The sequence below is a fragment of the Rhodococcus sp. BP-349 genome, assembly GCF_019835845.1.
GTDB lineage: Bacteria > Actinomycetota > Actinomycetes > Mycobacteriales > Mycobacteriaceae > Rhodococcoides.
Map to the genome: position 1 here is coordinate 57672 of NZ_JABUDR010000001.1, position 112612 is coordinate 170283.

General features: G+C 68.4%; 113 protein-coding genes, 5 tRNA genes and 1 other RNA gene (2 of these 119 only partly in view). 69 read left to right on the forward strand and 50 right to left on the reverse strand.

Annotation, left to right across the window (positions count from 1 at the left end; translation table 11 throughout):
• Both HQ325_RS00205 and HQ325_RS00210 read right to left on the reverse strand, forming a co-directional pair.
• A protein-coding gene (locus HQ325_RS00205) for an ABC transporter permease (protein ID WP_222626229.1) crosses the window boundary here: on the reverse strand, nt 1–355 show its start. Its footprint begins 521 nt before the window's first position; 355 of the gene's 876 nt are visible here — the first part of the coding sequence; the start codon lies at nt 353–355; its stop codon lies off the left edge, out of view.
• A 27-nt stretch (nt 356–382) separates the two neighbouring features.
• Nucleotides 383–994 carry a bacterial proteasome activator family protein gene (locus HQ325_RS00210; RefSeq protein WP_051613544.1) on the reverse strand — a complete coding sequence of 204 codons (612 nt, stop codon included), beginning with the start codon at nt 992–994 and terminating at the stop codon, nt 383–385.
• Nucleotides 995–1088: 94 nt separating this feature from the next.
• Here HQ325_RS00210 and HQ325_RS00215 point away from each other — a divergent pair, with 94 nt between their 5' ends.
• Nucleotides 1089–2291 (forward strand): cysteine desulfurase-like protein, encoded by a 1203-nt coding sequence (locus HQ325_RS00215; RefSeq protein WP_222626230.1) that lies wholly within the window; start codon nt 1089–1091, stop codon nt 2289–2291.
• A 10-nt stretch (nt 2292–2301) separates the two neighbouring features.
• Here HQ325_RS00215 and HQ325_RS00220 read toward each other — a convergent pair whose 3' ends face one another.
• Together HQ325_RS00220 and mgrA are read right to left on the reverse strand one after the other, a co-directional pair.
• Entirely contained in the window at nt 2302–3291 is a 990-nt protein-coding gene (locus tag HQ325_RS00220) for an NAD(P)H-quinone oxidoreductase (protein ID WP_222626231.1), read from the reverse strand.
• Nucleotides 3292–3311: 20 nt separating this feature from the next.
• Complete coding sequence (gene mgrA / locus HQ325_RS00225; RefSeq protein ID WP_222626232.1) at nt 3312–4358, reverse strand: L-glyceraldehyde 3-phosphate reductase; 1047 nt, start codon at nt 4356–4358, stop codon at nt 3312–3314.
• Nucleotides 4359–4437: 79 nt separating this feature from the next.
• Between mgrA and HQ325_RS00230 the strand changes: the two genes are divergently transcribed.
• From HQ325_RS00230 to HQ325_RS00240, 3 genes are all read left to right on the forward strand, one after another.
• Entirely contained in the window at nt 4438–5613 is a 1176-nt protein-coding gene (locus tag HQ325_RS00230) for an alpha-hydroxy-acid oxidizing protein (RefSeq protein WP_308014195.1), read from the forward strand.
• 50 nt (nt 5614–5663) lie between these two features.
• Nucleotides 5664–6170 carry a MarR family winged helix-turn-helix transcriptional regulator gene (locus HQ325_RS00235; protein ID WP_222626233.1) on the forward strand — a complete coding sequence of 169 codons (507 nt, stop codon included), beginning with the start codon at nt 5664–5666 and terminating at the stop codon, nt 6168–6170.
• 10 nt (nt 6171–6180) lie between these two features.
• Nucleotides 6181–6270 (forward strand) — tRNA-Ser (locus HQ325_RS00240).
• A 67-nt stretch (nt 6271–6337) separates the two neighbouring features.
• Here the strand turns inward: HQ325_RS00240 and HQ325_RS00245 are convergent.
• Nucleotides 6338–7594, reverse strand: a complete 1257-nt coding sequence (locus tag HQ325_RS00245; protein ID WP_261779499.1) for a CdaR family transcriptional regulator — start codon at nt 7592–7594, stop codon at nt 6338–6340.
• A gap of 547 nt (nt 7595–8141) precedes the next feature.
• Here HQ325_RS00245 and HQ325_RS00250 point away from each other — a divergent pair.
• Nucleotides 8142–9158 (forward strand): alpha/beta hydrolase family protein, encoded by a 1017-nt coding sequence (locus HQ325_RS00250; RefSeq protein WP_222626234.1) that lies wholly within the window; start codon nt 8142–8144, stop codon nt 9156–9158.
• Between the two features lie 252 nt (nt 9159–9410).
• Here HQ325_RS00250 and hisC read toward each other — a convergent pair whose 3' ends face one another.
• Nucleotides 9411–10475: a histidinol-phosphate transaminase gene (hisC, locus tag HQ325_RS00255; RefSeq protein WP_222626235.1), complete on the reverse strand. Its 1065-nt coding sequence runs from the start codon at nt 10473–10475 to the stop codon at nt 9411–9413.
• 92 nt (nt 10476–10567) lie between these two features.
• Between hisC and HQ325_RS00260 the strand changes: the two genes are divergently transcribed.
• The 5 genes from HQ325_RS00260 to HQ325_RS00280 all read left to right on the forward strand — a co-directional run bounded on the left by HQ325_RS00260 (nt 10568) and on the right by HQ325_RS00280 (nt 12867).
• Nucleotides 10568–11281 (forward strand): dienelactone hydrolase family protein, encoded by a 714-nt coding sequence (locus HQ325_RS00260; protein ID WP_222626236.1) that lies wholly within the window; start codon nt 10568–10570, stop codon nt 11279–11281.
• A 94-nt stretch (nt 11282–11375) separates the two neighbouring features.
• A tRNA-Ser gene (locus HQ325_RS00265) sits at nt 11376–11465 on the forward strand.
• A 43-nt stretch (nt 11466–11508) separates the two neighbouring features.
• Nucleotides 11509–11584 (forward strand) — tRNA-Arg (locus tag HQ325_RS00270).
• Nucleotides 11585–11705: 121 nt separating this feature from the next.
• Nucleotides 11706–12494 carry a crotonase/enoyl-CoA hydratase family protein gene (locus tag HQ325_RS00275; protein ID WP_308014196.1) on the forward strand — a complete coding sequence of 263 codons (789 nt, stop codon included), beginning with the start codon at nt 11706–11708 and terminating at the stop codon, nt 12492–12494.
• 61 nt (nt 12495–12555) lie between these two features.
• Entirely contained in the window at nt 12556–12867 is a 312-nt protein-coding gene (locus HQ325_RS00280) for a DUF2834 domain-containing protein (RefSeq protein ID WP_051613569.1), read from the forward strand.
• Nucleotides 12868–12870: 3 nt separating this feature from the next.
• On the opposite strand, the gene HQ325_RS00285 is transcribed toward HQ325_RS00280, so the two are convergent.
• Both HQ325_RS00285 and HQ325_RS00290 read right to left on the reverse strand, forming a co-directional pair.
• Complete coding sequence (locus HQ325_RS00285) at nt 12871–13506, reverse strand: dihydrofolate reductase family protein (protein ID WP_056443168.1); 636 nt, start codon at nt 13504–13506, stop codon at nt 12871–12873.
• Nucleotides 13507–13582: 76 nt separating this feature from the next.
• Nucleotides 13583–14374, reverse strand: a complete 792-nt coding sequence (locus HQ325_RS00290) for an SDR family NAD(P)-dependent oxidoreductase (protein ID WP_056443169.1) — start codon at nt 14372–14374, stop codon at nt 13583–13585.
• Between the two features lie 134 nt (nt 14375–14508).
• Here HQ325_RS00290 and HQ325_RS00295 point away from each other — a divergent pair, with 134 nt between their 5' ends.
• Nucleotides 14509–15762 carry a CdaR family transcriptional regulator gene (locus HQ325_RS00295; protein ID WP_222626237.1) on the forward strand — a complete coding sequence of 418 codons (1254 nt, stop codon included), beginning with the start codon at nt 14509–14511 and terminating at the stop codon, nt 15760–15762.
• Between the two features lie 70 nt (nt 15763–15832).
• Entirely contained in the window at nt 15833–16711 is an 879-nt protein-coding gene (locus HQ325_RS00300; protein ID WP_222626238.1) for an alpha/beta fold hydrolase, read from the forward strand.
• Here the strand turns inward: HQ325_RS00300 and HQ325_RS00305 are convergent.
• Nucleotides 16687–17541 (reverse strand): LLM class flavin-dependent oxidoreductase, encoded by an 855-nt coding sequence (locus HQ325_RS00305; protein WP_222626239.1) that lies wholly within the window; start codon nt 17539–17541, stop codon nt 16687–16689. The two genes, HQ325_RS00300 and HQ325_RS00305, sit on opposite strands and share 25 nt — an antisense overlap.
• Complete coding sequence (locus HQ325_RS00310) at nt 17538–18530, reverse strand: YafY family protein (RefSeq protein ID WP_222626240.1); 993 nt, start codon at nt 18528–18530, stop codon at nt 17538–17540. Before HQ325_RS00310 ends, HQ325_RS00305 begins: the two co-directional genes overlap by 4 nt.
• Nucleotides 18531–18640: 110 nt before the next feature.
• On the opposite strand from HQ325_RS00310, the gene HQ325_RS00315 reads away from it, so the two are divergent.
• Nucleotides 18641–19051 carry a VOC family protein gene (locus HQ325_RS00315; protein ID WP_222626241.1) on the forward strand — a complete coding sequence of 137 codons (411 nt, stop codon included), beginning with the start codon at nt 18641–18643 and terminating at the stop codon, nt 19049–19051.
• Here the strand turns inward: HQ325_RS00315 and HQ325_RS00320 are convergent.
• On the reverse strand, nt 19029–19922 hold the full coding sequence (locus HQ325_RS00320; protein WP_374107173.1) for an amidohydrolase family protein: 894 nt from the start codon (nt 19920–19922) through the stop codon (nt 19029–19031). The two genes, HQ325_RS00315 and HQ325_RS00320, sit on opposite strands and share 23 nt — an antisense overlap.
• Nucleotides 19923–20007: 85 nt before the next feature.
• Here HQ325_RS00320 and HQ325_RS00325 point away from each other — a divergent pair, with 85 nt between their 5' ends.
• On the forward strand, nt 20008–20859 hold the full coding sequence (locus HQ325_RS00325; protein WP_222626243.1) for an SDR family oxidoreductase: 852 nt from the start codon (nt 20008–20010) through the stop codon (nt 20857–20859).
• Here the strand turns inward: HQ325_RS00325 and HQ325_RS00330 are convergent.
• Nucleotides 20856–21467 (reverse strand): TetR/AcrR family transcriptional regulator, encoded by a 612-nt coding sequence (locus HQ325_RS00330; RefSeq protein ID WP_222626244.1) that lies wholly within the window; start codon nt 21465–21467, stop codon nt 20856–20858. The two genes, HQ325_RS00325 and HQ325_RS00330, sit on opposite strands and share 4 nt — an antisense overlap.
• Before the next feature lie 44 nt (nt 21468–21511).
• Here HQ325_RS00330 and HQ325_RS00335 point away from each other — a divergent pair, with 44 nt between their 5' ends.
• Genes HQ325_RS00335 through HQ325_RS00345 form a run of 3 tightly spaced genes read left to right on the forward strand, consistent with a single transcriptional unit; the run spans nt 21512 to nt 24419 of the window.
• Nucleotides 21512–23065 (forward strand): acetyl-CoA acetyltransferase, encoded by a 1554-nt coding sequence (locus HQ325_RS00335; RefSeq protein WP_222626245.1) that lies wholly within the window; start codon nt 21512–21514, stop codon nt 23063–23065.
• On the forward strand, nt 23062–23859 hold the full coding sequence (locus HQ325_RS00340; RefSeq protein ID WP_222626246.1) for an enoyl-CoA hydratase-related protein: 798 nt from the start codon (nt 23062–23064) through the stop codon (nt 23857–23859). The genes HQ325_RS00335 and HQ325_RS00340 overlap by 4 nt, the downstream gene beginning before the upstream one ends.
• On the forward strand, nt 23844–24419 hold the full coding sequence (locus tag HQ325_RS00345) for a DUF6518 family protein (protein WP_222626247.1): 576 nt from the start codon (nt 23844–23846) through the stop codon (nt 24417–24419). Before HQ325_RS00340 ends, HQ325_RS00345 begins: the two co-directional genes overlap by 16 nt.
• Before the next feature lie 6 nt (nt 24420–24425).
• Here the strand turns inward: HQ325_RS00345 and HQ325_RS00350 are convergent, their stop codons facing one another.
• The 4 genes from HQ325_RS00350 to HQ325_RS00365 form a co-directional block, all read right to left on the reverse strand.
• A complete protein-coding gene (locus HQ325_RS00350) occupies nt 24426–25307 on the reverse strand; it encodes an NAD(P)-binding domain-containing protein (protein ID WP_308014337.1) in 882 nt (293 codons plus the stop codon).
• Entirely contained in the window at nt 25189–25947 is a 759-nt protein-coding gene (gene modA / locus HQ325_RS00355; protein WP_222626248.1) for a molybdate ABC transporter substrate-binding protein, read from the reverse strand. Before modA ends, HQ325_RS00350 begins: the two co-directional genes overlap by 119 nt.
• Nucleotides 25948–26013: 66 nt before the next feature.
• A complete protein-coding gene (locus tag HQ325_RS00360) occupies nt 26014–26553 on the reverse strand; it encodes a thioesterase family protein (protein ID WP_051613550.1) in 540 nt (179 codons plus the stop codon).
• A 37-nt stretch (nt 26554–26590) separates the two neighbouring features.
• A complete protein-coding gene (locus tag HQ325_RS00365; RefSeq protein ID WP_081821386.1) occupies nt 26591–27067 on the reverse strand; it encodes a MarR family winged helix-turn-helix transcriptional regulator in 477 nt (158 codons plus the stop codon).
• Between the two features lie 41 nt (nt 27068–27108).
• Between HQ325_RS00365 and HQ325_RS00370 the strand changes: the two genes are divergently transcribed.
• Nucleotides 27109–28356 (forward strand): multidrug effflux MFS transporter, encoded by a 1248-nt coding sequence (locus HQ325_RS00370; protein ID WP_222626249.1) that lies wholly within the window; start codon nt 27109–27111, stop codon nt 28354–28356.
• On the opposite strand, the gene HQ325_RS00375 is transcribed toward HQ325_RS00370, so the two are convergent.
• Both HQ325_RS00375 and HQ325_RS22715 read right to left on the reverse strand, forming a co-directional pair.
• Entirely contained in the window at nt 28340–29716 is a 1377-nt protein-coding gene (locus HQ325_RS00375; RefSeq protein ID WP_027506591.1) for an ATP-binding protein, read from the reverse strand. The genes HQ325_RS00370 and HQ325_RS00375 overlap by 17 nt on opposite strands.
• Nucleotides 29713–30417 (reverse strand): response regulator transcription factor, encoded by a 705-nt coding sequence (locus HQ325_RS22715; RefSeq protein ID WP_308014197.1) that lies wholly within the window; start codon nt 30415–30417, stop codon nt 29713–29715. Before HQ325_RS22715 ends, HQ325_RS00375 begins: the two co-directional genes overlap by 4 nt.
• A 158-nt stretch (nt 30418–30575) precedes the next feature.
• Between HQ325_RS22715 and HQ325_RS00385 the strand changes: the two genes are divergently transcribed.
• The 8 genes from HQ325_RS00385 to HQ325_RS00420 all read left to right on the forward strand — a co-directional run bounded on the left by HQ325_RS00385 (nt 30576) and on the right by HQ325_RS00420 (nt 34539).
• Nucleotides 30576–31160, forward strand: coding sequence for a hypothetical protein (locus HQ325_RS00385; protein WP_222626250.1), 585 nt, complete (start codon nt 30576–30578; stop codon nt 31158–31160).
• Nucleotides 31161–31484: 324 nt separating this feature from the next.
• Entirely contained in the window at nt 31485–31955 is a 471-nt protein-coding gene (locus tag HQ325_RS00390; RefSeq protein WP_222626251.1) for a MarR family winged helix-turn-helix transcriptional regulator, read from the forward strand.
• Complete coding sequence (locus HQ325_RS00395) at nt 31952–32329, forward strand: DUF5313 family protein (protein WP_204869587.1); 378 nt, start codon at nt 31952–31954, stop codon at nt 32327–32329. Before HQ325_RS00390 ends, HQ325_RS00395 begins: the two co-directional genes overlap by 4 nt.
• A gap of 45 nt (nt 32330–32374) precedes the next feature.
• Nucleotides 32375–32728, forward strand: a complete 354-nt coding sequence (locus HQ325_RS00400) for a DUF202 domain-containing protein (RefSeq protein WP_308014198.1) — start codon at nt 32375–32377, stop codon at nt 32726–32728.
• Nucleotides 32725–33024 carry a DUF202 domain-containing protein gene (locus HQ325_RS00405; RefSeq protein WP_222626253.1) on the forward strand — a complete coding sequence of 100 codons (300 nt, stop codon included), beginning with the start codon at nt 32725–32727 and terminating at the stop codon, nt 33022–33024. Before HQ325_RS00400 ends, HQ325_RS00405 begins: the two co-directional genes overlap by 4 nt.
• Before the next feature lie 67 nt (nt 33025–33091).
• Nucleotides 33092–33781 carry a ZIP family metal transporter gene (locus tag HQ325_RS00410; protein ID WP_222628704.1) on the forward strand — a complete coding sequence of 230 codons (690 nt, stop codon included), beginning with the start codon at nt 33092–33094 and terminating at the stop codon, nt 33779–33781.
• 108 nt (nt 33782–33889) lie between these two features.
• Complete coding sequence (locus HQ325_RS00415) at nt 33890–34060, forward strand: CsbD family protein (RefSeq protein WP_027506598.1); 171 nt, start codon at nt 33890–33892, stop codon at nt 34058–34060.
• Nucleotides 34061–34275: 215 nt separating this feature from the next.
• The gene (locus HQ325_RS00420) at nt 34276–34539 is read left to right on the forward strand and encodes a lipopolysaccharide assembly protein LapA domain-containing protein (protein ID WP_222626254.1); all 264 of its coding nucleotides are present in this window, start codon (nt 34276–34278) and stop codon (nt 34537–34539) included.
• Nucleotides 34540–34543: 4 nt separating this feature from the next.
• Here HQ325_RS00420 and HQ325_RS00425 read toward each other — a convergent pair whose 3' ends face one another.
• From HQ325_RS00425 to HQ325_RS00435, 3 genes are all read right to left on the reverse strand, one after another.
• The gene (locus HQ325_RS00425; protein WP_222626255.1) at nt 34544–36739 is read right to left on the reverse strand and encodes an EAL domain-containing protein; all 2196 of its coding nucleotides are present in this window, start codon (nt 36737–36739) and stop codon (nt 34544–34546) included.
• 121 nt (nt 36740–36860) lie between these two features.
• Nucleotides 36861–38276 carry an acyl-CoA desaturase gene (locus HQ325_RS00430; protein WP_222626256.1) on the reverse strand — a complete coding sequence of 472 codons (1416 nt, stop codon included), beginning with the start codon at nt 38274–38276 and terminating at the stop codon, nt 36861–36863.
• A 38-nt stretch (nt 38277–38314) separates the two neighbouring features.
• Complete coding sequence (locus tag HQ325_RS00435; protein ID WP_222626257.1) at nt 38315–39412, reverse strand: ferredoxin reductase; 1098 nt, start codon at nt 39410–39412, stop codon at nt 38315–38317.
• A 178-nt stretch (nt 39413–39590) separates the two neighbouring features.
• Here HQ325_RS00435 and corA point away from each other — a divergent pair, with 178 nt between their 5' ends.
• Entirely contained in the window at nt 39591–40607 is a 1017-nt protein-coding gene (corA, locus tag HQ325_RS00440; protein ID WP_222626258.1) for a magnesium/cobalt transporter CorA, read from the forward strand.
• An 11-nt stretch (nt 40608–40618) separates the two neighbouring features.
• Here corA and HQ325_RS00445 read toward each other — a convergent pair whose 3' ends face one another.
• Nucleotides 40619–41761, reverse strand: coding sequence for an FAD-binding oxidoreductase (locus HQ325_RS00445; RefSeq protein WP_222626259.1), 1143 nt, complete (start codon nt 41759–41761; stop codon nt 40619–40621).
• 94 nt (nt 41762–41855) lie between these two features.
• On the opposite strand from HQ325_RS00445, the gene HQ325_RS00450 reads away from it, so the two are divergent.
• The gene (locus HQ325_RS00450; RefSeq protein ID WP_222626260.1) at nt 41856–42365 is read left to right on the forward strand and encodes a hypothetical protein; all 510 of its coding nucleotides are present in this window, start codon (nt 41856–41858) and stop codon (nt 42363–42365) included.
• A 2-nt stretch (nt 42366–42367) separates the two neighbouring features.
• On the opposite strand, the gene HQ325_RS00455 is transcribed toward HQ325_RS00450, so the two are convergent.
• From HQ325_RS00455 to HQ325_RS00465, 3 genes are read right to left on the reverse strand one after another with little or no spacing between them, the layout of a single operon-like run.
• Nucleotides 42368–42796, reverse strand: coding sequence for a very short patch repair endonuclease (locus HQ325_RS00455; RefSeq protein ID WP_222626261.1), 429 nt, complete (start codon nt 42794–42796; stop codon nt 42368–42370).
• Entirely contained in the window at nt 42793–43602 is an 810-nt protein-coding gene (locus HQ325_RS00460; protein ID WP_222626262.1) for a hypothetical protein, read from the reverse strand. Before HQ325_RS00460 ends, HQ325_RS00455 begins: the two co-directional genes overlap by 4 nt.
• Nucleotides 43602–44762, reverse strand: a complete 1161-nt coding sequence (locus HQ325_RS00465; protein WP_222628706.1) for a DNA (cytosine-5-)-methyltransferase — start codon at nt 44760–44762, stop codon at nt 43602–43604. The genes HQ325_RS00460 and HQ325_RS00465 overlap by 1 nt, the downstream gene beginning before the upstream one ends.
• 313 nt (nt 44763–45075) lie before the next feature.
• Between HQ325_RS00465 and HQ325_RS00470 the strand changes: the two genes are divergently transcribed.
• A complete protein-coding gene (locus HQ325_RS00470; RefSeq protein WP_269320107.1) occupies nt 45076–45684 on the forward strand; it encodes a putative glycolipid-binding domain-containing protein in 609 nt (202 codons plus the stop codon).
• Between the two features lie 12 nt (nt 45685–45696).
• On the opposite strand, the gene HQ325_RS00475 is transcribed toward HQ325_RS00470, so the two are convergent.
• A complete protein-coding gene (locus HQ325_RS00475) occupies nt 45697–46656 on the reverse strand; it encodes a prephenate dehydrogenase (RefSeq protein ID WP_285189680.1) in 960 nt (319 codons plus the stop codon).
• A gap of 121 nt (nt 46657–46777) precedes the next feature.
• Here HQ325_RS00475 and HQ325_RS00480 point away from each other — a divergent pair, with 121 nt between their 5' ends.
• The 6 genes from HQ325_RS00480 to HQ325_RS00505 all read left to right on the forward strand — a co-directional run bounded on the left by HQ325_RS00480 (nt 46778) and on the right by HQ325_RS00505 (nt 50120).
• Nucleotides 46778–47335 (forward strand): tRNA adenosine deaminase-associated protein, encoded by a 558-nt coding sequence (locus HQ325_RS00480; protein ID WP_204869600.1) that lies wholly within the window; start codon nt 46778–46780, stop codon nt 47333–47335.
• A gap of 32 nt (nt 47336–47367) precedes the next feature.
• The gene (locus HQ325_RS00485) at nt 47368–47805 is read left to right on the forward strand and encodes a nucleoside deaminase (protein ID WP_222628709.1); all 438 of its coding nucleotides are present in this window, start codon (nt 47368–47370) and stop codon (nt 47803–47805) included.
• A 117-nt stretch (nt 47806–47922) separates the two neighbouring features.
• Nucleotides 47923–48120: a CsbD family protein gene (locus HQ325_RS00490; RefSeq protein ID WP_027506610.1), complete on the forward strand. Its 198-nt coding sequence runs from the start codon at nt 47923–47925 to the stop codon at nt 48118–48120.
• 69 nt (nt 48121–48189) lie between these two features.
• A tRNA-Ser gene (locus HQ325_RS00495) sits at nt 48190–48280 on the forward strand.
• 67 nt (nt 48281–48347) lie between these two features.
• Nucleotides 48348–49364 (forward strand): aldo/keto reductase, encoded by a 1017-nt coding sequence (locus HQ325_RS00500; protein ID WP_261777605.1) that lies wholly within the window; start codon nt 48348–48350, stop codon nt 49362–49364.
• A 72-nt stretch (nt 49365–49436) separates the two neighbouring features.
• Nucleotides 49437–50120, forward strand: a complete 684-nt coding sequence (locus HQ325_RS00505) for a YceI family protein (protein ID WP_222626264.1) — start codon at nt 49437–49439, stop codon at nt 50118–50120.
• A gap of 79 nt (nt 50121–50199) precedes the next feature.
• Here HQ325_RS00505 and HQ325_RS00510 read toward each other — a convergent pair whose 3' ends face one another.
• A complete protein-coding gene (locus HQ325_RS00510) occupies nt 50200–51081 on the reverse strand; it encodes a sterol desaturase family protein (RefSeq protein WP_222626265.1) in 882 nt (293 codons plus the stop codon).
• Nucleotides 51082–51114: 33 nt separating this feature from the next.
• The gene (locus tag HQ325_RS00515; RefSeq protein ID WP_374107174.1) at nt 51115–52176 is read right to left on the reverse strand and encodes a fatty acid desaturase; all 1062 of its coding nucleotides are present in this window, start codon (nt 52174–52176) and stop codon (nt 51115–51117) included.
• Nucleotides 52177–52481: 305 nt separating this feature from the next.
• Here HQ325_RS00515 and HQ325_RS00520 point away from each other — a divergent pair, with 305 nt between their 5' ends.
• From HQ325_RS00520 to tgt, 7 genes are all read left to right on the forward strand, one after another.
• Nucleotides 52482–52619: a hypothetical protein gene (locus HQ325_RS00520; protein ID WP_222626266.1), complete on the forward strand. Its 138-nt coding sequence runs from the start codon at nt 52482–52484 to the stop codon at nt 52617–52619.
• A 19-nt stretch (nt 52620–52638) separates the two neighbouring features.
• Entirely contained in the window at nt 52639–53220 is a 582-nt protein-coding gene (locus HQ325_RS00525; RefSeq protein WP_222626267.1) for an antibiotic biosynthesis monooxygenase, read from the forward strand.
• A 93-nt stretch (nt 53221–53313) separates the two neighbouring features.
• Complete coding sequence (locus tag HQ325_RS00530) at nt 53314–53952, forward strand: TetR/AcrR family transcriptional regulator (protein WP_222626268.1); 639 nt, start codon at nt 53314–53316, stop codon at nt 53950–53952.
• Between the two features lie 54 nt (nt 53953–54006).
• Nucleotides 54007–56337 carry an MMPL family transporter gene (locus HQ325_RS00535; RefSeq protein WP_222626269.1) on the forward strand — a complete coding sequence of 777 codons (2331 nt, stop codon included), beginning with the start codon at nt 54007–54009 and terminating at the stop codon, nt 56335–56337.
• A 66-nt stretch (nt 56338–56403) separates the two neighbouring features.
• Complete coding sequence (locus tag HQ325_RS00540; RefSeq protein ID WP_222626270.1) at nt 56404–58137, forward strand: ABC transporter ATP-binding protein; 1734 nt, start codon at nt 56404–56406, stop codon at nt 58135–58137.
• Nucleotides 58138–58184: 47 nt separating this feature from the next.
• The gene (locus tag HQ325_RS00545; protein WP_222628716.1) at nt 58185–60068 is read left to right on the forward strand and encodes an ABC transporter ATP-binding protein; all 1884 of its coding nucleotides are present in this window, start codon (nt 58185–58187) and stop codon (nt 60066–60068) included.
• Nucleotides 60065–61282 carry a tRNA guanosine(34) transglycosylase Tgt gene (gene tgt, locus HQ325_RS00550; protein ID WP_222626271.1) on the forward strand — a complete coding sequence of 406 codons (1218 nt, stop codon included), beginning with the start codon at nt 60065–60067 and terminating at the stop codon, nt 61280–61282. The genes HQ325_RS00545 and tgt overlap by 4 nt, the downstream gene beginning before the upstream one ends.
• Nucleotides 61283–61370: 88 nt before the next feature.
• Here tgt and HQ325_RS00555 read toward each other — a convergent pair whose 3' ends face one another.
• The 4 genes from HQ325_RS00555 to HQ325_RS22250 all read right to left on the reverse strand — a co-directional run bounded on the left by HQ325_RS00555 (nt 61371) and on the right by HQ325_RS22250 (nt 64872).
• Nucleotides 61371–62114, reverse strand: a complete 744-nt coding sequence (locus HQ325_RS00555; RefSeq protein ID WP_027506618.1) for a queuosine precursor transporter — start codon at nt 62112–62114, stop codon at nt 61371–61373.
• A gap of 78 nt (nt 62115–62192) precedes the next feature.
• Nucleotides 62193–62927 (reverse strand): RDD family protein, encoded by a 735-nt coding sequence (locus HQ325_RS22720; protein ID WP_222626272.1) that lies wholly within the window; start codon nt 62925–62927, stop codon nt 62193–62195.
• Between the two features lie 104 nt (nt 62928–63031).
• Complete coding sequence (gene gluQRS / locus HQ325_RS22245) at nt 63032–63922, reverse strand: tRNA glutamyl-Q(34) synthetase GluQRS (RefSeq protein ID WP_308014200.1); 891 nt, start codon at nt 63920–63922, stop codon at nt 63032–63034.
• Nucleotides 63919–64872: a LysR family transcriptional regulator gene (locus tag HQ325_RS22250; protein WP_261777607.1), complete on the reverse strand. Its 954-nt coding sequence runs from the start codon at nt 64870–64872 to the stop codon at nt 63919–63921. The genes gluQRS and HQ325_RS22250 overlap by 4 nt, the downstream gene beginning before the upstream one ends.
• 128 nt (nt 64873–65000) lie before the next feature.
• On the opposite strand from HQ325_RS22250, the gene HQ325_RS00570 reads away from it, so the two are divergent.
• Entirely contained in the window at nt 65001–66386 is a 1386-nt protein-coding gene (locus HQ325_RS00570; protein ID WP_222626273.1) for an MFS transporter, read from the forward strand.
• Nucleotides 66387–66446: 60 nt separating this feature from the next.
• On the opposite strand, the gene HQ325_RS00575 is transcribed toward HQ325_RS00570, so the two are convergent.
• Together HQ325_RS00575 and HQ325_RS00580 are read right to left on the reverse strand one after the other, a co-directional pair.
• Entirely contained in the window at nt 66447–67349 is a 903-nt protein-coding gene (locus HQ325_RS00575; RefSeq protein WP_261777608.1) for an alpha/beta fold hydrolase, read from the reverse strand.
• A 140-nt stretch (nt 67350–67489) separates the two neighbouring features.
• Entirely contained in the window at nt 67490–68029 is a 540-nt protein-coding gene (locus HQ325_RS00580) for a hypothetical protein (RefSeq protein ID WP_222626274.1), read from the reverse strand.
• Between the two features lie 33 nt (nt 68030–68062).
• Here HQ325_RS00580 and HQ325_RS00585 point away from each other — a divergent pair, with 33 nt between their 5' ends.
• Both HQ325_RS00585 and HQ325_RS22255 read left to right on the forward strand, forming a co-directional pair.
• Nucleotides 68063–68971, forward strand: a complete 909-nt coding sequence (locus HQ325_RS00585; RefSeq protein WP_261777609.1) for a DUF2797 domain-containing protein — start codon at nt 68063–68065, stop codon at nt 68969–68971.
• 50 nt (nt 68972–69021) lie between these two features.
• Nucleotides 69022–69156: a hypothetical protein gene (locus tag HQ325_RS22255; RefSeq protein ID WP_261777610.1), complete on the forward strand. Its 135-nt coding sequence runs from the start codon at nt 69022–69024 to the stop codon at nt 69154–69156.
• Nucleotides 69157–69209: 53 nt separating this feature from the next.
• On the opposite strand, the gene HQ325_RS00590 is transcribed toward HQ325_RS22255, so the two are convergent.
• A tRNA-Ser gene (locus HQ325_RS00590) sits at nt 69210–69297 on the reverse strand.
• Between the two features lie 82 nt (nt 69298–69379).
• Here HQ325_RS00590 and ffs point away from each other — a divergent pair.
• From ffs to HQ325_RS00625, 7 genes are all read left to right on the forward strand, one after another.
• Nucleotides 69380–69474: signal recognition particle sRNA small type (gene ffs, locus HQ325_RS00595), an RNA gene on the forward strand.
• Between the two features lie 41 nt (nt 69475–69515).
• On the forward strand, nt 69516–70802 hold the full coding sequence (locus HQ325_RS00600) for an aminotransferase class I/II-fold pyridoxal phosphate-dependent enzyme (RefSeq protein ID WP_222626275.1): 1287 nt from the start codon (nt 69516–69518) through the stop codon (nt 70800–70802).
• A gap of 133 nt (nt 70803–70935) precedes the next feature.
• Entirely contained in the window at nt 70936–71841 is a 906-nt protein-coding gene (locus HQ325_RS00605; protein ID WP_222626276.1) for a type IV toxin-antitoxin system AbiEi family antitoxin domain-containing protein, read from the forward strand.
• Nucleotides 71842–71853: 12 nt separating this feature from the next.
• A complete protein-coding gene (locus HQ325_RS00610) occupies nt 71854–72438 on the forward strand; it encodes an HhH-GPD-type base excision DNA repair protein (protein ID WP_027506627.1) in 585 nt (194 codons plus the stop codon).
• A 46-nt stretch (nt 72439–72484) separates the two neighbouring features.
• On the forward strand, nt 72485–74716 hold the full coding sequence (locus HQ325_RS00615; protein WP_222626277.1) for a DNA polymerase III subunit gamma and tau: 2232 nt from the start codon (nt 72485–72487) through the stop codon (nt 74714–74716).
• Between the two features lie 176 nt (nt 74717–74892).
• Complete coding sequence (locus HQ325_RS00620) at nt 74893–76104, forward strand: acetyl-CoA C-acetyltransferase (protein ID WP_222626278.1); 1212 nt, start codon at nt 74893–74895, stop codon at nt 76102–76104.
• Nucleotides 76105–76112: 8 nt separating this feature from the next.
• Nucleotides 76113–78263, forward strand: coding sequence for a 3-hydroxyacyl-CoA dehydrogenase NAD-binding domain-containing protein (locus HQ325_RS00625; RefSeq protein WP_027506629.1), 2151 nt, complete (start codon nt 76113–76115; stop codon nt 78261–78263).
• 50 nt (nt 78264–78313) lie between these two features.
• On the opposite strand, the gene HQ325_RS00630 is transcribed toward HQ325_RS00625, so the two are convergent.
• Nucleotides 78314–79453 (reverse strand): lipase family protein, encoded by a 1140-nt coding sequence (locus HQ325_RS00630; RefSeq protein WP_222626279.1) that lies wholly within the window; start codon nt 79451–79453, stop codon nt 78314–78316.
• A 90-nt stretch (nt 79454–79543) separates the two neighbouring features.
• Here HQ325_RS00630 and HQ325_RS00635 point away from each other — a divergent pair, with 90 nt between their 5' ends.
• Nucleotides 79544–79732: a hypothetical protein gene (locus HQ325_RS00635; protein ID WP_222629214.1), complete on the forward strand. Its 189-nt coding sequence runs from the start codon at nt 79544–79546 to the stop codon at nt 79730–79732.
• On the opposite strand, the gene fadD5 is transcribed toward HQ325_RS00635, so the two are convergent.
• From fadD5 to HQ325_RS00650, 3 genes are all read right to left on the reverse strand, one after another.
• Nucleotides 79729–81264 (reverse strand): fatty-acid--CoA ligase FadD5, encoded by a 1536-nt coding sequence (gene fadD5, locus HQ325_RS00640; protein WP_222626280.1) that lies wholly within the window; start codon nt 81262–81264, stop codon nt 79729–79731. The two genes, HQ325_RS00635 and fadD5, sit on opposite strands and share 4 nt — an antisense overlap.
• A gap of 87 nt (nt 81265–81351) precedes the next feature.
• Nucleotides 81352–82671 (reverse strand): class I SAM-dependent methyltransferase, encoded by a 1320-nt coding sequence (locus HQ325_RS00645; protein WP_222626281.1) that lies wholly within the window; start codon nt 82669–82671, stop codon nt 81352–81354.
• The gene (locus HQ325_RS00650; RefSeq protein ID WP_222628724.1) at nt 82668–84080 is read right to left on the reverse strand and encodes an FAD-binding oxidoreductase; all 1413 of its coding nucleotides are present in this window, start codon (nt 84078–84080) and stop codon (nt 82668–82670) included. The genes HQ325_RS00645 and HQ325_RS00650 overlap by 4 nt, the downstream gene beginning before the upstream one ends.
• 229 nt (nt 84081–84309) lie before the next feature.
• On the opposite strand from HQ325_RS00650, the gene HQ325_RS00655 reads away from it, so the two are divergent.
• The 3 genes from HQ325_RS00655 to recR all read left to right on the forward strand — a co-directional run bounded on the left by HQ325_RS00655 (nt 84310) and on the right by recR (nt 85804).
• Nucleotides 84310–84744, forward strand: a complete 435-nt coding sequence (locus HQ325_RS00655) for an SRPBCC family protein (protein WP_222626282.1) — start codon at nt 84310–84312, stop codon at nt 84742–84744.
• 93 nt (nt 84745–84837) lie between these two features.
• Nucleotides 84838–85176: a YbaB/EbfC family nucleoid-associated protein gene (locus HQ325_RS00660; protein WP_204869622.1), complete on the forward strand. Its 339-nt coding sequence runs from the start codon at nt 84838–84840 to the stop codon at nt 85174–85176.
• Between the two features lie 16 nt (nt 85177–85192).
• Entirely contained in the window at nt 85193–85804 is a 612-nt protein-coding gene (recR, locus tag HQ325_RS00665) for a recombination mediator RecR (RefSeq protein WP_027506637.1), read from the forward strand.
• On the opposite strand, the gene HQ325_RS00670 is transcribed toward recR, so the two are convergent.
• Nucleotides 85801–86469: a response regulator gene (locus tag HQ325_RS00670; protein ID WP_222626283.1), complete on the reverse strand. Its 669-nt coding sequence runs from the start codon at nt 86467–86469 to the stop codon at nt 85801–85803. The genes recR and HQ325_RS00670 overlap by 4 nt on opposite strands.
• Complete coding sequence (locus HQ325_RS00675) at nt 86466–88169, reverse strand: sensor histidine kinase (RefSeq protein ID WP_222626284.1); 1704 nt, start codon at nt 88167–88169, stop codon at nt 86466–86468. The genes HQ325_RS00670 and HQ325_RS00675 overlap by 4 nt, the downstream gene beginning before the upstream one ends.
• 136 nt (nt 88170–88305) lie before the next feature.
• Here HQ325_RS00675 and HQ325_RS00680 point away from each other — a divergent pair, with 136 nt between their 5' ends.
• The 4 genes from HQ325_RS00680 (at nt 88306) to HQ325_RS00695 (ending at nt 92341) form a co-directional block, all read left to right on the forward strand.
• A complete protein-coding gene (locus HQ325_RS00680) occupies nt 88306–89292 on the forward strand; it encodes a tripartite tricarboxylate transporter substrate binding protein (protein WP_222628729.1) in 987 nt (328 codons plus the stop codon).
• 121 nt (nt 89293–89413) lie between these two features.
• Nucleotides 89414–90811 carry a CitMHS family transporter gene (locus HQ325_RS00685; RefSeq protein ID WP_222626285.1) on the forward strand — a complete coding sequence of 466 codons (1398 nt, stop codon included), beginning with the start codon at nt 89414–89416 and terminating at the stop codon, nt 90809–90811.
• Between the two features lie 31 nt (nt 90812–90842).
• Nucleotides 90843–91244 (forward strand): universal stress protein, encoded by a 402-nt coding sequence (locus tag HQ325_RS00690; RefSeq protein WP_222626286.1) that lies wholly within the window; start codon nt 90843–90845, stop codon nt 91242–91244.
• 20 nt (nt 91245–91264) lie between these two features.
• Nucleotides 91265–92341: an AbrB family transcriptional regulator gene (locus HQ325_RS00695; protein WP_308014201.1), complete on the forward strand. Its 1077-nt coding sequence runs from the start codon at nt 91265–91267 to the stop codon at nt 92339–92341.
• Here the strand turns inward: HQ325_RS00695 and HQ325_RS00700 are convergent.
• Genes HQ325_RS00700 through HQ325_RS00715 form a run of 4 tightly spaced genes read right to left on the reverse strand, consistent with a single transcriptional unit; the run spans nt 92338 to nt 96274 of the window.
• Nucleotides 92338–93039: a type 1 glutamine amidotransferase gene (locus HQ325_RS00700; RefSeq protein ID WP_222626288.1), complete on the reverse strand. Its 702-nt coding sequence runs from the start codon at nt 93037–93039 to the stop codon at nt 92338–92340. The genes HQ325_RS00695 and HQ325_RS00700 overlap by 4 nt on opposite strands.
• The gene (locus HQ325_RS00705) at nt 93032–94318 is read right to left on the reverse strand and encodes a MurT ligase domain-containing protein (protein ID WP_222626289.1); all 1287 of its coding nucleotides are present in this window, start codon (nt 94316–94318) and stop codon (nt 93032–93034) included. Before HQ325_RS00705 ends, HQ325_RS00700 begins: the two co-directional genes overlap by 8 nt.
• A gap of 49 nt (nt 94319–94367) precedes the next feature.
• Nucleotides 94368–95279, reverse strand: a complete 912-nt coding sequence (locus tag HQ325_RS00710; RefSeq protein ID WP_222626290.1) for an iron-siderophore ABC transporter substrate-binding protein — start codon at nt 95277–95279, stop codon at nt 94368–94370.
• Nucleotides 95280–95317: 38 nt separating this feature from the next.
• Nucleotides 95318–96274, reverse strand: coding sequence for an EamA family transporter (locus HQ325_RS00715; RefSeq protein WP_222626291.1), 957 nt, complete (start codon nt 96272–96274; stop codon nt 95318–95320).
• Nucleotides 96275–96346: 72 nt separating this feature from the next.
• Here HQ325_RS00715 and HQ325_RS00720 point away from each other — a divergent pair, with 72 nt between their 5' ends.
• Nucleotides 96347–97240, forward strand: coding sequence for a LysR family transcriptional regulator (locus HQ325_RS00720; RefSeq protein WP_222626292.1), 894 nt, complete (start codon nt 96347–96349; stop codon nt 97238–97240).
• 48 nt (nt 97241–97288) lie between these two features.
• Here HQ325_RS00720 and leuA read toward each other — a convergent pair whose 3' ends face one another.
• Together leuA and HQ325_RS22725 are read right to left on the reverse strand one after the other, a co-directional pair.
• Complete coding sequence (gene leuA, locus HQ325_RS00725) at nt 97289–99109, reverse strand: 2-isopropylmalate synthase (RefSeq protein WP_222626293.1); 1821 nt, start codon at nt 99107–99109, stop codon at nt 97289–97291.
• 168 nt (nt 99110–99277) lie between these two features.
• Nucleotides 99278–100954, reverse strand: coding sequence for an FUSC family protein (locus tag HQ325_RS22725; RefSeq protein WP_222626294.1), 1677 nt, complete (start codon nt 100952–100954; stop codon nt 99278–99280).
• 128 nt (nt 100955–101082) lie between these two features.
• On the opposite strand from HQ325_RS22725, the gene HQ325_RS00735 reads away from it, so the two are divergent.
• Nucleotides 101083–102348, forward strand: a complete 1266-nt coding sequence (locus HQ325_RS00735; RefSeq protein WP_027506651.1) for an aspartate kinase — start codon at nt 101083–101085, stop codon at nt 102346–102348.
• 7 nt (nt 102349–102355) lie between these two features.
• Nucleotides 102356–103399 (forward strand): aspartate-semialdehyde dehydrogenase, encoded by a 1044-nt coding sequence (locus tag HQ325_RS00740; protein ID WP_222626295.1) that lies wholly within the window; start codon nt 102356–102358, stop codon nt 103397–103399.
• Between the two features lie 113 nt (nt 103400–103512).
• On the opposite strand, the gene HQ325_RS00745 is transcribed toward HQ325_RS00740, so the two are convergent.
• Together HQ325_RS00745 and HQ325_RS00750 are read right to left on the reverse strand one after the other, a co-directional pair.
• Nucleotides 103513–104202 (reverse strand): hypothetical protein, encoded by a 690-nt coding sequence (locus HQ325_RS00745; protein ID WP_222626296.1) that lies wholly within the window; start codon nt 104200–104202, stop codon nt 103513–103515.
• A 289-nt stretch (nt 104203–104491) separates the two neighbouring features.
• Entirely contained in the window at nt 104492–104689 is a 198-nt protein-coding gene (locus tag HQ325_RS00750) for a PspC domain-containing protein (protein ID WP_222626297.1), read from the reverse strand.
• Between the two features lie 162 nt (nt 104690–104851).
• On the opposite strand from HQ325_RS00750, the gene HQ325_RS00755 reads away from it, so the two are divergent.
• The 4 genes from HQ325_RS00755 to HQ325_RS00770 all read left to right on the forward strand — a co-directional run bounded on the left by HQ325_RS00755 (nt 104852) and on the right by HQ325_RS00770 (nt 109850).
• Nucleotides 104852–105934: a glycosyltransferase gene (locus tag HQ325_RS00755; protein ID WP_222626298.1), complete on the forward strand. Its 1083-nt coding sequence runs from the start codon at nt 104852–104854 to the stop codon at nt 105932–105934.
• A gap of 69 nt (nt 105935–106003) precedes the next feature.
• The gene (locus tag HQ325_RS00760) at nt 106004–106615 is read left to right on the forward strand and encodes a TetR/AcrR family transcriptional regulator (RefSeq protein WP_222626299.1); all 612 of its coding nucleotides are present in this window, start codon (nt 106004–106006) and stop codon (nt 106613–106615) included.
• Nucleotides 106612–108147, forward strand: a complete 1536-nt coding sequence (locus HQ325_RS00765; RefSeq protein ID WP_308014202.1) for an NAD(P)/FAD-dependent oxidoreductase — start codon at nt 106612–106614, stop codon at nt 108145–108147. The genes HQ325_RS00760 and HQ325_RS00765 overlap by 4 nt, the downstream gene beginning before the upstream one ends.
• On the forward strand, nt 108144–109850 hold the full coding sequence (locus tag HQ325_RS00770; RefSeq protein ID WP_222626300.1) for a GMC oxidoreductase: 1707 nt from the start codon (nt 108144–108146) through the stop codon (nt 109848–109850). The genes HQ325_RS00765 and HQ325_RS00770 overlap by 4 nt, the downstream gene beginning before the upstream one ends.
• A 72-nt stretch (nt 109851–109922) precedes the next feature.
• On the opposite strand, the gene HQ325_RS00775 is transcribed toward HQ325_RS00770, so the two are convergent.
• Nucleotides 109923–111071, reverse strand: a complete 1149-nt coding sequence (locus tag HQ325_RS00775) for a hypothetical protein (protein WP_222626301.1) — start codon at nt 111069–111071, stop codon at nt 109923–109925.
• 200 nt (nt 111072–111271) lie between these two features.
• On the opposite strand from HQ325_RS00775, the gene HQ325_RS00780 reads away from it, so the two are divergent.
• The gene (locus HQ325_RS00780) at nt 111272–112357 is read left to right on the forward strand and encodes an SMP-30/gluconolactonase/LRE family protein (RefSeq protein ID WP_222626302.1); all 1086 of its coding nucleotides are present in this window, start codon (nt 111272–111274) and stop codon (nt 112355–112357) included.
• A gap of 161 nt (nt 112358–112518) precedes the next feature.
• Nucleotides 112519–112612, forward strand: partial view of a catalase gene (locus HQ325_RS00785; RefSeq protein WP_222626303.1) — the 5' portion only. The gene runs 1430 nt beyond the window's last position; 94 of the gene's 1524 nt are visible here — the first part of the coding sequence; it begins with the start codon at nt 112519–112521; its stop codon lies off the right edge, out of view.

Consider the following 112612-nt stretch of genomic DNA (forward strand, 5'->3'; position numbering starts at 1 on the left):
TGGCCACGAACACGTCGGCACCCTCGAGGATCGACGCACTGATGAGGTTCCAGATGATGAGGCCGACGGTGACGTGGGGCAGGAACGACTTCAGATCGATGTCGAGCAGAACCGAGTACAGCAGGCCCATGGCGACGGCCTGCACACCTGTGGCGATGGTGATCCAGAACGGGCCGATGACGGAGCGCCGGTACCGCTGCTTGATGTCCTGCCACCCGAGGCTGAGCCACAGCTCACGCTGGCCGTACCCCTGCCTGAGGTCGCGAACGGCCCGGCGGAACGTCTGCGAATCGGACGCGGGTGCGCCGCCGGAGTTCGAGTCCCCGGTGTTCGAGTCGATCGCTGGTGCTGCCACGACCGACGACCCTACAGAGGAGAACCGTCAGAGGTACTGGCCGGTGCCCTGCCCGTGCTGGCCCTGACCGCCGCCGCCGATGGACACACCGGGGGGCAGCGCGCCCTGACGCATCTGCTCGAGCTGGGCGCGAGCCGCCATCTGCTGCGCGAACAGCGCCGTCTGGATGCCGTGGAACAGTCCCTCGAGCCAGCCCACCAGCTGGGCCTGGGCGATGCGGAGCTCGGCGTCGGACGGCACCGCGTCCTCGCCGAAGGGCAACGCGAGACGTTGGAGTTCGTCGCGCAGCTCCGGAGCGAGGCCCTGTTCGAGCTCACGGATGGAGGAGGTGTGGATCTCCTTGAGACGGGTGCGGCTGGCGTCGTCCAGCGGTGCCGCGCGAACTTCCTCGAGGAGCTGCTTGATCATGGTGCCGATGCGCATGACCTTGGCGGGTTGCTCGACCATGTCCGCCAGCGATTCCTGGTCGTCGCCGTCCGAGGAATCGCCGGCCCCAGTGACGTTCGCGCGGGCGGCGGCGGCCGCCGCCTCGCGGGGACTGAGCGCGATCGGCTGCCCGTCCGGCCCGATGACGACGACGTGGTCTGCGCTGTCGTCCGCGCGGCCGCCGTCCGAGTTCTGCTCGTGTGAAGACGTCATGTCCCCATCTTGACCCGGGTCGCTCACCAGGGTGGGGTCCGGGGCGTGCCCGTGCGTGCCCGCCCTGTCGCCGTCGGCGCCTAGAGTGTGCGGCATGACCTACGACGTCGCCCGCGTACGGGGGCTGTTTCCCTCGCTCGGCGACGGCTGGATCCACCTCGATCCGCAGCTGGGCATGCAGATCCCCGACCGGGTGGCCACGGCCGTGTCCACCACCTTCCGCGGGACCGCATCGACGCACATCGGTCGGCACCCCTACGCGCAGCGCAGCGCGAGGGTCGCCGACGACGCTCGGCAGGCCGTCGCAGATCTGGTCGGTGGATCCCCCGAGGGTGTGGTCCTCGGTCCGGACCACGGCATCCTCCTGACCGCTCTCGCGGAGGCCCTCAGCACGCGCCTCGGCCTCGGGACGGGCATCGTCCTGTCCCGGCTGGACGACGAGGCGAACGTGGCGCCCTGGTTGCGTATCGCCAATCGGTACGGCGCCCAGGTGCAGTGGGCCGAGGTGGACATCGAGACGTGCGAGCTCCCCAGTTGGCAGTTCGGTGAGCTCATCGCCGCGAACACCCGCCTCGTCGCGCTGACTGCGGCGTCGACGGTGGTGGGGTCGGCTCCCGACGTCCGTGTCGCCGCCGACCTCGTGCACGACGCCGGCGGACTGCTGGTCGTCGACGCTGTCGGTGCGGCTCCCTACGCGGTACTCGACATCGAGGAACTCCGGGCGGACGTCGTGGCCGTCAACGCCGCGGCCTGGGGCGGGCCTCGCGTCGGAGCGCTGGTGTTCCGGGATCCCGAGCTTCTCGATCGGTTGCCGTCGCAGTCACTCGACACCGACGCGAAGGGCCCTGCGCGGCTCGAGGTCGCCGGTCTGCACTACTCGCTGCTCGCGGGCATGACCGCGTCCATCGACTGTCTCGCGGCCCTCGACGAGAACGCGAGCGGAACACGTCGACAGCGCCTCGAGATGTCCATCGGCTCGCTGCAGGACTACCAGGACCGGCTCTTCGAGTACCTGCAGGAACGCGTGGCGGCGCTGCCGCACGTCATGGCCATCGGTCAGGCGTCCAGTCGCGTCCCCTGCCTGAGCATCAGCGTGGACGGCGTCGACTCCGACAAGGTGGCGGCGCGACTGGCGGACAACAGGATCGACGTGGTCGGTGGTCTGCACGGCGGCAGCCGCCTGCTCGAGTCGCTGGGCGTCGCGGACGCCGGCGGCGCGATCACGGTGGGTCTCGCCCCGTACACGACGCGTCACGAGATCGATCAGCTGATCACGGTTCTCGAGACGCTGACCTGATCTGTCCCCGTCAGCGGACGCGCAGGATCACCTTGCCCACGGTGGAGTGGTCGTCGAGCATGCGATGAGCGTGTGGTGCGTCCGTGACCGGCACCTCCGCGTGGACGACGGGCACGACCGCGCCGTCGGCGATCATCGGCCACACGTGCTCGCGCACCTGGCGCACGATGTCGGCCTTGCCGCCCGGGCCGGTGAGGGGGCGCGCCCGCAACCCGGCGCAGTGCACACTGCCGCGCCTGGCCATCAGCGCGCCGAAATCGAACTCCGCGACTCGGCCGCCCTGCATGCCGATGGTGACGAGGCGCCCGTCCATGGCGAGCGCGGAGATGTTGCGAGCCAGATACTTCGCACCCATGTTGTCGAGCACGACGTCGGCGCCGTGGCCGTCCGTCGCGGAACGGATCTCCTCGACGAAATCCGTGGACGTGTAGTCGATCAGGATGTCCGCACCGAAGGATCGGCAGATCTCGAGCTTCTCCGCCGAGCCTGCGGTCACCGCGACGCGCGCGCCGAGGGCTTTGGCAACCTGAATGGCGTGCGTGCCGATGCCGCTGCCACCCCCGTGGATCAACAGCGTGTCCCCGGCGGACAGGCCGGCGTACATGACCACGTTGGACCACACCGTGCACGCGACCTCGGGCAGCGATGCGGCGACGTGCAGGTCGAGCCCGTCGGGAACGGGCAGCACCTGTCCGGCCGGCACGACGACCTGCTCGGCGTAGCCGCCGCCGGCGAGCAGCGCGCAGACCCGGTCGCCGACCTTCCATGCGGTCACGTCCTCGCCGACGTCGGCGATCACACCGGAGCACTCGAGCCCCAGCACGTCCGAGGCGCCGGCGGGCGGCGGGTAGTTGCCCTGCCGTTGCTGCAGATCGGCGCGGTTGACGGCGGATGCGGACACCGCGATCAGGACCTCGCCCGGGCCGGGCACCGGATCGGGTACCTCGGTCCAGACCATGACCTCGGGGTCGCCGTACTCGGTCGACGTGATGGCATGCACGTCTCGATCGTATGCCGCCCTCAGATGCGGGAGGGTTCCTCCCACAGATTGATCCCGGCCTCGGTGGCGTGTTCGTCGATGCGGCTCAGCTCGTCGTCGTCGAAGCGGAGTCGCGCGAGTGCCCCCACGTTGTCGTCGAGCTGCTCGACGGACGAGGCGCCGATCAGCACCGTCGTGACCCGCGGGTCGCGCAACGCCCAGGCCAACGACATCTGGGCGAGCGACTGCCCCCGCGCCGCGGCGATGTCGTTCAACGCGTTCAGATGCCCGCGCATGTCCTCGGTCAGCCACTCGGGATCGAGCGACTTGCCCTGTGCCGCTCGCGACTCGTCGGGGATGCCGCCGAGGTACTTGTCGGTCAGCATGCCCTGTGCGAGAGGGGAGAACGCGATGACGCCGACCCCGAGCTCGTCGACGGCCGGCAACAGATCGGACTCGATCCAGCGATTGAGCATCGAGTAACTCGGCTGGTGGATCAGCAGCGGCACTCCGGCATCGGAGAGCAGAGCCGCCATCTGGCGGGTGCGCGCCGCCGAGTACGAGCTGATGCCCACGTAGCGCGCCTTGCCCTGCTCGACGGCACTGACCAGCGCGCCCGCGGTCTCCTCGACGGGCGTGTCCTTGTCGGGGCGGTGGCTGTAGAAGATGTCGACACTGTCGATCCCCATGCGCTCGAGCGAGCGGTCCAGTGAGCTGAGCAGGTACTTGCGCGACCCGCCGAAGCCGTACGGGCCCGGCCACATGTCCCACCCGGCCTTGGTCGAGACGACCAGCTCGTCGCGGTACGGCCCGAAGTCCTCCCGCAGGATGCGGCCGAAGTTGATCTCCGCGCTGCCGTAGGGCGGCCCGTAGTTGTTGGCGAGGTCGAAGTGGGTGATGCCGAGGTCGAATGCGCGGCGCAACACGGCCCTCTGGGTGGCGAGCGGCACGTCGTCGCCGAAGTTGTGCCACAGCCCGAGCGAGATGGCGGGCAGCTTCAGTCCGCTCTCACCGGTACGGCGGTAGGGCATCGCGTTCGGGCGGTCTGTGTCGTAGCGGTCGGGCGAGGCGACATAGGGATCCGGCATGATGCCATCCTGCCGGAGATCCGACGGTCGGCTGCGCGAAATCGTGCTGCCGGGCGCGCGCGTTCGCTAGCGTTCGTGTGTGAGCACTTTCGGCAATTTTCAGAACGAGATCTACCTGACCGGGCTCGGCGGAGCGACCCCCGACCTGCCGATGACGGCGGATGGTCTGGAAGCGCGGGCGCGCGAGACTCTGTCCGCCGCCGCCTTCGCGTACATCGCCGGGAGTGCGTCCACGGAGCGCACGGCCCGCGGGAACGTCGACGCGTTCGCCTCCCGCAGGATCGTCCCGCGGATGTGGCGCGGTGCCAGCGCGCCGGACGCCCGCGATCTGTCGGTGACCGTGTTGGGGACGACCCTCTCCGCACCGGTGCTCACCGCGCCCATCGGTGTCCTCGGCATGGTGCACCCTGCGGCGGAACCCGCCGTCGGGTCGGCCGCTGCCGAGCTCGGGATCGGCTCGGTGCTGTCCACCGCGTCGTCCACCCCACTCGAGGACGTCGCAGCGGAATCCGGCGAGAACTGGTGGTACCAGCTCTACTGGCCGTCGGACGACGGCGTCGCGGAGTCGCTGGTGCGTCGTGCCACCGCGGCGGGTGCGAAGGTCATCGTCGTCACGGCGGACACACCCGGGATCGGCTGGCGTCCACGCGATCTCACGCTCGGACACCTCCCCTTCCTCCGCGCGGAGGGCATCGCGAACTACCTGTCCGATCCGGTCTTCCGCTCACGCCTGGCCTCGCCGCCGGAGGAGAGCGCCGAGGCGCTGCAGATCGCGGTGCTCACCTGGGTCGGAATGTTCGGGAACCACACGCTGCGCCCGTCCGACGTCGCGCGGGTGCGTGAATGGACCCATCTTCCCGTCGTGGTCAAAGGCATCCTGCACCCCGACGACGCCCGCGCCGTCGTCGACGCGGGTGCCGACGGTGTCGTCGTCTCCAATCACGGTGGGCGACAGGTGGACAACTCGATCGCCGCGCTGGACGCGCTCGAACCCGTCGCCGCGGCCGTCGGGGATCACGCGACCGTGCTGCTCGATTCCGGCATCCGCTCCGGCGCCGACGTGGTGGTCGCGCTGGCCCTCGGCGCCGACGCGGTGTTCTACGGGCGGCCGTGGGTGTACGGCCTGGGACTCGCGGGGCGTGAGGGTGTCGTGCATGCCCTTCGGTGCCTGCTCGGCGATCTCGACATCACCATGGGACTGGCCGGGCTGTCGTCGGTCACCGCGGTGGACAGGTCGATTCTGTACCGGTCCTGAAGATGCGCAGGTCGGCACGCGCGGGGGTCACCGCGGTCTAGCCTTCCGTCATGGTCGTTCACAGTGCGCGTCCCGAGGAGTCACAGACCGCGGCCCCGCCGGTGGCCTGGTTGACCGAGGCGGAGGCCCGCGCGTGGCGAGCGTTCATCGATGCCGACTACCGCCTCATGGACACCCTGAACCGCGACCTGCACACGCGGGAGGGGCTGACGCTGGCCGAGTACCGCATCCTGGTGCGCCTGAGCGAGGCTCCCGACGGTTCGCTGCGGATGAGTCTGCTCGCCGACGGCGTGCTCTCGTCGAGGAGCCGGCTCACGCATCAGATCCGCCGAATGCAGGAGCAGGGCTTGGTCGTTCGAGACACCTGCGACGAGGACGGGCGTGGTGTCCTGGCCGTCATCACGGACGACGGTCGTGCCCGCCTGGCCGCGGCGGCACCCTCGCACGTCGCCGCGGTGCGGCGATGCCTGATCGATCTGCTCACGGCCGACGAACTCGCGATGATGGCCGAGGTGTTCGAGAAGGTCGATCGACGACTGCTCGCGGGAGACCACTAGTATCGATCGCGGAAGCGTGGCAGAGCGGCCCAATGCACTCGCCTTGAAAGCGAGAGACGTGTGAAAGCGTCCGGGGGTTCAAATCCCTCCGCTTCCGCCAGCGCGATGTGAGCGACGACGAACGCCCCCTCTGTCCGGAGGGGGCGTTCGTGTCTGTCGGCGCCGCGCTACTTCAGCTTCGCTGCAGCCAGTCCGCGGGCCACGATGGCGGCCTGCAGGTAGCGCAGTCCCGAGGGCACGCTCGGGTCGATACCGGTGAGCTGACCGATGCGCTTGAGGCGGTAGTCGACGGTGTTGGCGTGCACGAACAGGTGCCGCGCGGTGCGCTGGCGGTTGAGCTCGTGGCCGATGTACGACGTCAGCGTGTCGAGCAGCTCGGGGGCGTCGTCGAGGGGCTTCAGGGCGCGGAGCAGCTGTTCGCGACCGCGGCCCGGACGGGTGAGCTGATATTCGAGCACCAGGTCCTCGGTGCGGTACATCCCCGCCGGTCGGCCGAGTTGCCGTGTGAGCGAGAGCAGTTCGTAGACGTGCTCGGCGGCGCCCGGAATGTCCTCGCGCTCGGCGGACGTCATGGTGGCGGTGATCGGGATCTCGCCGGCCCGGGACAGGCGCTCGATGAGGGTGTCCACCCACTCGCGCTCGCGCGGTGCGGGCAGGAGCACGGTGCCGCCGTCGGTGCTGAGCAGTGCCAGCGGCGACTTGCCGCACATGGTTGCCAACTCCGCCTGGATACGGCGGAGCTTGCGCCGTGCGGACACGGTGCGGTCGACGACCGGATTCGCCTCGTCGGGGTGCTGCGGGAAGTGCAGCGCCAGGACGAGGTACTCGTCGGCGAGGTCGATGCCGCACTGCTGCGCGGTGGACAGCGCGTTCTGACCGCCGCTGAGCAACGTGGTCACGAGTGTGTGCGTGGCGGTGTGGTGCTCGGACGCGACGGAGCGGTACTCCTCCACGTACGCCATGGACACCTCGGTGGTGACGGCCTCGAGGAGGCTCACCAGGACGAGGGAGTTGTCGGTGACGTTCTCGATGTTCTGGGCCTTGGCATCACGGTTGACGAGAGTGAGTCCGAAGCGGAACCCGTCGTGGTAGGCGCGCAGGATCGACCGCAGCGGCACCCCTTCGCGTGCCCAGCGAGCGGCCGCGTCGTGAACGTTCGCGAGGTCCTTGTCCGACGGCGTCTTGCCCGACTCGAGCATGCGGACGGCGAGACCCAGGCACTTGACCGTGACCTCGGTGACGTCGCCGTGCAGGAGCTCGCCGGGGAGCGTCCCGCACGGGGTGTTCGCCTGGAAGTGATCGACCAGATGACGCGCCACCCCTCGCAGATCGCTCATCGCCAGAGAATTGGAACGTGTGCCGGCGATCAGGCCCGCTTCCATGTGTCCGGGAAGCGGCTTCGGAGCTGTCTTCGGTGTGGTCATCGATCCCCCCATGACTGTGTAGTTCATGTCAGTCGTGCATGTTCTCGGGGTACCGTAACAATCATTAACGGGTTCCGAGATTGTTTCGAGATACCTATTCGAGAGCCACGGTATGCGCTGAGGCCAACGGCGGTGTGTGTTCCGGTTGTCAGTCCAACCGCCGTGACCTGCGACGACATGCCTCCGTGACGGCCGTTGAGGCAAAAGAAGTCGCATTTTCACCTACTTCTGTCTTGCTTTCACACAACTGTCCAGGTGCCACTTAGTGAAATGTCACACGGCGGTCACCTGCCTGGAAGTCCGGTTCACCGGACGATCACCGTCACGCGGTACGCTTCCGGCATGGTTCACGGTCTTGCTGTCCTCGTCGTCGGTTCTTGTGACCGCAGACAGGGCGACGAGCAGTCCTTTGGACTTGAATGCGCCATTTCTACCGGCTAGTAAGTTGGTGGATGTACCTCGGGCTCGCGGCACGCTCCGCGCGCCTCTGTCCGGTCGGCAGTCACCAGTGGCTCCGGCCGAGCCATACCGGACGAAAGGTCTGTCGATGCGACGTCCCGCTCTGCTCGCCGCGGGGTGCCTCGCTGCGCTGACGCTTCTCGGCTCCGCGCCGGTGGCGGGTGCACAGCCGGCCGCCCCGACGCCGGCCGTGGACGCATCGTCACCTACTCGGGTGGTCTCGGTGACCATGGCGACCGATCGCCGGGCCGTCATGTCGGTGTTCTCCTCCTCGATGAACCGCGAGATCCAGGTCCAGGTGCTGCTGCCCGCCGATCGATCGGTACCGCGTCCGTCGCTGTACATGCTCGACGGGGTCAGCGCCGGCGAGGAGTCCGGCTACACCGAGAGCACCTGGACCCAGAAGACGGACGCGGTGTCCTTCTTCTCGGACAAGGCCGCCAACATCGTCCTTCCCGTCGGCGGCCGCGGTGCCTACTACGCCGACTGGGCTCAGCCCGATCCGGTGCTCGGCGTCAACAAGTGGGAGACGTTCCTGACCTCGGAGCTGCCCCCGCTGATCGACGCCCGCTTCGACGGCAACGGCGTCAATGCGCTGATGGGGCTGTCGATGGGTGCGCAGGGCGCGATGAACCTGCTGACCAAGCATCCCGATCTCTACACGGGCATCGCCGGATTCAGCGGCTGCTACGACAACCGCTCCAACGAGACCAAGAACGCCGTACGAGCCACCGTCGGGTCCACCGGGGGCGACGCGACCAACATGTGGGGCGCGAACACGGATCCGCTGTGGGCGGAGAACGATCCCAGCACCCGCGTCGAGACACTGCGCGGCAAGCAGGTCTACCTGTCGACGGGTAACGGGTTCCCCGGACCGTACGAGGCGGGCGGCGGTTTCGGTGAGGCGATCATCGACGCGCTCACCGTCGGCGGTCCCCTCGAGGCGGCCGCGAACATCTGCACCACCGGCTTCGCCGACACGCTCCGCGCGGCGGGCGTCCCGGCGACCATCGTGTTCAAGCCGTACGGCACGCACTCCTGGCGCTACTGGCAGGACGAGATGCACAACTCCTGGCCCGTCGTCGCCAGGGCGCTCGGCCTGTAGCTGTCAGGGGCGTACGCAGTCTCCGGCGACCGCACACCCTTTCCTGCCGGCTGCTGAGGGTGTTCACTCACCGCCAGGGGTGTGCACACACTCCCTGGTGCGCCGCCGCGAACGTCTCGCGGCGCGGGCCCGAGCCGGGCGCGTCGACCCACCCGGCCGCCGGGGGTGTGCACACCCTCTGTGTCAACCAGACACCCCTTCCTGCCGGCTGCTGAGGGTGTTCACTCACCGCCAGGGGTGTGCACACACTCCTCAGTGCGCCGCCGCGAACGTCTCGGTGGCCGACGCGGCGAACGCGAGGAACGCGTCGTTCTCGTGCGGGTCGCCCACCGTCACGCGCACTCCGTCGTCTCCGTAGGCGCGGACGATGACACCGGCCTCGGTGGACGCTGCGGAGAAGTCGCCCGACTCCGCGCCCAGCGGGATCCAGACGAAGTTCGCCGACGACTCGGGTACGTGGAATCCCATGCCGCGCAACGAGTCCCGTAACCGCGACCGCTCGGCCGTCACGGTGGCCGTGCGTGCCAGCAGTTCGTCCGAGGCCGCGAGCGACGCGACGGCGCCACTCTGCGCGACACTGCTCACGCTGAACGCGGTGTGCACCTTCTTCATCGACGTGATGATCGACGGTGCTCCGACGGCGTACCCCACCCGCAGTCCGGCGAGGCCGTAGGCCTTCGAGAACGTCCGCAGCACCACGACGTTGGGCCGGGTTCGTCCGATCTCCACGCCGTCGATCGCGCGGTCGGTGTACTCGAAGTAGGCCTCGTCCAGCACCACGACGATGTGGTCGGGGATCGCGTCGAGGAACCGTTCGAGGTCGGCGGGGTCCACCACGGTGCCCGTCGGGTTGTTCGGGTTGCACACGAACATGAGACGGGTCCTGTCCGTCACTGCTGCGGCCATCGCGTCGAGGTCGTGCACGTCGTCGTGAGTGAGCGGCACACGCACGGCGGTGGCGCCGGCGACGAGCGTGACGATGGGGTAGGCCTCGAACGAGCGCCACCCGAAGACGACCTCGTCCCCGGCGTTGCAGGTGACCTGGACCAGCTCCTGGCACAGCGCGACCGATCCGCAGCCGACGGCGACGGTGGTGGCCGGGACGTCGAGGAAGTCCGCGAGCGCCTCGACCAGGACTGTCGACTGGTTGTCGGGATAGCGGTTCACTCCGGCCGCCGCGTCGGCGATGGCCTCGCGAACGCTGGGCAGCGGGCCGGCCGTGGTCTCGTTGCTGGCGAGTTTGATCGCGCCCGGGAACGAGCGACCGGGCAGGTAACCGGGGATGGCATCGAGGTCGGGGCGCGTGCGTGGGGTCACGATCACCGATTATGCGCGGCGGTCGGACACAGTGTGGTCGCGGCTCTCGCTCGACCCTCGCTTTCGCCATTGTGTGCCATTACCGTGGAGCCATGTCGGGTCTCATCGAGGACACTGCGCCCATCCGCCCCCGCGACGAGGGTGCGGACACCGCCACGCTCGACCGCGTGCCGCTCACCGCGTTCGAGCCGGACAGCAGGGCTCGCGGCGGCATCGTCGTGTTGCACGAGGCGCGTGAGCTCCCGCAGGCACTGCTCGAGTTCATGCGCTCCCTGGCCGCCGACGGCTGGCTGGTCGCAGCGCCGCACCTGTTCCACCGGGCAGCAGGGGACGACGAGGTATTCGGCACGCCGTTGTTCGAGGACTTCGACGCCACCGTCGACTGGATGCAGAGCCGGGGCGTTCCGACCGACTGCATCGGCGTCATCGGATTCGACGACGCCGGAACCGCAGCCGCCCTGGTGGCCACCGATCGAGCCATCGGTGCGGCGGTGAGTGTCGCGGCTCCCGGCATCGTCGAGGCGCTGACCACGGATGCGCTCGCTCTCGTCGACGCGGCGGCATCCCTCAAGGCGCCCTGGCTCGGTCTCTACGGACGCGACGACGTCCGCACTCCCGTGGAGCACGTGGAGCAGTTGCAGGAGGCCGTGTCGAAGGCGTCCGTCGCCACGCTCGTCGTCAGTTACGCCGGCGTCGAGCATCGTGCGGACGAGGAATCCGCCGTGTCGGAGGAGTCGGCCGGCGAGGAGGCGATCGTCGACGCCCAGCGTCGCATCTTCGACTGGTTCGACAGTCATCTCCGATAAGACCGCCCCACCAGCCGTTTTGCGTCTACTCCGGGGCGTGTGTAATCTTCCTTCTCGGCGGTTCGCAAGGACCGGTGCCCTCGAAAGAGGTCCAGGAGGCGTGCCAGAGCGGCCGAATGGGAGTCACTGCTAATGACTTGACCCTTCACCGGGTCCGGAGGTTCAAATCCTCTCGCCTCCGCCACTTTCGACTTCGGTCGGAGGACAACTGAACAGCACCACAGCATGCGCCCGTAGCTCAACGGATAGAGCACCTGACTACGGATCAGGAGGTTAGGGGTTCGAATCCCTTCGGGCGCACCACAGAGAGCCGGTACCAGGATCATCCTGGTGCCGGCTTTCTGCATGTACGGGTCCGGCACCTCTGTGTACTATGTGATGAAACATAGAACCGGGTTCCGGCCCGCCACAGGGGGAGTGTGTCGTGACCGAGTTCCAGACCATCACTGTCGAATCGCGTGGGCACGTCCTGCACATCGGGCTGAACAGGCCGTCGAAGCGGAACTCCTTCACCACCGACATGATCCGCGAGCTGTCCACGGCGTACGGAATGCTGGAGGCGGACGACGACCTCCGTGCCGGACTCCTCTTCGCTCACGGTGAGCACTTCACCGCCGGTCTCGATCTCGTGGACGTCGCCCAGCATCTGACGGGCGATCGTCTGCCGTTCGCTGAGGGTGGGCGGGATCCGTGGCGCCTCGACGGAACGTGGACCACTCCGGTGGTGGCGGCGGTGCACGGATGGTGCATGACGCTCGGCATCGAACTGCTGCTGGCGTCCGACATCCGGGTCGCCGCAGCCGGAACGCGTTTCTCTCAGATGGAAGTTCAGCGCGGTATCTACCCGTTCGGCGGGGCGACCCTGCGGTTTCCTCGCGAGACCGGCTGGGGGAACGCCATGCGGTGGATGCTCACCGGAGACGAGTTCGATGCCGAGGAGGCTCGTCGCATCGGGCTCGTGCAGGAGGTCTGTGCGAATCCCGCCGCGGCGATCGAGCGCGCGATCGAGCTCGCACACCGCATCGCGGAGTCCGCTGCGCCGCTCGGTGTGCGGGCCACGCTGGAGTCCGCTCATCGCAGCCTGATCGAGGGGGACGCCGCCGCGGCGGCGCAGCTGCTCCCCGGCATCCGGGCACTGTTCTCGACGGCCGACGCGGCCGAGGGGATGCTGTCGTTCGTCGAGAGACGGCAGGCCACCTTCACCGGCAGGTGATACTCATCAGATTCACACCACGAACGGAGCATCGGTGACGACGTCGGACGAACGAAGACTCATGGCCCTCGCGGCAGTGGCGGGTGTCGCGCAGAACGCGATCGCCCTGCCCTACGTCCGGAAGCACGGGACACGATCCGCCGCCGACTTCTTCGTCGGGAAGATCTGGTCCACCGTGCCCGGACGGTTCGCGATGGTGGATCTCATCCTCGTGGTGATCGCCTTCCACGTCTGGGCGTTGCCCGAGGCGCGGCGACTCGGCATCGTCCGGTGGTGGCTGGTCACGGTGCTCCTCACGTTCGGTGTGGGTATCGGCTCGGCGATCCCGTTCTTCCTCGCCGTGCGCGCGCGGACGGTCCGACTCGCGGGCTGAGAATCACCGGCGGCCCCGCTCCGGGGCGCTCATGTCCCCGGTGCCGGGTGTGCCGTCCGCCAGCGCGTACTGCAGGAACACGGTGCCGCCCGGGCTCGCCTGCGGTGGGGCAACGAGGGCGAGGCTCGTCGGCAGGGCGCCGGTGTCGAACACCGTCTTACCGACACCCAGCACGATGGGGTGCAGCCACAGGTCGAGGCGGTCGAACAACCGCTCCCGCACCAGTGTCTGCACCAGATCGAGACTCCCCACGACCTTGATGTCCTGATGCCGCTCTCGGATCTCGCGCACAGCGGTCGGTAGATCCGGGCCCAGTACCGAGGATCCGGCCCAGTCGAGCGTGCGCGGATCGCGCGAGGCGACGTACTTGGGAATCCCGTTGAAGAGACTCGCGATGCCGTCGTCCGGTCCGCCCTGCTGATGCGGCCAGTACGACGCGAAGATGTCGTACGTCCGTCGCCCGAGCAGGAGCGCATCGGTGCCGCGGTAGGCCGCATCGATCTGCGCGCCGGTGACGTCGTCGATCAGCGGCGCCTGCCAGCCGCCGAACGGGAACCCGTCCGGGTCCTCGTCGGGTCCGCCGGGAGCTTGCCCGACGAGGTCGAGCGTCGCGAACATCTCGATGGTGATCGTTCCCATGGCGTCACTCCTCGGTTGCGTGTGACGAGATGGACCACCGAGCGGTGCGGAAGTCATCGCGGAGGGCTGTCGAGGTTCACACGCTCCTCGCCGCCAGGCCACCGTCGACGGGGAGGCAGACCCCGTTGATGTAGGCCGCGTCGTCCGAGGCGAGAAAGACAGCCGCATTGGCCACGTCCTGTGGCGTGCCCATCCGTCCGGTCGGACTCGCGGCATGGCGGGCGGCCAGTGCGGTCTCGCGAGACGCGTCGTCCACCAGGGTGTGCGAGACCAGGGGTGTGTCGATCAGCCCCGGCAGGATCGCGTTGACCCGGACACCGAACGCGGCGTACTCCAGCGCCAATGCCACGGTCAGCTGATTCACTCCGGCCTTCCCGGCAGCGTAGGCGGGATAGGAGTACCCGGTGTACCGGATGCTCGCCAGCGAGGAGACGTTCACAATCGCGCCGCCCCCCTCCGAGAGCATCCACGGAATCGTGTACTTGCAGGTGAGGAACACCCCCGTGAGATTCAGCGACAGCGCGGCGTTCCATCGGTCGATGCTCAGGTCGGTGACCTGCCCGGTGGTCACCGACCCGACGTTGTTGTGCAGGATCGTGGGCGGCCCGACGGCGTGTGCGGCGGCGTCGACAGCGTCGCGAACGCCGTCCTCGTCCGTGATGTCCGCCGCGATCGCCATCGCTCGTCCTCCGTCGCTCACGATCTCCTTCGTCGTCAGCTCGGCCTCGGCGCGGTCCCGGTCGATCGCCACCACCGTCGCCCCGGCCCTGGCATAGGCGAGTGCGGCGGCGCGGCCGTTGCTCATGGCTGTACCGCTGGACCCAGCGCCGAACACGAGCACCACACGGCCGGACAGTGACGGTGGCATGGCGGCTCCGGATTCCGAGAACGAACGTGACCTCTCGATGGTCGTCGAGTGGTAGGCCCTCGAACCAGCGCGCCGCGTCGAGCGTCGGCGTGAAACTTCCACCATCTGTAGGAAGAACTGCGAGGCTGACATCCATGACGGGCACCCCGAGCGTCGATGCTCGCCTCCTGAAGCTGATCGACGCTCTCGCCGAACATCTCGGCCGGTCGGTCGTGGTCGACGACCCGGCAGTCCGCTTGATCTGTGCGAGTAGGCATTTCGGTGACGAGGATGCCGTGCGCGTCCGCGCGGTGTTGCAACGCGACGCCGGTGCCGACGTCGGCCGCTACGTTCTGTCGCGTGGCGCGGGGCGGTGGCATGGGGCGCACGTCCTCGAGGCGAGCCCGGACCTGGGCCTGACCGCGCGGCTGTGTGTGCCGCTGCACGGACCGGGGTGGTTGCTCGGTTTCCTCATGGTCATCGATGCCGACGGTTCCCTCACTCCGGGGGAGATCCGGCACATCGAGAAGGTGAGCCGGGACGTCGAATCCGTGATGCATGCGGGCTCCATCGCATCCGGCGAGGACTCCGTCGAGCGGACGGCAGCGTTGCGCGATCTCCTCGGCAGACACGAGGCCGCTCGGCGCGCCGCCGAGGCGTGGTTCGTGAGAAACGGGGGCGCGGGGGCGGCGTGCGTCACCGTGGTGTCGTTCACCGTCACCGCGCTGGGCACACCGGATGCCTCGGTCGCGACGGCGCTGCAGGTGGCCGTCGACATGGCGGCACGGACACGTGGCACCACGGCGCAGCACCTGGTGGACGACGACCGCGCGCTCCTTCTGCTCACGTCGGAGGTGGTTCCGACTCGTGCGGGAATCCTCGAGCACGTCCGCCGGGTGGCGGAGGGCCTCGATCGGGTGCTGGGGGCCGGCTCCTATCGCTGCGCCGTCGGTGTCGGCACCTCGACCGAGGGGCGCACCGGCGCGTGGCGTGCTCGCCACCGCGCGGACATCGCGTCACGAGCCCCGTCCGGCGACATCGTCTTCTGGGACGACCTCGGAGTGGACGCGGTGCTGCTCGAGCTCCCCGCCGAGGTGATGGTCCCGGAATCCGTCCCGTTACCGCTGCGCCGCCTCATGGACATGGACCCGTCGGGACGGTTGACGTCGACGCTGCGGTCGTTCCTCGACCACGGTGGCTCCGTCGCGAGGACGGCTGCCGAACTCCACATGCATCGGACGTCGCTCTACTACCGGTTGGACCGTATACGGGAGATCACGTCGCTCGATCTCGACTCGGGACGGGATCGGCTGCAGCTTCATCTGGGACTACACCTGCATGACCTGACCTCGCAGTTCCGACAGAACGAGGATCCCGCGACCGCGCATCCCGACGGGCGTAGGTGGTGATACAGGTCACTCCGGCGCGACACTCGCACCGTCGGTGTCTTCGCCGGCACGGACCCGAGGAGCCGGAACGATGATGGTCACCACCAGCGACGGGTGTGCGCTCGACGTCAGAGACAGCGGTCCCGGATCGACCGGTGACACCCTCGTGCTGGTCCACGGATGGTCGCAGTCGCGGGCGATGTTCGACCGCGTCATTCCCTTGCTCACTCCCACTCATCGGGTGGTGTCTTTCGACCTCCGTGGTCACGGACTGTCGGGCAAGCCGGCGACGGGCGCGCGCGTCGCGCGGCTGGCAGCCGATCTGCACGAGGTTCTCGACGCCCGCGCGGTGGATCGAGCGTGCCTGGTCGGACACTCGTTAGGGGCCTCGGTCGCGTGGAGCTACCTGGACACTCACGGATCGTCCCGCGTCGACTCCCTCGTCGTCGTGGACCAGCCGAGCGCCTGCGCCGTCCTGCCGTGGATGACGGCCGAGGACGGCAGGGATGCGGGTGCGATCCTGGACGTCGCCGGTGCCGACGCTTTCGTGGCATCGCTGACCTCTCCCGAGAGCGACGCCATCCGCCACGCGTTCCTGGTGTCGATGCTCTCCCCCGACATCGGAGCCGACGATATGGAGTGGCTCTACCGGGAGAACCTTCGGATGCCGGCCGCGTGGGGTGCGCGGCTCCTGTTCGATCACATCATGCAGGACTGGCGAGACGTGTTGCCGGGCATCGACGTTCCCACCCTCGTGATCGGCGGCGAGGTCAGCCACGTGTCGACCGCGTCTCAGGCCTGGACTGCCGACCGCATCCCCGGCGCCGAACTTCGCGTCTTCACCAGAGCTGAAGGGGGCAGCCACTTCCCGTTCTTCGAGAATGCGTCGTCCTTCGCTCCCGTGCTCCTCGACTTCCTCGCCGCACATCGCGTTCCGTCGGGTGCTCAGTGCACCCCCGCGGCCGTCTGACCGAGCACCTCGATCAACCCCTCGAGATCGGGCTCGTCGTCGGTGGGGTGGGCGACGACCGTCGTGATGCCGAGGTGCCCCAGGCGGGCGACCTCGTCCGCCACCTCCGCCGCGCCGCCGGTGACCGCGAGCCCGCTCGCATCGGACTTGCCCCAGCGCGCGACCTCGTCGCGAATGCGGTCGTCCGCGCCGGCGCCCACCGCCACCAGTCGAGGGGCGATGATGCGATGGTCGGCGGAGCGCCGCGCTGCGACCACCTCGGCACACGAGGCTGCCAGTTCGTCGTCCGACATCGCGGCCGCGAACAAGGTGCCGTCCGAGTGGGATGCCGCGTAGCGCAGCGTCTTCGGACCGGTACCGCCGAGAAAGAACGGTTCGTCGGGCGCCGGCCACTGCAGCTGCACGGCATCGAGGGAGACGTACCGGCCGTCGACGGTGACCTCCTCCCCGCGCAGCAGCGCCTGCAGAGCGGTCGAGTACTCGTCCAGCAATGTCATCGGAGACGCGACGCGGGCGCCAACCTGCCTCATCCAGTGCTGTACGCCGTGTCCGGCACCGGCGAGGAACCGGCCGGGGAACAGTCGATGCAGCGACGCGACCTCCATGGCGCACAGGGCGACGTTGCGCAGCGGCACGGGCATGAGTCCCAGGCCGACCTGGATGCGCTCGGTGCTCGCCAGCACTGTGGCCGCGGTCGTCAGCCCACCGTGGCTGAAACAGTCCTCCCACAGCCAGAACTCGTGGAGTCCCGCCTCTTCCGCGGCGCGTGCGGCCGTGATCAGCCGGGCAGGGTCGTGGGCGGGGGTGAACACGATGCCGAGTCTCGTCACGAGTCAGTCGTAGCAGATCGAGCGCCCGCCGGGGGCGCGTCGCGTCGTTCTGGGCGGAGACGTGCCGCGACCGTGGCCATCGCCGTCACGAGATCGGGCGGGGAGACGTCCTCGAGGTCTGCGTCGAACCGTGCGAGGGACGCGGCCACGGCGACCCACGACCACGAGCCGACCGTCACGCGGCACCGCTCTGCGTCGACGTGTTCCAAGGACTCGTCCGACTCGGTGAGGAACGGCCGCAGCGCCTCGGCCGGCAGGCGGACGACCGCCTCGCCGACGCAGGGCCAGGTACCCGTCTCCGATCCGCGGAGTCGCGCCTGGAGCAGGCGACCGGCGGATCCGCCCGGGACGGGCCGCGGTGTGAAGCGTCGGCCGGTCGGTGGGCGCAGCACCATGCGATCGAGTCGGAAGATGCGCCAGTCGTCGCGCGCCAGATCCCATGCCACCAGGTACCACCGCGCCCGCGCGGTCACGACGCCGTAGGGCTCGACGTGTCGCGACGAGGACTCGGAGGACGGGGATGTGTATGCGAACCGCAGTGCCTCGGTGCCGACCGCACCGGCGACCGCCAGCAGTGTTCGGCTGTCGACCATAGGCGCGGACTCGGGCGGAGGCGTCGTCGCCACGCGGTCGAGTCTGTGGCGCAACCTGCTCGGGAGCACCTGACGCACGGTGGCGAGAGCTCGGGCGGCAGGCTCGGCCACGTCCACGCCGAGTGACGTGGCACCGCCGAGGGCGACGGCGAGTGCCACCGCCTGGTCGTCGTCGAAGAGCAGAGGCGGAAGGTCGGCGCCCGCGTCCAGGCGATAGCCCCCGTCGGGCCCCTTCGCGGACGACACCGCGTACCCCAGCTCGCGGAGCCGGTCGACGTCCCTCCGGACGGTGCGCGGACTCACCTCGAGTCGCCGAGCCAGTTCCTCGCCCGGCCAGTCCCGTCGGTGCTGCAGCAACGACAGCAGCGTGAGCATGCGGGACGAGGGTGCGGGCATGCCGCCGATACTGCCCGAAGTAGCGGACAGAAACTGGCCGCTTCGACCGACACAGTGGGTCCGCAGGCGGTGATCACCGCCCGCGAGAGACCACCCATGAGGAGAACCCCATGACCGTGACCAGCACCCTGCATCTGAACTTCGACGGCGACGCGCGCGCCGCGCTCGAGTACTACCACTCGGTGTTCGGCGGCGATCTCGTCGTGGTCCCGTACGGCGACACGAGCCCAGATCAGGCCGACCAGGTGGTGTGGGGCCAGGTCTCCTCGCCGGACGGCTTCCACGTGATGGCCTACGACGTGCAGCACGACCTCGTGCGGGACGCGGGCCGCAACGCCTTCTACTTCTCGTTGCGCAGCACCGACACCGACGCGATCACCGGCTACTGGACGGCGCTCGCCGCGGGGTCGACCGTCGAGGTGGAACTCGGTCCGTCGGTGTTCTCCCCGCTGTACGGCAAACTCACCGACCGCTTCGGTGTCGTCTGGATCATCGACGTCATGGTGCCGTACGGCGGCTGAACCGTGCCCAGTTGTCGTGCAGCACAGCGCGGGACCAGTCGTCACCGAGTCCGAGGCCGACCACGCTCTCGACCGCGTGCGCGTACGAGTAGGGGATGTTGGGGAAGTCGCTGCCGAACACGATCTTGTCCTGCAGGTCGCGCAGGCGCGGCAACGCCGATCGCGGGTAGGGCGCGAGCTGTTCGGTGAAATCGGTGAACACCATCGTGGTGTCGAGCCCGACGTTGTCGAACGTCTCGGCCAGGGTGAGGAAGTCCTCGTACTCGGGCATGCCCATGTGCGCGATCAGCAGGGTGAGTGTCGGAAAGCGGCGCAGTAGTGCGCGGATCGGGTCCGGTCCGGTGTGGCGACCGGGTTCGGGTCCCGATCCGCAGTGGATGACGATGGGTACGGCGGCGTCGTCGAGAACCGCCCACACGTCGTCCAGGTACGGATCGTGGACGTCGATGTTCCCCACCTGCACATGGCATTTCATCACTCCGACCCCGTCCTCGACGGCGGCACGGACGTACCGAGCAGCGTCCGGTTCGGGGTGAAAGGTGGCGGTGCGTACACAGTCGGGTGTCCGGTCCGCGAACTCCGCGGCCCACCCGTTCAACCACTCCGCCATGCCGGGCTTGTGCGGGTACAGCAGGGACGTGAACGTCCCTACCCGGTACCTGCGCAGCAGGTCGGTGCGTTCGTCCTCGTCCACGCGGTACTCGATCGGCCACGCGGTACCGAGGCGGTCGTCCACGGAGTCGAAGTAGTTCCACACCTTGGCCAGAACGCTGTGCGGCATGAAATGCGTGTGCACGTCCACCAGTGACTCGAGGCGGAGGTCGTCGAGCACTCGGTGGACCCGGCGGATGTCGTCGTCACGGTTCTGCACGGGATCGATCCTCGCATCGCCGGCGCGCCCGCGACGGCACTCCGGACCCTTGACTTTGCGGACACTGCGTGTCTGTAATAAGACGATGACGGGATCACTGCAGGGACGAGTCATCGCCATCACCGGTGGCGCACGGGGAATCGGCCTCGCGACGGCGCGCGCGCTGGTCGCCGCCGGCGCCAGGGTGGCGATCGGAGACGTGGACGCGGACGCCCTCGCCGCCGGGGCCGAGTCCGCGCGGGTGCACCTGCACGGAGCACTGGACGTCACGGACCCGGCGTCCTTCGACGCCTTCCTCGACCGCGTCGAGCGTGAGCTGGGCCCGGTCGACGTCCTGGTCAACAACGCCGGAATCATGCCGGTCGGGGCGCTGACGGACGAGCCGGACGCGGTGGCACGCCGGATCATGGACGTGAACGTGCACGGAGTCATCATCGGCACCAAGTCGGCGCTGCACCGCATGGTGCCGAGACGGCGCGGACACGTCGTCTCCATCGCCTCGATGGCGGGCGAGACGGTGGCGCCAGGCCTGGCCACCTACTGCGCCAGCAAGTCTGCGGTCATCGCGTTCACCGAGGCGGCGAGGGTGGAGTACCGATCCTCCGGCGTCGAGTTCTCCCTGGTCCTGCCGTGGTTCGTCAACACCGAACTCACAGCGGGAACGAGAGACGTGCCCTTCATGAAGAAAGCCGAACCCGAGGACATCGCACAGGCGGTGGTCCGGCTCGTCGAGAAGCCGCGACCCAAGGTGCGCATCCCGGCCTCCGCCGGCGCGATCGTCGTCAGCCAGCGCTTCATGCCGCGCCGACTCGGTGAGTTCGTCAGTCGCCGTTTCGGATCCGAGCAGATCTTCCTCGGCGACGTGGACGCGGAACGGCGTCGCGCGTACGAGGACAGGGCGCGCGGGCAGTCGTCCGCTCCCGAGTCGACGCGCTAGCGGCGCACGCTCGCCAGCACCGCGTCGACCAGTCCGTCGATGTACGTGTCGTCCGCGGTGGCGGCGGACGGCGCCTCGGTCGCATCGTGTGCGAACAACACTCGGCTCAGAACGGCGCCCGTGAGCATCTCGAGCAGCAGTGTGGTCCGCACGTGTTCCGGTAACTCGCCGCGGGACACGGCGCGGCGGACGATGTCTCGGGTCGCGACGAATCTGCTCGTGCTGATGGTGGCGGTCAGCGCCTCGAGGAGATCGGGATACACGCGGGCGTCGAGGGCCACGCGTACGGCGATGAGCCCCGAGGAGTCTCGATAGCCCCGCAGGAGTTGACGAGCCAGCTCCGTGAGATCGCCTGTCAGGGTGCCGGTGTCGATGGGGTCGACGAGGGGGAGCACGGTCTCCAGGGCCCCGGTGAGGAGTGCCTCCTTGGTGGGCCACCGACGGTAGATCGCCGCGCGGCCCACGCCACCGCTCTTGGCGACGGCATCGATGGTGAATCCCGCCCACCCGGTGCGCCAGTACACGTCCACGACGGCGTCGTACACCCGCGATTCCATGGCGGGGTCGCGTGGCCGCCCCCGTCGCGCCGTGCCGTCGGTCGACTCCATGCCATCAGATTACAGACAACTGGTGTCTGTAATAAGGTGATCCCATGTCACAGGAAGCAGACCGCATTCCGGTCGTCGTGGGTGTGGGCGATGTCGTGTCCGGCAGCGCCGGCGCTGCGGCCGACCCCGTGGAGCCGATGGAGCTCGTGCTGCGCGCGGTCCGTGCTGCGCTCGACGACAGCGGAACGTCGGCGCTCGGCGCCGCGGTGGACGCGATCCACGCCGTGCGCACGACGAGCTGGAACTACGACGATCTCCCGGCTCTGATCGCAGCACGGCTGGGGGCATCCGCGCCGACGCGGTCCACCAGCACCATCGGCGGTCACCACCCCGCGCGCCTGATGGACCGAGTGGGGCACGACATCGCCGCCGGTCGCAGCTCCGTGGCACTCGTCGTCGGCGGCGAGACGCAGGCATCCGTGCGAGCACTGACGAAAGCCGGAACGGATCCCGTCGAGCTCGGCTGGGCCGTCGCACCGGGCGGCCCGCCGACCTTCGCACCGGACGACCTCGGCAGCGCCGAGATGCAGCGAGCGGGCATCCTCGCCCCCGTCCAGATCTATCCGCTGTTCGACCGCGCTCGGGCCGACCGTCTCGGTCTGCGACCCAGCGAGTCACTGACGGCGTCGGCAGAGCTGTACTCGCGGTTCTCCGCTGTCGCGGCGCGACATCCGGTCGCGTGGAGTCCGGTCGAGCGGTCGCCCGACGACATCGCCGGCGTGGACGCGTCGAACCGCGCGGTGTCCGACTGCTATCCCCTCGCCATGAACGCCATGCCGTTCGTCGACCAGGCCGCCGCGGTGCTGGTGTGTTCGCTGGCGGCAGCGCGCGCGGCCGGGGTGGACGAGGACCGCATCGTGTACCTGTGGGGCGGCGCCGGTGCGTCCGATGCCCCGGAGATCATGGCGCGCAGCACCTTCGATCATTCACCGGCGCTCCGCGCGGCGGTGCGCACCACCCTCGCCGCGGCGGGTGTCGCGGGTGCCGATCTCACCTTCGTCGATGCCTACAGCTGCTTTCCCGTCGTCCCTCTCCTGTTGATGGACGAGCTGGGACTGTCGTCGGATGCCACTCCCACGGTCCTGGGCGGCCACTCGTTCTTCGGTGGGCCGCTCAGCAGCTACTCGTTGCACGCGGTCGCGGAATCGACCCGGCTGCTGCGACAGTCCCGCGGCGGACGCGCTCCGGCGATCGCGATGGTGCATGCGAACGGCGGCTACCTCACCCACCAGCACACCATCCTGTTGTCGACCGATCCGCACGAGGCCGGATACGTCGGGAACCCCGATGCGGTGAGCGTGTCGGCGACAGCGGTACCCGTGACGCACGGCCACAGCGGTCGCGCGATCGTCGAGACGGCGACTGTCATGTTCGGGCGCGGCGGGGAACCGGAACAGGCGCTCGTCATCGCCCGCACACCCGAGGGTGACCGCATCGCCGGTCGTACCGGGGCGGACGCCGCGGCGGCGCTTCATCGAGTGGTCACCGACCGCGACGTCTCACCGGTCGGCCTCACGATCGACGTGGTGGACGAGGGCGGGAACCTGGACATCACCCTCGACTCGATCATGGCGAACGGCAGGGGAGTGCGGGCATGAGCGATCAGGACGTGGTTCTCACGGAACGGCGCGGACACGTGCTGCTGGTGACGTTGAACCGCCCCGCCGCGGCCAACAGCGTGAACGCAGAGGTGCACACCCTGCTGGGCGAGGCGTGGGAACTGGCGGACGGCGACGAGTCGATCCGTGCCGTCGTGCTCACGGCGGCGGGCTCCGGCACCTTCTGCGGCGGAGCCGATCTGAAGGCACTCGGCACGCGGGGTCCCGACGGCGTGACCCCTCCGGAGACGGCACACTGGGGCTTCGCCGGCGTCACCAAGCACCCGATCTCCACGCCTGTCGTCGTCGCGGTCACCGGGAACGCACTCGGCGGTGGGACCGAGATCGCGCTGTCCGGTGATGTCGTGATCGCCTCCACCACTGCACGATTCGGGCTTCCCGAGGTACATCGCGGGCTGATCGCGGGAGCGGGCGGACTCTTCCGGCTGGTCGACGCGATCCCGCGAGCGATCGCGATGGAACTGATCCTCACCGGTGAGCCCATGAGTGCAGACGACGCGGCGCGGTGGGGACTCGTCAATCGTGTGGTGGAACCGGACGCCGTTCTCGACACGGCGCTTAGGCTGGCGGAGACCATCGCGGCGGGAGCGCCTCTCGCGATTCGCGCCAGCAAGGTCATCGCCCGGGGCATCGTCGACGGGCGCATCCCGTCCGAAGCGGCCGCATGGGAGGAGACCGACCGCGCGCTCGCGCAGTTGTCCACGTCCTCCGACACGGTCGAGGGGATCATGGCGTTCATGGAGAAGCGCGAACCCCGGTGGACCGGGAGCTGATCGGCGCACGACGTCTCGTCGCGGCGGCCGCGCTCGGGTCCGCTGCGGGTGTGGCCCTCGTGGTTCTGTTCACCATCGTGCCGCCGCCGTGGGATGCGCTCGTGAACACGAGTGCGCTGTGGGGCTTGGTGCCGTTCGCGGTGGCGGCCCGGTCCCCGCACGGACGCGGTGTGGCAGTCGGAGTCGCGTCGATGCTCGCGCTCGTCCTGGTGTGGATCCTGCTGTCGCCGAACGTGATCACCGTGCGGGAAGTGCTGGTCTTCGTCCTCGTCGGACTCGGTGCGGGGGCGGTGTGCGGCGCAGCCGGTGCTGCTGTCGGGCGTGACCGCCGTGTGAGCGGGACGGTGGTCATGGCGGGGATCGTGCTCGGTGAGGCCGTGTACGGGACTGTCGTGGTCGGCGGTCCGCACTGGTTCGTGGAAGCCGCGCTGGCGGGCATCCTCGTGACGGCGTGTTGCCGCACCGCGGCGACACGAGTCCGTGCGGGACTCGGTGCCGCCGCGGTGGCGGGTGCGCTGTTCGGCGCCTACTGGGCCTACGACGCGGTGCTCACCACCTGAGGGGTGTCAGGCCTTCCACTCCGCGGTGCGTTCCGGGGTCGCCTGCGCCAGCGCATCGACCGTCGCGTCGACTCCGAAGTCCTTGCCGTACACGGGTGTACCCGGCTGCTGGCGCCAGGAGTCGGCCAACGATCCGGCGTCGACGACGTCGAAGCCGATCTCGTCGATGACGGCGGACACGATCTTCTTGGCGTCGGCATCGTCGCCGGCGATCGGCAGCGCGATGCGGCCCTCGGTGCCGGCCGGGACGCCCTTGTTCAGGAGGTGCTTCCACCAGATTCCGTTGAATGCCTTCACGACCGGCTCGCCCAGTAGTTCCGAGACCCACACGCTCTCCGGTGTGCCGTCCTCGATCGCGTCGATCTTGCCGTCCCGCTGCTGCGGGTAGTAGTTGTTCGTCTCGATCACGGGAGCACCGGGCTTGCGGGCCGAGAGGATGCCGGACGCGAGGTCCGGCGTGTTCTTCTGCGGGATGCTGACGATGACGAGATCCGCGTCGGTCGCGGCGTCCTTCGCCCAGACCGCGGTGGCGCCGGTCTCGGACGCCAGGTCCGCGAGGGTCTCCGGATCCCGAGAGTTGGCGACGGCAACCTCGTGGCCCACGGCGCGCAGCCGTCGGGTCAGGGTTCCGCCGATGTCGCCTGCTCCGATGATGCCGATCTTCACGTGCTTCTCCTTCGGTCGTGCAACGAACGTCTCGTTCGGCCAACCCCGTCCGCGCGGGAATGATTCCCCCGTGGCGGCGGATCCTCGGCGCAGCGGCGGTCTCTCAGGGCGCGCCGAACCCGGCGTCGGCCAGCACCTTCCGTCCGTCGGGACCGGAGACGAAGTCGACGAAGGCGCTCGCGATGTCCGGTGCGCCGGAGTCGGCCAGTGCGGCGATGGGATAGGAGTTCACCGCGCCCGACGCCTCCGGGAACGGCACGGTGACGACGGCGTCACCGGCGCCGGCCGCGTCGGTGACGTAGACCAGGCCGGCATCGGCCTGACCGGACGTGACCTTGCCCAGAACGTCCGTCACGGACGATTCCTCGCTGGCAGGGGTGAGGCTCACCCCGGCGGCCGTCTCGATCTTCTCGGTGGCGGCACCGCACGGAACCTGCGGCGCGCACACGACGACCGTGGCCCCGGACGTCGCCAGGTCCGAGAACGAGCCGATCCCGGCGGGGTTGCCCGGCGGAGTGACGATCGTCAGAGTGTTGGTCGCGAACGTGACCGGGTCACCGTCGATCAACTCGGCGTCCCGTGCCTTGTCCATGGTGATCGTGTCCGCCGAGGCCAGAACGTCCCCGGGCGCACCCTGCGACAACTGGGACACCAGATCGGACGACCCCGCGAACGTGAACGTCACGGTGGTACCCGGGCGGGTCTGCTCGAACTGCTCACCCAGCTCGGTGAACGACGCCTTCAGCGACGCGGCAGCGAACACGGTGATGCCGTCTTCGGCCGGTCCGGGCGAGGAGCACCCCGTGAGCGACAGTGCCACCACCGCCGCGCACCCCAGCACTGCGATCCTCGTCGTGACCATGTCGGCTCCTTTCGCCGCAGATGCGGTTAGAACGAGACCATATAGGAGCATGCGCGCCCGGAGGGGTCAGACGTCCTCGAATGCGGCGACCACGAGATGCTGAGTGCGTCGGCCGAGCGGAATCTCTGCGTCCGGGCGGCGAAGTGGGGCTGCATCGCCGTCGAACAGGGCGACGATGTCGTCGGTCGGTACCGAGGATCCGCTGTCGTCGAGGAACCTGAGGGCGACGATCGCGGTCGCGTGGACACGTCCGTCGACGTCGAAGATCTGTTCGAGATAGGCGTTCTTCGCGTCGACACCGAGGAAGCGGGTGGACACCGAGAACTTCGTCCACAGGGTGAGGGAGCGGACGTACGTGATGGTCTGTGACGCGACGACGGGATGCCACCCGCGTCCACGCAGGGCTCGCCACAGGCCACCGCGCACGAACATGTCGACTCGACCCGCGTCGAGGACGGACAGGTATCGACCGTTGTTCATGTGCATCAGCACGTCTAGATCGGACGGTGCGACGCGGAACCACGTACGGGTCGGGTCGACCCGTACCGGCCCGCGTCCCGTGCGCCACGGCGCCATCTGTCGGAGCAGGCGGAGCGACATCAGCATGGCGTCACTATGACGGTTCGGTCGCCCCGCGGAGTCGTCAGGGTTCGGTCGGCATGGACGTGAGGTGCGCGAGGAGAGGCGCGGCACGGGTGAGCAGAGCCGCATCCTCCGCTGACATGGCCGCGAGTCGGCGTCCGACGGCGTCGATCCACACGTCGTCGATCATCTCACCGTGTCGACGTGCCGTGGCGGTGGAATGCAGCCGACTCGACCGTCTGTCACCGGGATCGGTGTCCCGCGCGAGCAGCCCCTTGTCGATCAGACGTCGCACCGTCGTGCTGACGTTGCTGCTGTGCAGGCCCAGCATGCGGGCGACGTCCGAGACGGTGGTCCCTTCGTGGCTGACCACCACACGCAGAACCTCGAGTTCGGAATGGGGGAGGGCGGGCAGTCCGGACTGTCGTTCGCCGAATCGGCGCAGCGACCACACGAGAGCCCGCACCTCGCGGGCGATGTCGATCACATCGGACTCGCTCACTGGACTTCCGGACGCCATGACTGACATTCTACTCATGTGAGTATGTATAAAGTTATATCCAATACGGAGGCCACCCGATGAGCGTCGACACTCGGTCCGGCGACATCGTCGACTCGACCGCCGCGCGGCCGGTGGCGTCCGGCGTGATCGCGATGCTGGCGCTCCTTGCCGCCGTCGCGCCCCTGTCCATCGACATGTATCTGCCGGCATTCCCCCGCATGGCCGAGGAGTTCGGTGTCAGCGCCACGGCGATCCAGCTGACCCTCACGACGTTTCTCGTCGGTCTCGCGATCGGCAACCTGGTGATCGGGCCGCTGTCCGACCGCTTCGGTCGACGCCCCTTGCTCCTCGTGGGCACTTTCGTGTCCATCATCGCGACCATCCTGTGCGCGTGGTCTCCGACCGTCGAGTGGCTCACCGTGTTCCGGTTCCTCCAGGGCTTCACCGGCGCCGCCGGCGTCGTTCTCTCCCGCGCCGTCATCAGTGACCGTGCACGCGGCGCGGCGGCCGCCAAACTGTTCAGCCTCCTCGTGCTCGTCAACGGAGTCGCTCCCGTCATCGCCCCGCTGCTCGGCGGTGCGGTCATCGGTCTGACAGGGTGGCGCGGCGTCTTCTGGGTGCTCGCCGGTGTGTCCGTCCTGATGTTCGTGGGTGTGCTCGCACTCCTGCCGGAGAGTCATCCCGCCGAGCTCCGCAGCACGGGCGGACTCTCCGCCATGATCGCGGACGCACGGGAGGTGCTGTCCAACAAGCGATTCCTGGGCTATGCGGGCGCGTTCGCCTTCGGCTTCGGCGTCATGTTCGCCTACATCTCCGCATCGCCCTTCGTGCTGCAGGAGGTGCACGGGCTCTCGACGACGTGGTACTCCATCGCCTTCACGGCCAACGCACTCGGCATCGTCGTCACCAGTGGTGCCAACGCCAAGCTCGTCGACCGCGTCCGTCCGGAAGCGCTGTTGCGCATCGGTCTCGTCTCGATGGTCGCGTTCTCGGCGCTGCTCGTCGTCGACGCGGTGGTCGGGCCCTACCTGTGGGCGACCCTGGTACTGCTGTGGTTCGCCGTCGCCAGCCTGGGTCTGGTGATCGCCAACGCGACGACTCTCGCACTGGGAGAGGCGCGCCGGGCCGCGGGCACGGGATCGGCCGTCATGGGCGCGGCCCAGTTCGGCCTCGCCGCGGTCATCTCGCCGCTGGTGGGACTCGGCGGCGAAGGCACCGCGGTGCCCATGGCCGTCACCATGCTCGTCAGCGCGATCATCGGCCTCGGGGGGGTGGTGCTCGGAACCCGTTCCGCCGCAGAGCAGTCGGTCACCGAGGCACACTGAGAACGAAGGCGGTGCCGTCGTACACGACGTCACCGCCGTGGGCCCGTGCGTAGGTCCGGGCGATGGTCAGACCGAGTCCGGATCCCTCCGACGTGCGGGCGCTGTCGAGCCGCACCATCCGGTCGAAGATCCGCTCGCGATCCTGAGCGCCGATGCCCGGTCCTTCGTCGGACACCCGGATCGTCGCGGTGGTACCGGCGTCGCGCACGTCGACGGTGACGACGCCGTCCGGCGGTCCGTGGCGCAACGCGTTGTCGGTGAGGTTGGCCAGGATTCGAGCAAGTCGTGCGGCGTCGACCGGCGCGACCACGCTCTCGCCGGTCACCACGACGGTCGAGTCCGGTGCGAGCAGCCGCGCCCGGTCGGCGTCGGCACGGGCCAGAGCGAGAAGGTCGTGGTCATGCCGATCCAACTCCACGTCGTCGTCGGTGCGCGCCGACATCAGCAGATCGTCGATCAGCCGGGATGCGCGGCGTGATTCACGAATCATCGACGCCAGCAGTCGTTCCCGCACGTCGCGCTCGGTGTCGACGCCGCCCCGCAGCAGCGTCTCGGCGGCGGCGGAGATCCCGGCGACCGGCGTTCTCAGATCGTGAGCAGCATCGTCGACGAACTGCCGTGTGCGATCGGCGGTGGCACGCTCGCGCGCCTCGGCTCCTTCGAGCTCGTCGAGCATCTCGTCGAATGCCGTTGCGGTCTCACCCAGTTCGGTGTCCGACCGGGTGGGAGCGAGTCGATCACCGCGATTACCCCGGGTGATCGAGCGGGCCAGTGCCGTCATGCTGCGCAACGGTCGGAGCGATGCGCCGACGACCACCGCCATGAGCAGTGCCGCCACCGCCGACGCGACGAGCACCAACGGAATCAGCACCACGAGCAGCTGCCGCTGCACCGCGTCGATCGAGGACGTGTCGACGGCGACCGTGAGAACCGATCCGTCGGTCAGGGTTGTCGTCGAGACCCGCGTCGGCCTCGTCTCCTCCGGGCCCGGTGGGGGTCCCGGCGGGGGACCGTCTCCCGGCGTCGTCGGGGGGCGTAGTGCGGGTGGCGGTGTCGTCGCTCGGAGCGCGAGGTCGCCGACGATACGGCCGTCCGTCGTCACCAGTTGCGCCGCCACGTTCTCTCCCTGTGTGGCGGAGACGATCTCGGTGGGATCGGCACCGTTGTCCAGCAGTTGCTGCGCGGTGGCGGTGCGGCCGGCGAGGCTGTCTCCCGCCGAGGCCTCGAGCTGGCGTTGCAGCAACACCGTCGTCGCCACGACGATGCCGACGAGCAGGACGAGCACCACCGACATCACCGACACCAGCAATCGCAGGCGCAGAGATCCGGTGCGGAGACCGCGACGGGGTGGGGTCGTCATGCCGTCGGACTCACGGTGTCGGCGGCCAACACGTAGCCGATGCCGCGCCGGGTGTGGAGGATGCGCGGGCCGAACTCCTCGAGCTTGCGCCGCAGCGCGCTGATGTGCACCTCGACCAGGTTCTCGTCGTACGCGTCGTAGCCCCACACCTGCGTGAGGATCTGGGTCTTGGACACCGTCCGCCCGCGCTGAGCGGCGAGGTAGGACAGCAACTTCCACTCCGTGGCCGTCAGGTTGAGGGCGTTGCCGCCCCGAGTGGCGTCGCCCGATTCGGTGTCCACCGACACGTCTCCGCACTCGATCGAGGTGGCAACCGCGCCGTGTCGACGAAGTACGGCGGTGACGCGGGCGAGGAGCTCCGCCATCGCGAACGGTTTCACCAGATAGTCGTCCGCACCGGCGGTGAGCCCGGTGACGCGGTCGGACACCGAGTCGCGCGCCGTGAGCATCAGCACCGCCGCGTCGCTGCTGCGGCGCGCGACTCGCAGCAGCTCGAGTCCGTCTCGGCCGGGAAGCATGATGTCCAGGACCACGAGGTGGGGTCGATGGTTCGCGAGTGCGGCCTCGAACGCGGAACCGTCCGCGTCGGACCGGACGTCGGCACCCAGGTCCGCGATCGCGGTGGACACGGACAGCCGCAACGTCTCGTTGTCCTCGATCACGAGAATTCGCGGTGTCGCTGCGGGTCGCCGTTCGGTCACGACACCACTATGCGGGTCCCGAGCTGAAGACTTGCTGAAGACGAGGCCCTGATCGCCGCGACTTCAGGCAGGCTTCAGGTCCACGATCGAGTGTCGACCTCACGAACGGCGCCGCCCGGTGCCGACGAGAGATGAGGACGACAATGTCGACAAGAGTCATGCGTGTCAGGACAGGCCGACTGATCGCCGGAGCAGTGCTCGCCGGTGGGCTGCTGCTCGGAGCAGTGGGAACCGCGTCCGCCGACGGCCCGGGCGAGGCGCCGCCGGTCTCCGAGAGCGCGGCGCCCGACGCCTCGGCGCCCGCAACGCCGGCACCCGACGCTGCGGCACCCGACGCCGGTGCGACGTGCGCGACGCCTCCGGCCCCGCCGGAGGGTGCGCCGACCCCGCCTGCGCCGGGTGAGGATGCTCCGACCCCGCCGGAGGGCGCTCCCACTCCGCCTGCTCCGGGCGAGGACGCTCCGACCCCGCCGGAGGGTGCACCGACCCCGCCTGCAGCGGGTGAGGATGCTCCGACCCCGCCCGAGGGCGCCCCGACCCCGCCTGAGGGTGCACCGGCTGCCCCCGAGGGCGCGCCGGCTCTGCCTGCGCCCGGTTGCGGTCCTGACGGTGGCCCGGCGGGCCCCGGTCATGGTGGTCCGGCCGGTCACGGGCCTGCGGGTAAGGGTCCGGGCGCAGCGCCTGGCGCCACTGCACCCGAGGGTGCTCCCGCACCGGCCGAGTGCGAGGCCCCCACACCCTGATCGTCTCGCGTGGTGCCGGCGCGGGTTACCGGCACCACGCGCACGGGTTCGAGCGGCGTGCATCGCCCGGTGCCCGACCCGTCAGCACGGAATCGTGGACTTCTGCCACCGCTCTGCGGGTTTGACCGTCCACGATCAGCGCTGCCCTTCGCTCCGCACGGGTTCGAGCGGCGTGCACCCCGTTCAGCCGGCCGCAGTGGGTGTTCACCTGCAGGAAGGTGTGCACATCGCCCACAGCGCCTACCCCCGGCCGGCAGCAACGCGACCACCCAACCGTGAGGCATCGAACACTACGTACTCTCACTATCAGCGTACGATTGAACCGTGACCACCACCGACCCCCTCGCGCTCGACCGTCAGGTGTGTTTCGCCCTGGCCGTCACCAACCGCGCGGTGCTCTCGGTCTACCGGCCGATTCTCGAACCGCTCGGACTGACGCACCCGCAGTACCTCGTCATGCTCGCCCTCTGGGAGCGGGCACCGATGTCGGCAGGGGAGATCGCGTCGGCTCTGCAACTCGAACCCGCCTCGCTGACGCCCCTGCTCAAGCGGCTCGACGCCGACGGCCTGCTGACCCGGCGCCGGAGCGACACCGACGAGCGCAGGCTGGTGATCGACCTGACCGACCAGGGACGGCAGCTGCGGGGTTCGGCGGAGTCCATACCGGGCACCGTCATCGAATCTCTGGGTGTCGACGTGAGCGAGCTCGAAGAACTGCACGCGGTGCTCACCCGGATCAACACCGCGGCCGTCGCGGCCGGTGCACTGTCGACCGAGCGGAGGAGCACACGATGAGCAGGACTCGCCCGGGGCCGCTGCAGTGGATCGGCTATTCGTTCGGCCGCACGTTGCCCCTGTCCATGCAGGCGTGGGTGCGTGAGGACCTGATCGGTGATCGTGCGGTTCCGCGTCATCTGCTGCGCAGCATGGTGCCGTTCCTCCCGATCTTCGCGGCGTTCCTGCTGTTCCCCGGTGAGTTGTGGCTGCGCGGCGCGATGATCCTGCTGGCCGTGCTGCTCGCGCTGTTCTACGCCGCCGCGTACATGGAGCCCAACCGTCGCCGTCGTCTCAAAGCGCACGGGTTGTCCCCGGACCTGCAGAACCCGAAGAAGGTGGCGCGCGACGAGGCCGAGCGCCGCGCGTACGAGCGCTGGCACCCCAACCGCTGACACCCGCTGTGGCCCCGAGGACCGTCGCCGACGAGAGTGGGTGCCGTGCGACTGTGGCCGACCGGACTGCGCGACGGCAGTGACCCCGATCCGAGATTCACGCTCGCGAACGAGCGGACGTTCCTGGCGTGGATCAGGACGTCGCTCGGACTCGTGGCCACGGCCGCGGCACTCGAAGCGTTCGGCGGAGATCTGCTGCCTCCGTGGCTGAGAACCACCCTCGTCCTGGGGTTGCTCGCACTCGCGGCGGTGCTGGCCGTCGGGTCGTTCGTACGCTGGGTCCGTATCGAGACGGCCATGCGCCGTAGGGCTTCGCTTCCTCTTCCTGCTGCTGCGGCGCTGCTCGCGGGCGCACTGGTGATCGCCGTGGTGGCGTTCGCGGTGGGTCTGTATCTGTGACGGAGGCCCCGGGGCTCCAGGCCGAGCGCACCACGCTCGCCCGCGTCCGGACCGCACTGACCACGGCGGTCACGGCCCTGATCGTCGCGCGTGCGGTGCGAGATCATCCGCCGCTCGTCGCGATCGCGGTGCTGTGCGCCGCGCTTCCGATGGTGTCCGTCGTGTTCTCGACGAGGACCCATTCCCGACTCGTCGACGGCATGGACCGGGACGTGCTTCCCGGTGCCGTACGCAGGCTCGTCGTCCTGCCCGTCGTCGTCGTCCTGCTGGCAGTGGTCACCGCGCTGGGTCTGTGAGTGCAGGTCATCGGATGACTCGACGGTGCGGACCGGGGTACTCCGCGTCGGTGACGAGACGATCGAGATGCTGACCGCCGCCCTGTACGGCATCGGCACGGCGCTTCCCCTGGTGATCGGCGCGGCGATCGGGCTGCGGTGGACGCTGCCGAAGCGGGTGCTGGCCGGGCTCATGGCCTTCGGTGCCGGAACGATGATCGCCGCCGTGTCGTCGGAACTGTTCGAGCCGGCGTTCCGGCAGGCCGGCATCCTCGTCGCGGGCGCGGCGCTGTTCCTGGGCGCGGGCGTGTACGTCGTGGCAAACCGTGTGATCGAGAACAAGCTCGGGCCCGCAGCGATCGGGTGGGCTCTGATGCTCGGCACGATCCTCGACGGTGTCCCGGAGAACACCGCGCTGGGTGTCTCCCTGACGACCGGTGGCGGGCTGGTGCTCCTCGTGGCGGTCGCGGTGGGCAACGTTCCGGAGGCTGTCGGTGGTGCGTCGCTGATGCGGGACCGACACGACTTCTCCGCGGCCCGTGCGATGAGCCTGTGGACGGCCACGGCTGTCGTGCTCGTGGTGGTCACCGTCCTGGGCTACCGATTGTCCGACGCCGTCCCCGAGGTCGGTATCTCGACGGTCCAGGCGTTCGCCGGTGGTGCCACGCTCGCCGTGCTCGCGGACTCCCTGATGCCCGAGGCCTACAAGGACGGCGGATGGTGGGTGGGCATGTCCACGGCGCTCGGCTTTCTCGTGGCGTTCGCACTCGGCGGATAGCTGTGACCGGGATCACTCTTCACAGACGTGCGCTTTCCGCGCCGGGCCTCGACTCACCTTTCAGAACGCGATGGTCACCCGCCGTCGCTCCGAGCGAAAGGATTCACCATGGGAATCGTCGACAAGGCAAAGAACGCAGCAGAAGACGCCATCGGCAAGGCCAAGGAAGTTGTCGGTGACGCCACCAACAACAAGGACCTCGAGGCCGAGGGCAAGAAGGACCAGGGTTCGGCCGGCGTGAAGAAGGTCGGCGAGAACGTCAAGGACACCTTCAAGTAAGACTGCACCACTCCACACCCGGGCGGCGCCGGACCCTCAGCGGGTCCATCGCCGCCCGTGGTGTGTCCGGACACTGTCGGGTTCGACGCACACCTCGCTCGAACCGACCGACCGACCGGACATGTTTCCTCCGCGGGTCCGCGGACCATCACTCCTTCGAGCATCCGCTCACTCGATCGCCGGCCAGGACCGGCGACATCGCGAAAGGCACCACCATGACCGACACCACCACCCACGCACACACTGGACGTCGCCGCGCCGGAGGCTTCGTCTCGAAGCTGTCCCTCCTGATCGCGCTGCTCCTCACGATCGCACTGGTGATCTTCATCCTCCAGAACACCGTGCACACGACCATCAACTTCATCGGGTGGAACTTCGATCTGGCCCAGGGTGTCGCACTCCTCGGTGCCGCTGTCATCGGTGCCGTCATCGCCTGGACCATCTCGGGCGCGATCCGGGTACGCCGCGCCGTCAAGTAGCGCGTCACCGCGGCGATCGAACGCCCTCCAGCAGGAGTCGTCCGATCGCCGCGGCGGGCATCGGTCGCGCCAGGTGAAAGCCCTGTGCGAGGCGGCCGCCGCATGCGCGGTACGCCTCGACCTGCTCGGCGGTCTCGATGCCCTCACCGACCACGTCCACTCCGAATGCAGTGCCCAGCAACACGATCGCGGCCACGATGGCGTGTGGTCTCGCCCCGGGAAGCGCGTTGACGTACGACCCGTCGATCTTGAGACAGTCGAAGATCGGATAGCGGTCCAGGTACGCGATGCTGCTGTGGCCGGTTCCCAGATCGTCGAGTGCCAACGACACCCCCATCGCGTGCAGCGCGTCGAGAGTGGTGGCCACGCGCGCGTTCTCCTTCACCCACACCGTCTCGGTGATCTCCAACCCGAGACGCGTCGTCGGCAGTCCGGTCCTGTCGAGCGTGCGTCGGACCGACTGCACGAACTCCGGATCGTTGAGTTGGTGAGCGCTCACGTTCACGCGCACCGAGACGTCCTCGGGCCAGCGCACCGCGTCCGTGCACGCGGTCTCGAGCGCCCACAGACCCAGCTGCCCGACCACGCCGGTGCGTTCCGCGACCGCGACGAACTCACGCGGTGGCACGCTGCCGAGTGTCGGGTGGTCCCAGCGCGCCAGGGCCTCCACGGCGATGATCGTGCCCGTCGCGAGGTCCACGATCGGCTGGTAGACGAGCCGCAGTTCACCGTCGACGAGAGATCGCCGGAGGTCCGCGGCGAGCCGGAACACGCGATCGGCCTCGTAGCGGTCGCGCACGTCGTACACGTCCGTGGTCCCCGGTGCCGTGCCCTTGGCGCGATACATGGCCAGATCCGCTCGGCGCACCATCTCCTGTGCGGAGGGCTCGTCGTCACCGGCCACGGCGATCCCGATGCTCGCACTGAACGGGATGGGCTGATCGCCCTGCGGATCGATCGTGGCCAACGCTGTCGAGATGCGCGCTGCCCGGCTCCGTGCATCGGCCTCGTCCTCCACGTGGTCGCACACGACCAGGAATTCGTCGCCGCCCAGCCGTGCCACCGTGTCGCCGACCGCCACCGTGCGTTCGAGCTTGCGCGCCAACGTGATCAGCGCGGCGTCCCCACTCACGTGTCCGAGGCTGTCGTTGACCGTCTTGAAGTCGTCGAGGTCGGCCAGCAGCACCGCGACTGTGGTCTCGGCGTCCACGGCGCGAGCGACGGCCTCGTCGATACGGCGATACGCGAGCGCTCGATTGGCGAGGCCGGTCAGCGGATCGTGGAGCGACCGGTACCGCAGTTCGTTCTCGAGCTCGATGCGCCGGATCGCCGCGACCAGAATGTCCGTGGCCGTCCTCAGGAACGCCATGTCCCGCTCCGTGTACTCCCGCGGCACCGCACTGTGCACGGCCAGCACGCCCGGACGGGGAGTGGAGTCGAACGGGACGCAGACGGTGCTGAGCAGTCCGCGCGAGCGCATCATCGTGGTGTCGAACCGCGTTTCGGCCCGGGCGTCGGAGCAGGTGACCATCGCGCCGGAGGCGAGGGCGAAGCCCGGAGCCGAGCGGGTACCCATGCCGAACACCTCGGGCCGCTCGCCCGCCCCGCTGTAGGCGACGACGCGCAGGGTGGTGTGGCCCTCGTCGAACCGCGCGATCGACGCGCATTCCGTACCCATCAACGACGAGGCGGCGCTGGTGGTCGCGTCCAGAATCGTCGCCAGATCACCGTCGACCGCGAGGCGCCCCAACAGCCCGATGGCACTCTGCTCGCGAGCGCGGTAGGCAGCTGATTCCAGGACGTCGGTCAGGGCGCTCTCGTGACTCGTCCGCAGCCGTCGATCACGGATGATCGACGCGATCACCGTCTCGTCGTGCTCACCCGCGGGCACGAGGAACGTCGAGATGGACACCGGTACCGCTTCGCCGGTGTCGAGACGTCGAAGTTCACCGGCCCCCTGCCAGCGGCCGGTGGTGTGCAACGAGCGTTCCACGTCGGGAGCGGCCAGCAGACCGACGTCGGAGAAGAAGTTGGCCGTGGTCAGGCGGCGGACGGCGTCGAGCGACGCTGCCCCGACGAGGTCGAGACCCGCAGGGTTCATGTGGAGGATGCGGCCGTCGAGTGCGGAGAGCGAGACCAACTCGGGTGCGTTCTCGAACAGACCCGTCAGAAGGGCGGGGTCCAGGCCGTCGGGCGCCACGAACGACCTCCGAAATGGGAAACGACCGGCGTCTCCGGCCCGATTCACTCGGGTATCCAGAGAACGCCGGTCGAAACCTCTCGTTCGTCAGATCAGTGCTGCCGTCACCGGCAGCGCGTCGTCACTCCCCGCGCGGAGGAAGCTTCGCCTCGACGCCGCCACCGTTGTGCTCGGGGCCCGAGTCGGGGTGACCCGCCGGCACGCGGTTGCGGAAACGAGCCGCCTCGCTGGGCTTCGACGAGGATCCGCCGACCCGCTCGCCGCGGTACGGGCCGGGCTTGGGGGCCATCTTGCCACCGGGGAAGGCGAGCCGAATGATGGTGCGCTGCACCGATCCCCACTGCTTGATGAAGGGCCCCGTGTTGTACGGAAGCTGGTAGCGCTCGCAGATGTCCTTGATCTTCGGCGCGACTTCCTTGTACCGAGTGCTGGGCATGTCCGGGTACAGGTGGTGTTCCACCTGGTAGCTGAGATTGCCACTCATCAGGTGGAACAGCGAAGAACCCTCGATGTTGGCCGCGCCCACGAGCTGACGGACGTACCAGCCGCCGCGGGACTCGTTCTCCGTCTCTTCCTTGCTGAAGGTGTAGGCCTGGTCCGGGAAGTGACCGCAGAAGATGATTGCGTTACTCCAGACGTTGCGGATGATGTTGGCGACGAAGTCTGCCGTCAGCGTGGCGACGAAGGTGCGTTCGATGCCGGCGCCGTGCTTGTCCAGGACCTTGGCCACGGAGTTGGTCGCCTTCGACGAGCTCAGTGAGCGCAACCGCGCTCCCAGCTTCGACTTGCCGGCGCCGGACACGCGTCCACCCGACGCGACCTGCACAGCACCGTAGGCGAGAGCACTGACCGCGGGCCAGCCGATGTAGTCCTTGACGATCTGACGCCGCGCCTTGGTGCCGATGCCACGAAGGTCGGTGAGCAGGTCCTTCACGGGCTTCTCGCCCCGACGGATCGCTTCGATGTCGAGATCGTGGAGAGCGACGCCCCACTCGAAGAACGCCGTGAGCAGCAGGTTGTAGAACGGCTGCGCGAGATAGACGGGCGACCACGGCTGGTTCGGGTCGATCCGCATGATCTCGTAACCGAGATCCTTGTCCTTACCGCGGATGTTCGTGTACGTGTGGTGCACGTAGTTGTGCGAGTGCTTCCAGGCCTCGGCGGTGGACGCGGTGTCCCAGTCCCACACCGACGAGTGGATGTCCGGATCGTTCATCCAGTCCCACTGGCCGTGCATGACGTTGTGACCGATCTCCATGTTCTCGAGAATCTTGGCCACACCCAGGCATGCCGTTCCGGCCACCCAGGCGGTGCGGCTCGTGGATCCGAAGAGGATCACGCGCCCCGCGACAGCGAGTTGGCGCTGTGCCGCGATGACCGTGGTGATGTAGTTGCGATCGCGCTCACCGAGGTCGGCGTAGACCTCGTCGTGAATGGCGTCGAATTCCTTGGCCAACTGTTCGATGGTCTCTTCGCTGAGATGTGCGAGCGGACTCTCGATGGACACTTCGGTCTTCTTGCCGGTGTCGATGCTCATGACGAACCCTCCCTGTTACTGCACGTGAATCGGTCTCGTCAGAGATCGATTTCGATGTCTCCCTCGGCGGTGTTCACGCAGATGCGTACCGCCTGCCCCGTGGACTCGGTGATTTCCCCATTGCGTAGATCTCTCAAACGTCCCTTCTTGAGGGTTCCGGTGCAGGTGTGGCAGATGCCGATCCTGCAGCCGAACTTGAGATCCAGCCCCGCGTCCTCCCCGGCCGCGAGTATGGGTGTACCTCCGTCGCACTGGACTTCTTTGTCACTGCGAATGAAGCGGACTGTGCCGCCCTCTCCTTCTTCGTCACCGCCACCGATGACGGGTTGGAAACTTTCGTAGTGGAACTTGTCCGGGTCGCCCTCGGTCTTCCAGTGATCCCGCAGATCGTCCAGCAGATCGCCGGGACCGGAGCAGAATGCCTCGCGCTCCCGCCAATCAGGGCACAACTCGTCCAGATCGGACGCCTTCATCCGACCTCGCTCCTCGGTCACCCGGAGGTCGAGGCGCAGCGACGAATGCTTGCGATCGAGGCGTTCCAGGGTCTCGGAGAACATCGTCTGGTCGCGGCTGTGCACGGAGTGGATGACCACGACGTCGTGCATGGCGTCGAGATGGTCCAGTTCGCGCAACATGCTCATGATCGGCGTGATGCCACTGCCCGCGCTGATATAGAGCAATTTCGCGGGCACGGGATCGGGAAGGGTGAAGACGCCCTCGATCTCGCTCAGTCGCACGATGTCGCCCGGCTTGATTCCCTGCACCAGGAACGGGGACACCGTGCCCTCGGGAACCAGCTTGGGGCTGACCGAGATCAGACCGTGGTCGCCGTGCGGATCCGAGGTGATCGAGTACGCCCGCCAGTGATAACGGCCGTCGATGACCACCCCGAGTCTCAGGTACTGCCCCGGCTGATGCCCACCCCAGTCGTACCCCGGCCTGATGAACACCGACACCGCGTCGGTGCCTTCCTTCTCGACCCGGTCGACCTTCCCGCGGAGCTCCTGGGTGGTCCACAACGGATTGATCATCTCGAAGTAGTCGTCCGGCCTCAGCGGGTTCGACAGATGTTTGAATGCCTTGAGCATGGTTCGGCGGAGTACCGATACCTGGGGTCGTGCGCCGCGTTCTGCCACAGGTCACACGCTATCGCCACCCCGCGGATCCGCGTCCGTAAACGGACGATTGTGGACAGAAACGAGTCCGTTTCGCTTCCGTCGTCTCGGTGGACGAAGATTCGTGTCCGAGGTTTGGATGCGAGCGTCCTGGTAGCCGCCCGACGGGCGGCGGACGTGCGACGACGAGGGGTGAACTGTGCCGATCGTGGACAACGCCGTGTACGTGCACGGGGCGCGTACCGACGAGCCGGAGAGCCTGGATCGGACGTACGAGCTCCTGCGGGCGTGCGGGGGTATGGCGTGGATCGGGTTGTATCGTCCCGACAAGACCGAGATCGACTCGGTGGCAACAGAATTCGGGCTGCACAGGTTGGCCGTCGAGGACGCCGTCGCGGCGCACCAGAGGCCCAAGCTCGAACGCTACGGAGACCAGCTGTTCGTCGTCCTGCACCCCGCGCGCTACATCGACGAGACCGAGAAGGTGGAGTTCGGCGAGCTCCACGTGTTCTGCGGACCCGATTTCGTCGTCACCATCCGCCATGCCGAGTCGCCCGACCTGGGCGTGGTCCGCAAACGGCTCGAGGGTGCGCCGAAGCTGCTCGAACTGGGAACCGAGGCCGTGCTGTACGCGATCCTCGATCAGGTGGTCGACGAGTACGAGCCGGTGGTGTCCGGTCTGGAGAACGACATCGACGAGATCGACGACCAGCTGTTCACGGGCGACCCCGACGTCTCCCGTCGCATCTACGAGCTCTCTCGTGAGGTGATCGAGTTCCAGCGCGCGACGCACCCGTTGGTGTCGATGATCGAGGCCCTCGGCCGCGGCTCGGAGAAGTACAACGTGGACATCGAGCTACGACGCAACCTGCGCGACGTGCTCGACCACGCGATCCGCATCACCGAGCGCGTCGACTCCTTCCGCGCCAACCTGCAGAACGCGCTGTCGGTGCACACCACCCTGGTGGGTCAGCGGCAGAACGACGAGATGCGCGCGATGACCCAGGTGAGTCTGGAACAGAACGAGCAGGTCAAGCGGATCTCGTCCTGGGGCGCCATCCTCTTCGCCCCGACGCTCATCGCCGGCATCTACGGGATGAACTTCGAGCACATGCCGGAGCTGAGCTGGACGTTCGGCTATCCCGGCGCTGTCGGCGCGATGCTGCTCGCGTCATGCGCGCTGTACATCGTGTTCCGGAAACAGAAGTGGCTCTAGCCCCGCGCGGCTCAGCGCAGCCGGCTCGGCGTCAGGTCGTCCGCGGTGACGCCCCGGTCGGTCACATCGGCCGGTAGCGGCTCGCCGCGGACCAGCGCCGCACCGACACGCGCCAGCGCCGCGCACGTCTGGATGCCGTACCCACCCTGACCTGCGCACCAGAAGAAGCCGTCCGCGCTCGGGTCGAACCCCACCACCGGTGTGCGGTCGGCGACGAACGAGCGCAGCCCGGCCCACGACGATCGGACACGGCGGCTCGTCACCACGGTCGCCTCCGCGATCTCGTCCAGGGCGCGAGCGATCTCGAGATCGTCGGGCTTCGCGTCGCCGGGCGGACACGGCGTCTCGTCGGCCGGGGAACAGAGCAGCCGCACACCCTCCGGCTTGATGTAGAACGACTCGTCCATGTCGCTGATCAGTGGATGGTGAGTGTCGGCGATCTCGGGCGGCGAGTCCATCACGGCGATGGTGCGCCGTCGCGGCTGCAGGCCGATCCTCGCTACGCCTGCGAGGTCGGCCAGGTCGTCCGCCCAGGCGCCGGCCGCGTTCACCAGCACCGTGGCGGCGAGAGTGTCGCCGGTCGAGAGCGCGACCCGCCACTGCTCGCCGACGCGGTCGATCGCGACGACCCGTGCCCCGGTACGGACGGTGCACCCGCGTCGGCGTGCTCCCCGCAGAAACCCCTGGTAAAGCGCGTCGACGTCCATGTCGAGTGCGCCCGGTTCGACGATCGCCGCCTCGACGGCCGCGGGCCGGAGGAGAGGCGCCCGGTCCACTGCCTCGGCGGTCTCGAGCAGGCGGGCATCGGGAGACAGAAACCGCAGAGTCGTGAACATCTCCGCGAGAGCGTCGCCTCGGCCCGGACGTGCGAACTGCACGAAGGGGCGCGGGGTCATGACCGTTCCGCGCACCATGTCCGGCGGGTCCACGAGGAAAGCCCTGCTCGCCGTCGTCAGGCCACGGATGACGTGGTTGCCGTAGGTCTCGAGGAACATCGCGGCAGACCGCCCGGTCGAGTGCATCGCCAGGGCCGACTCCCCCTCGAGCAGACACACGGTCCGATCGGACGAGAGTTCGTAGGCGAGCGAGGCACCTGCGATGCCGCCGCCGATCACCAGTACGTCGAGGGCTCGAGAGGCGACATCGGTGGTCATGGCGGTCGAGGGTAGGCGGCTCGTGTGGAAATCGGGCCCCGGGGGTACCCCGTCCCGCGCGCAACGTGCGCGCACTCGAACATCGGGAGCCGTCATGAACACAGCTGTCTGGATCGTCATCGCGGTCGTGGTGGTGTTGTTGCTCGTCGCCGTCGGCGTCGCACTGTCCAAGAAGGCGAAGCAGAAGCGCGTCGAGCAGGCCGGTGAGATCCGGGAGCGGGCCGCCGAGCGCAGCGCAGAGGTGGAGCGGTCCGAGGCGCTGGCCCAGAAGTCCGAGGCCGACGCCCGTCGTGCGCAGGCAGAGGCGGACGCCGCGGCAGCCGAGGCCCGCATCGCGCAGCAGCGGGCGCAGGAGCACCAGGGCACTGCCGCCACCGGGCGTGACGAACTGGACCGTGAGTGGGAACGGGCGAACAAGCTGGACCCGACCGTGCACGACGACGGCACCCCGCGCCGCCAAGACGCGAACGCGGCACAGCAGAATCAGAATTCCGCGGACCGGGACATCACGGACCGGAACGTCACGGACCGCGCCACCGGTCTCGGACACGCCGATGCGCCGGTCGTCGGCCAGCACGACACTCCGGGACGCCACGAGCGTTGACGTCAGGCGCCGGGGCGCACCGCCTCGGTGACCCGCACGGCTGCCACGGCTGGATCCTCGTGCTCCCAGATGCGCACGACGGTCCAGCCGGCCTCGTCCAGTCGACGGTCCGTGTCGCGATCCCGAGCGACGTTGGCAGCCAACTTGTCCGCCCACCACTGGGCGTTGGTGCGCGGGTGGGTGGCATGCAGTGGGCAGCTGTGCCAGAAGCATCCGTCGACGTACACCGCGACCTGGCGACGCGGGAACACCACGTCGGCCCGTCGTCGCATGCCCTTCAGCGGGGCCTTGTCGACGAAGTACCGCAGTCCCGCTCGGTGCAGTTCCTTCCGCAGGGCCACCTCGGGCTCGGTGTCGCGACGTTTCTGTTTCTTGAACCGGGCGCTGGTGGCGGCGTCCGTCGGCGGCGTCGCCCGAGCGTCGGGCGTCATTCGTCGTCGTCGATCTCGGACCAGCTGGGAGCGAACCTGTTGCGCCGCTCCACTTCCGAGTGCACCACCTCGACGAATTCCTCGAACGAGAGTGTGGTGCGGTCCGAAGGACGGCCGTTGCGCGGCGGCGCCTCGTCGACGTCGAAGAAGCGCACCTCACCCCGGTACGGGCCGTCCGGCTCGTAGAGCCCGATGAAGACCTTCTCGAACAGGTCGTAGCGGGTGTCCTCGGCCCCGAGGTCGACCCACGCCCGGCCCGGCATCCCGACGACGGGGCGCTTGCCGCGGCCCGACCGTTTGGACAGAGTCGTGACGTGATGCGCGAACGAACTCTTGCCGGTGTCGCTGCTCTTGGCCGGGTCGCCGTCCTCGCACGTCGACCAGGGCTCGAACATCACGGCGACGAGCACGCTGTACGGCTGGCGCTGGTGCAGCACCATCGCCTCACCCCGCAGTTCGTGGTCGTTCCGCACGATGTTCTTCGTCCAGCGGCCGAGCCGGCCGGACGTGGGGCTGTAGTCCTGGAAGCTGTAGGTCTTGACGGACACGCAGAGAATGAGTCCGAGCGTGGGATCGAGTGCCTTGACGTCGAGCCGCTTGCGTCCCTTCGCGACGTCCACCTGCGCCTCCTGGCCCAGGCCGTGCGCGTCGGGCGTGATGGACGAGTACCGAGGCCGTAGCGCATCGGCGACCACCTGCGCGAGGTTGTTGGACAGGCGCTGCGCGTAATTCTTCTTCTCGCCGCGATCGGCGTCGGGCGCGGGCCGATCGCCGGCGAAGTCGAGTGCGAACGTCAACGGGAACATCAGGCCACTCGGACGGGCTCGGGAACGGCGGGGATGTCGGTCATCCGGTGCAGGTGCGACTCGACGGTGTCGAGGAAGCCGGGCGCGAAGCGCAGCCGGCCCGATCGTGCGCGCTTGAGGAAACCGGCAGTGGCTCTGGCGGACAACAGCTTCGACTCCTCCAGAAATCCGCTCAGATCCTCGTAGGGTTGCTGGACCGGCCAGGTGCTCGCGGGAACTCGGAACGCGCGCCGGTCACGGCCCCACGCGGCCGACGGCCAACTCTGGCCGGGCACGAGCTCGGTGTCGGAGCCCTCGTCGTAGGGGGTGCGCGTGGTCAACTGCTCACCGACCCAGGTCGCCATGCGCACGCTGACGGCGTTACCGACCAGCTTCCAGCGGTGGCCGGCGCGGACACCCGGGGACTCGACGGCGGGGGCCGTCCACCCGGCGTCGAAACCCTGCAGCCGTTCGGCGTCCGAGATGCCCGGGGTGACCAGCTCACCGGACGGGAGCCGGACGGCCGGGGGACTGGCGATGCCGAGGGTCGACCCGCCCTTGAGTGTGGGGACGGCGTTGATCGCCCAGCCGAGACCGCGCACCCCCTCGGTCCAGTAGAAGCCGCACGGCAGCACGTCGGCGTCGCCGGCCTCGGGAATGCCGGCGTCGGGTCCGAAGAGCACCTCGCGCGGGTCGTCCGTACGCGAGGCGAGCATGACGACGCGTTGACGCCGCTGGGGGAGGCCGAAGGAGCGGGCATCGACGACGCGGTACGCCCACATGTAGCCGAGATCCTCCAGCGCGTGCGTGATGTGCCGCATCGCCGCGCCGCGGCCGAGCTGCAGCATGAAGGGCACGTTCTCGATCAACAGCCATCGTGGACCACGCTTGCGGGCGACGAGTCGGAAGACCTCGTCGACCAGGCCCGACCGCGCGCCCGTGATGCCCGCCGTGCGCCCGGCCTGCGAGAGGTCCTGGCACGGGAAACCGGCCGCGACCAGCTCTGTTCCAGCGGGGAGCGCCCGCAGCGTCGCGACGTCGGTGTGCAGCGGGACCTCCGGAAAGCGCGAGCGCAGCACCGCTCCCGCGCCGGCGTCGATCTCGCAGAGCAGGTTCGTGGACCACCCGCTGTGTGCCAGGCCGAGCTCCAGACCGCCGATGCCGGCGAACAGGCCGACCATGGCACCCTGGCTGGACACGCGTACCCCCACTCACCGTCGTGTGCGACGGCGGCACCGGTCACCGACGTCGATCTCGAGTGAGGCTACTCGAGAACACCGACACAGCGTCCGACCGAGACGGCGACATCGCTGTGAGCAGCGCCCGCGGAGTGACGCGTCGTGCGCCCACTCACGTTCGTCGCCGACGAAAACCCTGCTCGTGACCGTTTCATCTCCCGAGAACGGGGCACTCGGACGGTGACGGGGACGCGGATTCACAGGCAATTCGCCCGGCTCCGGCACTTGGCGTGCTCGTGTGATCTACCGTGAACGCGTGACCACACCCACCGCCGATTCTCTGTCGTCCGCCGACGTGACGGGCTCGTCGTGGCCGGCCATCCTGACGTGGCGGGCGCACAGCGCCCCGCGTATGGAGTCGGTGCGCGTCCAGCTCAACGGCAAGCGGATCAAGGCCGCCGGTCGCATCATCGGCGGCGAGTGCGACGAGCACCCGGCGTTCTCCGCGTCGTACGACCTGGTCACGGACGAATCGGGAGTGACCAAGAGGTTGTCCGTGCGGGCGGCCGTCGCGTCGGGGGAGAAGCAGGTCTCCATCAGCCGCGACTCCGAGGGCTACTGGCTCGTCGACGACGGCTCACCCACCCGCAGTTCGTTCGGCGGTGCACTCGACGTCGAGTTGGTGTGGAGCCCGTTCTTCAACACTCTCGCGATCCGTCGTCTCGGCCTGCAGACGAACCCGGCCGACCATCAGGTGCCCGTCGTGTACGTCGGTCTGCCGGTCCTCACCGCCCGCGCGGAGACTCTGTCCTACAGCCGTGGTCCGCACGAGTTCGAGGTGGTCTCGCCCGTCGGGACGTCGGCCGTCAGTGTCGACTCGGACGGTTTCGTCGCCGACTACCGCGGACTCGCCGAGCGCATCTGACGGGTCCGACCGTCACGCCCGCCGGGGCAGCCGCTGGACGACACCGCCGCGGCGACCGGCATCGACGAGGTCCGACTGCCAGGACGACGAACCGACGACGACGTCGGTGATCTCCCACCACTGCAACTGCTCGTCGTAGCTCAGTCGCGCCGCATGACCGGCGGCGACCAGTGCTTCGGTCGACGCGTCGGCGGCCAGCGCGTCCCTGGCGCTGTGCAGCGCCGCGAGCGCTTCGTCGAGTGCGTCGACGAGGGCGGGCGCATTGGCATCGCACATCGCGCTGACCAGGGCCGGAGCCGTACCCGCCACGCGGGTGCCGTCGCGGAACGAGCCGGCTGCCAACCGCAGCGTGAGCTCCCCTCCCCGCGCGCCCACCGAGGCGAGTGCCTCCGCCAGCAGATGCGGGAGATGGGACACGCGGGCCACGGCGCGATCGTGGTCGTCGGCTCGGGCCGGGACCACGACGGACCCGGAGGACAGCGCGAGATCGGCGACCGCGATCCAGGCATCGGGGTCGGTGTCGTCGTTCACGGTGACGACCCAGACAGCGTTGCGGAAGAGGTCGACGTCGGCCGCGAGCCACCCGGAGGCCGACGTGCCGGCCATGGGATGTCCGCCGACGTACCGAGCGCCGAGTCCGGCGCGCGCGACCGCGGCCGCCATCTCCGCCTTCACGCTGACGACGTCGGTGAGCACGCAGTGCGGCGCGTACGCGGCCACCGATTCCAGGACGGTGTCGACCGCCGGCATGGGTACCGCGACGACGACGAGAGCGTCCTCCTCGGCGGCGCGCTGGAGGGCGGAGGCGATGTCCGCCGTGACGTCGTACCCGTCGGCGCGAGCGGCGTCCACGGCACCGGTCGATCGGTTCCATCCCCATGCCGGGCGACCCGAGTCGACCACGGCGCGCAGCAACGAGCCCCCGATGAGGCCGAGGCCCAGGACACAGACGGGACGGTCGGGTGTGTTCACCGAGGGAAGATTTCCACATCGGCAGCGTCGGCCGGGCACACGACACCGAAATCTCCCGCTGTTTCCCCTGAACAGGGAGGTCTGCACGCCGGGGCGACGGTGTGGGACTACGGTTGCGCGCATGGCTGCACAGCGCGGAGGCAGTACCTCGTCCCAGGGTCGAGGTGACAACCGCTCCGACGACTACGACGATCTCGAGGGGTTCGCCATCGCGGTCGTCCGCGAGGAGGGCACGTGGACGTGCCGGCCGTTGTCCGCGGACGCCCTGACGAGTCTCAGTGCCGCCGAGACCGAACTTCGTGAATTGCGCAGTGCCGGTGCGGTGTTCGGTCTCCTCGATGTCGACGACGAGTTCTTCGTCGTGCTCCGTCCGGCACCGTCGGGTACGCGAGTCCTGCTGTCGGACGCCACCGCCGCGATCGACTACGACATCGCGGCCGACGTCCTGGACCGACTGAACATCGATGTGCCCGATCTGGATCCGGACGAGCTCGACGACGTCGAGCCGTGGGACGAGGGCGATCTGGACCTGCTGAGCGACATGGGTCTTCCCGAGCCGGTCCTCGGCGTCATCCTGGCGGAGTCCGACCTGTACCCCGACGAGCAGCTCGGCATGATCGCCGCTCGCCTGGGGTTCGCCGCAGAGTTCGCCGCGGTGCTCGACAAACTGCCTCGCTGACCGTGGTGCCCCTCCACCTGCGTGACGTCTGGATGCGTCGCGCCCTGGAGGTCGCGCGCACCACGCCCGCGGGCGACGTTCCCGTGGGTGCCGTCGTCGTGAACGCGGCGGGCGACGAGATCGCGTCCGCGGTCAACGAACGCGAACGCCGCGGGGACCCGACCGCCCACGCCGAGGTGCTCGCGCTCCGCGCCGCCGCCGAGCGGCACGGGGACGGCTGGCGACTCACCGGATGCACCCTCGTCGTCACCCTCGAGCCCTGCACGATGTGCGCGGGCGCGGCAGTGCTCTCGCGAGTCGACGGACTGGTGTTCGGGGCCTGGGAACCGAAGACGGGCGCGGTCGGCTCCTTGTGGGACGTGGTGCGGGATCGGCGCCTGACGCATCGGCCGGAGGTGGTCGGCGGAGTCCTCGAGAGCGACGCGGCCGGTCTGGTTCGGGACTTCTTTCGAACCGCGAACGACGTTTGACGCGGTCGACCGACGGGGTATTACTGCCCGGTAGAACGCCAGACGCAGCGTTGCGTCGCCCGCCTCGCCGAAACGGAGGGGTGGATGTCATGTTCTTCCGCTTCGAAGGAGCACCACATGGGTCTCGACGACAAGATCGGCAACAAGGCAGAAGACCTCAAGGGCAAGGGCAAGGAAGCCGCGGGCGACGCCACCGGTGACCAGGACCTGAAGGCCGAGGGCCAGGGCGACCAGACCTCCGCCGCCGTCAAGGACGGCGTGGAGAAGGTCAAGGACGCCGCGTCCAACATCAAGGACAAGCTCACCGGCCACTGATCCACCCCGAGCGTGACTCCTGACGTCGCGATTTCGGATCCGCGCCACCCATCCGGTAACGTATCCGCCGGTGGCGTGTCCGAGCGGCCTAAGGAGCACGCCTCGAAAGCGTGTGACGGGTAACCCCCGTCCGAGGGTTCAAATCCCTCCGCCACCGCCATGAGCCCCCCACCTGCTTCGGCAGCTGGGGGGCTTTGTCGTTCACGAACTTCGGGTACACCGACGAGATGAGAAACATGAACGCGATGGAGAACCGCACCCTGGGACGCACCGGCCGGCAGGTGTCGTGCGTCGGCCTCGGGACCTGGCAGCTGGGTGCCGACTGGGGTGACGTGTCCGAGGAGGACGCCGTGGCAGTGCTCGACGCCGCCGTGGACAGCGGCATCACCTTCTTCGACACGGCCGACGTGTACGGCGACGGTCGCAGTGAGCGGGTGATCGGCGGATTCCTGGCCGATCGCGGCCTGCGGGACACCGTCACCGTGGCGACCAAGATGGGTCGACGCGTCGACCAGGTGCCGGAGAACTACACGCTCGCGAACTTCCGCACGTGGGTGGACCGGTCGCGCGGCAACCTCGGTGTCGACACCCTGGAACTCGTGCAGCTGCACTGCCCGCCCTCTGCCGTGTACGGCGACGACCAGGTGTTCGACGCCCTCGACACCCTCGTCGAGGAGCAGGCGATCGCGCACTACGGCGTCAGCGTGGAGACGGTCGCGGAGGCGCTCGAGGCGATCCGCCGACCGAACGTGGCCACCGTGCAGATCATCGTCAACGCCTTCCGGCTCAAGCCCGTCGACGAGGTGCTGTCCGTCGCCGCCGATGCCGGAGTCGGCATCATCGCGCGGGTGCCGCTGGCCTCGGGCCTGCTGTCCGGGAAGTACGACGAGTCGACGACGTTCCCCGAGAACGATCACCGCAACTTCAACCGCAACGGTGAGGCCTTCGACGTCGGCGAGACGTTCTCGGGGGTGCCGTTCGAGACGGGCCTTGCGGCGGCTCGTGACTTCTCCGCCCTGGTCGCGGACGCGGCTCCGGAGGGTACGACGCCCGCCGCCGCCGCCATCGCCTGGTTGTGGCAGCACCCGCAGATCTCGACGGTCATTCCGGGGGCCCGCAGCGTGGATCAGGCGCGTGCCAACGCCGAGGCGGGGCGCGTCGCGCTTCTCGGCGCCGAGTTCGATGCCGGCGTGCAGAGCATCTACGACCGCTACCTCCGGGACGTCGTCCACTCGACGTGGTGACGGAACCTTTCACAGGGGATTCCCAGGCCGCAGCGGTGGCCGCTCGTTGAAGCGACAACTAAAGTTCGTGCCATGAAGAAGAAATGGTGGATCACCGGAGCCGTGGTCGTCGTCCTGGCGATCGTGGCGCTCGTCGTCGGACCGCGCATCTACTCGTCGATCGAGAGCAGCGATCCGGCGGCGTCGGTGTCCACCTCCGGTGCCGAGGCGGCGACGGGCGACCTGGACGGTGAGTGGACCGTCACGCCCGGTGACTCGGCGAACCCCACATCGGCCGGGTACACCGTCGCCGAGGTGCTCAACGGCACCGACGTCACGGTCGTCGGCACCACGCCGGACGTCTCGGGAAGCGCCACGATCGCGAACCAGCAGCTCACCGCCGGTGAGATCGTGGTGCAGACCGAGACCATCACCACCGACAGCGACCGACGCGACAACCAGTTCCGCGGCAACATCTTCGACGTCGCGAACAACCCCACCGCCACGTTCACGGTGACGTCGCCGGTGGATCTGTCCACGGTGCCCACCGACGGCACCACGGCGACCGTCACCCTCGACGGCACACTGACCCTCAAGGGTCAGACGCGCGACGTGAGCGTCGAGACGCAGGTGCTGCGGTCGGGCGAGACCATCGTCGCCTCGGGCAACATTTCTGCGACGTGGACCGACTACGGCATCGAGCCGCCGTCGCTGGGCTTCGTGACCGTGGATCCGACCGGCTCCGTCGACTTCCTGGTGACGCTCGGGAAGGCCTGAGCCGTAGCGTCCGCGGGAGTCCAGCCGGTAGGCCGGAGGCCGGTCGTCATGTCGGGTAGGCCGGAGGCCGGTCGTCCTGTCAGGGCGGTCCGACGATGTAACCGAGTTTCTGTCGAAGAGTCGCCGCCGTCCGCACGTCCCGTGCGATGGCGGCGTACTCGTGTGTCTGGAGCTTCAGGATGTCGAACGTCTGCACCGGAGTCGTCAGCCCGTAGTGCGGCCGGAACGTCTCGTCGGCGTAGGTCCCGAACAGGCGATCCCACACGATGAGGATGCCGGCGTAGTTCTTGTCCAGGTACTCCTTGTCACGGCCGTGATGCACGCGGTGGTGCGACGGCGTGTTGAAGACGAACTCGAACCAGCGCGGCATGCGGTCGATGCGCTCGGTGTGCACCCAGAACTGGTAGACCAGGTTGATCGCGAACCCGGTGAACACCATCCAGGGCGGGACGCCGAGCAGGGGAAGCGGCAACCACATCAGGATCTCGCCGCTGTTGTTCCACTTCTGCCGTAGAGCGGTGCTGAAGTTGAAGTACTCGCTCGAGTGGTGCGCCTGATGCGTGGCCCACACGATGCGCGTGCGATGCGCGATGCGGTGATACCAGTAGAAGAGGATGTCGACGCCGAGCAGCAGTATCACCCACGTGTACCACTGGTCCGAGGGCAGCTGCCACGGCGCGACGTACGCGAAGATCAGCGAATAGCCCAGCAGCGCCAGGGTTTTCCATGCGGTGGTGGTGACGATGGACACCAACCCCATGGCAATGCTGGCACGGGCGTCGGCGCGGAGGTAGCTTCCGCGGGACGGTCGGCCGGGTTCGTCCTCGGTCTCGTCGCTGTGGCTTTCGAGGACGATCGCTGCGGTCCACTCGAGCGCGAGCAGCACGAGGAACGCCGGCACCGCGAGTGCGACCGGGTCGCGGAGACCGGTCGGCAGACTGTTCCACAGATCGGCGATCACCCGCCGCAGTCTACGTGACCGCGGTCACACGAATCAGGCGCGGTACTCGCGCACCAGGGGGCAGTCGAAGGGGTTGCGCTTCGACAGTCCCACCTGGTTGAGGTAGCGGACGACGATGCCGTACGACTTCACGAGCGATGTCTCGGTGTACGTGACCCCGTGCTTGGCGCAGTGCTCGCGCACCATGGGCCGCACCTTCTTGAGGTTCGGTCGCGGCATGCTGGGAAACAGGTGATGCTCGATCTGGTAGTTCAGACCGCCCATCATGAAGTCGGTGACGGGGCCGCCGTCGACGTTGCGCGACATGAGGACCTGGCGGCGGAGGAAGTCGATCTTCGCGTTGGCCGGAACCAACGGCATTCCCTTGTGGTTGGGCGCGAACGAGCCGCCCAGCAGAACGCCGAAGACGGCGAAGTGCACGAGGATGAACCCGACGGCGAGCCCGGCCGGCATCGCGAGGAACGGCAGTGCGAACCCGATGGTGAGTCGCAGCGCGATGAGCGCCAACTCCAGCTTGCGGTGCTTGATCTCCTTGGAGCCGATCAACGTGCGCACACTGGCGACGTGGAGGGCGGCGCCTTCGAGCGTGAGCAGCGGGAAGAACAGCCAGCCCTGACGGCGGGTGAACGCGCCGTAGAAGCCGGTGCGCTGCGCGACGTACTCGGGGACGAAGGCGATGGGCCCGTTCCCGATGTCGGGATCCTTGCCGATCTGGTTCGGAGCGTTGTGGTGCTTGCTGTGCTTGCCCTGCCACCAGTGCAGCGAGAGTCCTGCGAACGTGCCGGACAGGATGCGGGCCGTCCATTCGTTCCACTTGGCCGAATCGAACATCTGGCGGTGAGCCCCGTCGTGTCCGAGGAAGCCGAACTGCGTGCTCACGACGGCGAGGGCGACGGCGAGCGCGAGCTGCCACCACGAGTCCCCGAGGAGGAACGCGCCGACCCACACCGCGACGAATGCCGCGACGGTACCGATGATGCGGGACCAGTAGAAGCCGCGGCGGCGGGACATCAGCCCCGAGGCGCGCACTGCGACGGACAGCTCGGTGTACGAACTGACGAATCGGTCTCTGGGGCGTTCAGCGGTGACGGACACGGGTGCCTCTGTTCTGTGGACGGTCTGGCCACGGTGGCTGTCGGTCGTTCTGGCAGTCGATGCAGTGGTGAGAACCGCGGAGAGGGCGGGAAGTGCTCAGGTCACGCCTCTGTCACAAGTGTGACACAGGCAGGGCACGGCGTCGACAGTTCGGCGTGGCCGGGCGTGGTCGTACCGCGCCCCGTCGGGCCCGTGGCGTAGTGTTCGGATCACGAGCTCGCCGCGGTTCTCACCGGCGCCTCGTTCTCCCCCCGTGACGGACGATTCGTTCTCCTCACCACCGAACTACTGATGAAGGGGTTTCCATGGAACCCGAACAGCTCTTTCTCGCACCCGTCACCGCCGATGCGGAGCCCGTCGAGGCTCCCGCGACGTCCGCGGCCAGGGACGTCGTCAACGCGGCGCCTCCCGTCTACACCCAACTGTTCTCCGAGAAGAACTGACTTCTCTCGAACGCCTGACATGACGGATCCCCAGCACGCCCGGGCCTCGTCCACGAGCACGGCGGTCACGACCTCGGTGGCCCGGCGCATCACGCCCGGCCGTGAGCAGGACTTCGTCGCCTGGACCGATGCCGGCATCAGTGTGTTGCGCACCTTCGACGGTTTCCTGGGCGGCGGGTGGTTGCGCTCCTCGACCGATCCCCACGAGTACTACGTGCTCTACCGATTCGACTCCGATGCCCATCTGCAGGAGTGGCTCTCGTCTCCGTTCCGGCGCGCCTGGGTCGCGCGTGGTGTGGGCGTGGCGGACGATCATGTGACGCATCGCCTCACGGGGGTCGAGGGGTGGTTCGAGCCACAGTCGACGCTCACCGACGCGGTGCGCGTCGTGGGTGCCCCGCCGCCTCGGTGGAAGCAGGCCATCGTCATCTGGTCGGCGTTCTTCCCCCTGTCCCTTCTGCTCAACACCTTTGTCTCCGAGTATCTCTCGCTGGGCCTGGTGCTCCGGACCCTGCTCGTCACCCTCGTGAGCACACCCCTCATGGTGTACGTCCTGCTGCCGTTCATCACTGCACGCGTGAAGCGCTGGCTCACCCCCTGACGGTCTGAAACACCCGTCACGCGTGGCGAGCGTCACAAAAGTGCACACCACTGCAAACTTGCCGAGCCGTGCAAGTTCCGTACTGTGGGATCCGTGAGTTCCGGATTACGCGACCGCAAGAAGGCGGAGACCCGTGCAGCACTCAGCGCTGCCGCGATCCGTCTCGGGCGGCAACAAGGCTTCGACACCGTGACCGCCGAGGCGATCGCCCGCGAAGCGGGGGTGTCGACGCGCACCTTCCACAACTACTTCTCCAGCAAGGAAGAAGCGGCGCTGTACTACCTCGAGCAGGCAGCGTTCGAGTGGGTGGACCTGATCGAGCACCGTCCGCAGGACGAGGACTTCTGGGACACGGTGCGCGCCATCGTCTTCGAGATCGTCGATGATCCGGAGCGCGAGTTGACCGAGACGGTCGCGATCGCGCGGTTCGTCGAGGAGTCGCCGGCCCTGCTGGCGAAGAAGCTCGAGTTCGACCGCTCGCTCTCCGCGGCATTCAAGAAGGCCGTGGCTCGGCGCACCGGGCTCGATCCCGATCGGGACCTGTACCCCTCGTTGGTCCAGGCTGCCGTGGGCGCCACCGTCAGTGCCGCGCTCGGCTTCTTCGCCGAGGCATCCGAGAAGGGTTCCACCACAGCAGAATCCGCCGGTGAGGTGGTCCGCCTCGCCATGCTTCAACTCGAACGGGGCTTCCGAGCGCCGCTCACCGGTTCCACTCCGATCCCGCCCGACTGATCGCGCGTCCGTCCGTCACCCGCAGCACGACACCCCCGAACGAGGAGAACACTCATGGCCACCTTCCTGTATCGCATAGGACGGTTCTCGTACCGTCGGAAAGGCATCGTGCTGCCGATCTGGCTCGCCATTCTGGTGTTGGCCGGCATCGGCGCAGCCACGTTGTCCGGCCCGACGAGCACGTCGTTCTCCATCCCCGGAACCCCGGCCCAGGCCGCGCTGGACCTGCAGAAGGAGCGCTTCGGGGGCAGCGAGGATCCGCTGACGTCGGCGTCTGCGCAGTACGTGTTCCAGGCGCCCGCCGGCACCACGCTCGACTCGCCGGAGAACACCGCGGCCATCGACAGCGTCATCGCGAACATTCGCGGTATCGCTGCCGTGAAGGACACGGCCAAGGCCGATCCCGCCGCCGGCCCGGTGCCCGAGGGCGCCATGCCGCTCCTCGATCCGATCGCCGGCAACCAGGCCATCGTCGATCAGTACGCGGAGGCCGGTCTCGCGCCGGACGTCGCGGCAGCGAACGCGGCGGCCGTGTCTCCGCTCTCACCCGACAAGACCATCGGCATCCTCGACGTCCCCGTCACCGGCACCGTCACCGATGTCACGGCCGAGATCCGCACCGAGCTGACCGATGCCGCCCAGCCCGCCCGTGACGCAGGGCTCACCGTGGAGATCGGTGGCAGCGCCATGCAGGCCGCCGAGCCGCCCGGCGGTAGTGCCGAGCTGATCGGCCTGGCCGTCGCCGCCGTCGTTCTCGTCGTCATGTTCGGATCGCTCGTCGCCGCCGGACTGCCGCTCATCACGGCCATCGTCGGCATCGGCGTGACCAGTCTGACGATCACCACCGCGTCGGGCTTCGCCGAGCTCACCCAGTTCACGCCGATCCTCGCCATCATGATCGGCCTGGCCGTCGCCATCGACTACTCGCTGTTCATCGTCGCCCGGTTCCGTAACGAGTTGAGCGAGACGGACGACCGGGAGGAAGCTGCGGCACGCGCAGTGGGAACCGCAGGCAGCGCCGTCGTCTTCGCCGGCACCACGGTGCTCATCGCGCTGGTCGCTCTGCGCGTCGTCGGCATCCCGTTCCTGTCCCAGATGGGTCTGGCCGCCGGCTTCGGTGTCTTCGTCGCCGTGCTCGTCGCGTTGACCATGCTCCCCGCCGTCCTCGGGCTCTTCGGCACGAAGGCGTTCGCCGGCAAGATCCGCACCGTGCCGGACCCCGAGCACGACGACAAGCCGACCAACGGTCTGCGGTGGGTGCGTCTGGTCATCAAGCGCCCCGCGCTGGTGCTGATCGTCGGCATCGTGATCCTCGGCGTCATCGCCGGACCCATGACCTCGCTGCGCCTGGCGCTGCCGTCGGTGGCCACCGCGGAACCCGGAACACCGGCACGTGAGGCGTACGACCTCGTCGACCAGGGATTCGGTCCCGGTCGCAACGGCCAGCTGCTCATGGTCGTCGACGCGAGCGAGGTGCCCGAGGCCGACCGTGCCGCGGCCTTCCAGGCCGTCGTCGACAAGGCCGCGGCCGAGTCGGACGTGGTGAACGCTCAGCAGGCCGGCGTCAACCCGGCAGGGGACACCGCGCTGGTGTCTGTCACGCCGAAGAGCTCGCCGATCAGCGAGGACACGCAGGACCTGGTGACCGCGCTGCGCGACGCCGAGGGAGGACTGCAGTCCGAGTACGGGGTGACCTACGGCGTCACCGGACAGACGGCACTCGAGATCGACGTCTCCGAACGACTCCAGGACGCGCTGGTGCCCTACCTCGCCGTCGTCGTCGGATTGGCTTTCCTGCTGCTGATGGTCGTCTTCCGATCCATCCTCGTCCCGCTGACCGCGACCCTGGGCTTCCTGCTCAGCGTGCTGGCCACGTTCGGCGCGACGGTGTTCATCTTCCAGGAGGGCGGACTGGGCCTGATCTCCAATCCGCAGCCGATCGTCAGCTTCATGCCGATCTTCCTGATCGGAGTGGTGTTCGGTCTCGCGATGGACTACCAGGTGTTCCTGGTGTCCCGGATGCGGGAGGCGTACGTCCACGGCGCGACCGCGAGCGACGCCATCGTCACGGGCTTCAAGTACGGCGCCCGCGTCGTCGCTGCCGCGGCGGTCATCATGATCTCGGTGTTCGCCGCGTTCATGCTGGAACCGGACTCGTTCATCAAGTCCATCGGCTTCGCTCTCGCGGCCGCGGTGTTCTTCGACGCCTTCATCGTCCGCATGATCTTGATCCCCGCAGTCATGGCGCTGCTCGGCGACAAGGCCTGGTATCTGCCGAAGTGGCTGGACAAGATTCTGCCGAACGTGGACATCGAAGGTGAGAAACTGACCCGCAGGACGGACGAGACCGTACTGCCGAGTCAGCAGCCGGCGAACCAGGGCTGAGTCCATGAACCGCACCCACCACGCCTGTCGTCCGACGGGTCCGGTCGAGAAGGAAGGATGCACGACGTGTTGATCTCACTTCTCCGCCGGTATCTGGCGCCCTACCGCGGCGCACTGACAGGCGTGGTGGTGCTGCAGTTCGTGGCCACCGTGGCCTCGCTGTACCTGCCCAGTCTTAACGCCGACATCATCGACAACGGCGTGACGACGGGCGACACCGGCTACATCCTGTCCACCGGCACGATCATGCTCCTGGTGTCGGCCGTGCAGATCGCCTGCTCGATCGGCGGCGTCTACTTCGGAGCGCGAGCGGCCATGGCGGCCGGACGCGACATCCGCGGAGCGCTACTCGACCGGGTGGGTACGTTCTCCGCCCGTGAGGTCGGGACCTTCGGCGCACCGTCGTTGATCACCCGCAACACCAACGACGTGCAGCAGGTACAGATGGTGGTCCTGATGGGCTGCACCATCCTGGTGATGGCGCCCATCATGTGCGTCGGCGGCATCGTCATGGCTCTGCGCGAGGACTTCGGACTGTCGTGGCTCCTCGGCATCGCCGTGCCGGCGTTGGCCCTGAGCATGGGCTTCGTCGTGGTCCGCATGGTCCCGGCGTTCAAGGTCATGCAGAAGCGCATCGACACGGTCAACCGCGTTCTGCGCGAGCAGATCACGGGCATCCGCGTGGTGCGCGCCTTCGTGCGTGAGCCGTACGAGGTGGATCGTTTCGACGACGCCAACACCGCCCTCACCGCCACTGCACTGCAGGTCGGCCGTCTGATGGCGCTCATGTTCCCGGTGGTCATGCTCATCAGCAACGTCACCAGCGTCGCGGTGATCTGGTTCGGCGGTCATGCCGTCGACGAGGGACGCATGGAGATCGGGTCGCTGACGGCCCTGCTCAGCTACATCATGCAGATCCTGATGTCGGTCATCATGGCGTCGTTCATCGCGATGATGATCCCGCGCGCCAGCGTGTGCGCCGAGCGCATCAGCGAGGTGCTCGACACGAATTCGTCCGTCGTGCCCTCCGCGAAACCCGTCGTCTTCGCCTCGGCACCGTCGACGGTGGAGTTCGACAAGGCCGGCTTCGCGTATCCCGCGGCCGATCACCCGGTGCTCTGCGACGTGACCTTCCGAGCGACGGCCGGAACCACCACGGCCGTGATCGGCAGCACCGGCTCGGGCAAGACGACGCTGATCAACCTGATCCCGCGTCTCATCGACACGACCGACGGAGTGGTACGCGTGGGCGGAACCGATGTGCGAGAACTCGATCCGGAGGCGCTGCGAGCGGAGATCGGACTGATCCCCCAGCGGCCCTTCCTGTTCTCCGGCACCATCGCCTCCAATCTTCGCTACGGCAAGGAGGACGCCACGGAGGCCGAGATGTGGGACGCGCTCGAGGTGGCGCAGGCCGCCGACTTCGTCCGCGAGATGCCCGAGGGTCTCGAGACCCCCGTCGCCCAGGGCGGCACCACCGTCTCCGGTGGGCAGCGTCAGAGACTGGCCATCGCCCGCGCCGTCATCCGGCGGCCGAGCATCTACGTCTTCGACGACGCGTTCTCCGCTCTCGACCTGACGACGGACGCGAATCTTCGTGCGGCACTGCGTCCCATCACGCGCGACGCGTGCGTCATCGTCGTCGCGCAGCGGGTGTCCACCATCCGCGACGCGGACAGCATCGTGGTGCTCGACGACGGCAGGATGGTCGGCCTCGGCACTCACGACGAGCTGCTCGAGACGTGTCCCACCTATGCCGAGATCGTCGACTCGCAGCGCACCGCGGCGGGTGTGTCGTGACGCGGCCCGGCGGTCCTCCCGGTCCCGGTGCTCCCGGCACGAAGGCGATGAGCTTCGGACCGTCCGTCAAGCGGCTGCTGCGCCGGCTGCTGCCGCAGCGCATGCTGCTCACGGTGGTCCTCGTGTTCGCCGTCGCCAGCGTCGTGCTCACCGTTCTCGCCCCGAACATCCTGGGCCGAGCCACCAACCTCATCTTCGACGGCATCGTCGGCCGTTCGCTCGACCCCTCGCTGTCCAAGGAACAGGTCGTCGACGGTCTCCGCGCCTCGGGTGAGGGCACACGCGCCGACATGGTGTCGAGCATGGACGTCCTCCCCGGTCGGGGAGTCGACTTCGACGCGGTCGGCAAGGTCCTGGTCCTCGTCCTGATCCTGTACATCGGCTCCGCACTGCTGTCCTGGGTGCAGGGCTACATCCTCAACATCGCCCTGCAACGCGTCATCAAGCGTCTGCGTACCGACGTCGAGAACAAGATCCACCGGTTGCCGTTGCGCTACTTCGACTCCCACAAGCGCGGGGACGTGCTCTCGCGGGTCACCAACGACATCGACAACGTCTCGCAGAGTCTGCAGCAGACACTCAGCCAGCTCGTGGTCTCGGTGCTCACGGTTCTGGGCATCCTGGGCATGATGCTGTGGATCTCGCCGCTGCTCGCACTGGTCGCGATCCTGACGGTGCCGCTGTCGATCGTGGTGACGGCGATGATCGCCAAGCGCTCGCAGCCGCACTTCATCGCGCAGTGGAAGCAGACCGGCGCGCTCAACGCACAGGTCGAGGAGGCCTACACCGGCCACGAACTGGTCAAGGCCTACGGCCGTCAGCACGAGACGGCGCGGGTGTTCCACGAGAGCAACGAGGAACTGTACCAGGCGAGCTTCCGGGCACAGTTCATCTCCGGAATCGTCATGCCCGCCATCATGTTCCTGGGCAACCTCAACTACGTCGCCATCGCCGTGGTCGGCGGGTTGCGCGTCGCGTCGGGAACGTTGAGTCTCGGCGAGGTGCAGGCGTTCATCCAGTACTCACGCCAGTTCACGCAGCCGCTCACGCAGATCGGGTCGATGGTCAACCTGCTCCAGTCGGGTGTGGCCTCGGCGGAGCGCATCTTCGAGATCCTCGACGCCGAGGAGGAGGGCGCCGATCCGTCGGCCCCCGTCACCCCTACCACGCGCAGTGGGCGCGTCGAGTTCCGGGACGTCTCGTTCCGCTACGAGCCGGAGCGTCCGCTCATCGACGGGCTGTCCTTCGTGGCGGAGCCTGGCCAGATGGTCGCGATCGTCGGCCCCACCGGCGCCGGCAAGACGACGCTCGTGAACCTCGTGATGCGGTTCTACGACATCGATTCCGGCTCCATCACCCTCGACGGAGTGGACACGCGCGACATGACGCGGGCCACGCTGCGATCGCGCACCGGCATGGTGCTGCAGGACACCTGGCTGTTCGGCGGCAGCATCCGCGACAACATCGCGTACGGCAACAGCGGCGCCACCGAGGAGTCGATCATGGAGGCGGCGCGGGTGAGTTACGTCGACCGTTTCGTGCACTCGCTGCCCGACGGGTACGACACCGTCATCGACGAGGAAGGCAGCAACGTCAGTGCGGGCGAGAAGCAGTTGATCACCATCGCGCGCGCGTTCCTCGCCGACCCGGCCGTGCTGATCCTCGACGAGGCCACCAGTTCCGTCGACACCCGTACCGAGCTGCTGGTGCAGAAGGCCACCGCGGCCCTGCGGAGTGATCGCACGAGTTTCGTCATCGCGCATCGCCTCTCGACGATCCGCGACGCCGATCTGATCCTGGTGATGGAGAACGGGTCCATCGTGGAGAAGGGCACGCACGACGAGCTCATCGCGGCGCGCGGCGCCTACCACCGTCTCAGTGCGTCCGGCCTGCAGGAGCAGCAGTTGGCGTCTGGTTCGATGGGGGCATGACCGACCTCTTCACAGTCGAGACCCGTATCGAGGACCATCTCGGTCGAACCGGCACCCTGCGGACGCCGCACGGCGACATCGAGACCCCCGCGTTCATCGCCGTCGGCACCAAGGCCACCGTCAAGGCGGTGCTGCCGGAGTCGATGAAAGAGTTGGGCGCACAGGCGGTTCTGGCGAACGCCTACCACCTGTACCTCCAGCCGGGCCCCGACATCGTGGACGAGGCCGGGGGACTGGGTCGGTTCATGAACTGGGACGGCCCGACCTTCACCGACAGCGGCGGGTTCCAGGTGATGTCGCTCGGTGTCGGGTTCAAGAAGGTCATCTCGATGGATGCCACCCGAGTGGAGTCGGACGACGTCATCGCCGAGGGCAAGGAGCGGCTCGCGCACGTCGACGACGACGGCGTGACGTTCAAGTCCCACCTCGACGGCTCACGGCACCGCTTCACGCCCGAGGTGTCGATGCAGATCCAGCACCAGCTCGGCGCGGACATCATGTTCGCCTTCGACGAGCTGACGACGCTGATGAACACCCGTGCGTATCAAGAACAGTCGCTGGACCGCACGCAGGCGTGGGCGGTGCGGTGCATCGCCGAGCACGAGCGCCTCACCGCCGAGCGCGCCGACAAGCCATACCAGGCGCTGTTCGGTGTGGTGCAGGGTGCGCAGTACGAGGACCTACGTCGGAAGGCGGCACACGATCTCGAGACCATCGTCGGCGAGACCGGGCGCGGATTCGACGGCTACGGCATCGGCGGCGCTCTGGAGAAGCAGAACCTCGGCACCATCGTCCGATGGGTGAACGAGGAACTGCCCGAACACAAACCGCGACACATGCTCGGCATCAGCGAGCCGGACGACTTCTTCGTCGCCATCGAGAACGGCGCCGACACCTTCGACTGCGTGAACCCGTCACGAGTGGCGCGGAACGCGGCGATCTACACCCCGGACGGCAGATTCAACATCAACACCGCGCGTTTCCGACGCGACTTCACCCCGATCGACGACGAGTGCGATTGCTACACCTGCGCGCACTACACACGCGCCTACATGCATCACCTGTTCAAGGCGAAGGAGATGCTGGCCTCGACCTTGGCGACGATCCACAACGAGCGTTTCACGGTGAAGCTGGTCGACGACATCCGCGCGTCCATCCGTGACGGGCGCTTCCAGGAGTTCAAGAAGGACACGCTGGCGCGCTTCTATTCCTGACCCGAACTCTCCGCGAGTACGCCCATAGTGTCGAGAATGTCGTGCTCGGCAGCGCCAGTATCGACGTACTCGCGGGGCAGGGGTGGGGTCAGTCCGGGGAGTAGGTCGGCTCGCGCTTCTTGATGTACGCGATCACGGCGTAGGTGATGGGGAGGACCAGCACCTCGACGAGCGTCTTCCACAGGAAGCCCACGATGACGTAGTTCACGAAGTCGGCGCCCGTCGTGATGCCGATGACGCCGGCCGCGATGCTGCAGAAGATCAGTGTGTCGAAGAATTCGCCCACCACCGTCGACCCGATGAGGCGGGCCCACAGGTGCTTCTCCTTGGTGCGTTCCTTGATCTTCACCAGCACGATGGAGTTCAGCAGCTGCCCGACGGTGTACCCGGCGAGTCCGGCGAGGACCAGGCGCGGCACGACGCCGACGACGGTCTCGAGTGCGGCCTGGTTCTCGTAGAAGGAGGCGGCGGGGAGCTCGATGGCGATCCAGAAGCAGACCGAGGTGAGCAGGAGTGAGCCGAAGCCCAGGTAGATCGCGCGGCGCGTCGCCTTGAGCCCGTACACCTCGCTGAGCACATCGCCGAGGATGTACGCGAGGGGGAAGAGGAAGAACGCGCCGTCGGTGTTGATGGGGAGAATTTGGAAGGGCCCGAGCGAGACGTCGGACGCGGCGAAGAAGGCGACACCCTTGCTGGCGGCCACGTTCGAGATCAGCAGTGTCGCGACGAAGAGCGCGACGATGGCGGGGTAGAAGCCACGGCTGATGTGGGCGAACGAGGCCTGTCCAGACGGAGTGTCGCCGTCGGTGGCGGTGGAGTTGGTTGCAGTCACCGGTCGATCCAAGCACCGAGACGACGACGGGCGCGAATCCCCGAAGGGATCCGCGCCCGATGTCGGTGCGTGCGGAGGCTACTTCTTGACCACCTGGGTGCCACCGGCGAACTGATCGTGCTTGCCCTGCTTGGTGGGGCTCGAGTTGACCGTGACGGCGATGACGATCACGGCGATGAACGCGAGCAGGCTACCGAGGAACGGGATGATGTTGAGCAGCGTGAACGCGTTGCGGATCGCGGACTGCTGCAGCGTCGGCCGCGGCGTGCCGGCGGGACCGTGCACCTGGAGTCCGAGGATCTTCTTGCCGAGTGTCGCGCCCTGGCTGACCTCGAGGCCGACGAAGTACGCGAACGTCAGGACGCCGGAGAAGAGTCCGGTGACGAGGATGTTGTCGGTCGCACCGAAGATCGCGGCGAGAATCAGCGCGACGATGCCGACGATGATCCCGTCGATGATGCGCGCGCCCAGTCGAATGCCCAGCCCACCGGGCTGACCGCCGCCGGGCACTCCACCGAAGTTCGAGCCACCGTAGTTGGTGGTGTTGTCGAACTGCGGGGGCGTCGGGTAGCCACCCTGCTGGGGGTAGCCGCCCTGCTGGGGGTAGCCGCCCTGCTGGGGGTAGCCACCCTGCTGCGGCGGGACGTTGCCCTGCGGCGGCGGGTAGTTGCCCTGTGAGGGCGGGGGGTAGTTGCCCTGCGAGGGCGGCGGGTAGGACCCCTGCGACGGGGGCGGGTAGGAACCCTGCTGCGGCGGCGGGTAGCTGCCGGGGTTCTGCGGATCCTTGCTCGGGTCGAAACCGCCTGTGGTCATGATGTCCTTCTCGTACGGGTTGACGTGTCGGAGTCTTCTCGCGGCCACCTTACGTCCGATACGCCCCGACCGGTGTGCGATGTTCCGTCGTGACGGCGTCTCGATCAGTGACCGAGCACGAACCACGGCTCCCTCGGGAGCCGGTCCAGGGACCAGTGCGAGGCCAGGTCGGACAGCGATTCGCGTGTGCGATCGGACGGAACCCCGATCGACGACGCGATCTCGGCGCGGACGTCGGACACGGTCTGCCCGGCGGCGAGTCGGTCGCGCAGTGTGACGGCACCGTCCCGCTTGGCGAGGCGCTTGCCCGTCGGACCGAGAGCGAGCGGGACGTGCACGTACTCCGGGATCTCGACGCCGAGCAGACCGGCGAGGTAGGCCTGACGCGGCGCCGACGCGAGCAGGTCGTCCGCGCGAACCACCTGGTCGACGCTCTGGAACCCGTCGTCGACGACGACGGCGAGGTTGTAGGCGGGAACGCCGTCCGTGCGCTGGAGGACGAGGTCGTCGACCACGCCCGTGAACTCGCCGACGAGGGCGTCGGTCACGGTGAACGACCGCGTGTCCGAACGTAACCGCAGTGCGGCGCGCCGGCCCTCGGCGCGGCGGGACGCGCGTTGCGCCTCGGTGAGGTTCCGGCAGGTTCCGGGGTACGCACCCTCGGGTGCGTGCGGCGCGGACGCGGCCTGCTGGATCTCGCGGCGGGTGCAGAAACACTCGTAGACACGGCCGTCGGCGGCGAGGGAGGCGATGGCCGCGGCATAGGACTCTCGGCGATCCGATTGCCGCACCACCGGCCCGTCGACGGTGATGCCGACGGCGGCGAGATCGTCGAGCTGACGGTGCTCGGCGCCCGGTCGCACGCGATCGAGGTCCTCGACGCGCAGAACGAATCCGCGTCCGGTCCCGCGGGCCAGGAGCCAGGCGAGCACCGCCGTGCGGAGGTTCCCGATGTGGAGGTCGCCGGAGGGGCTCGGCGCGAACCGGCCGTTCACTCGCCGCGACCCATCAGCTCGTCCCGTCGGGACGCGACCTCCGTCCGCAGCGCGTCGACCACCACCCCGACCTCGGGGCGCCGCAGCGTCTCGCCGCGCACGACCAGCCAGTAGGCCAGGGTGACCGACACCTCCGAGCGCAGGATGCGCACGAGATCGCGGTGCCGGTCGGCCATGAAGCACGGCAGCAGGCCGATACCGGCGCCCGCCCTGGTCGCCTCGACGTGCACGAAGACGTTGGTCGAACTCACCGAACTCCGCATCACCGGGACGTCCGACGACGGGGAAGCGTCGCCGACGGCCACCGAGCGCGCGAGATCGAGGTCGTCGACGTGCAGCATCGACTCCACGAAGTAGACGAGGGGATGGCCGGCGAGGTCGCGTCGGGTGGTGACGGTGTCGTGGTGCTCGAGGTACTCCGGAGTGGCGTACAGACCGAGGCAGTACTCGCCGAGGTGCACCGCCTCGGCGCGGTGCACCTGAGGCGTGCCGACGACGATCTCGATGTCCATTCCCGACCGTTGTTGCGAGGCGCGCCGCGTCGCGGCCACCAGTTCCACGGACACCTCGGGGTGCCGTTCCTGCACGCCGACAGCCGCCGGCGCCGCGATGTAGGCGCTGAAGCCGTCGGTCGCGGAGATGCGGACGACACCGCGCAGCGACGCACCGACCGGGTCGACCAGACCGCGCACCACGCTGTCGACCGTCTCGGCTGCCGTCAGGGCGTGTCGGCCCAGGTCGGTGAGTTCCCAGCCGCCCGAGGTGCGGACCAGCACCCGACCACCGAGCGACTTTTCCAGGGAGGCGATGCGCCGCGACACCGTCGTGTGATTGACGCCGAGGCTGTCCGCGGCCGCGGTGAAACGGCCGCTGCGCCCGACGGCGAGGAGGACGAGAAGATCGTCCGCGCTGGGGGGCGTGTGCGCCGACGAGCGCCCGGACGAGGTCATGTGTGCATCTTTGCAGTTGGGTCGTGCGCGCGCGTCCATTGTGCCGCGTGGTGATCTGCGTCGATACTCGACGCAGCGTGTGCCGTGGATCACTGTCCCGGTACCGAGGACTCAGCAAGGAGAATGTCATGTCGGTTGTCGACAGGGTGGATCGCGACGAGGAACCGTCGGGTCTGCGGAAGGTGGTCGCCGCATCCATGGCGGGCACCGTGGTCGAGTGGTACGAGTTCTTCCTCTACGGCACGGCGGCGACGCTCGTGTTCAGCAAGATCATGTTCGCGGAGGGGACCAGCGAACTCGACGCGATCCTGGCGGCCTTCGTCACGTACGCGGTCGGCTTCGTCGCACGACCGCTCGGCGGCATCGTCTTCGGTCACTTCGGTGACAAGTACGGGCGCAAGAAGCTCCTGCAGTTCTCGCTGGTGCTGGTCGGCGCTGCGACCTTCCTCATGGGCTGCCTGCCGACGTTCAACCAGATCGGGTACTGGGCGCCGGCACTTCTGGTGATGCTGCGCTTCATCCAGGGCTTCGCGGTGGGCGGTGAGTGGGGCGGCGCCGTGCTTCTCGTCGCCGAGCACAGCCCGAACAAGAGTCGCGGCTTCTGGGCCAGTTGGCCGCAGGCGGGTGTCCCCGGCGGCAACCTGCTCGCGACGGTGGTCCTACTGGTGCTCACCACAGTGCTGTCGGAGGACGCGTTCCTCAGCTGGGGCTGGCGTGTCGCGTTCTGGCTGTCCGCCGTCATCGTCTTCGTCGGCTACTACGTCCGTACCAAGGTCACCGACGCCCCCATCTTCGTCGAGGCGCAGAAGCAGGCCGAGGTCATCAAGGCCGCGTCGTACGGCGTCTTCGAGGTCGTGAAGCGTTACCCCCGTGGCGTGTTCACCGCGATGGGCCTGCGGTTCGGCGAGAACGTCATGTACTACCTGGTGGTCACCTTCTCGATCACCTACCTCAAGGTCGAGGTGGGTACCGACACCAGCACCATCCTGTGGTGGATGCTCATCGCGCACGCCGTGCACTTCGCGGTGATCCCGTTGGTCGGTCGCCTGGCGGACACCGTCGGACGCCGTCCGGTGTACCTCGTCGGTGCGGTCACCGCCGGCACGTGGGGCTTCTTCGCCTTCCCCATGATGAACAGCGGCCACAACGTCGTCATCATGCTGGCCATCATCATCGGACTGGTGTTCCACGCCTTCATGTACGCCACTCAGCCGGCGATCATGTCCGAGATGTTCCCCACTCGTATGCGGTATTCCGGTGTGTCCCTGGGCTATCAGGTGACGTCGATCGTCGCCGGGTCACTCGCACCGATCATCGCGGTGAAGCTGCTCGACGTCTACGGCTCGTCCGTGCCGATCGCCTGGTACCTCGCCGCCTCCGCGCTCATCACGCTGATCGCCGTCGTGGTGGCTCGTGAGACCAAGGGCATCGCGCTCGAGAGCATCGACATCGCCGACGCGAAGAACCTGGCCACCGAGGCCGAGCTCGCGAAGGCCGGTATCCCGACGAAGTAGGCGCGCACACAGCAACGCGCCCTCTCCCGCATGACGGGAGAGGGCGCGTTCGTGTGTGCGTCAGGCCTCGGCGACGAGGTGCGGACGCGAGGCGCCGGCCTCGCAGTCACGCATGAACTCGGTGAAGATGCGGTCGAAGCGGTCGGGATTGTCGAGATGCGGGAAATGCCCTGCCCTCTCGAAGATCTCGACGCGGCCGTGCGGCAACTCGGCCCGAGCGTTCTCGGTGTGCGAGTTGGGGATGATGCTGTCGCGAGCACCCCAGACCAGCATCGCCTGGATATTGGGGAAGTTCGCGAAGTGCGGTGTCGCACTGATGGTCTGACCTCGGAAGCTGATGACGGAGCGGGCGGTCGCGAGGAACGCGCGGCGGGTACCGGCGTCCTGGACCGAGCCGAAGCTGCGCCATGCCTCCGAGGAGCTGGCGCTCATCAGCGGGAGTCCCAGCTTGTCGAGCCGATCGATCGCGAGATCGGTCAGTCCCCGCACGGTGCGGTTGGCCATGAGCGGGAGAACGAACTCACTGCCCGGCAGGGTGGCCGCACGCAGGAGGGGGCTCACCTCGGGGCCGAGGCCGCCGCTGGCGATGAGCACCATGCGCTCGACCAACTCGGGGAACAGGTACAGCGTCTGCATCGCGATGCCACCGCCGAGCGAGTGGCCCACGAACGTCGCCGACGTGATGTCGAGGCTGTGCAGCAGGTCGCGCACCGTCGCGGCGTGGGAACTGATGGAGTAGTCCCCGGCCGGCTTGTCCGACTCACCGTGGCCGAACAGGTCCGGCACGATGACGCGGTACCGCTGCGACAGGGTGTCGATCTGCGGTCCCCAGTTGTGGTGGGAGCCCAGCAGGCCGTGGATCAGGATGACGGCGGGGCCGTGTCCGATGTCCAGGTACTTCAGTTCGTTGCCGTGCAGACCGAGTGTCTGCATGTCCGGCTGTGCGGTATCGAGTGCCGCCATGGGAGATCCCTCCGTTGTACTACCGCTCCAGTGTGCACGCTGGTCGGCAGCGGGGAGCCGTTCCGAGAGCATGTGATCCCAGACATTCACTGCCCCTCGGCGGTGTCGGTCACAAGAGGTTTCGATGGCGAACGACGCGGTCAGTGCGTCAGATACACCTTCACCGCCACGACGACCGCGGCCACTGACGCGGTGGCGAGACCGGCCAGGACCAGGCGAAACGACAGTCCGCGACCGCGCAGGCGCTCCGCGACCACCGGGATCGATGCGATGCGCAACGTCACGAGCCCGCCCGCCAGCCCCTGCGCGAGTGCTCCGGGCAGGAGTTCGAGCCACGCAGACGCAAGTAGCAACGACGGCGCGATGCCCGAGGAGGCGATCGGCAGCGAGTCCCGCAGCTCCTCGCGCCAGACGACCGTGTCGTCGTCCACGGTGCCGGCCGCGACGGCGTCCGCGAAGATGTGGGCGAGGAAGGTGGTGAGCGTGGTGCCGATCACCAACAGAGCCGCCGTACCGTTCGCGATGGACGACGGACTGGCGGCGACCACCACGGTCATCACCAGGACGTTGCCGTAGACGTAGGCCGAGAGACGCCGGGTGGCACGATGCGCGGGCAGCACGCCGGCCCTGCGCGTCGTCACTCGGCGGTAGAGAGAACCGACGGGACCGAGTGTGCTCATTCTCGGAATGCTGCCAGGTGGAGAGGAGTCACGTTGGCTCTGGTCGTTCGTGGTGTCGGGTGGCCACGCGGGGAACCGCTGCTCGGAGTCACCGACACCGACACCGGCGAGGTGACGTCCCGGCCGGTGCTGTCCTCCGCACTGCGATACCGCGCGCTCGACGCGCCGGGTGTGCTCTGGTGCATCGGCCGCCGCGCCGAGGACGGTCGTCCCGTGGCCTGCCCGAACAGTGCGCGCGCGACCTCCGGGGCGCACTGCGACGCGTGTGTGGCGGCGGATCCGTACCGGTTCGTCCACATCGTCCACCGGCAGGACTTCCTGTCGAAGGGTCTCGAGAGCGTGGTGATGCAACCGCACTGGCTCTACGTTGCGACCTTCGCCGACGGGACGGACAAGGTGGGAACGGCGGCGGATCCTCGGAAATGGGGCCGGCTCACCGAGCAGGGCGCGGTGGTCGGACGCTACGTCGCGCGGGCGGTCGACGGACGCGTGGTGCGCCACCTCGAGGACGCGATGACCGACACCGCCGGTCTGCGCCAGGCCGTGCGCGCCGCAGCCAAGGCGGCGGGGTTGACCCGCCCGGTCGACCTCGCGCGCCTCGACCGATCGAACGCCGACGCGGCGACACTGGCGCGCGAGGTGCTCGCCGACCTCGGTCCCGACTTCTCCGACGACGACTTCCGTGTCGTCGACGAGCAATGGGAGCCGCCCGCGGGCCGAGAGGCGGCCTTCACGGGTCGGCGAACGGCCTATCCGCTGGACACTGCTGTCGGTGCGCACGGCCTGACGGTGCAGTGGTGCATCGGCTCGGCCGTCGGCGCGACGGTGGCGGAGGATCCGGACACTGTGTACGTCGCCGACCTGGCCCGACTGCGGGGTCGACGCATCGAGTGGGGGGACTTCGACACTGCGCTGCCCGCCATGCAGGAAGCACTGTTCTGAGTTTGTCCCCGGCCGCCGCGTGGCATTCGTGAGCCATGCCGACCTATCGAGTGAGAGACACCAGCGACGACTCCATCCTGGCCACGGCCGAGCACGAGGACGTGTCGACAGCCGAGGCGTGGGCGGCGGTGGCCGTGGAGAGACTGGACCCCGCGCCCGTGGCGTGGGTGCTCGAGCGGGAGTGATGCCCGGAAATGACGACAGCCCCCGTGCAGTGCACGGGGGCTGTCGCTATCCCTGGCGGAGGATAGGGGATTTGAACCCCTGAGGGCGTTAACCCAACCCGCGTTCCAGGCGAGCGCCATAGGCCACTAGGCGAATCCTCCGTCGATCACCATACCGGCGACCCCCCTGATGCGACGAATCGGGTCGGTTCGGTGGTGCGCGGGGGATGTGGCTAGACTCGTCCACGGATCCCGCGCGGCGCGCATCCTGTGAACTCCCCCAGGGCCGGAAGGCAGCAAGGGTCAACGGGCTCTGCCGGGTGCGCGGGGTCCCCTTAACTTCCCGCCACGCGCAGTCGCCTCGAAAGGCCCTCCTCGCCATGACCGGCCAAGCTCAACTCGGACTGATGAACCCCGACGAGCTGGCCGCGGAGCACGAGAAGCGCACCGCCGAGTACGAGGCACTGGTCGCACGCGGACTCTCGCTGGACCTCACCCGCGGCAAGCCGTCCCCCGAGCAGCTCGATCTCGCCGCCGGTCTGCTCACCCTGCCCGGTGAGGACTATCGGGACGGCAAGGGCACCGACTGCCGCAACTACGGCGGATTGCAGGGCCTGCCCGAGCTGCGCGCCATCTTCGGTGAGCTGCTGAACATCCCGGCCGCGAACCTGGTCGCCGGTAACAACGCGAGCCTTGAGATCATGCACGACCTGGTGGTGTGGGGGCTGCTGCACGGCACCGTCGACTCGGTGCGTCCGTGGTCGGCCGAACCCGTCGTCCGCTTCCTGTGCCCGAGCCCGGGCTACGACCGTCACTTCGCCATTACCGAGAGCTACGGCATCGAGATGATCCCGGTGACGATGAACGAGGACGGCCCCGACGTCGCCGAGGTCGAGCGGCTGGTCTCGGGCGATCCGCAGATCAAGGGCATGTGGTGCGTTCCGAACTACGCGAACCCCACCGGCGCCGTCTACTCGGAGGACGTGGTGCGCGCGTTGGCCACGATGCCGACCGCCGCCGCCGACTACCGCCTGTTCTGGGACAACGCCTACGCGGTGCATCCGCTGGCGGACCAGTTCCCGCCCGCGTACGACGTACTGAGCCTGGCGGCGGAGGCCGGTCACCCGAACCGTCCGTACGTCTTCGCGTCCACGTCGAAGATCACCTACGCCGGTGCGGGCGTCAGCTTCCTCGGTTCGTCGTCGGCGAACCTCGACTGGTACCTGGGCCACTACGGCAAGAAGAGCATCGGCCCCGACAAGCTCAATCAGCTCCGCCACCTGCGCTTCTTCGGCGACGCCGAGGGTGTGCGCGCACACATGGCGAAGCACCGCGAGATCCTCGCGCCGAAGTTCGCCCGGGTGCAGGAGATCCTCGACGATCGCCTGGGTGCGTCGAAGGTGGCCTCGTGGACCGAGCCCGCGGGCGGGTACTTCATCAGCCTCGACGTGCTCGACGGCACCGCCGCGCGCACCATCTCGCTGGCGGAGGACGCGGGTATCGCCCTCACCGGCGCCGGCTCCGCGTTCCCGTACAAGCGCGATCCCGACGACCGCAACATCCGCCTCGCCCCCAGCTTCCCGTCCACCGACGAGTTGTCCGCGGCGATGGACGGCGTGGCGACCTGCGTGCTGCTGGCCGCGACGGAGAAGTTGCTCGGTTCGTAGTTCGGTCGGGTTCTCACACCGATTCCGGCAAGGTTCACCGGTTGTAACCGCTGTGAGTTGCGGAAACCGGTGACGGTTCGACGCTTGTGGATGGCCACGAGCAGCACTTCTCGATCTCGTCCACGATCGGCGGATGAGCAACGACCCTGACCTCACGGATCTGATCCGACGCGCAGACCTACTCGGCCGGGGAGTGTCCGACACCGAGATCCGCAGTGCTCGCAGGTCCGGGTCCATCGTGGCCGTGCGGCGGGGGTGTTTCGTCGACACGCGGCGGTTCACCGACTCCACGCCGGAAGCTCGACACCTTCTCGCGGCCCGGGCGGCCCTGGCCGCAGGCGGACCGGGTCTCACGCTCAGCCACGAGTCGGCCGCGCTGGCGTGGGGCATGTCGCTGTGGCAGGGGCCGCCACCGCTGGTGCACCTAACGGTCGACAGGCCGACGGGCGGACGTGTCGACGCGGTACGGCATCTCCACACGCATCCACTCGCCGACGTGGACGTGGTGATGCGTGACGGTGCCAGAGTGACCTCCGCAGCGCGAACAGTCGCGGATCTCGCGTGCGCTGTGAGCTTCGAAGCCGCAGTGTGCGTCGGTGATTCGGCACTGGCATGCACTCCGACATCGATCGACGACATCACCGAGGCGATCCGCGGGTGTGGCCGTCGGCGCGGCGTCGCGGGCGCTCGACGTGCCGCCGCATTCTTGGACGGTCGCAGCGAGAGCGTCGGCGAATCGCGCAGTCGGGTGTATCTCGATCGGCACGGGCTCCCCGCACCCGAGCTGCAGATCGAGATCGTGATCGACGGGCGCACGTATCGGCCGGACTTCCTGTGGGAGGACCAGCGCGTGCTCGGCGAGTTCGACGGACTGGCGAAGTACACACGCAGCGGCGAGTCGGCGAATGCAGTCGTGATCCGCGAGAAATTGCGAGAGGACGCTCTGCGTGCCGCCGGGTGGACCGTCGTGCGGTGGACGTGGGCGGAGCTCGTCGACGGTCGGCTGGCGCAGCGCATTCGTGCTGCGCTGTCCGCGTGAAAGAATGACGCCATGGCCACGACGCTGCACCTGGTGGGGGATCCCGACGCCGACGCCCTGCTCGCCTCCGACCCGCTCGCGCTGCTGATCGGGATGTTGCTCGATCAGCAGGTACCGATGGAGTCGGCGTTCGCCGGTCCGAAGAAGCTGGTGGATCGCATCGGGTCGCTCGACGTCCGCGCGATCGCCGAGATGCCGGAGGACGACTTCCTCGCGATCTGCTCCACTCCACCCGCGGTGCACCGGTTCCCCGGGTCGATGGGCAAGCGGATCCAGTCGATGTGCTCGTACATCGTCGACGAGTGGGACGGCCGCGCCGACGCCATCTGGACGGACGGCGACCCGGACGGCAGAGAAGTGCTGAAGCGACTGAAGGCGCTGCCCGGGTACGGCGATCAGAAGGCGCGCATCTTCCTGGCTCTGCTGGGCAAGCAGATGGGTGTGGAGCCGGCCGGGTGGCGCGACGCCGCCGGATCGTACGGCGACGACGGCTCCCGACGATCCATCGCCGACGTGGTCGACGCGACCAGTCTGGGCGAGGTGCGCGAGTTCAAGAAGGCGGCCAAGCGGGCCGCCAAGGAGAGCGCGGGATCGTAGGTTCCCGCCGACCGTTCTGTCGGTCGACGTCGGTACTCTCTCTCGCGTGGCCCTGTACCGGAAGTACCGTCCAGCGACGTTCGCGGAAGTGGTCGGGCAGGAGCATGTCACCGAGCCTCTGTCCGTCGCACTGGACTCGAAGCGCATCAATCACGCCTACCTCTTCTCCGGCCCTCGCGGGTGTGGCAAGACATCGTCCGCACGCATCCTGGCGCGGTCGCTCAACTGCGTCCAGGGTCCGACGTCGACGCCGTGCGGGGTGTGCGGCTCGTGTGTCGCGCTCGCTCCCGGTGGCCCGGGCAACCTCGACGTCATCGAGCTCGACGCGGCCAGCCACGGCGGCGTGGACGACACCCGTGAGCTGCGTGACCGTGCGTTCTACGCGCCTGCGGAATCGCGCTACCGCGTCTTCATCGTGGACGAGGCCCACATGGTCACGACGGCGGGCTTCAACGCGCTGCTCAAGATCGTGGAGGAGCCGCCCGAGCACCTGATCTTCGTGTTCGCGACCACGGAGCCGGAGAAGGTGCTGCCGACCATCCGCAGCCGCACCCATCACTACCCCTTCCGGTTGCTGCCTCCGCTCGCCATGCGCGGTCTGATGGAGCGCATCTGTGCGGAGGAGAAGGTCACCGTGCAGGATGCGGTGTACCCGTTGGTCATTCGTGCCGGTGGTGGCTCCCCGCGCGACACCCTCAGTGTGCTCGACCAGCTGCTCGCCGGTGCCGGCGACGAGGGTGTACAGTACGCGCGCGCTCTCACTCTGCTCGGCGTCACCGACGTCGCGCTGATCGACGAGGCCGTCGACGCCCTGGCTGCTCAGGACGGTGCCGCACTCTTCGGCACCGTCGAGAAGGTCATGGACGCGGGCCACGATCCCCGCCGGTTCGCGGTGGACCTGCTCGATCGACTCCGCGACCTCATCCTCATGCGCGCGGTCCCCGATGCGGGTGAGCGCGGCCTCGTCGACGCCCCCGCCGACATGCTCGACCGGATGCGCGACGAAGCGGAGCGCATCGGCCCGGCCACGCTGGCCCGATTCGCGGAGACGGTGCACGCCGGACTCGGCGAGATGCGCGGCGCCACGGCTCCCCGGCTGTTGCTGGAGGTCATGTGTGCGCGGATGCTGCTGCCGGCGGCGTCCGATGCGGAAAGTGCTGTGCTGCAACGGTTGGAGCGCCTCGAACGCCGACTCGACGTGACCCTGCCTGCAGGCGAGGCCGCCGCGGTCGAGGCCGAACATCAGCACGACCGGCTCGAAGCGGCGGCGCAGCAGCAGACGTATCGCCGTCCGTCCGAGCGGGCGGCCGAGCCGGCCGCCGCACCTGCACCCGTCGGCGACGCCCCCGCAGCCAGAGCCGCTGCACCGGAACCGGTCACACCCGAACCCGCGCGCCCCGAACCTGCGCGCCCCGAACCTGCGCGCCCCGAACCGGCCGCAGCGCAGCCGCCCGCAGCGCAGCCGGCCACCCCTGAACCCGAGCCGACCCCTGAACCCGAGCCGACCCCTGAACCCGAGCCGACCCCGGAGCCCACCCCCGTAGCCGTGGAACCCCCGGCCGCCGAACCGACGACACCCGAACCGGCAGAGACGGCAGCAGAGACAGCACCCGAGCCCGCCGCGCCGAGTCCCGCCGCGGCGGAGGGCCCGGATGCCGCGGACGTGCGCGCCGTCTGGTCCGAGGTGCGGACCAAGGTGCGCGAGCGCAGCCGCACCGTCGAGGTGATGCTCTCGGGCGCCACGGTGAAGTCGGTCGGGGACGGGGCGATCGTGCTGGCGCACGATTCGGTACCGCTGGCCAAGAGGCTGGTCGAGCCCCGCAACGCTGAGGTCATCAAGGACGCGCTGCGCGACGTCTTCGGGGTCGAGTGGACCGTGGTCTGCGAGGCGGGCGACGGCACCGCGCGGTCGGCGGCACCGGCGCCGGCATCCGCCCCGGCCGAGCGCCCGGCGTCCACCGGCCCCCGGTTCTCGCGCCCCAGCAGGTCGGCGCCCACGCCGGCGCCGGCGCAGTCCGGCAGCGCTCCGGCACGATCGACGCCGTCGCGCCCGTCCGACGACGACATCCCACCGCCGCCCGAGGAGCCCGACTATCCGGACGACCCGGGTCCCTCGCCGTACGACGGTCCACCTCCCCCGGAGAGCCCGGAGGAGCAGGAAGAGCTCATGAAACAGGCGAAGGAGCCGGTCGATCCGTCGACGCGTCGTGATCCGGACGAGGTCGCGCTCGAGCTGCTGCAGTCCGAGCTGGGTGCTACCCCGCTGAAAGACGTCTGACCTGCTCCTGACGGTGCGAAACACCGGCAGGAGTGTCACAGTGCGCGCTCGTTTCGGTCCTTTCGGCGGCGCGGCTCCATGCCTAGGGTGAATGGCGTCGAGGTCTGTCCTCGTGGGCGCCGGTGTCTCCAGTGCACCGTGCTGCCCGAGTCTCACGTCGGAAGGAACTGTGTTCAGTGACCACAGAGGCATACATCTACGAAGCCATCAGAACACCGCGAGGTAAGGGCAAGAACGGGTCGCTGCACTCGGTCAAGCCGATCTCGCTGGTCACCGGGTTGATCGACGAGCTCCGCCGTCGTTTCCCCGACATGGACGAGGATCGCATCTCCGATCTGATCCTGGGCGTCGTCTCGCCCGTGGGCGATCAGGGTGCCGACATCGCCCGTACCGCGGTGCTCGCCGCGAAGATGCCCGACACTGTCGGCGGCTTCCAGCTCAACCGTTTCTGCGCGTCCGGCCTCGAAGCCGTCAACCTCGCCGCGCAGAAGGTGCGGTCCGGCTGGGACGAGCTCGTCCTCGCCGGTGGCGTGGAGTCGATGTCCCGCGTGCCCATGGGATCGGACGGCGGCGCGTGGGCCATGGACCCGCAGACCAACTACGACACCTACTTCGCCCCCCAGGGCATCGGCGCCGACCTCATCGCGACGATCGAGGGCTTCACCCGTGAGGACGTGGACGCGTACGCCGCGCAGTCCCAGGAGCGCGCTGCAGCCGCGTGGTCGGGTGGCTACTTCACCAAGTCCGTCGTGCCGGTCACGGACCAGAACGGTCTGCTGATCCTCGACAGTGACGAGCACATGCGCCCCGGCACCACCGTCGAGTCGCTCGGCAAGCTCAAGCCGGCCTTCGAGGGCATCGCCGCGATGGGCGGGTTCGACGACGTCGCGCTGCAGAAGTACCACTGGATCGAGAAGATCGATCACGTCCACACCGGCGGTAACTCGTCGGGCATCGTCGACGGTGCGGCCCTGGTCGTCGTCGGCAGCGAGGACGCCGGCAAGTCGATGGGCATGACGCCGCGCGCGCGCGTCGTCGCGACCGCCACCAGCGGCGCCGACACCACCATCATGCTGACCGGGCCGACGCCCGCGTCGAAGAAGGTGCTGGCCGCGGCCGGCCTGACCGTCGACGACATCGACCTGTTCGAGCTGAACGAGGCGTTCGCCTCCGTGGTCCTGCGCTTCCAGCGCGACCTGAAGATCCCGGGCGAGAAGCTCAACGTCAACGGTGGCGCCATCGCGATGGGCCACCCCCTCGGTGCCACGGGCGCCATGATCACCGGCACCGTGCTCGACGAGCTCGAGCGTCGGAACGGCCGCTACGCACTGATCACCCTGTGCATCGGCGGCGGCATGGGCGTAGCCACCATCATCGAGCGAGTCTGAGGAACAGCATGAGTGACAACATGATTCAGTGGGACCAGGATGCCGACGGCATCGTCACCCTGACGATGGACGACCCGAACCAGGGCGCCAACACGATGAACGAGCTCTACAAGACCTCGATGGGCGCCACGGTCGACCGCCTCGAGGCCGAGAAGGACTCCATCACCGGCGTCGTCGTCACCTCCGCGAAGAAGACCTTCTTCGCCGGTGGCGACCTCAAGAACATGATCAAGGCCGGCCCCGCCGACGCCCAGCAGATCTTCGACGAGGTGCAGACGGTCAAGTCGCAGCTGCGTCGGCTCGAGACGCTCGGCAAGCCCGTCGTGTCCGCGATCAACGGCGCCGCACTCGGCGGCGGTCTGGAGATCACGCTGGCGACGCACCACCGCATCGTCGCGGACGTTCCCGGCGTCCAGCTCGGCCTGCCCGAGGTGTCGCTGGGTCTGCTGCCCGGTGGCGGCGGCGTCACCCGCATCACCCGCATGATGGGCATCCAGAACGGCTTCATGTCCGTGCTGTCCCAGGGCACGCGCTTCCGTCCGGCCAAGGCGCTCGAGCTCGGGCTCGTGCACGAGGTCGTCGGCAGCGTCGAGGAACTCGTTCCCGCTGCGAAGGCATGGATCAAGGCCAACCCCGAGGGCGGCGTCGCACCGTGGGACGTCAAGGGCTACAAGATCCCCGGCGGCACGCCGTCCAATCCCAAGCTCGCGCAGATCCTTCCGGCGTTCCCGTCGAACCTGCGCAAGCAGATCAAGGGCGCGCCGATGCCGGCACCGCTCGCGATCCTGTCCGCAGCGGTGGAGGGCGCGCAGGTCGACTTCGACAACGCGTCCACCATCGAGTCGCGCTACTTCACGTCGCTCGTCACCGGCCAGGTGTCGAAGAACATGATCCAGGCGTTCTTCTTCGACCTGCAGGCCATCAACGCCGGAAAGTCCCGCCCGGACGGCTACGAGAAGACGCAGTTCACCAAGGTCGCCGTGCTCGGCGCCGGCATGATGGGCGCCGGCATCGCCTACGTCTGTGCCAAGGCCGGAATCGACGTGGTGCTCAAGGATGTCGAGCAGGCGTCCGCAGACAAGGGCAAGGCGTACTCCGAGGCCATCGAGGCCAAGGCGCTCTCACGCGGCAAGACCACGCAGGAGAAGTCGGACGCTCTGCTGGCGCGTATCCACCCGACGGCCGATCCGAAGGACGTCGAGGGTGCAGACCTCGTCATCGAGGCGGTCTTCGAGTCGCAGGATTTGAAGCACAAGGTGTTCCAGGAGATCGAGGACCTCGTCGCTCCCGATTCGCTGCTCGGATCCAACACCTCGACGCTGCCCATCACCGGTCTCGCGACGGGTGTCAAGCGCCAGGAAGACTTCATCGGGATCCACTTCTTCTCGCCCGTCGACAAGATGCCGCTCGTCGAGATCATCCGCGGTGACAAGACCTCGGATGCCGCTCTGGCCAAGGCATTCGACCTCGTGCAGGCCATCAAGAAGACCCCGATCGTCGTCAACGACAGCCGTGGCTTCTTCACCTCCCGCGTGATCGGCACGTTCATCAACGAGGCCATCGCCATGCTGGGCGAGGGCGTCGAGCCCGCGACCATCGAGCAGGCCGGTCTGCAGGCGGGCTACCCGGCGCCGCCGTTGCAGCTCTCCGACGAGCTGACGCTGACGCTGATGCAGAAGATCCGCAAGGAGACCTACGACGCGATCGTCGCTGCCGGCGGAACTCCTCCCGAGGATGCCGCGGGCGCGGTCATCGACAAGATGGTCGACGAGTTCGAGCGTCCGTCGAAGGCCAAGGGCGCCGGCTTCTACGAGTACGTCGACGGCAAGCGCACCGGCCTCTGGTCCGGTCTTCGTGACGCCTTCAAGTCGGGTACCTCGGAGTCGTCGTTCGAGGATCTCAAGGAGCGCATGCTCTTCATCGAGGCGATCGAGACGCAGAAGTGCTTCGACGAGGGCGTGCTGAACACGACGGCCGACGCGAACATCGGCTCGATCTTCGGAATCGGCTTCCCGGCGTGGACCGGTGGCGTGCACCAGTACGTCGTCGGCTACGAGGCCGCGGACGGCTCGATCGGCAAGGAGGCGTTCGTCGCCCGTGCCGAGGAGTTGGCCAAGCAGTACGGTGAGCGGTTCACTCCGCCTGCGTCACTGCGCTAGTCACGAGCACACGACAGCCCCGCACCTCCCGGTGTGGGGCTGTCGTCGTCTCAGCTCAGGACGCGCGCGGCGAAGTCCAGCGATGCGGGCATGGAGGCCATGAGGGTGCCGATGTGATCGGGCGTCGGGAAGGTGACCAGCTGGAAGTCCGTACCGGCAGCGGTCATCCGGGCAGTGTGGACGAACGTGAGCGGAGCCGGAACAGTCTGATCGGACAGGCTCTGGGTCACCAGGAGCGGCCGGTCGTAGCCGCTGACGGGGACGGCCTGCATCTGCGCGAGCACGGGAGCCAGCGGCGTCAGCGGGCGCGCGAGAAGCTCCCCGAACTGCGCCGGGTGCGCCGTCCGATAGTCGCGGAATTCGTTGCCGCACAGCGCGGTCGCAGCGTCGAGGTACTCGACGCCCTTCGGCGTCAGGTACTGCCGGACGTCGAGTTCCGGACGCTGGTCGGCCAGCCCGGCGAGAGTGTAGAAGACGTAACCGAGAAAGCCGCTGGGCACGACCGGCGGGAGAACTGGACCGACCAGCGGGAGCACGGTGTCGAGCCCCGTCGGCCCGGCCACCGACACGGCGCCGCGGAAGTCGAGGTCCGGCGCGCGGGTGGATGCCGCTGCGGCAGTGAAGAAGGACGTGTTGCCGCCCTGGGACAGACCGGTGGTGATCCATTCCGGCGACAGCCGATCGCCGAGCATCGTGTGTGCTGCGCGGACGATGTCGATCGCGTTGGCGCCGGCGGCCGGTCCGTCCAGATATGCGTGCACACCCGGAGTGCCCATGCCCGCGTAGTCGGTGGCCACCACGGCGTAGCCGGCGGTCAGCCACGCCTCGATCGCCGGACGCTCGTACTGCGCGGTGCCTGTCGCCGACGGTGCACACGAGTCGGCGACACCGGTGGTGCCGTGCGCGTAGGACACCACCGGCCATCCGTCGGCAGGAGCATCGCCGGTCGGCACGAACACCGTGCCCGTCGACTCCCCGGCCTGCTCGGCCGTCCGCAGCGTGGAGTAGCGCACCACATAGCTCTCCGCGGCGCCGACGGGTGCCAGCGCGGGATCGAGGGCGGTGCTGGAGAGCACCGTTCCCGCGGCCGTCTCGGCGGACGCGGGAGCGGAGACGAGAAGAACGGACGACGCGAGAGCGACGCACGCGACGAGGACCGGCGGACAGAATCGTCGGGGAAGAGAAGTCACGGACAGCAGTCCATCATGTCGAGCGGCGTCCGTGGTGTGTCTCCTCACGAGTATCTGCCCGGTACGGCGTCAGGGGACTAGGTTCATCAGGTGAAGACTCCAGTTGTCACCGTCATCGGTGTCGTGATCGCCCTCATGGGCCTCCTGTTCGCCCTTCAGGGATTCGGGGTGATCGGCGGCAGCGCGATGAGCAACACGTCCACCTGGTCGATCCTCGGTCCCATCATCCTGATCGTCGGAGTGGCGATCGTGGTGGTGAGCAGGCGCCGCGGGGTCTAGCTCGCGTACCGCCGGCGCAGGTCGACCTTCACGACCTTGCCGCCGGCGTTGCGGGGGAGCGCCTCCACCAGGACCAGGTCGCGAGGGTGCTTGTAGTGCGCCAGGCGTGCGTCCAGCCAGTCGACGAGGTCGGAAAGCGTCAGGTCCGGCTCGTCGGTGGCGCGCTGCGCGACGACGGCGACGGGCACCTCACCCCAGCGGTCGTCCGGGCGGCCGATGACGGCGGCCTCGAGTATCCGGGGATGCGAGAACAGGACGTTCTCGACCTCGGCGCAGTAGATGTTCTCGCCGCCGGAGATGATCATGTCCTTCTTGCGGTCGACGACGAAGACGAAGCCCTCGTCGTCCTGGCGCACCAGGTCGCCGGAATGGAACCAGCCGCCGTGGAACGCATCCGACGTGGCTGCCGGGTTCTCCCAGTAGCCGTGCATCAGCGTCGGACCGCGATAGACGATCTCGCCGATGTCGCCTCGCGGGACGTCGACCATGTCGTCGTCGACGACCCGTGCCTCCACCGTGGTGACGACTCGACCCACGGACCCGAGCTTGCGCAGTGCGTCGCCGCCGTCGAGGACGCAGGTGATCGGCGACATCTCGGTCTGCCCGAAGACGGCCACGGTGAGGGCGTCGGGAAAGGTCTGCGACATCGCCCGCAGGACGGTGTCCGACGCCGGCGCCGCACCCCACGAGATCACTCGCAGCGACAACTGTCTCGGGTGTCGCGCCTGTTCCGCGCAGACCGCCTGCCACTGCACCGGCACGAGGAACAGGGTGGTCACCGCCTCGGCCTCGAGGACGTCGAGCAACGCGGCCGGATCGAACGCACCGACGGGGTGGACGACGGTCGGGATGCCGAGCTTGAGGCTGGGGGCGATGCTGCCCAGGGCGGCGATGTGGAACATCGGTGACGCACAGAAGTTGATCTCGTCGACTCCGTACATCTGCAGGGCGCGGATGCAGGTGAGCGCTTGGGCCTGCATGTTGGAATGGGACAGCACAGCACCTTTGGGGCGGCCGGTCGTTCCCGAGGTGTACATGATCAGAGCCGGCGCGTCGTCCGGGACGTCGGTGTCCGGCGCGGGTGTGCCCTCGCGGATCAGAGCCTCGTAGGTGTCCCCGTGTCCGCCCACCACGATCGAGTCCGCGACGCCCACCGCCGCGGCGAGCGGAGCCAGAGCGTCCTCCACGACGATGAGGCCGGCGCCGCTGTTCTGCGCGAGGTAGGTGATCTCCGGGGCGCTCATCCGGAAATTGACGGGCACGGCGATCGCACCGACGGCGTTGATCGCCAGCACCGATTCGACGTACTCGGGCCGGTTGAGCATGAGGATCAGTACCCGGTCCCCGGCCGTCACGCCCCGGCGGGACAGCGCGCCGGCGAGCGCGTCGACACGGTCGGAGAGGCCGCGCCACGTGTGCGTCGTACCGCCGAAGCGCAGTGCCACGCCCGTGGGATTCATCAGTGCGTGTCGTCGTACCTGGTTGTTCCAGTTGTCCCGCCGTGCGCGTCCGGGCTGCGACTGATCCGCCATCTCGGGTGTCCTCTCGTGGAGTCGCACCCGCTCGGGTGTCGACAGTCCCCGTGATTCGACACCCGAGACGGCATCCGTGTCAGTGGATCAGCCGATCCACCAGGGCCGCAACGGAAGACCCGCGTCGTTGTTCTCGTCGAGCTTGACGGCCAGCACCTGGTGCAGCTGGACCACGTTGCGCTCGAAGCCCAGGCGGGAGCCCGCCATGTAGAGGCCCCACACGCGCGCGGTGCCCTCGCCGACCTCCGCGACGCACGCGTCCCAGTTGTCGACGAGGTTGCGGCACCAGTCCCGCAGTGTCATCGCGTAGTGCTCGCGAAGATTTTCCTCGTGGCGCACCTCGAGTCCGATGTCCTGCATCTCGGTGATGATGCGGCCGGATCCAGTGAGCTCGCCGTCGGGAAAGACGTACCGGTCGATGAAGCCGCCGGCCCGTGCCGACGAGCGGTTGTCCGGGCGGGTGATGCAGTGGTTCAGGACGCGGCCACCCGGTCGCAGCTTGCCCTTGATGAACTCGAAGTACGCCGGGTAGTTCGAGACGCCGATGTGCTCGGTGAGACCGATGGAGGACACGGCGTCGAAGTCGCCCTCGACGATGTCGCGGTAGTCGCTGTGACGCACCTCCGCGAAATCGCTCAGCCCGTCGGCGGCGATGGCATTCTGCGCCCATTCCGCCTGCTCGCGGGAGAGGGTGGCGCCGATGACGTGGACTCCTCGGCGTGCCGCGTAGCGCACCATCGAGCCCCAACCGCACCCGATGTCGAGCAGTCGGTCGCCCGGCTTCAGGTTCAGCTTCTCGAACACCAGGCGATACTTGTTCTCCTGAGCCTCCTCGAGGGAGGCCTCCATGCTCGGGTAGGCCGCACACGTGTAGGTCATCGACGGACCGAGGACGTACTCGTAGAACGTGTTCGACACGTCGTAGTGGTGGTGGATGCTCTCTGCGTCGCGAGTCTTGCTGTGCCGCAGTCCCTCGGCGATGCGACGCCAGCGCGGGAGGGACTCCTGGGGCGGGGGAGCGATGGGACGCAACAACTCCCAGCCCAACGACCGGGTGACGGCGGCCAGCGCGCGGGCGGACGGGCGCTTGAAGTGCAGGTCGTCCCCCAGCATCCTCAGCACGTCGTACGGGTCGCCCGGGTGTGCGCCCTCGATCTCGAGGTCGCCCGAGACGTAGGCGCGTGCCATGCCGAGGTCACCGGGCGCGGTGGCCAGGTACGTCGTGCCGCGGGGCGAGGTGAGCTTGAGCCCGTACTCGGAGTCCTCGGCGCCGGCCGTACTGCCGTCGTAGGCCGAGAACCGCACGGGCAGGTCACCTTCGGTGAACTGCTCGAGAATCTCGGCGATGGAGAGTTTGGGGGAACCGCCGGACAGGCCGGGGTTCCGTTGATCCTTGAATGTCGTCATCGACGATGCACCGCCTTCGAATACAGATCCAACAACCGCGAATCGGGGTCGTACTTCTCTTTGAGTCGGCGGTAACCGTCACCGCCGTAGAGGGCATCGAACTCGTTCCTGTCGTAGAACGAGTCCGAGTAGAGGGACTTGTGACCGTCGAACTCGGTCACCTTCTTCTCGATCCGACGGTTCGCTGCGCCGTCGGGTTCACCGGGGACCACGGGCACCGACGACCAGAAGCCGACGTTGACGTAGGTGCGGTGCGGTTCGAGCGGATAGAGGGGCCACCCGCGCACTCCGGCGTCGGAGTCCTGCGCGTCGGCGTACCCGTCGGGTTCACGGAGCCGCAAGGGGCACAACCACAACGGCTCGATCGGGATCTCGTCGAGGAACCACGAGACGAATGCGGCCGTGTTCTCGATCGGCACCTCGATGTCCTGCACGACGCGCTCGCGGATCGGGTTGCCCTTGCGCTTCTCGAGGCGGTCGGCGATGTCGTACTTCTGGTCGAGCGCGATCAGCTTCCAGTAGAAACTGCTGCGCAGGTACTTCTTCGGCCAGAGACGTCGGATGCGGGGGTTCTGCGCACCGAAGGCGCGCGAGCACCAGAACCAGTCGGTGTCCCACCGCCACAGGTAGTCGCGCACCGTCAGGCGGTCCGTTCGGGGTGCGGTGCCGTCGTGCTGGATGGACCGGTAGAAGATCGCCGAGTCGGTGTAGTCGCTCACCGGTCCCGGCTCGTCGGTCTGTCGGCCCAGAGTCAGGTACGCCTCGGTCCCGGAGAACACCACCCCGTCGAGGTAGTCGACGCGGTCGCCCTCGTATTCCCTCTCGGCGACGATGCGGGCCATGACCGTCTGCACCGACTCGAGGTCGTGGAACCGGACGTGGCGCAGGGCGACGTAGGGGAGAACGGGCTCGAGCTCGATGCGCAGCCGTGTCGAGTACCCGAGGGTGCCGTAGGAGTTGGGGAACCCACGGAAGAGATCGCCGTACTCGTTGTCGGGAGTGGCCGTGACGACGTCACCCGATCCGGCGAGGATGTCGATCTCGAGGACGGACTCGTGCGGCAGGCCGCTGCGGAACGACGTCGACTCGATACCGAGGCCGGTGACCGCGCCGCCGAGAGTGATCGTCTTGAGCTGCGGCACCACCAGGGGAGCGAGGCCGTACGCCAGGGTGGCGTCGACGAGGTCCTCGTAGGTGCACATGCCCTGCACGTCGGCGGTCATCGCGACGGGGTCGACCGAGACGACGCCGCCCAACCCTGAGACGTCGAGCCCGGGCGCAGAGTTCTTCGGTCTGGCCCGGAACAGGTTGGAGGTCTTCTTCGCCAGCCGGACGGTCGCGTCCCGAGGAATGGCGCGGTAGCTGGCCAGAAGCCGTTCCACACCCGCCCGATGTCCTGCTTGTCCGATCTCGCGCGGACGGTTGCCGCCCCCGCCGGGTTCCCCCGCTCCCCCGAGCGCCGTATCGACTGTCTGAGCCACGCGAGAACGCTATACGGAGGTGGTTCGCAACGCTATGGAAGGTGCCTCCCGACGAGGAAACTTCACACGATCGTTGCGCTCGATTCGCCCGGGTGCGGGCGTGGAACAATGAATGGCACCGTCCCGATCGCCCCCGACTTCAGGAGTTCTCCCCGTCATGGCCAAGGTCAGTGCGAGCAGTTCCCACACCCTCAGTGCGGCTCCCGACAAGGTCCTCGCGGCACTGTCCGACTACGAGACGGTGCGTCCGCGCATCCTGCCCGAGCAGTACCGCGACTTCGCGGTCGTCGAGGGCGGGCAGGGCGACGGCACCGTCGCTCGCTGGGTCCTGCAGGCCACCGAGAAGCGCTCGCGGAACGTGCTCGCGACCGTGTCGGTGTCCGGTGCGACGATCACCGAGAAGGACGCCAACTCGTCGATGGTAACCACCTACCTCGTCGCCCCGAGCGGCAGCGGATCGTCGGTCACCACCACCACCGAGTGGACGGGCGCCGGCGGCATCGGGGGCTTCTTCGAGAAGACGTTCGCGCCTCTCGGACTGAAGAAGATTCAGGCGCAGCTCCTGCAGAACCTCTCGCGCCAGGTGGAGTGACTGCGGAAAGGCCGGAGGCCGGCCGGACTACTTGTCGCCCGCGGCTACGCTCGACCGACACGATCTCGTCACCACTTCGGAAGGACACCCGCCGTGCAACCCGGTGAACAGCCCGACATGTCCCAGCTGCTGCAGCAGGCCCAGCAGATGCAGCAGCAGTTGATGGCGGCCCAGGCGGAGATCGCCGCGACCGAGGTGACCGGTCGCGCCGGCAACGGTCTCGTCGTGGCGACGGTGAAGGGCAGTGGCGAGGTGGTCGGTCTGACCATCGACCCCAAGGTCGTGGATCCCGACGACGTCGAGACCCTGCAGGACCTGATCATCGGCGCCATCGCCGACGCGTCCCGCGCCGCGGGTGAGGTCGCGTCACAGAAGCTCGGTCCCCTCGCCGGCCTGGGCGGCGGCGGACTCCCCGGCCTGCCCGGCTTCTAGAACCGGGCCGAGAAGCGTGTACGAAGGTCCGGTCCAGGATCTGATCGACGAGCTGGGCAAACTTCCCGGTGTCGGACCGAAGAGCGCGCAGCGCATCGCCTTCCACCTGCTGGGGGTCGAGGCGCCGGAGATCGACCGCCTGCAGAAGGCGTTGCAGCGCGTCCGCGACGGGGTGCAGTTCTGCATCGTCTGCGGCACCGTCTCCGACAAGGAACTGTGCCGCATCTGCGCGGACCCGCGCCGCGATCGGACGAAGATCTGCGTCGTCGAGGAACCCAAGGACGTGCAGGCCGTCGAGCGCACCCGTGAGTTCAAGGGCCGGTATCACGTGCTGGGCGGCGCCCTGGATCCTCTGAGCGGTGTCGGTCCGGATCAGTTGCGCATCCGGGAGTTGCTCACCCGTATCGGTAACCAGGAGGACGGTGTCGACGTCTCCGAGGTGATCATCGCGACCGACCCCAACACCGAGGGGGAGGCGACCGCCACCTATCTGCTGCGGATGATGCGCGACTTTCCCGGCCTGTCCGTCACCCGTCTGGCCTCCGGACTGCCGATGGGCGGCGACCTCGAGTTCGCGGACGAGCTCACGTTGGGCCGGGCACTGTCCGGCCGCAACGTGATGAACTAGCGCTTCAGTCGGTACAGGCGCTCGGGGCGTCCCACGTTTCCGTAGTCGAGCGAGACCGTCACCCGGTCGATGTCGGTGAGGTACTCCAGATAGCGCCGAGCACTCGACCGCGACATCCCCGTCCTCTCGGCCATCGTGCTCGCCGAGGTCTCGACGGCGTTCTCCCGCAGTTGGTGCTCGACCATGGCCAGCGTCTCGCCGCTCAGGCCCTTGGGAAGCCGGGTCGCACTCCCTCGGACTCCGAAGGCCTTGTCGACGGCGTCCTGCCCCGCCTCGTCGATCGCGGCCAACGACTCCCGCGTGTGGCGGTAGTGCTCGAGGCGTTCCTGCAGCGCCTGGAACTTGAACGGCTTGATCAGATAGTGCACGGCACCCGCGCGCAGAGCCTTGCGCACCGATTCGGCCTCGCGCTCGCTGGTGATCACCAGGACATCGAGGTCGGGGATGATCTCGCGGAACGGGCCGATGAGATCGAGCCCGGTGACACCGGGCAGGTGGACGTCCAGCAACACCAGGTCGGGACGCGTCGACTCCACCTTCTCCAGCGCTTCCTGCGCCGTGTGCGCCACCCCGCACACCTCGAATCCGTCCACCTTAGTGACGAAACCCGTGTGCACCCGCGCGACCATGAAGTCGTCGTCCACCACCAGCACCCGCAGTGTCATCGCGCCCTCCCCCCGGATCCGGTGACGGCCCGGAAGACCGTCCACCGCGTGCCGTCCTCGACTCTGTCACTCACGCTGACATCACCGCCGCGTCGGCGGCAGACGACACGCACGAGGGCGAGGCCGAAACCGTGCCCGTCGAGCGACGTCCCCTTCGTGCTCCACCCCTGCTCGAACACACGATCCGCATCCTCCGTCTCGATGCCGGGGCCGTTGTCGGCCACCTCGACCTCGATCCCGTCCGCATCCGCGACGATCCGGACGCGCACCACCGCGTCGGCGGCGTTCTGTTCGACGACTGCGTCCACGGCCTGATCTTCGAGGACTGCGTCCACAGCCTGATCTTCGAGGACTGCGTCCACGGCGTTGTCGACGAGGTTGCCGACGACGGTGCAGAGGTCTCGGGAGGCGTCGTCGTCGAGCCGCGGGAGGTGCGAGGCGTCGTCGAGCGCCACGGTCACCGAGCGAGCCGCGGCGGCGCCGATCTTGGCGATGAGCAGCGCGGCGACCCCGAGATCGTCGATGCGGTCGGTCACGGTGGACGTCAGACGCTCGCGGTGCTCGGTGATGCCGTCGACGTATCGCTCCACCTCGTCGTACTCACCGAGCTGGACGAGTCCCGAGATCGTGTGCAACTGGTTGTCGAACTCGTGGATGTGTTCCCGCAGTGCCGTCGAGCTGGTGCGGCTGATGTCGAGTTTGCTCTGGACCTCGCTCAGTTCGGTGCGGTCACGGAACGTGGTCACCGTGGCCACCTTCCGACCCGACGCCTCGATGGGCACCGTGTTGAAGACGAGGATGCGATCTCCGGTGAGGACGAGTTGGTCGCCGTCGTCGCTCGGGTGACGCAGGACGTCGAGAACCCGGTCGTCGAGTCCGAGTTCGTCCACCCGACGGCCCACGCCGTCCTCGTCGAGGCCGAGCATGTCGTGTGCGCTGCGGCTCAGCAGGACTACCCGGCCCGACGGATCCAGCGCCACCACGGCCTCCTTGAGGCCCTCGAGCATCGCCTGCCGTTGGCGCACCAGGTCGACGATCTCCCCGGCCTCCATCCCCATGGTCTGCCTCTTGACGCGTCGGGCCAGCAGAATCGACCCGACGGCGCCCAGCACCGACGCCACGGCCAGGTAGACGACGAGGTCCGGGGTGGACTGGGCGAGGCGTTCCCACACCGACGGGTACTCGCGGCCGACGATCGCGACGCCGACGATGCGCCCGTCCGCATCGAGCACCGGGACCTGCGACTGCACGGACGCGTCCGGGGCCACCGCGGTGTTGGTGCTCGTCTCGGCCAGGCCGGTCCAGGATCGGCCCGTGCGTGCCCCCGCGCCCTCGGCGGCCGATTCCTGTCCCACCCGCGAGGGGTCGGTCGCAACGACGATGATGCCGTCGGGATCGGTGAGCTGCGCGTAGTCCAGACCCGAGACGGCCCGCACCGACTCCACCGCACCCTGCAACGCCGTGCGGATCCGGGGCTGGGCGGACGCGAGCAGTTGGCGCACGGTGGGACTGGCGGCGAGGTTCTCGGCAGCCGACTGGACGCGCAGACCCTGTTCGCGCTGGAACGTCGCCGAGGCCTGGGCCAGCGACAACCCACTGATGACGACGAGCACCGCGACGATGATGAGAAGCTGCAGTGCGAGCAGTTGCGACGAGAGGGTGCGCCGTGTTCCGAAGATGCGCAGTCGCCGCCCGATCACGAGGTGAACCGTACCGCTGGGCGAGCGCGGAGTTCGTGCATCTGTGTGCGCTGCGGTCGCTCACAATGAACACAATCCCGTTTGTGCACCAAAGGGTGACCACAGTCACAAGATCCGACACAGTGAGACCGTGCCCATGAACCGACGCCTCCGCATCAGCGCTCTCGCAGCGTTGCTCGCGGTGCTCTGCACGGCGACCGCGTGCAGTGCGGGGGTGTCGGCCATGGTGACCGGGGCGGAGGAGCCGGGACTTCGTGTCATCGCTCCGTCGGTCGCCGGTGGCGGTTACGACCTGACCGCTCGCAGTCTGGCCCGAGGTTGGGCCGCGGAGGGCGTCGTGGTGGACGACGTCCTCGTACTACCCGGATCGGGTGGTGTCGTGGGACTCAATCGTCTCGCTCTCGAACAGGGCAACGATCGACTCCTGCTGGTGATGGGGCTGGGTCTGGTGGGCGCACTGTCCACCACCCCGTCCGATCACGAGATCGCGGACGTCACTCCGATCGCCCGACTCGTCACCGAACCCGAGGTCGTCCTGGTGCCGGCAGCATCTCCGCTGCGGACCCTGGCCGATCTCACGAACGCCTGGCGACAGGACCCCTCGGCTCTGCAGTTCGGCGGCGGCTCCGCGGAGGGCGGTCCGGACGGACTGTTCCGGACCCAGCTCGCCCGCGCGGTCGGTGTCGACCCGCGAGCATCCGAGTACCGCGTCTTCGACGGCGGCGGCGAGTTGCTGCCTGCCCTCTTGACCGGCGAGGTCGACGTCGCCACCACCGGTATCAGTGAATACCTGGACCAGATCGCGTCCGGCACGGTCCGGGCGCTCGCCGTGTCGAGCTCCGAGCGTGTCGACGGCATCGACGCACCCACGGTCCGGGAGCAGGGAGTCGACCTCGACTTCGACAACTGGCGCGGCATTCTCGCCCCGCCGGGACTGCCACCGGAGCGCGTCGACCGCCTGATCGCCGACGTCACAGCACTGGTCGGATCGCCGCTCTGGCAGGAGATCCTGGCGCAGAACGGGTGGCGCGACGCGCTGCTCACCGGAGACGACTTCGCGTCGTTCCTCCGCGAGCAGGCCGACCTGGTCCGCTCGACCATCGATCCACCCACCGACGGCTGACGCCGCACACCTCCGTACTGCGCCACACCTGTGCCCGCAGCCTGCCTCGACACACCCTGCACTGATCGAACCCCTGCACTATTCGAACCCTGCACTATTCGAACAACGAGGAGTAGTAACCATGTTGGTGATACTCGGCTTCCTCATGGTTGCCGCTTTCATGTTCCTGATCCTGACCAAACGAGCGACCCCGGTGGTCGCCCTCATCCTGGTCCCGGTCATCTTCGGCCTGTTCGCCGGCGCCGGGCTCGGCATCGGCGACATGATCACGGACGGCATCAAGTCGCTCGCCCCCACGGCAGCACTGCTGTTCTTCGCGATCATCTTCTTCGGCATCATGATCGACGTGGGTCTGTTCGACCCGCTGGTGCGCGGCATCCTGCGCCTGGTGCGCAACGACCCGATGAAGCTGGTCGTCGGCACCGCGGTGCTCGCCATGGTCGTGTCCCTCGACGGTGACGGCTCCACCACGTTCATCATCGTGACGTCCGCGCTGCTGCCGCTCTACCTCAAACTCGGTGTCTCACCGGTCATCCTGACGGTCGTCGCCGGCCTCGCCAACGGCACCATGAACATCATCCCGTGGGGTGGCCCGACCGTTCGCGCCGCGTCCGCGCTGGGCATCTCGCCCTCCGACGTCTTCATCCCGATGGTGCCGTCGATGATCGCCGGCCTGATCATCGTGCTGCTCTTCTCTATCCACCTCGGACTCATGGAGCGTCGCCGCCTGGGCTCGCTGGTCTACGACACGGAGCTCGTGGGCGCCGGCGTCGGCACCGACGGAACGGGCACCGGCACGACCCGCCGCAGCACCGGAAGCGCCGACATCACCACCGGTGACGACAACGACGGCAAGGCCGGCCAGTTCATCGACGGCCTGGACCCCAACCGTGACACTCTGCGTCCGAAGCTGCTGTGGTTCAACGCGATTCTCACCGTCACGCTGCTCGTGATCCTGGTCATGGACATCCTGCCGATCCCGGTGCTCTTCATGATCGCCGCCTCGATCGCGCTGACGTTCAACTTCCCGAAGGTCAAGGAGCAGGGCGAGGCCATCGCTCGGCACTCCGCCTCCATCGTCTCCGTCGTCGCGATGGTGCTCGCTGCCGCCGTGCTCACCGGTGTGTTCTCCGGTACCGGCATGGTCGAGGCCATGGCCGAGTGGCTCCTGGGCGTCATCCCCGACGCGATGGGCCCGTTCCTGGCCGTCATCACCGGAATCCTGTCGATCCCGTTGACATTCTTCATGACCAACGACGCCTTCTACTTCGGCATCCTCCCGGTCCTCACCGAGACCGCCGCCCAGTACGGCATCGAGCCGGTCGAGATGGCCCGTGCCTCCATCACCGGGCAGCCCGTCCACCTGCAGAGCCCGCTGGTTCCCGCCATTCTGCTGCTGGTCACCCTGGCCGGCGTCTCGCTCGCCGACCATCACCGCAAGGTGCTGTGGCGCGCAACCGTCGTGTCCCTCACCATGCTCGTCGTGGGCGTTCTCCTCGGCCAGATCCCCTTCGGCTGATCAACATTCACCAGAGAGAAGAGTCATCGACATGAGTGTCGCCGTCGTGCACAACAGTTCCGAGGAAGGCCGCAAGGCACTCGGATCGGCAGTCCAGCAGGCCCGGTCCGCAGGAACCGAACTGGTCGTTCTCCATGCCTTCTCCGGATCGGCGGATCCCTCCTCGGAGGCGAAGGAGACCACCGCGGTCGAGGACTCGATCCGCGCGTCGCTCGCCGTGCTCGGAGAGTCCGATGCGCAGTGGACTCTCGCTGCGGCCCAGCCCGATCCGGACGCGACCACCACACTGCTCGCGCTCATCGACAAGGCGGACGCCGAGTTGCTGGTCGTCGGGTCGCGGCATCGGTCGGCCGTCGGCAAGTTCTTGATGGGACAGGCCGTCCAGCACCTGCTTCTCGAAACTCCGGTACCGGTGCTGCTCGTCAAGTCGTGAGTGGAGTTCGTACCGTCGCTGTGAGCGCCACCCGCTGGGTGGCGCTCACAGCCGTGTCCGTGGCCGGATGGTTCGCACTCGACGCGGTCGGCCTCACGGCGCCGTCGCTGTTCGCGGCACTGGTGGTGGCTGTGGTCTTCGCTCTGACCGGAGTGGGACCGCGTGCCGTCCCGCGCGCGGGATCCATGGCGGCGCAGGGAACGTTGGCCGTCACCATCGGTCTCATGGTGGATGTCGAGACGCTGAGTGCGCTGGGCGACAACTGGTTTCCTGCGGTCGCCATCGGGATCGCGACGCTCGTCGTCAGCGCCGGATGTGGCGCACTGCTCGCACTGAACAAGGACGTCACCGCGGCCACCGGGATGCTGGCGCTGATCGCGGGCGGGGCCACCGGTCTCGTCGCGACAGCGAGAGAGCTCGGCGGCGACGAACGAGTGGTCGCGGTGGTGCAGTACCTGCGGGTGGCACTGGTGGTGGTGACCATGCCTCTGGTGGTCACGTTCGTGTTCCACGCCGACACCCACTCGGTCGCGGCGGCCGCACCCGGCGGGGATGCGCTGCCGTGGTGGATGGGTCTGCTGTTCCTGCTCGGAGCGATCCTCGTCGGCATCGCGGTGGGGCGGCTCGCGCGGCTTCCCGCGCCGGCAACGCTGGGTCCGCTCCTGGTGTCCGGGGCCTGCGCGCTGCTGGGCTGGCCCGTGGGCATCGAGGTTCCCATGATCGTGCTGCCACTCGCGTTCCTGGTCATCGGATGGCAAGCGGGACTGGCGTTCACGATGTCGAGCCTGCGCCTGATCGGCAGGCTCTTCCCCTACGCGTTCGGGCTGGTGCTCGGCATCGGCGTGATCTGCGCGCTGCTCGGGTGGGCGCTGTCCGCGTGGACCGGGACCAGCCTGCTCACCGGCTACCTGGCGACGACCCCCGGCGGGTTGGCGGCAGTGCTCGCGGTGTCCGCGTCCACCGGGTCCGACGTCACGTTCGTGGCGTGCGTGCAGCTCATCCGACTGGTCTCGATGCTCGTGGCGGCACCGCTCATCGCCCAGCTCCTGATGCGCCGGGCGGCGCGGAGGCCTGCCGAGGATCCGGTCTCGGTCTAGCGGCGCAGACGCTCGGTGCGCAGTTGCTCGACGTCGGCCAGGTGCAACGGCTCGAGCGGGTGTCCGAGAGCGGTCTCGAGAAGGTGGTCGGCCAGCTCCGGGTTCCGTGCCAGCGCCGGTCCGTGCATGTACGTCCCGATGACCGACCCCTGGACGACCCCCTCGTTGCCGTCGCCCACTCCGTTGCCGATGCCGTGCTCCACTCGGGCGAACGGGGCCGCGTCGGGGCCGAGAGTGGTTCCGCCGCGGTGGTTCTCGAAGCCGGTGAGTGTCTGGGTGAGGCGGTCCGACACCGGGCGGGTGATGACCTCACCGATGGACCGTGTCGCCTGCGGCGCCGTGGTGACGTTCAGCATCGACACACCGTCGACACGTTCGCAGGAGCTCGTCTCGTACCACTCGCCCAGCACCTGGATCGCCGCGCAGATGGCGAGCACCGGGGCGCCGCGCTCGGCAGCGCGCTGCAGTCCGGGGTAGCGAGCGAGGTGCTTCGTCGCGAGTCGCTGCGCCGAGTCCTCCGCTCCGCCGAGCACGTAGACGTCGAGCGACTCGGGCACCGGATCGGCGAGGGTGATCGACACGATCTCGGCGTCGAGGCCGCGCATCAGCATGCGCTGGCGCAGGACGAGCGCGTTGCCGCTGTCGCCGTACGTGCCCATGACGTCGGGCAGGACGAGCCCGATACGGAAATCAGACACCGGGTGCCTCCTTCGCGGTCTCGCGCGCCAGCGCCCGGCCGAGGTCACGGAAGGCCGTGTAGTTCGCCAGGACCTCCACGCGCCCGGGTGGGCAGGAGGCGATGGCCCGCAACGGGTTCGGCACCACGGTGTGGTCGGCTCCGGCGTACGTCAGGCGGACTCCCAGGTCGGTCGCACGTTCACCGGCCGCCACCACCGTGGTGTTCTCGAAGTGCTCGAACCGCACGTCCCACAGCCACGACAGGTCCTCGCCGTCGGGCACCTGGCCGTTGACGGCGATCACCAGGCCGTCGGCGGCCGGGTCGATCATGGACAGCGCTTCCTGCCATCCGGCGGGGTTCTTGGCCAGCAGCATGCGCACGGTGTGGGATCCGTACTGGATCGAGCTGTAGCGGCCCGCCACCTCGTCGACCGCGGACACCGCGGCGACGGCCTGCGCGGGGTCGGCACCCATCGTGACCGCGGCCGCGACGGCCTGTGCCGCGTTTCCGCGGTTGGCCCGGCCGGGCAGCGTCAAGGTCATGGGGAGCACGAGACCGTCGGGGCCGTACAGGTTCTGGTCGTCGAGCCACCACTGCGGCTCCGGTCGCGAGAACTCACGCCCGCCCTCGAGCAGGCCCGTACTGCGCCACTGCGTGCCGTTCCACTCGATGGGTTCCCCGGTGCGTGGGCAGCTGACCGAGTCGCCGACCCACCCGCCGCCCGCGGCCACCCACACCGTCCGCGGCGCGTCGTACGCCGCGGACGTCATCAGCACGTCGTCGCAGTTGGCGACGACGACGGTGTCGGGATGGGCGACGATGCCCGCGCGGAGCTTGCGCTCGATCATGTTGATCTCGCCGACGCGGTCGAGCTGGTCACGGCTGAGGTTCAGCAACACCAGGACCTCGGGGTCCACCGCGTCGCACACGTGCGGGACGTGCAGCTCGTCGACCTCGAGGGCCGCCAGCGGGGCGGTGCGCCGCGAGTTCAGTGCGGCGACGATGCCCGCGTCCATGTTGGCGCCGTCGGCCTGCGTCGCCACCTCGCCCAGTGTCGCGAGCGCCGCCGCGGTCATCCGAGTGGTGGTCGACTTGCCGTTGGTGCCGGTGATGACGGCGGTGCGTCGGTTCGCGCCCAGGCGCGACATGAGGGCCGGGTCGATCTTCAGCGCGACGAGGCCGCCGATCATCGATCCCTTGCCTCGACCAGCCTTCTGCGAGGCCCACGCTGCCGCGGACGCCGCCGACAGTGCCAGGCGTCCGCGGGCTCCGAGGTGCCGTCTGCTGCTGTCGATCATGGTGTCCGATCCTCCCACACGCGGTGGACACGGGAGAGTCAGCAGGAGGTCAGGGCTGCGAGAGGAGGCGTTCGATGTCGTCCAGAACGGCCTGTCCGCCGCGAGGTCCCACGCCGGTGATCCAGTACGACTGGTCGACGAGGTGCGGATTCGGGAACGCCGTCGTGTTCGACGTGACGGACGTGGGCATCGACGCCGGGTCGTCCGGTGTCGCCGACGTCACGACCACCAGATCGGCGCGGGCCTCCGTCGCCAGTTCGGGGGAGACGTCGACACTGATCTCGTTCGACCACTCCGGCCGGGGCGGCGTGGTGAACCCGGCGCACTCGAGGGTGCTGCCCGCGAAGGACAGCGGTCCGTAGAGCGTGAGCTCCTCGTTGCGCGGCCGGATGAGCTGCGCCGTCGATCCGGCGGTGTCGAACCGGTCGGCGATCTCGTCGCACCGTGCGTCGTACTCGCCCAGCAACGGTTCCGCGTCGCGTCCGAGGGCGCGCCCGACGAGGCGGACGTTGTCCTGCCACGGGTCGCTCTGCGACGCCATGAACACCGTCGGAGCGATCGCGGACAACCGCTCGTACAGCTCCGAATGGCGCGTCTCGGTCCCCAGGATCAGGTCCGGCTGCAGAGCCGCGATGGCCTCGACGCGCGGCTCCGCGACGGTGCCGACGGTCTCGATGCGCGACGCCTCGTCGCCGAGATACGGGGGCACTCCCGTCGCCTCGCTCAGCACCGACGTACCCACCGGAACGACGCCGAGCGCGACACTCGTGTCGAGCTGGACGGGTTCGAGGGTGACGACACGCAGCGGAGACGAAGGCACCTCGGTGTCCCCGCGCGCATGGGTCACGGTCCGGGTGCTGTCCGCGGCGTCCTCGGCTGTCGCATCGGCCGAACACGCCGAGGCCACGAGGGCCGTCGCGGCGAGCAGGGTCGCCAGGACAGTACTTCTTCTTCCGAACACGCTTGCCGAGCCTCCGTCACAGTGATGGTGAGGGGACCCTAACCGACGGTGGCTCCGGACGGGGGAGTCACGATCCGGGGCTCGGTCGGTGTGGTCTCGGATCGCGGCGAGCGGCTCAGACCCCCCATGCAACCGCCGATCACGACGGCCGCGCCGACGAGGGAGAGGACGCTCGGCGTCTCGTCGAGCACGAGCCACGACGCCCCGATACCGACGACCGGGACCAGCAACGAGAACGGCGCGACGACGCCGGCGGGGTAGCGGCTGATCAGAATGGTCCACAGACCCGAGCCCGCGATCGTGCCGATGACGACGATGTAGGCGAGCCCGATCAGCCCGGAGAACTGCCCGGCCGACACCCCGTCGCCGATGGCGGTCCACCCCGTGGTCGGACCCTCGACGACGGCCGACAACGCGAACATCGGCAGTGGCGGAACGACGCACATCCACAGCATCAGTCGCATCGGCTCGACGGGAAGGCCGGAGGCCGGTCGAGATGCTCGAGTCGCCAACCTGTTGCCGAGGTTGCCGAAGGCCCAGCTGAGGCCTGCCAGCAGAGTCAGCAGCACGGGCAGCAGGGTGGCGTTGTGGGCGCGGTCCCAGCCGATGAGGATCATGCCCCCGACGGCGATGCCGATGCCGATCCACTGGCGCGGCCCGACCTTCTCCCGCAGCAGCAGCGCGCCGAGGACGACGGTGAACGGCGCCGACGACTGGAGCACCAGCGAGGCCAGGCCGGTGGGCATGCCGGCGTTCATCGCGGCGAAGAGGAACGCGAACTGCAGCAGGCCGAAACCCGTGCCGTACAGCAGGAGCCAACGCAGCGGCACGGTCGGTCGGCGGACGAAGAGGACGACCGGAACGGCGATCACCGCGAACCGCAGGGCGGCGAAGAAAAACGGCGGGAACTGGTCGAGTCCGGCGCGGATGGCGAGGAAGTTCAGTCCCCAGACCACGACGACGATCAGTCCGAGCAGGCGGTCGCGAGTGGTCATGACCTCGAGTGTTCCGGGTACGACTGCTAAGAACAATCGAATTGTGATGACCGGTAGCTGTAGCGTTGCTACATGAATGTCGACCGGTTGCGTGTCCTGCGGGCACTGGCGGATCGCGGCACGGTCGCCGCGGCCGCCGACGCGCTGTCGATGACACCGTCTGCGGTGTCGCAGCAGCTCAAGGTGCTCGCGCGGGAGGCGGGCGTCGCCCTGCTCGAACCCGACGGGCGCCGCGTGCGGCTCACCGCGGCGGGACGCGCGCTGCTTCCTCACGCCGACGACGTGCTCGCCGCCCTCGACCGGGCGTCGGAGGAGATGGCGTCGTACCGCGGCAGCGCACGCGGAACCGTTCGACTGGCGCTCTTCCCCTCGGGTGCCGCACTGTTGCTGCCGGGGGTTCTGAAACGGCTCACCGAGGCGGGTGTGGACGTCGACGCACGGGACGAGGACGTGCCCGCGTCGGCGGTGCCGACGCTGCTCGCGGACTACGACGTGGTGCTCACCCACCGGGACGAGCGCGCGCCGAGCATCGCGTCCGAGCGGGTGGAGGTGCGCTCACTGATGCGCGAGCCCATCGACCTGGTGCTGCCGCCCGGGCACCCGCTGGCGAAGCGTGATGCCGTCGACATCGAGGATCTGGCGGACGAGCGGTGGATCAGCGTCCGCGGGGGGTTCCCGGTGGACGACGTGCTGTTGTCCATCGCGACGGTCACGGGGGTGGCGCCGCGAGTGAATATGCGTATCAACGACTTTCGCCTCATGGAGGAGCTGGTGGCCCACGGGCACGGGATCGCGCTGATGCCGCGCCACGCCTCGACGCACCCGGGTGTCACGCAGCGCCGGTTGGCCGGGGTGCGCGCGGCCCGCATCTACGACCTGGCGACCCGACCCCGCGCCGCGGAGCGTCCGGCCGTGCGGGCCGTGGTGGACGCGTTCGCGGCGCGGGTCGCGGAGGTCACTGCGTGACCCGTGCGCCTTTCGCGTATCCCTGGATGCGCAGAAGGCGCACGAGGGCTACGCCCCGGATCGGGCTGCCCGGTTCACTGCCGAGACCACGGCGCGCAGTGATGCGGTGGTGATCGAGGTGGCGATACCGACACCCCACACGATGGTCTCGCCGCCGCCGGGGAGGCGTACCGCGGCCTCGACGTAGGCCGCGGCCCGAGCATCGTCACCGGCGGACATGGCGTGCTCGGAGTAGTCGAGAACGCTGACGTCGTAGCCGATCGAGCCCAGTGCGTCGACGAAGGCAGCGAGCGGGCCGTTGCCGTCGCCCGTGATCTCCTGCTCGGCGCCGTCGACCTTGACGATCGCGGAGATCGAGTCGATGCCGCCGTCCTCCTCGGCCGCGATGACGCGCTGCCGGATGCGCTCGAGGGGAACGATCGGGGCGAGGTACTCCTCGGAGAACACGTCCCACATGGCCTTGGGCGAGACTTCGCCGCCCTCGCCGTCGGTGACGCGCTGCACGGCCGAGGAGAACTCGATCTGCAGTCGGCGCGGCAACGCCAGACCGTGGTCCGACTTCATGATGTACGCGACGCCGCCCTTGCCGGACTGCGAGTTGACGCGGATGACGGCCTCGTACGTGCGGCCGACGTCCTTGGGGTCGATGGGCAGGTACGGAACCTGCCACAGCACGTCGTCGACGTCCTGATCCTGTTCGTCCGCGGACACTTTCATCGCGTCGAGGCCCTTGTTCACGGCATCCTGGTGGCTGCCGGAGAACGCGGTGTAGACCAGGTCGCCGCCGTACGGATGGCGTTCGTGGACGGGCAGCTGGTTGCAGTACTCGACGGTGCGCCGGATCTCGTCGATGTTGGAGAAATCGATCTGCGGGTCGACACCGCGGGTGAAGAGATTGAGGCCCAGCGTGACCAGGCAGACGTTGCCGGTGCGCTCACCGTTGCCGAACAGGCAGCCCTCGATGCGATCGGCGCCGGCCTGGTAGCCCAGTTCTGCTGCGGCGACGCCGGTCCCGCGGTCGTTGTGCGGGTGCAGGCTCAGCACGATCGAGTCGCGACGCTCGAGATTGCGGTGCATCCACTCGATGGAGTCGGCGTAGACGTTGGGAGTGGCCATCTCGACGGTCGCGGGCAGGTTCAGGATCATCGGGTTCTCCGGTGTGGGAGCGATGATCTCGGTGACCGCGTCACAGACCTTCTTGGCGTATTCGAGCTCAGTGCCGGTGTAGGACTCGGGCGAGTACTCGTAGCGCCAGTGCGTGTCGGGAAACTTCGTCGCCTCCTCGAGCACCTTGCGCGCACCGTCGGTCGCGATCTTCTCGATGGCGTCGCGATCCGCGCGGAAGACCACGCGGCGCTGCAGGATCGACGTGGAGTTGTAGAAGTGGACGATGACGCTGCGGGCGCCCTCGCACGCGACGAACGTCCGCTCGATCAGTTCCGGCCGGCACTGGGTGAGCACCTGGATGGTGACGTCGTCGGGAATCGCCCCGTCCTCGATGATCTCGCGGACGAAGTCGAAGTCGGTCTGGCTCGCAGACGGGAAGCCGACCTCGATCTCCTTGTAGCCCATGCGGACCAGCAGTTCGAACATGCGGCGCTTGCGAGCGGGGCTCATCGGGTCGATGAGTGCCTGGTTGCCGTCACGCAGGTCCACGGCGCACCACTGGGGTGCGCGATCGATGACCTTGTCCGGCCACGTGCGGTCGGGGAGGGTGAGGGTCTCGACCTCCTCGGCGAACGACCGGTACCGGAACGTCGGCATCGACGAGTTCTTCTGGGTGTTCCACGAGGGCTGATCGGCGGGCGCAGGCTTGGTGGGGGTGGTGACCGTGCGTGAGCCGGATACGAATGCGTCGGCGGGTGACATCGATGATCTCCGTTGTGAGGAAGGGGACGACCGGCGCCGAAAAGACCCGCGACAGGGAGCCGGTCTGTGAATCAGACCCCGTCGCGGCGACGAAGGAGGAGGGCGAACCCGGCGCCGAACATGCGCGTCACCCTACTCCGTCGCCCGCGCGGACGACACCGGCACGTCTCACGTGCGCGGCGCTGCATCCGTCCACCGCCCCGGTTCCGCCAGCATGGAGCCGTCCGCGGTGCGCCAGCATGCGGACAGGAGGTCGTACCCGGCCGCGTCCACTCGCAGGTGCGACTCCCACCTCGCCGACGTCCACTCCCGGTCGTCGCTGACGGCGTGCTCGGCGGCGAAGGCGGCCCCGACGAGCTCGAACTGCACGTCCCGGCGCGCGGTCATGGCGTCCGGGTGGGTCGGTGTGACGCTGCGCAACAGATCCGCCGCCCGGCGACAGGCATCGAGGACGCGGCCGTCGCACCAGAGCAGACACCGGCGGTGGGCGTGTCGAGCGACCACCCACATCGACGCCAGTGCGCACAGCACACCGATGCACGTCTCGACGAGACGCTCGGTCGCGAGCGGCCACGCCTGTGCACCCGGATGGGACGCGCCGCCGATGAGCAGCGCCAGGGGCGTGATGAACATGACGGCGATGCCGTAGTTCCGGGCGATGACCAGTTCGATGAGGAACTGCAATGCCATCAGCAGCAGGACCAGCACGAACCCGCTCGGCGACAGCGAGAAGACCACGGCGAAGAGCACGACTCCGACGGCCGTGCCCACCAGGCGGTGCAGGGCGCGGACGGTACCTCGTGGTCGGTCGAGGCCCTGTTGCAGCACGAGTACCGCGCCGATGACCGCCCAGTCGGGCCGCCCGAGTCCGGCGACGACGGCGATCGCGCCCGAGGCCGCGGACGCGCAGAACACCCGGAGCGCCGTGGTGGTGGCATGCGAATCGACGTGCAGAGCGCGGATCAGCCTGAACCGGATCGTCGGCCGCGACATCGGGACGGAGGGCGTGTGGTCCGGCGTCACGTGCACGGTGTCGGACGCGTGCTCGGGATCGAGTGGGGCGTCGCCGATGATGCGTGCGAAGTCGAGGTGCACCGTCCGCAGTCGTAGGACCAGCGGATCGTCGATCCGGCGGGCCGGGATCCGGGCGTCGTGCAGCGCTGCCCACGCGCGATCGATCGCGACGGCCGCGCGGTGCCGAGCGCCGACCGCGGGGTCGCCCGCGGTGCGCGCCTCACCGAAGGTGGTCACGCTCCGCTGGGCTGCCGCCACGGCGTCGCGTTCGGGCTTCGACGCGTCGCGCAGCGCCGGTGCCATCGACACGACCAGGGCCCACAGCGCTCCCAGCGCGACGCACGCGGAGTTGACCCACGCCGTCACCCCGCTCTGCGGGACGATGGTGGCGATGGCGCAGGTCAGGACGAAGAAGAAGGCGCCGGGCGGTCCCAGGCGGAGTGCATCCACCACGAACGTCGCGACGGTGCCCAGGACGGTGAGCACCACGACGACGAGGACGGCGCCCAGCACGGAGTTCCGCGGGTCGGCGTACTGGCCCACGAGTCCGCCGACGGTGGCGGACAGCACGAGCGCGAGACCGGCCCACAGGACGACCGACCAGCGGGACCGGAAGGGCCGGCCCTCGCCGTAGACGACGGCGAACCCGCCTGCCGCGGTCAGCAGGGCCTCGGTGGGAAAACCGAGCGCGAGCAGCGCGAGTGCCGGAACACCGAACGCGAGCGCGGCGCGGAGGCCGCCGGGCCAGCGCGGCCCCACCGACGGCACTGCGACGAAGAGTCGTCGGCGCCGGGGGCGAGGCGGTAGAGCGGACGAGTCCGGGGCTGTCACCACCTGATGGTAGGCACGCGATTCCCCCCGGAGCCCCGCAGGTCGGTAGGCTGCTGACCGTTCCGGCGGCACCCGTCGCACCAGTGGATGTCCAGCGGGACGTTCTCGACTCGGGAGGTAGCACCAGCGTGGCACTCGTCGTTCAGAAGTACGGAGGATCCTCGGTGGCGACCGCCGAGCGGATCCGGCGCGTCGCTGAACGGATCGTCGAGACCAAGCGCAAGGGCCACGACGTCGTCGTGGTCGTCTCCGCGATGGGAGACACCACCGACGAACTGCTCGACCTCGCGCAGCAGGTGTGCCCCGCGCCGCCCGCACGCGAGATGGACATGCTGCTCACCTCGGGCGAGCGCATCTCCAACGCGCTCGTCGCGATGGCCATCCACTCCCTCGGAGCCGAGGCCCGGTCCTTCACGGGATCGCAGGCCGGCGTCGTCACCACCAGCGTGCACGGCAACGCCAAGATCATCGACGTCACGCCCGGACGCGTCCGCGACGCGCTCGACGAGGGCTCGATCGTTCTCGTCGCGGGTTTCCAGGGCGTCAGCCAGGACAGCAAGGACGTGACGACGCTCGGTCGCGGCGGGTCCGACACGACGGCGGTCGCTCTCGCCGCCGCGTTGAACGCCGACGTCTGCGAGATCTACACCGACGTCGACGGCATCTTCACCGCCGACCCGCGCATCGTTCCCGACGCCCGGCACCTCGAGAAGGTCTCGTTCGAGGAGATGCTCGAGATGGCGGCGTGCGGAGCGAAGGTCCTCATGTTGCGCTGCGTGGAATACGCCCGCCGCTACAACGTTCCCGTCCACGTCCGCTCGTCGTACACCACCAAGCCAGGGACCATCGTGTCCGGATCCATGGAGGACATTCCAGTGGAAGAAGCCATTCTGACCGGTGTCGCGCACGACCGGAGCGAAGCGAAGGTCACGGTCGTCGGCCTGTCCGACCAGCCGGGTTTCGCCGCGAAGGTCTTCCGGGCCGTCGCGGACGCCGAGATCAACATCGACATGGTGCTGCAGAACGTCTCGCGCATCGACACCGGCAAGACCGACATCACGTTCACGTGCCCCAAGGCCGACGGCCCCACCGCGGTGGAGAAGCTGACCAAGCTGCAGGGCGAGATCGGCTTCACCAAGGTGCTCTACGACGACCACATCGGCAAGGTCTCGCTCATCGGCGCCGGCATGAAGTCGCACCCCGGCGTCACCGCGACGTTCTGTGAAGCGCTCGCCGACGCGGGCATCAACATCGACCTCATCAGCACCTCGGAGATCCGTATCTCCGTGCTGACCAAGGACTCCGAGCTCGACGAGGCCGTGCGCGTGCTGCACGCCGCCTTCGGCCTCGGCGGCGACGAGATCGCCGTCGTGCACGGCGGAACCGGAAGGTAGGAGCACCATGACCACGAATTCCACCGGCCTCCACATCGGAGTCGTCGGCGCGACCGGCCAGGTCGGCGCCGTCATGCGAACCTTGTTGGCGGAGCGTAAGTTTCCCGTCGCCTCGATCCGTTTCTTCGCGTCCGCCCGGTCCGCCGGCAAGACCCTGCCGTGGGGCGACGGCGAGATCACCGTGGAGGACGCGTCCACCGCGGATCCCACCGGGCTCGACATCGCGCTGTTCTCGGCCGGCGCCACCATGTCCCGCGAGCAGGCGCCGCGTTTCGCCGCCGCCGGCGTCACCGTCATCGACAACTCGTCCGCGTGGCGCAAGGATCCCGACGTCCCGCTCGTGGTCAGCGAGGTGAACCCCGAGGCGACGAAGAATCTCGTCAAGGGCATCATCGCGAACCCCAACTGCACCACCATGGCGGCGATGCCGGTGCTCAAGGTGCTGCACGACGAGGCCGGGCTGCAGCGCCTCATCGTCTCGAGCTATCAGGCCGTGTCCGGCAGCGGTCTCGCCGGTGTCGAGGAACTGGCGACACAGGCGCGCGCCGTGGTGGCCGATGCCGAGAAGCTGGTGCACGACGGCAGTGCCGTCGCCTATCCCGATCCGACGATCTACACCGCTCCGATCGCGTTCAACGTCCTGCCGCTCGCGGGCTCGCTCGTCGACGACGGAAGCGGCGAGACGGACGAGGACCAGAAGTTGCGCAACGAGTCCCGCAAGATCCTGGGTCTGCCGGACCTGCTGGTGAGTGGCACCTGCGTCCGCGTCCCGGTGTTCACCGGCCACTCGCTGTCGATCAACGCGGAGTTCGCGAACCCGCTGTCCGTGGAGCGGGCGACGGAACTGCTGTCGTCGGCACCCGGTGTGCGCGTGGTGGCAGTGCCCACGCCTCTGCAGGCGGCCGGTGCCGACGAGTCACTCGTCGGACGCATCCGGCAGGATCCCGGTGTGCCGGAGGGGCGCGGACTCGCGTTGTTCGTGTCCGGCGACAACCTGCGCAAGGGCGCTGCCCTCAACACGATTCAGATCGCCGAACTCTTCGTTCGGTAGTCGGCGGGAAGGCCGGAGGCCGGTCGGGTTCGGCGGGAAGGCCGGAGGCCGGTCGGGTTCGGCGGGAAGGCCGGAGGCCGGTCGGGTTCGGCGGGAAGGCCGGTCTTGCGCGCTCAGCTCTCGAGAGCGCGCAGGGTGCGGTGCGTGTCGCGAGACGGCACGTACCCACCGAGGATCGAGCTCCAGGTCCACAGGCGTCCGTCGAGTCGGTAACGCCCGTGGGGGAGACCGGCGTCCAGCGCTGTCGCTTCACCGCTGACCACGGCCGAGAGCATGACGCTCTCGTCGACGACACCGACCACCATCGCGTCCACCGTCGGCACCTGATCGTCGGCGTCGCGGCCCGAGGAGTCGACCAGCGGTTCCATGACCGCTTCGGTGCCCTCGGGGGCATGCAGGAACCCGGAGTCGTGCGAGCAGCCGTCGGCCTGGCACTGCTCGAACCCGGCGATCGCCTCGAGTCGATCGATCAGCGGCCACAGATCCTGCGAATGCCAGCGGGACAGTCCGCTCTCGCCGCCGTAGGCCTCGCTCCACGACGCGTAAGCGGCGGTGAACTCCTCGACCACCGGACCGTGCCGGTACCAGCAACGAGGGATCCGCTCGGTCAGCTCGTAGCGATCCCGCAACCACCAGACCCAGTCGGTCACCTCGTCCCACAGGCGGGCGGCATCGTCGGTGTCCAGATAGCGCCACGTGTAGCGACCGCGCGCGAGGTCGGGGCCGGGGAGAGCGCCCGAACGAGGTCGAGCGCCTCGGCCCGAGGGATCACCGTGGTGCGGGAAACCGCCGTGGTAAGACATCGTGTCCTTGCCGGCCGCGCGCCAGGATGGTGGCGAGCAGCCTGCTCGAGAGTGGCCGTGTGGTGCCGGGCGCCCCGGGGCTCGAACGCCTCGCACTTCGACGTGAGCGCGGTGGACGTGGTGACGGCACCGCACGTGCGACGAATCGACTTCGACAGTAGGTGCAGGTCACTCGGGCCGCAAGTAGACCTCGTCCAACCGTTGGCCAAAGATGTTGTCGGTGATCGGAATACGAACCCGCCACGAGAACGGTGCCCGATGTGCACTCACTCTCGAACTGATCGAATGATCAGTACGACGCCTTGGGGATCGCGATCCACAGGACCAGGTAGACCACGAACTGCGGGCCCGGAAGAATGCACGAGAGAACGAACAGCAGGCGCACGAGTCCTGCGCTCAGGCCGAAGCGCTCGGCGAGGCCGCCGCACACTCCGGCGATCAGCTTGCTCTGGCGTGAACGGGTGAGTCTGCGTGCCGGGCTGGTCATCGTGGGACCTCTTCTTCGTCGGTGACGTGTCGTCGGGGTTCGGACACCACGGCAACGTGCGGCGTGGCGGCCGGGTTCCCGTGCCGACGGCGGACGTCAGTGTTCGTGCGACGTTCTCGGTGCGGTCCTCGTCCGTACACGGCTCGACTCGACACTGGGCTCATGCGCATCGTGCAGGTGGCCAACTTCTACGGACCTCGATCGGGCGGTCTGCGGACGGCCGTGGACCAGCTCGGCGCCGGCTACGTGGCCCGCGGCCACGAGGTCACCGTCATCGTGCCCGGCGACGTCCGCTCCGAGACGATGTCCGCGACCGGGGTACACCGCATCACCGTTCCGTCCAGCCGACTACCGATGACCGGTGGCTACCGGGTGGCCTGGCCGTCCGTCACCTCTGACGTGGCGGCGAGCCTGCGGCCCGACGTTCTCGAGATCTCGGACCGTCTGACGCTGCGGGGACTCGGAATGTGGGCTCGCGGCAGGGGTATTCGCAGCGTGATGATCTCCCACGAGCGATTGGATCGACTGCTCGGACAGGTGCTGCCCGTCCCGGCCGCGCGGGCGGCGGCCGACGTCGCCAACAGGCGGTCCGTTCTGGGCCACGACGCGGTGGTGTGCACCACCGCGTTCGCGCAGGAGGAGTTCGACCGGATCGGCGCAGACGCACACCGCATCGCACTCGGCGTGGACCTCGAGTTGTTCCACCCGTCGCGTCGCCACCGCAACGAGGGACGGATGATCCGGCTGGTGCACTGCGGGCGGCTGTCGGTGGAGAAGCACGCCGAACGCAGCGTCGATGCCCTGGCGCATCTGCGCCGCGAGGGCATCGAGGCACGCTTGGTGGTGGTGGGAGACGGCCCCCGACGGGCCGCGCTCGAACGTCGCGCCGAGGGTCTGCCCGTGCACTTCGCCGGGTTCGTCTCCGACCGCGAGCGCGTCGCACGGTTGCTCGCCGAGGCGGACGTCGCGGTCGCTCCCGGCCCGCACGAGACGTTCGGGTTGGCGGCTCTGGAGGCGCTGGCGTCGGGCACACCCGCCGTGGTCTCGGGAACGTCCGCGCTGGCCGAGATCGTCACCCCGGACTGCGGTGCGGCCGTCGGCAATCGCTCGCGCGACTTCGCCGAGGGCATCGCCGCGACCCTGGCGCTCCCCTCGGGCGGACGGCCGACGGCCAGGGCGAGGGCGGAGCAGTACGGCTGGCCGACGGCGGTGGAATCGATGCTCGAGGTCCTGTCCGGGCGGTGACGGTCGGCCCGCCCTGAACTCCGGCGAACTTACTTACATTCAGTCTGGACTGTTTGTAAGAAAGCCGATATGGTCGCAGATGTGACCGAGACCACCGCCGTGACCGAGCCGGCCGTCCAGCCCGCCCGCCGGACGCAGGCGGAGCGCACCGCCGGCACGCGGGCCAAGCTTCTCGACGCCGCCATCGACACGTTGGTGGACGTCGGGTACTCCCGCGCCAGCACCCAGGAGATCGCACGTCGGGCGGGCGTGTCCCGCGGTGCCCAGCTCCATCACTTTCCGACGAAGGAAGCGCTCGTCGTGGCGGCCGTCGAGCGGCTCGTCGAGCGGCGGTTGGACGAGCTGGTCGGGGTCCACCGCGGTGGGCCCGTCGGCCCGGCTCTCCTGCTCGACGCCTTCTCCGGCCCGTTGTTCCATGCGGCACTCGAACTGTGGGTAGCCGCCCGCACGGATGCGGCTCTACATGCCGCGGTGGAACCACTCGAGCGTCGAGTGACCGAGGTGTTGCAGGAGGGCGGCCGAGAGCTCTACGGGGACAGCATGTCTCCCGCTGCCTTCGACCTGAGTATCGAACTCGCACGAGGGATGGCCGTGTCGGCCATCTTCCGAACCCCCGAGGAGGAACACGCGATGCGTGCACGATTGTTGCCGGAGTGGGAGCGGGCGGTGACGGAGCTGTGACGACCACACTGCCCGCGCACGTCGATGTTCTCGTCGTCGGATCCGGATTCGCCGGTATGGGAGTGACGGCGCGGGTGCTCCGCGAGAATCCGTCCGCCGACGTGCTCGTGATCGAGCGTGCCGACGACGTCGGAGGGACCTGGCGTGACAACACGTATCCCGGTGTCGCGTGCGATGTTCCGACGTCGCTGTACTCGTTCTCCTTCGCACCGCACTCCGACTGGAGCCACACCTTCGCTCGCGGACCGGAGATTCATCGGTACCTGCGCGGAGTGGCCGACGACTTCGGGATCCGAGACCGTCTCGTCACCGGCTGCGCGCTGCTCGGTGCGCAGTGGGACGAGGAACGCTGCGTCTGGGACGTCACCACGGAGAAGGGCGATCTCACCTGCCGAGTGTTGGTCGCGGCCACGGGAACGCTCTCGACGCCGAAGCTGCCCGCCGTGCCGGGACTCGACACGTTCACCGGGCACACCTTCCACTCCGCGACGTGGGACCACGACTACGACCTGAGCGGCAAGCGTGTCGCCGTCGTGGGCACCGGCGCGTCGGCCATCCAGTTCGTTCCCGAGATCGCTCCGGTCACGTCGCAGCTGCACGTCTTCCAGCGCACCCCGGCATGGGTGATCCCGCGCATGGATCGCACGCGCGGTCCGATCGAGCGATGGTTCTACCGCCGCGCGCCGTGGACCCTCGAGGCGCAGCGCGGTGCGATCTACGCCTACCGCGAGATGTACGTCGAGATGATGGCCAAGCGGCCCAAGCTCCTGTCGATCGCGCACACCATCGCCACGGGCTTCCTCCGGCTGAAGGTGCGCGACGGCGGACTCCGCAAGCGTCTCACGCCGGGCTACACCATCGGCTGCAAGCGCATGCTGCTGTCCAACGACTGGTACGACACGTTGCAGCGACCGGACGTCGAACTGGTGGACAGCGGTCTGGCCTCGATCACGCCGACCGGTGTGGTGGACTCCGCTGGCCGCGAGCGCGAGGTGGACGCCATCGTCTTCGGTACCGGCTTCACACCCACCGAGCCGCCCGTCGCACATCTGTTGCGCAGCAGCGACGGACGGACTCTCGCCGAGCGGTGGGGTGGCAGCCCGCGTGCCTACCGAGGTACGACGATGGCCGGCTTCCCGAACCTCTTCCTCATGTACGGGCCGAACACCAATCTGGGGCACAGCTCGATCGTCTACATGCTCGAGTCCCAGTCGGCGTACGTCCAATCCGCTCTCCGCGAGATGACTCGGCGCAGCGTCGATGCCGTCGACGTGAGTCCGTCCGCGGTCGACGAGTGGAACGCGTCTCTCGACGCCGACCTGGCCGGCACGGTGTGGAACACCGGCGGATGTTCGAGCTGGTACCTGGACGCGAGTGGACGGAACTCGGCCATGTGGCCGACCTTCACGTGGAAGTTCCGCAAGGCGACGGCCGCGTTCGACATCGAGAACTACCGCACGCTGAGAGCAACCGGAGGGCCGGACGCCGGCCGAGCTGATCGAACCACACCGTCGGAGAAGGCAGCGATATGAAGAACACGTACGACGTCATCGTCGTCGGATCGGGTTTCGGCGGCAGTGTCTCCGCCCTGCGTCTGACAGAGAAGGGATACCGCGTCGGTGTCCTGGAGTCCGGTCGTCGCTTCGAGGACGACGAGCTGCCCAAGACGAGCTGGCGACTGCGGAAGTATCTGTGGGCACCCATGATCGGGTGCTACGGACTGCAGCGGATCCACCTGCTCCCCAACGTCCTGGTGATGGCCGGAGCCGGTGTCGGCGGCGGATCCTTGAACTACGCCAACACGCTGTACCAACCTCCGAGCCGCTTCTTCGAGGACCCGCAGTGGGGCGACATCACCGACTGGGAAGCGGAGATGACGCCGTACTACAAGCAGGCGCGTCGAATGCTGGGCGTCGAGGACAACCCGACCATCACCCCTGCGGACAAGGTCATGCGCGACATCGCCGAGGAGATGGGCGTCGGGGACACGTTCAGCACCACACCGGTCGGCGTGTTCTTCGGTCAGCCCGGGCAGAAGGGGCGCGACGTCCCGGACCCCTTCTTCGGTGGTGCCGGGCCCACCAGGACGGGGTGCACCGAGTGCGGTGCGTGCATGACGGGGTGCCGTGTCGGCGCCAAGAACACTCTGGTGAAGAACTACCTCTACCTCGCCGAGAAGGCCGGTGCCATGGTGCATCCGCTGACCACGGTCACCTCGGTGCGTCCGCGCGCGGGCGGCGGGTACGAGGTGCGGACGCGTCGTACCGGTGCGAAGCTGCGACGCACGGAGACGGTGATGACGGCCGACCACGTCGTCTTCGCCGCCGGCACCTACGGGACGCAGAAGTTGATGCTGGCGATGAAGGAGACCGGGAATCTGCCCCACCTGTCGGACAAGCTCGGGTCCGTGGTGCGCACCAACTCCGAAGCGGTGCTGGCCGCGACGGCGCGTGACCGGCAGATCGACTACACGGAGGGCGTGGCGATCACCTCGTCGTTCCACCCCAACGATCACACGCACATCGAGCCGGTACGATACGGCAAGGGCAGCAACGCCATCGGACTGCTGCAGACCGTGCTCAGTGACGGCGGCGGCAGGCTGCCGCGACCGCTGAAGACGCTGGGCGTCGCGCTGCGCCACCCGGCCGCCACCGTGCGCAGCCTGTCGGTGAAGAACTGGTCGGAACGCACCGTCATCGCGCTCGTCATGCAGACCGACGACAACTCGCTGGAACTCGGTTCCAGGAAAGGTCGATTCGGTCGGCGTCTGACCTCCCGCCCGGGGGGTGGCAGCCCGCCGCCGAAGTGGATCCCGGAGGGGCACATCGCGATCAGGAAGGCCGCGGACAAGATCGGCGGCGATCCGGGTGGCTCGTTCGCGGACGTCTTCGACATTCCCATGACCGCGCACTTCCTCGGTGGTTGTGTCATCGGTGCGACGCCGGAACGGGGCGTCATCGATGCGTACCACCGGGTGTTCGGGCACGAGGGTCTGCACGTCGTCGACGGATCGGCCGTGAGCGCGAACCTCGGCGTCAATCCGTCGCTCACCATCACCGCCCAGGCGGAGCGGGCGATGGCCCTGTGGCCGAACAAGGGAGAGGACGATCAGCGTCCGCCGGTCGGCACAGGGTACGAACCCCTCGCCCCGGTCCGCCCCGTCGCTCCCGTGGTTCCCGCCGAAGCACCCGGCGCACTGCGACTCCCGCTCACCGTGGTGGGTCGGAACCGCTGACTCGCGCCGGCTCGATCCCGAGACGACACAGGCCCCGACCTCCTCGCGGAGATCGGGGCCTGTCCCGTTCGGTCACTTGCCGGAGATGGGTCCCAGCAGCGAGGTGGTCCAGATCGCCGAGTTGGCGGACCCTGCCGGGTCACCGGCCGGCACCAGTCCGTTGATGGTCACCTGTCCGCCGGCCAGTCCGCGTGCGGGGTTCGGCGGGAGGGTGAGGCCGCAACTCTGCTGCACGTCGGCAATGCCGGGCAGCGAGTTCTGGCGGCACTGACCGCGTCCCTCGACCGTCAGCGGGCCACCGGGCAGGTTGTCGTACGTGATCGACAGCGCCGCACCGAACTCGGGCTGTGCCTTCGAGGAATAGCAGACACGCGCCGTCGCGGCCGTGATCTCGCTGGGCGAGGTCGAGGCCGCGCCGGTGGCCGGATCCACACTCGCGGCGTGCAGTTCGGTGGTGCGCTCGCCTCCCGCGCAGGCCGGTGACGACCCCACGGACCGGGAATTCACCTCGCGTGTCACGTTGTAGGCGATGGGGCCCGTCGGCTGCGGGATCCCCGCGGGCGGAGCCGGATCGACGGGTGCGGTGCCCTCGCCGAGTGAGTACAGCGTCCACACCGATCCGGTGCGCCCACCGGGCAGCCGCAGCGGGTTGGCCACCGAGTTGCTGGTGGCGACACCGGCGCTCACACCGGACTCGTTGGGCTGGATGCGGAGAACGCAGTCGACCGCGCCGCGTCCGGGCGATCCGGGGTAGAGCTCGAAGCCGCACGGTCCGCGCATGTCGAGACGACCGAGGCCGGGAGCGTCGAGAGTGCCCCACTGGTCGAGGATCTGGGTCCCGTCGAGTCCCAGCCCGTCACACACGTAGATGGGCCCGACGTTGCGTGCCGTCTCGGCGGTCAGCACGCCGGACGCGGGGTCCGACTGGAACGTGTACATGCGGGCGTCGAGACGTTCGACGAGGAGGTACTGGGCCGGAACGCCGTACTGGGCGTTGCACCGCGCGGTGTCCTCGGCTGTCGGTCGATTGCCGCTGTCCACCGTGCGGAAGACGTGGAACTGGCCTGGGCCGTCGCTGATCGATCCGAGAAGGGTCGACGGTGCCACCGGTCCCGGCTCGGCCGAGGCGGTGCCCGTGAAGGAGGCGACCGCGGTGACGGCCGCAGCGGCGACGAGTCCCGCCCGCCGCAGAAGACCGGATCTGCTCGAACGACTGTGCATTGTTGTATTCCCCCCAGAACTGCTGCCATCTCGACGACCGAAGAGTGCCACACGAATCACCCATCTCCGACATGTGTGTGACCTGGCACAATGCCCGCCGCGCGGCCCTGGACGAGTGGACACGAGGGGACGGTCGGACTGACCGTAGTGTCCACCGGAGCAGCACAGTGCTGCGCAATTCGTGCCGGGGGGCTCCTGACGTGTCGACATTCTCACTGACCAGAGTCATGGTCACCGTGATGGCCGTGGCCGCCATGACCGTGTTCGGAAACGCAACAGGGAGTGCGGATCCCGCGATACCACCGTCCCCGGCGCCCGGTGGCGCGCGAACCTTCGCCGAACTCCCGTTGCCCGGACAGCCGGAGGGCATCGCCGTCGATCCGTCCGACGGCAGCGTGTGGACGGGATCGAATCGGCCTCGGTCGTCGGGCACGGTCTGGCATCACGACGGTTCCGGTGTACTGATCGGTAGCTACGACCTCGTGGGGCACTCCCCGGACGCCGAGCACGGGGTCAACGGCATCGCGCTGGACGGTGCGGGCCGGGTGTACGCGCTCGACTGGTCGGGTGCGCGTGCGGTGCGACTCGATCCTGCGTCGGGAGCCCAGTCGGTCTACGCGACGTTCCCCGATCTGCCGTCCTGTGGTCGGGGGATCGTCCCGTGTGAGCCGAGTCCTGTCGATCGACCCGCGTGGCCCAACTACCCGGTGTTCGACGCGGCGGGCAATCTCTATGTGAGCGATCTGAATCAGGCCACCATCTGGAAGGTGCCGGCCGGCGGCGGTGAGGCTCGGATCTGGTACCAGAGTGCGGATTTCGTGTCGCTGTACAGCGTCAACGGCATGCAGTTCGACGCGCAGGGCCGCCTCGTCTTCGTGGTCACGATCTCCCTGACAGCGGACCCGTCGATCTTCCGCGGGAAGCTGTTCCGCCTCGGCATCGACGGGAACGGTGGTCCGAGTACTCGCGAGGAGATCGCCACGACGTCGCAGGGTGACGGCATCGCCATCGGGGAGTCGGGCCGCGTCTATGTGGCGGTCGCGAACCCGATCATCAACGACGTCGAGATCGTGGAGCCCGGACGTGGCGTCGTCGGCGCGCTCCCGTCCCCCGACGCGAGGGCGGCGCTGTCGGTGCCGCTCGTCACGCCCGCATCGTTGGCCTTCCGGGGCACGTCGGTGTTGGCGACCAACCATTCCCAGTACGCGCTCGACCCCCGCGAGTGGTCGATCCAGGAGTTGGGCGTGGGGGAGCGAGGACTGCCTCTTCTGTACCCGACGCCTTGACGCTAAGACCGTAATTGGACTGATTCCAGAAAAGGGGTCATACTGGAACGGATCGACATTCTGCGTGTGCGCGAGTCGATGCCCGGGTATGCGGGTATGACGGACGTTCTGCGTCACACCGCGACGCTTCGCGTCTGCCACGAACAGGAGGCACTGGACTCATGACACAGCCGAGGCCCACGACCAACAACGCCGGTATCCCGGTTCCCAGCGACGAGCACTCCCTCACTGCGGGTGCGCAGGGACCGATCCTGC

Bases quoted from the DNA above. Each gene is read 5' to 3' on its own strand.
- HQ325_RS00210 (WP_051613544.1), bottom strand. From the start codon at position 994: ATGACGTCTTCACACGAGCAGAACTCGGACGGCGGCCGCGCGGACGAC.
- HQ325_RS00215 (WP_222626230.1), top strand. From the start codon at position 1,089: ATGACCTACGACGTCGCCCGCGTACGGGGGCTGTTTCCCTCGCTCGGC.
- mgrA (WP_222626232.1), bottom strand. From the start codon at position 4,358: ATGCCGGATCCCTATGTCGCCTCGCCCGACCGCTACGACACAGACCGC.
- HQ325_RS00235 (WP_222626233.1), top strand. From the start codon at position 5,664: ATGGTCGTTCACAGTGCGCGTCCCGAGGAGTCACAGACCGCGGCCCCG.
- HQ325_RS00245 (WP_261779499.1), bottom strand. From the start codon at position 7,594: ATGACCACACCGAAGACAGCTCCGAAGCCGCTTCCCGGACACATGGAA.
- HQ325_RS00250 (WP_222626234.1), top strand. From the start codon at position 8,142: ATGCGACGTCCCGCTCTGCTCGCCGCGGGGTGCCTCGCTGCGCTGACG.
- HQ325_RS00260 (WP_222626236.1), top strand. From the start codon at position 10,568: ATGTCGGGTCTCATCGAGGACACTGCGCCCATCCGCCCCCGCGACGAG.
- HQ325_RS00280 (WP_051613569.1), top strand. From the start codon at position 12,556: ATGGCCCTCGCGGCAGTGGCGGGTGTCGCGCAGAACGCGATCGCCCTG.
- HQ325_RS00285 (WP_056443168.1), bottom strand. From the start codon at position 13,506: ATGGGAACGATCACCATCGAGATGTTCGCGACGCTCGACCTCGTCGGG.
- HQ325_RS00290 (WP_056443169.1), bottom strand. From the start codon at position 14,374: ATGCCACCGTCACTGTCCGGCCGTGTGGTGCTCGTGTTCGGCGCTGGG.
- HQ325_RS00295 (WP_222626237.1), top strand. From the start codon at position 14,509: ATGACGGGCACCCCGAGCGTCGATGCTCGCCTCCTGAAGCTGATCGAC.
- HQ325_RS00300 (WP_222626238.1), top strand. From the start codon at position 15,833: ATGATGGTCACCACCAGCGACGGGTGTGCGCTCGACGTCAGAGACAGC.
- HQ325_RS00310 (WP_222626240.1), bottom strand. From the start codon at position 18,530: ATGCCCGCACCCTCGTCCCGCATGCTCACGCTGCTGTCGTTGCTGCAG.
- HQ325_RS00315 (WP_222626241.1), top strand. From the start codon at position 18,641: ATGACCGTGACCAGCACCCTGCATCTGAACTTCGACGGCGACGCGCGC.
- HQ325_RS00325 (WP_222626243.1), top strand. From the start codon at position 20,008: ATGACGGGATCACTGCAGGGACGAGTCATCGCCATCACCGGTGGCGCA.
- HQ325_RS00330 (WP_222626244.1), bottom strand. From the start codon at position 21,467: ATGGAGTCGACCGACGGCACGGCGCGACGGGGGCGGCCACGCGACCCC.
- HQ325_RS00335 (WP_222626245.1), top strand. From the start codon at position 21,512: ATGTCACAGGAAGCAGACCGCATTCCGGTCGTCGTGGGTGTGGGCGAT.
- HQ325_RS00340 (WP_222626246.1), top strand. From the start codon at position 23,062: ATGAGCGATCAGGACGTGGTTCTCACGGAACGGCGCGGACACGTGCTG.
- modA (WP_222626248.1), bottom strand. From the start codon at position 25,947: ATGGTCACGACGAGGATCGCAGTGCTGGGGTGCGCGGCGGTGGTGGCA.
- HQ325_RS00360 (WP_051613550.1), bottom strand. From the start codon at position 26,553: ATGCTGATGTCGCTCCGCCTGCTCCGACAGATGGCGCCGTGGCGCACG.
- HQ325_RS00365 (WP_081821386.1), bottom strand. From the start codon at position 27,067: ATGAGTAGAATGTCAGTCATGGCGTCCGGAAGTCCAGTGAGCGAGTCC.
- HQ325_RS00370 (WP_222626249.1), top strand. From the start codon at position 27,109: ATGAGCGTCGACACTCGGTCCGGCGACATCGTCGACTCGACCGCCGCG.
- HQ325_RS00375 (WP_027506591.1), bottom strand. From the start codon at position 29,716: ATGACGACCCCACCCCGTCGCGGTCTCCGCACCGGATCTCTGCGCCTG.
- HQ325_RS00385 (WP_222626250.1), top strand. From the start codon at position 30,576: ATGCGTGTCAGGACAGGCCGACTGATCGCCGGAGCAGTGCTCGCCGGT.
- HQ325_RS00395 (WP_204869587.1), top strand. From the start codon at position 31,952: ATGAGCAGGACTCGCCCGGGGCCGCTGCAGTGGATCGGCTATTCGTTC.
- HQ325_RS00410 (WP_222628704.1), top strand. From the start codon at position 33,092: ATGCTGACCGCCGCCCTGTACGGCATCGGCACGGCGCTTCCCCTGGTG.
- HQ325_RS00415 (WP_027506598.1), top strand. From the start codon at position 33,890: ATGGGAATCGTCGACAAGGCAAAGAACGCAGCAGAAGACGCCATCGGC.
- HQ325_RS00420 (WP_222626254.1), top strand. From the start codon at position 34,276: ATGACCGACACCACCACCCACGCACACACTGGACGTCGCCGCGCCGGA.
- HQ325_RS00430 (WP_222626256.1), bottom strand. From the start codon at position 38,276: ATGAGCATCGACACCGGCAAGAAGACCGAAGTGTCCATCGAGAGTCCG.
- HQ325_RS00445 (WP_222626259.1), bottom strand. From the start codon at position 41,761: ATGACCACCGATGTCGCCTCTCGAGCCCTCGACGTACTGGTGATCGGC.
- HQ325_RS00450 (WP_222626260.1), top strand. From the start codon at position 41,856: ATGAACACAGCTGTCTGGATCGTCATCGCGGTCGTGGTGGTGTTGTTG.
- HQ325_RS00455 (WP_222626261.1), bottom strand. From the start codon at position 42,796: ATGACGCCCGACGCTCGGGCGACGCCGCCGACGGACGCCGCCACCAGC.
- HQ325_RS00460 (WP_222626262.1), bottom strand. From the start codon at position 43,602: ATGTTCCCGTTGACGTTCGCACTCGACTTCGCCGGCGATCGGCCCGCG.
- HQ325_RS00465 (WP_222628706.1), bottom strand. From the start codon at position 44,762: ATGGTCGGCCTGTTCGCCGGCATCGGCGGTCTGGAGCTCGGCCTGGCA.
- HQ325_RS00480 (WP_204869600.1), top strand. From the start codon at position 46,778: ATGGCTGCACAGCGCGGAGGCAGTACCTCGTCCCAGGGTCGAGGTGAC.
- HQ325_RS00485 (WP_222628709.1), top strand. From the start codon at position 47,368: ATGCGTCGCGCCCTGGAGGTCGCGCGCACCACGCCCGCGGGCGACGTT.
- HQ325_RS00490 (WP_027506610.1), top strand. From the start codon at position 47,923: ATGGGTCTCGACGACAAGATCGGCAACAAGGCAGAAGACCTCAAGGGC.
- HQ325_RS00500 (WP_261777605.1), top strand. From the start codon at position 48,348: ATGAGAAACATGAACGCGATGGAGAACCGCACCCTGGGACGCACCGGC.
- HQ325_RS00505 (WP_222626264.1), top strand. From the start codon at position 49,437: ATGAAGAAGAAATGGTGGATCACCGGAGCCGTGGTCGTCGTCCTGGCG.
- HQ325_RS00520 (WP_222626266.1), top strand. From the start codon at position 52,482: ATGGAACCCGAACAGCTCTTTCTCGCACCCGTCACCGCCGATGCGGAG.
- HQ325_RS00525 (WP_222626267.1), top strand. From the start codon at position 52,639: ATGACGGATCCCCAGCACGCCCGGGCCTCGTCCACGAGCACGGCGGTC.
- HQ325_RS00535 (WP_222626269.1), top strand. From the start codon at position 54,007: ATGGCCACCTTCCTGTATCGCATAGGACGGTTCTCGTACCGTCGGAAA.
- HQ325_RS00545 (WP_222628716.1), top strand. From the start codon at position 58,185: ATGAGCTTCGGACCGTCCGTCAAGCGGCTGCTGCGCCGGCTGCTGCCG.
- tgt (WP_222626271.1), top strand. From the start codon at position 60,065: ATGACCGACCTCTTCACAGTCGAGACCCGTATCGAGGACCATCTCGGT.
- HQ325_RS22720 (WP_222626272.1), bottom strand. From the start codon at position 62,927: ATGACCACAGGCGGTTTCGACCCGAGCAAGGATCCGCAGAACCCCGGC.
- HQ325_RS22250 (WP_261777607.1), bottom strand. From the start codon at position 64,872: ATGACCTCGTCCGGGCGCTCGTCGGCGCACACGCCCCCCAGCGCGGAC.
- HQ325_RS00570 (WP_222626273.1), top strand. From the start codon at position 65,001: ATGTCGGTTGTCGACAGGGTGGATCGCGACGAGGAACCGTCGGGTCTG.
- HQ325_RS00575 (WP_261777608.1), bottom strand. From the start codon at position 67,349: ATGGCGGCACTCGATACCGCACAGCCGGACATGCAGACACTCGGTCTG.
- HQ325_RS00580 (WP_222626274.1), bottom strand. From the start codon at position 68,029: ATGAGCACACTCGGTCCCGTCGGTTCTCTCTACCGCCGAGTGACGACG.
- HQ325_RS00600 (WP_222626275.1), top strand. From the start codon at position 69,516: ATGACCGGCCAAGCTCAACTCGGACTGATGAACCCCGACGAGCTGGCC.
- HQ325_RS00605 (WP_222626276.1), top strand. From the start codon at position 70,936: ATGAGCAACGACCCTGACCTCACGGATCTGATCCGACGCGCAGACCTA.
- HQ325_RS00610 (WP_027506627.1), top strand. From the start codon at position 71,854: ATGGCCACGACGCTGCACCTGGTGGGGGATCCCGACGCCGACGCCCTG.
- HQ325_RS00625 (WP_027506629.1), top strand. From the start codon at position 76,113: ATGAGTGACAACATGATTCAGTGGGACCAGGATGCCGACGGCATCGTC.
- fadD5 (WP_222626280.1), bottom strand. From the start codon at position 81,264: ATGGCGGATCAGTCGCAGCCCGGACGCGCACGGCGGGACAACTGGAAC.
- HQ325_RS00645 (WP_222626281.1), bottom strand. From the start codon at position 82,671: ATGACGACATTCAAGGATCAACGGAACCCCGGCCTGTCCGGCGGTTCC.
- HQ325_RS00655 (WP_222626282.1), top strand. From the start codon at position 84,310: ATGGCCAAGGTCAGTGCGAGCAGTTCCCACACCCTCAGTGCGGCTCCC.
- HQ325_RS00670 (WP_222626283.1), bottom strand. From the start codon at position 86,469: ATGACACTGCGGGTGCTGGTGGTGGACGACGACTTCATGGTCGCGCGG.
- HQ325_RS00680 (WP_222628729.1), top strand. From the start codon at position 88,306: ATGAACCGACGCCTCCGCATCAGCGCTCTCGCAGCGTTGCTCGCGGTG.
- HQ325_RS00685 (WP_222626285.1), top strand. From the start codon at position 89,414: ATGTTGGTGATACTCGGCTTCCTCATGGTTGCCGCTTTCATGTTCCTG.
- HQ325_RS00690 (WP_222626286.1), top strand. From the start codon at position 90,843: ATGAGTGTCGCCGTCGTGCACAACAGTTCCGAGGAAGGCCGCAAGGCA.
- HQ325_RS00705 (WP_222626289.1), bottom strand. From the start codon at position 94,318: ATGATCGACAGCAGCAGACGGCACCTCGGAGCCCGCGGACGCCTGGCA.
- HQ325_RS00715 (WP_222626291.1), bottom strand. From the start codon at position 96,274: ATGACCACTCGCGACCGCCTGCTCGGACTGATCGTCGTCGTGGTCTGG.
- HQ325_RS00720 (WP_222626292.1), top strand. From the start codon at position 96,347: ATGAATGTCGACCGGTTGCGTGTCCTGCGGGCACTGGCGGATCGCGGC.
- leuA (WP_222626293.1), bottom strand. From the start codon at position 99,109: ATGTCACCCGCCGACGCATTCGTATCCGGCTCACGCACGGTCACCACC.
- HQ325_RS00740 (WP_222626295.1), top strand. From the start codon at position 102,356: ATGACCACGAATTCCACCGGCCTCCACATCGGAGTCGTCGGCGCGACC.
- HQ325_RS00745 (WP_222626296.1), bottom strand. From the start codon at position 104,202: ATGTCTTACCACGGCGGTTTCCCGCACCACGGTGATCCCTCGGGCCGA.
- HQ325_RS00750 (WP_222626297.1), bottom strand. From the start codon at position 104,689: ATGACCAGCCCGGCACGCAGACTCACCCGTTCACGCCAGAGCAAGCTG.
- HQ325_RS00755 (WP_222626298.1), top strand. From the start codon at position 104,852: ATGCGCATCGTGCAGGTGGCCAACTTCTACGGACCTCGATCGGGCGGT.
- HQ325_RS00760 (WP_222626299.1), top strand. From the start codon at position 106,004: ATGGTCGCAGATGTGACCGAGACCACCGCCGTGACCGAGCCGGCCGTC.
- HQ325_RS00770 (WP_222626300.1), top strand. From the start codon at position 108,144: ATGAAGAACACGTACGACGTCATCGTCGTCGGATCGGGTTTCGGCGGC.
- HQ325_RS00775 (WP_222626301.1), bottom strand. From the start codon at position 111,071: ATGCACAGTCGTTCGAGCAGATCCGGTCTTCTGCGGCGGGCGGGACTC.